118 protein-coding genes, 32 pseudogenes and 1 riboswitch (2 of these 151 only partly in view) are annotated in these 111,579 nt (G+C 68.7%); of the genes and pseudogenes, 69 read left to right on the plus strand and 81 right to left on the minus strand.

Features of this window, described 5'->3' with window-relative positions:
* Both macS and LP418_RS00810 read right to left on the minus strand, forming a co-directional pair.
* Nucleotides 1-658, minus strand: the 5' portion of a protein-coding gene (gene macS, locus LP418_RS00805) for a MacS family sensor histidine kinase (RefSeq protein ID WP_257954884.1). The gene continues 1,289 nt to the left of window position 1, outside the view; only the first 658 of its 1,947 coding nucleotides appear in the window; the start codon lies at nt 656-658; its stop codon lies beyond the left edge, outside the window.
* Nucleotides 655-957, minus strand: a complete 303-nt coding sequence (locus LP418_RS00810; RefSeq protein WP_257954885.1) for a lysophospholipid acyltransferase family protein — start codon at nt 955-957, stop codon at nt 655-657. The genes macS and LP418_RS00810 overlap by 4 nt, the downstream gene beginning before the upstream one ends.
* A gap of 243 nt (nt 958-1,200) precedes the next feature.
* On the opposite strand from LP418_RS00810, the gene LP418_RS00815 reads away from it, so the two are divergent.
* From LP418_RS00815 to LP418_RS30105, 3 genes and pseudogenes are all read left to right on the plus strand, one after another.
* The gene (locus LP418_RS00815) at nt 1,201-1,806 is read left to right on the plus strand and encodes an alpha/beta hydrolase (RefSeq protein ID WP_257957258.1); all 606 of its coding nucleotides are present in this window, start codon (nt 1,201-1,203) and stop codon (nt 1,804-1,806) included.
* 576 nt (nt 1,807-2,382) lie between these two features.
* Nucleotides 2,383-2,826 (plus strand): annotated as a pseudogene (locus LP418_RS30100) (TIGR00300 family protein); the annotation flags it as partial.
* Nucleotides 2,827-2,912: 86 nt separating this feature from the next.
* Nucleotides 2,913-3,436: pseudogene (locus LP418_RS30105) on the plus strand (ornithine cyclodeaminase family domain); the annotation flags it as partial.
* Nucleotides 3,437-3,455: 19 nt separating this feature from the next.
* On the opposite strand, the gene LP418_RS32045 reads toward LP418_RS30105, so the two are convergent.
* Both LP418_RS32045 and LP418_RS00835 read right to left on the minus strand, forming a co-directional pair.
* Nucleotides 3,456-4,232 (minus strand): ROK family protein, encoded by a 777-nt coding sequence (locus LP418_RS32045; protein WP_442940354.1) that lies wholly within the window; start codon nt 4,230-4,232, stop codon nt 3,456-3,458.
* Between the two features lie 85 nt (nt 4,233-4,317).
* A pseudogene (locus LP418_RS00835) lies at nt 4,318-4,545 on the minus strand (hypothetical protein); the annotation flags it as partial.
* Nucleotides 4,546-4,719: 174 nt separating this feature from the next.
* On the opposite strand from LP418_RS00835, the gene LP418_RS00840 reads away from it, so the two are divergent.
* From LP418_RS00840 to LP418_RS32055, 5 genes are all read left to right on the plus strand, one after another.
* Nucleotides 4,720-5,088 (plus strand): TadE family protein, encoded by a 369-nt coding sequence (locus LP418_RS00840; RefSeq protein ID WP_257957260.1) that lies wholly within the window; start codon nt 4,720-4,722, stop codon nt 5,086-5,088.
* Complete coding sequence (locus LP418_RS32050; protein ID WP_442940073.1) at nt 5,073-5,288, plus strand: pilus assembly protein TadG-related protein; 216 nt, start codon at nt 5,073-5,075, stop codon at nt 5,286-5,288. The genes LP418_RS00840 and LP418_RS32050 overlap by 16 nt, the downstream gene beginning before the upstream one ends.
* Nucleotides 5,289-5,516: 228 nt before the next feature.
* Nucleotides 5,517-6,326: a hypothetical protein gene (locus LP418_RS00845; protein ID WP_257954886.1), complete on the plus strand. Its 810-nt coding sequence runs from the start codon at nt 5,517-5,519 to the stop codon at nt 6,324-6,326.
* Between the two features lie 179 nt (nt 6,327-6,505).
* Entirely contained in the window at nt 6,506-6,958 is a 453-nt protein-coding gene (locus tag LP418_RS00850) for a TadE/TadG family type IV pilus assembly protein (RefSeq protein WP_257954887.1), read from the plus strand.
* On the plus strand, nt 6,955-7,680 hold the full coding sequence (locus tag LP418_RS32055; RefSeq protein ID WP_442940074.1) for a pilus assembly protein TadG-related protein: 726 nt from the start codon (nt 6,955-6,957) through the stop codon (nt 7,678-7,680). The genes LP418_RS00850 and LP418_RS32055 overlap by 4 nt, the downstream gene beginning before the upstream one ends.
* A 500-nt stretch (nt 7,681-8,180) precedes the next feature.
* Here LP418_RS32055 and LP418_RS32060 read toward each other — a convergent pair.
* From LP418_RS32060 to LP418_RS00875, 4 genes and pseudogenes are all read right to left on the minus strand, one after another.
* A pseudogene (locus LP418_RS32060) lies at nt 8,181-9,147 on the minus strand (ROK family protein).
* Between the two features lie 39 nt (nt 9,148-9,186).
* Nucleotides 9,187-9,612 carry a hypothetical protein gene (locus tag LP418_RS00865; RefSeq protein WP_257954888.1) on the minus strand — a complete coding sequence of 142 codons (426 nt, stop codon included), beginning with the start codon at nt 9,610-9,612 and terminating at the stop codon, nt 9,187-9,189.
* Complete coding sequence (locus LP418_RS00870; RefSeq protein WP_257954889.1) at nt 9,609-10,451, minus strand: ArsA family ATPase; 843 nt, start codon at nt 10,449-10,451, stop codon at nt 9,609-9,611. Before LP418_RS00870 ends, LP418_RS00865 begins: the two co-directional genes overlap by 4 nt.
* Nucleotides 10,408-11,235: an ArsA-related P-loop ATPase gene (locus LP418_RS00875; RefSeq protein ID WP_257954890.1), complete on the minus strand. Its 828-nt coding sequence runs from the start codon at nt 11,233-11,235 to the stop codon at nt 10,408-10,410. The genes LP418_RS00870 and LP418_RS00875 overlap by 44 nt, the downstream gene beginning before the upstream one ends.
* A 226-nt stretch (nt 11,236-11,461) precedes the next feature.
* Between LP418_RS00875 and LP418_RS00880 the strand changes: the two are divergent.
* The 14 genes and pseudogenes from LP418_RS00880 to LP418_RS00935 all read left to right on the plus strand — a co-directional run.
* Nucleotides 11,462-12,542, plus strand: a pseudogene (locus LP418_RS00880) (AMP-dependent synthetase/ligase); the annotation flags it as partial.
* A 126-nt stretch (nt 12,543-12,668) separates the two neighbouring features.
* Entirely contained in the window at nt 12,669-13,118 is a 450-nt protein-coding gene (locus LP418_RS00885) for a hypothetical protein (protein ID WP_257957296.1), read from the plus strand.
* A gap of 694 nt (nt 13,119-13,812) precedes the next feature.
* Nucleotides 13,813-14,157 (plus strand): RcpC/CpaB family pilus assembly protein, encoded by a 345-nt coding sequence (locus LP418_RS00890; RefSeq protein ID WP_257957262.1) that lies wholly within the window; start codon nt 13,813-13,815, stop codon nt 14,155-14,157.
* Nucleotides 14,158-14,549: 392 nt separating this feature from the next.
* Nucleotides 14,550-14,825, plus strand: a pseudogene (locus LP418_RS32065) (AAA family ATPase); the annotation flags it as partial.
* 106 nt (nt 14,826-14,931) lie between these two features.
* The gene (locus LP418_RS00895) at nt 14,932-17,457 is read left to right on the plus strand and encodes an ATPase, T2SS/T4P/T4SS family (RefSeq protein ID WP_257954891.1); all 2,526 of its coding nucleotides are present in this window, start codon (nt 14,932-14,934) and stop codon (nt 17,455-17,457) included.
* The gene (locus LP418_RS00900; RefSeq protein WP_257954892.1) at nt 17,393-17,998 is read left to right on the plus strand and encodes a hypothetical protein; all 606 of its coding nucleotides are present in this window, start codon (nt 17,393-17,395) and stop codon (nt 17,996-17,998) included. Before LP418_RS00895 ends, LP418_RS00900 begins: the two co-directional genes overlap by 65 nt.
* Before the next feature lie 82 nt (nt 17,999-18,080).
* Nucleotides 18,081-18,740, plus strand: a complete 660-nt coding sequence (locus LP418_RS00905) for a type II secretion system F family protein (RefSeq protein ID WP_257954893.1) — start codon at nt 18,081-18,083, stop codon at nt 18,738-18,740.
* Nucleotides 18,741-18,811: 71 nt separating this feature from the next.
* Nucleotides 18,812-19,468: pseudogene (locus LP418_RS32070) on the plus strand (DUF5936 domain-containing protein); the annotation flags it as partial.
* Nucleotides 19,469-19,499: 31 nt separating this feature from the next.
* Nucleotides 19,500-19,739, plus strand: coding sequence for a type II secretion system F family protein (locus LP418_RS00910; RefSeq protein WP_257957263.1), 240 nt, complete (start codon nt 19,500-19,502; stop codon nt 19,737-19,739).
* 271 nt (nt 19,740-20,010) lie between these two features.
* Nucleotides 20,011-21,192, plus strand: a complete 1,182-nt coding sequence (locus LP418_RS00915; protein WP_257954894.1) for a histidine kinase — start codon at nt 20,011-20,013, stop codon at nt 21,190-21,192.
* 114 nt (nt 21,193-21,306) lie between these two features.
* Nucleotides 21,307-21,951, plus strand: coding sequence for a response regulator transcription factor (locus tag LP418_RS00920; RefSeq protein ID WP_257954895.1), 645 nt, complete (start codon nt 21,307-21,309; stop codon nt 21,949-21,951).
* A 190-nt stretch (nt 21,952-22,141) separates the two neighbouring features.
* Nucleotides 22,142-22,318, plus strand: coding sequence for a Flp family type IVb pilin (locus LP418_RS00925; RefSeq protein ID WP_257954896.1), 177 nt, complete (start codon nt 22,142-22,144; stop codon nt 22,316-22,318).
* A gap of 95 nt (nt 22,319-22,413) precedes the next feature.
* Nucleotides 22,414-22,581, plus strand: coding sequence for a Flp family type IVb pilin (locus LP418_RS00930; RefSeq protein WP_257954897.1), 168 nt, complete (start codon nt 22,414-22,416; stop codon nt 22,579-22,581).
* Between the two features lie 165 nt (nt 22,582-22,746).
* Nucleotides 22,747-22,920: a Flp family type IVb pilin gene (locus LP418_RS00935; RefSeq protein ID WP_257954898.1), complete on the plus strand. Its 174-nt coding sequence runs from the start codon at nt 22,747-22,749 to the stop codon at nt 22,918-22,920.
* A 219-nt stretch (nt 22,921-23,139) separates the two neighbouring features.
* Here LP418_RS00935 and LP418_RS00945 read toward each other — a convergent pair whose 3' ends face one another.
* The 5 genes from LP418_RS00945 to LP418_RS00965 form a co-directional block, all read right to left on the minus strand.
* The gene (locus tag LP418_RS00945; protein ID WP_257954900.1) at nt 23,140-23,793 is read right to left on the minus strand and encodes a M48 family metalloprotease; all 654 of its coding nucleotides are present in this window, start codon (nt 23,791-23,793) and stop codon (nt 23,140-23,142) included.
* 418 nt (nt 23,794-24,211) lie between these two features.
* Nucleotides 24,212-24,454, minus strand: a complete 243-nt coding sequence (locus tag LP418_RS00950; protein WP_257954901.1) for a hypothetical protein — start codon at nt 24,452-24,454, stop codon at nt 24,212-24,214.
* Nucleotides 24,455-25,027: 573 nt separating this feature from the next.
* Complete coding sequence (locus LP418_RS00955) at nt 25,028-25,309, minus strand: hypothetical protein (protein ID WP_257954902.1); 282 nt, start codon at nt 25,307-25,309, stop codon at nt 25,028-25,030.
* Between the two features lie 26 nt (nt 25,310-25,335).
* Entirely contained in the window at nt 25,336-25,827 is a 492-nt protein-coding gene (locus LP418_RS00960) for a C40 family peptidase (protein ID WP_257954903.1), read from the minus strand.
* Nucleotides 25,757-26,071 carry a hypothetical protein gene (locus tag LP418_RS00965; protein WP_257954904.1) on the minus strand — a complete coding sequence of 105 codons (315 nt, stop codon included), beginning with the start codon at nt 26,069-26,071 and terminating at the stop codon, nt 25,757-25,759. Before LP418_RS00965 ends, LP418_RS00960 begins: the two co-directional genes overlap by 71 nt.
* Before the next feature lie 59 nt (nt 26,072-26,130).
* On the opposite strand from LP418_RS00965, the gene LP418_RS00970 reads away from it, so the two are divergent.
* Nucleotides 26,131-26,373: a hypothetical protein gene (locus tag LP418_RS00970; RefSeq protein WP_257954905.1), complete on the plus strand. Its 243-nt coding sequence runs from the start codon at nt 26,131-26,133 to the stop codon at nt 26,371-26,373.
* Between the two features lie 89 nt (nt 26,374-26,462).
* Nucleotides 26,463-26,626: riboswitch (cyclic di-AMP (ydaO/yuaA leader) on the minus strand.
* 160 nt (nt 26,627-26,786) lie between these two features.
* Here the strand turns inward: LP418_RS00970 and LP418_RS00975 are convergent.
* From LP418_RS00975 to LP418_RS00990, 4 genes are all read right to left on the minus strand, one after another.
* A complete protein-coding gene (locus LP418_RS00975; protein WP_257954906.1) occupies nt 26,787-26,993 on the minus strand; it encodes a hypothetical protein in 207 nt (68 codons plus the stop codon).
* A gap of 57 nt (nt 26,994-27,050) precedes the next feature.
* Nucleotides 27,051-27,401 (minus strand): hypothetical protein, encoded by a 351-nt coding sequence (locus tag LP418_RS00980; protein WP_257954907.1) that lies wholly within the window; start codon nt 27,399-27,401, stop codon nt 27,051-27,053.
* A gap of 92 nt (nt 27,402-27,493) precedes the next feature.
* Entirely contained in the window at nt 27,494-28,333 is an 840-nt protein-coding gene (locus tag LP418_RS00985; RefSeq protein WP_257954908.1) for a hypothetical protein, read from the minus strand.
* A 99-nt stretch (nt 28,334-28,432) separates the two neighbouring features.
* Nucleotides 28,433-28,558, minus strand: coding sequence for a hypothetical protein (locus LP418_RS00990; RefSeq protein WP_257954909.1), 126 nt, complete (start codon nt 28,556-28,558; stop codon nt 28,433-28,435).
* A 290-nt stretch (nt 28,559-28,848) separates the two neighbouring features.
* Between LP418_RS00990 and LP418_RS00995 the strand changes: the two genes are divergently transcribed.
* The 4 genes from LP418_RS00995 to LP418_RS01005 all read left to right on the plus strand — a co-directional run bounded on the left by LP418_RS00995 (nt 28,849) and on the right by LP418_RS01005 (nt 32,063).
* Entirely contained in the window at nt 28,849-30,024 is a 1,176-nt protein-coding gene (locus LP418_RS00995) for a DEDD exonuclease domain-containing protein (protein ID WP_336276001.1), read from the plus strand.
* 25 nt (nt 30,025-30,049) lie between these two features.
* The gene (locus LP418_RS30115) at nt 30,050-30,553 is read left to right on the plus strand and encodes a hypothetical protein (RefSeq protein ID WP_336275872.1); all 504 of its coding nucleotides are present in this window, start codon (nt 30,050-30,052) and stop codon (nt 30,551-30,553) included.
* A 113-nt stretch (nt 30,554-30,666) separates the two neighbouring features.
* Nucleotides 30,667-31,440 carry a DUF2142 domain-containing protein gene (locus LP418_RS01000; protein ID WP_257954910.1) on the plus strand — a complete coding sequence of 258 codons (774 nt, stop codon included), beginning with the start codon at nt 30,667-30,669 and terminating at the stop codon, nt 31,438-31,440.
* A 95-nt stretch (nt 31,441-31,535) separates the two neighbouring features.
* Nucleotides 31,536-32,063, plus strand: coding sequence for a hypothetical protein (locus LP418_RS01005; protein ID WP_257954911.1), 528 nt, complete (start codon nt 31,536-31,538; stop codon nt 32,061-32,063).
* A 21-nt stretch (nt 32,064-32,084) separates the two neighbouring features.
* On the opposite strand, the gene LP418_RS01010 is transcribed toward LP418_RS01005, so the two are convergent.
* Nucleotides 32,085-32,324: an Lrp/AsnC family transcriptional regulator gene (locus tag LP418_RS01010; RefSeq protein ID WP_257954912.1), complete on the minus strand. Its 240-nt coding sequence runs from the start codon at nt 32,322-32,324 to the stop codon at nt 32,085-32,087.
* Nucleotides 32,325-34,170: 1,846 nt separating this feature from the next.
* On the opposite strand from LP418_RS01010, the gene LP418_RS01015 reads away from it, so the two are divergent.
* The 5 genes from LP418_RS01015 to LP418_RS01035 all read left to right on the plus strand — a co-directional run bounded on the left by LP418_RS01015 (nt 34,171) and on the right by LP418_RS01035 (nt 37,401).
* Nucleotides 34,171-34,989, plus strand: a complete 819-nt coding sequence (locus LP418_RS01015) for a hypothetical protein (RefSeq protein ID WP_257954913.1) — start codon at nt 34,171-34,173, stop codon at nt 34,987-34,989.
* Between the two features lie 209 nt (nt 34,990-35,198).
* Entirely contained in the window at nt 35,199-35,351 is a 153-nt protein-coding gene (locus LP418_RS01020; RefSeq protein ID WP_257954914.1) for an Ig-like domain-containing protein, read from the plus strand.
* 38 nt (nt 35,352-35,389) lie between these two features.
* Nucleotides 35,390-36,022, plus strand: a complete 633-nt coding sequence (locus tag LP418_RS01025; protein ID WP_257954915.1) for a YgjV family protein — start codon at nt 35,390-35,392, stop codon at nt 36,020-36,022.
* Between the two features lie 294 nt (nt 36,023-36,316).
* On the plus strand, nt 36,317-36,505 hold the full coding sequence (locus LP418_RS01030) for a hypothetical protein (RefSeq protein ID WP_257954916.1): 189 nt from the start codon (nt 36,317-36,319) through the stop codon (nt 36,503-36,505).
* Between the two features lie 35 nt (nt 36,506-36,540).
* Entirely contained in the window at nt 36,541-37,401 is an 861-nt protein-coding gene (locus LP418_RS01035) for a hypothetical protein (RefSeq protein WP_257954917.1), read from the plus strand.
* Nucleotides 37,402-37,599: 198 nt separating this feature from the next.
* Here LP418_RS01035 and trpD read toward each other — a convergent pair whose 3' ends face one another.
* The 4 genes from trpD to LP418_RS01060 all read right to left on the minus strand — a co-directional run bounded on the left by trpD (nt 37,600) and on the right by LP418_RS01060 (nt 41,363).
* On the minus strand, nt 37,600-38,625 hold the full coding sequence (gene trpD / locus LP418_RS01040; RefSeq protein WP_257954918.1) for an anthranilate phosphoribosyltransferase: 1,026 nt from the start codon (nt 38,623-38,625) through the stop codon (nt 37,600-37,602).
* Between the two features lie 233 nt (nt 38,626-38,858).
* Nucleotides 38,859-39,569, minus strand: coding sequence for a hypothetical protein (locus LP418_RS01045; protein ID WP_257954919.1), 711 nt, complete (start codon nt 39,567-39,569; stop codon nt 38,859-38,861).
* A 289-nt stretch (nt 39,570-39,858) separates the two neighbouring features.
* Nucleotides 39,859-40,308 (minus strand): hypothetical protein, encoded by a 450-nt coding sequence (locus LP418_RS01055; RefSeq protein ID WP_442940076.1) that lies wholly within the window; start codon nt 40,306-40,308, stop codon nt 39,859-39,861.
* 143 nt (nt 40,309-40,451) lie between these two features.
* Nucleotides 40,452-41,363, minus strand: coding sequence for a cytochrome c oxidase assembly protein (locus LP418_RS01060; protein WP_257954921.1), 912 nt, complete (start codon nt 41,361-41,363; stop codon nt 40,452-40,454).
* Between the two features lie 90 nt (nt 41,364-41,453).
* On the opposite strand from LP418_RS01060, the gene LP418_RS01065 reads away from it, so the two are divergent.
* The 6 genes and pseudogenes from LP418_RS01065 (at nt 41,454) to qcrB (ending at nt 45,842) form a co-directional block, all read left to right on the plus strand.
* Nucleotides 41,454-42,014 carry a cytochrome c oxidase subunit 3 gene (locus tag LP418_RS01065; protein ID WP_442940077.1) on the plus strand — a complete coding sequence of 187 codons (561 nt, stop codon included), beginning with the start codon at nt 41,454-41,456 and terminating at the stop codon, nt 42,012-42,014.
* An 11-nt stretch (nt 42,015-42,025) separates the two neighbouring features.
* A complete protein-coding gene (locus LP418_RS32075) occupies nt 42,026-42,097 on the plus strand; it encodes a hypothetical protein (protein WP_442940208.1) in 72 nt (23 codons plus the stop codon).
* A gap of 111 nt (nt 42,098-42,208) precedes the next feature.
* The gene (locus tag LP418_RS32080; RefSeq protein ID WP_442940078.1) at nt 42,209-42,382 is read left to right on the plus strand and encodes a hypothetical protein; all 174 of its coding nucleotides are present in this window, start codon (nt 42,209-42,211) and stop codon (nt 42,380-42,382) included.
* The gene (gene qcrC, locus LP418_RS01070; RefSeq protein WP_442940079.1) at nt 42,327-43,025 is read left to right on the plus strand and encodes a cytochrome bc1 complex diheme cytochrome c subunit; all 699 of its coding nucleotides are present in this window, start codon (nt 42,327-42,329) and stop codon (nt 43,023-43,025) included. Before LP418_RS32080 ends, qcrC begins: the two co-directional genes overlap by 56 nt.
* Nucleotides 43,022-44,089 (plus strand): cytochrome bc1 complex Rieske iron-sulfur subunit, encoded by a 1,068-nt coding sequence (qcrA, locus tag LP418_RS01075; RefSeq protein WP_257954922.1) that lies wholly within the window; start codon nt 43,022-43,024, stop codon nt 44,087-44,089. The genes qcrC and qcrA overlap by 4 nt, the downstream gene beginning before the upstream one ends.
* A 102-nt stretch (nt 44,090-44,191) precedes the next feature.
* A pseudogene (gene qcrB, locus LP418_RS32085) lies at nt 44,192-45,842 on the plus strand (cytochrome bc1 complex cytochrome b subunit).
* A 268-nt stretch (nt 45,843-46,110) separates the two neighbouring features.
* Here qcrB and LP418_RS01085 read toward each other — a convergent pair.
* The 4 genes and pseudogenes from LP418_RS01085 to ctaC form a co-directional block, all read right to left on the minus strand.
* The gene (locus tag LP418_RS01085; RefSeq protein WP_257954923.1) at nt 46,111-47,145 is read right to left on the minus strand and encodes a L,D-transpeptidase; all 1,035 of its coding nucleotides are present in this window, start codon (nt 47,143-47,145) and stop codon (nt 46,111-46,113) included.
* A gap of 277 nt (nt 47,146-47,422) precedes the next feature.
* Nucleotides 47,423-47,776 carry a cytochrome c oxidase subunit 4 gene (locus LP418_RS01090; RefSeq protein ID WP_336275874.1) on the minus strand — a complete coding sequence of 118 codons (354 nt, stop codon included), beginning with the start codon at nt 47,774-47,776 and terminating at the stop codon, nt 47,423-47,425.
* Between the two features lie 42 nt (nt 47,777-47,818).
* Nucleotides 47,819-49,566: pseudogene (gene ctaD, locus LP418_RS01095) on the minus strand (aa3-type cytochrome oxidase subunit I).
* A 175-nt stretch (nt 49,567-49,741) separates the two neighbouring features.
* Nucleotides 49,742-50,431 (minus strand): annotated as a pseudogene (gene ctaC, locus LP418_RS01100) (aa3-type cytochrome oxidase subunit II); the annotation flags it as partial.
* 203 nt (nt 50,432-50,634) lie between these two features.
* Between ctaC and LP418_RS01105 the strand changes: the two are divergent.
* From LP418_RS01105 to LP418_RS01115, 3 genes are read left to right on the plus strand one after another with little or no spacing between them, the layout of a single operon-like run.
* Nucleotides 50,635-50,826, plus strand: coding sequence for a hypothetical protein (locus LP418_RS01105; protein WP_257954924.1), 192 nt, complete (start codon nt 50,635-50,637; stop codon nt 50,824-50,826).
* On the plus strand, nt 50,823-51,731 hold the full coding sequence (locus LP418_RS01110; protein WP_257954925.1) for a cysteine desulfurase family protein: 909 nt from the start codon (nt 50,823-50,825) through the stop codon (nt 51,729-51,731). Before LP418_RS01105 ends, LP418_RS01110 begins: the two co-directional genes overlap by 4 nt.
* Nucleotides 51,731-51,964: a sulfurtransferase TusA family protein gene (locus LP418_RS01115; RefSeq protein WP_257954926.1), complete on the plus strand. Its 234-nt coding sequence runs from the start codon at nt 51,731-51,733 to the stop codon at nt 51,962-51,964. Before LP418_RS01110 ends, LP418_RS01115 begins: the two co-directional genes overlap by 1 nt.
* 57 nt (nt 51,965-52,021) lie before the next feature.
* Here the strand turns inward: LP418_RS01115 and LP418_RS01120 are convergent, their stop codons facing one another.
* The 8 genes and pseudogenes from LP418_RS01120 to LP418_RS01155 all read right to left on the minus strand — a co-directional run bounded on the left by LP418_RS01120 (nt 52,022) and on the right by LP418_RS01155 (nt 58,527).
* On the minus strand, nt 52,022-52,966 hold the full coding sequence (locus LP418_RS01120) for a carbohydrate kinase family protein (protein ID WP_257954927.1): 945 nt from the start codon (nt 52,964-52,966) through the stop codon (nt 52,022-52,024).
* A gap of 575 nt (nt 52,967-53,541) precedes the next feature.
* Nucleotides 53,542-53,902, minus strand: a pseudogene (gene erpA, locus LP418_RS01125) (iron-sulfur cluster insertion protein ErpA).
* Nucleotides 53,903-54,197: 295 nt separating this feature from the next.
* Nucleotides 54,198-55,154, minus strand: a complete 957-nt coding sequence (locus tag LP418_RS01130; RefSeq protein ID WP_257954928.1) for a hypothetical protein — start codon at nt 55,152-55,154, stop codon at nt 54,198-54,200.
* Nucleotides 55,155-55,586: 432 nt separating this feature from the next.
* Nucleotides 55,587-55,967, minus strand: coding sequence for a glycerate kinase (locus LP418_RS01135; RefSeq protein WP_257956857.1), 381 nt, complete (start codon nt 55,965-55,967; stop codon nt 55,587-55,589).
* Nucleotides 55,927-56,679, minus strand: a pseudogene (locus LP418_RS01140) (glycerate kinase family protein); the annotation flags it as partial. The pseudogene LP418_RS01140 and the gene LP418_RS01135, both read right to left, overlap by 41 nt.
* 24 nt (nt 56,680-56,703) lie before the next feature.
* The gene (locus tag LP418_RS01145; protein WP_257954929.1) at nt 56,704-56,970 is read right to left on the minus strand and encodes a response regulator transcription factor; all 267 of its coding nucleotides are present in this window, start codon (nt 56,968-56,970) and stop codon (nt 56,704-56,706) included.
* Between the two features lie 58 nt (nt 56,971-57,028).
* Nucleotides 57,029-58,255: pseudogene (locus tag LP418_RS01150) on the minus strand (HD-GYP domain-containing protein); the annotation flags it as partial.
* Complete coding sequence (locus LP418_RS01155) at nt 58,252-58,527, minus strand: hypothetical protein (RefSeq protein ID WP_257954931.1); 276 nt, start codon at nt 58,525-58,527, stop codon at nt 58,252-58,254. The gene LP418_RS01155 and the pseudogene LP418_RS01150, both read right to left, overlap by 4 nt.
* 10 nt (nt 58,528-58,537) lie before the next feature.
* Between LP418_RS01155 and LP418_RS01160 the strand changes: the two genes are divergently transcribed.
* From LP418_RS01160 to LP418_RS29725, 7 genes and pseudogenes are all read left to right on the plus strand, one after another.
* A complete protein-coding gene (locus LP418_RS01160; RefSeq protein ID WP_257954932.1) occupies nt 58,538-58,699 on the plus strand; it encodes a hypothetical protein in 162 nt (53 codons plus the stop codon).
* 364 nt (nt 58,700-59,063) lie between these two features.
* A complete protein-coding gene (locus LP418_RS01165) occupies nt 59,064-59,951 on the plus strand; it encodes a GNAT family N-acetyltransferase (RefSeq protein ID WP_257954933.1) in 888 nt (295 codons plus the stop codon).
* A gap of 179 nt (nt 59,952-60,130) precedes the next feature.
* Nucleotides 60,131-60,478: pseudogene (gene nadA, locus LP418_RS01170) on the plus strand (quinolinate synthase NadA); the annotation flags it as partial.
* Between the two features lie 112 nt (nt 60,479-60,590).
* A pseudogene (locus LP418_RS01175) lies at nt 60,591-60,680 on the plus strand (hypothetical protein); the annotation flags it as partial.
* Nucleotides 60,681-60,846: 166 nt separating this feature from the next.
* Nucleotides 60,847-61,305: a quinolinate synthase NadA gene (nadA, locus tag LP418_RS01180; RefSeq protein WP_257954934.1), complete on the plus strand. Its 459-nt coding sequence runs from the start codon at nt 60,847-60,849 to the stop codon at nt 61,303-61,305.
* Nucleotides 61,298-61,480 carry a hypothetical protein gene (locus LP418_RS29720; protein WP_272496304.1) on the plus strand — a complete coding sequence of 61 codons (183 nt, stop codon included), beginning with the start codon at nt 61,298-61,300 and terminating at the stop codon, nt 61,478-61,480. Before nadA (LP418_RS01180) ends, LP418_RS29720 begins: the two co-directional genes overlap by 8 nt.
* Nucleotides 61,474-61,647: a PhnA domain-containing protein gene (locus LP418_RS29725; protein WP_272496305.1), complete on the plus strand. Its 174-nt coding sequence runs from the start codon at nt 61,474-61,476 to the stop codon at nt 61,645-61,647. The genes LP418_RS29720 and LP418_RS29725 overlap by 7 nt, the downstream gene beginning before the upstream one ends.
* A gap of 6 nt (nt 61,648-61,653) precedes the next feature.
* Here the strand turns inward: LP418_RS29725 and LP418_RS01190 are convergent, their stop codons facing one another.
* The 6 genes and pseudogenes from LP418_RS01190 to LP418_RS01215 all read right to left on the minus strand — a co-directional run bounded on the left by LP418_RS01190 (nt 61,654) and on the right by LP418_RS01215 (nt 64,438).
* Nucleotides 61,654-61,884: a hypothetical protein gene (locus tag LP418_RS01190; RefSeq protein WP_257954935.1), complete on the minus strand. Its 231-nt coding sequence runs from the start codon at nt 61,882-61,884 to the stop codon at nt 61,654-61,656.
* Nucleotides 61,881-62,168, minus strand: coding sequence for a PspA-associated protein PspAB (gene pspAB, locus LP418_RS01195; RefSeq protein ID WP_257954936.1), 288 nt, complete (start codon nt 62,166-62,168; stop codon nt 61,881-61,883). The genes LP418_RS01190 and pspAB (LP418_RS01195) overlap by 4 nt, the downstream gene beginning before the upstream one ends.
* Before the next feature lie 91 nt (nt 62,169-62,259).
* A pseudogene (gene pspAB / locus LP418_RS32090) lies at nt 62,260-62,451 on the minus strand (PspA-associated protein PspAB); the annotation flags it as partial.
* A 1-nt stretch (nt 62,452) separates the two neighbouring features.
* Nucleotides 62,453-63,367: a M48 family metalloprotease gene (locus tag LP418_RS32095; RefSeq protein ID WP_442940081.1), complete on the minus strand. Its 915-nt coding sequence runs from the start codon at nt 63,365-63,367 to the stop codon at nt 62,453-62,455.
* A 7-nt stretch (nt 63,368-63,374) separates the two neighbouring features.
* Nucleotides 63,375-63,653 (minus strand): PspA-associated protein PspAA, encoded by a 279-nt coding sequence (pspAA, locus tag LP418_RS01210; protein WP_257954937.1) that lies wholly within the window; start codon nt 63,651-63,653, stop codon nt 63,375-63,377.
* Nucleotides 63,650-64,438, minus strand: a complete 789-nt coding sequence (locus tag LP418_RS01215; RefSeq protein ID WP_257954938.1) for a PspA/IM30 family protein — start codon at nt 64,436-64,438, stop codon at nt 63,650-63,652. The genes pspAA and LP418_RS01215 overlap by 4 nt, the downstream gene beginning before the upstream one ends.
* A gap of 108 nt (nt 64,439-64,546) precedes the next feature.
* Here LP418_RS01215 and LP418_RS01220 point away from each other — a divergent pair, with 108 nt between their 5' ends.
* The 8 genes and pseudogenes from LP418_RS01220 (at nt 64,547) to LP418_RS01255 (ending at nt 67,503) form a co-directional block, all read left to right on the plus strand.
* Nucleotides 64,547-64,765, plus strand: coding sequence for a DUF3043 domain-containing protein (locus LP418_RS01220; RefSeq protein WP_257954939.1), 219 nt, complete (start codon nt 64,547-64,549; stop codon nt 64,763-64,765).
* A pseudogene (locus tag LP418_RS01225) lies at nt 64,682-65,145 on the plus strand (DUF3043 domain-containing protein); the annotation flags it as partial. The gene LP418_RS01220 and the pseudogene LP418_RS01225, both read left to right, overlap by 84 nt.
* Before the next feature lie 19 nt (nt 65,146-65,164).
* Nucleotides 65,165-65,494: a hypothetical protein gene (locus LP418_RS01230; RefSeq protein ID WP_257954940.1), complete on the plus strand. Its 330-nt coding sequence runs from the start codon at nt 65,165-65,167 to the stop codon at nt 65,492-65,494.
* A complete protein-coding gene (locus LP418_RS01235) occupies nt 65,485-65,820 on the plus strand; it encodes a hypothetical protein (RefSeq protein ID WP_257954941.1) in 336 nt (111 codons plus the stop codon). Before LP418_RS01230 ends, LP418_RS01235 begins: the two co-directional genes overlap by 10 nt.
* 5 nt (nt 65,821-65,825) lie before the next feature.
* A complete protein-coding gene (locus tag LP418_RS01240; protein WP_257954942.1) occupies nt 65,826-65,978 on the plus strand; it encodes a hypothetical protein in 153 nt (50 codons plus the stop codon).
* Nucleotides 65,975-66,517, plus strand: a complete 543-nt coding sequence (locus LP418_RS01245) for a GNAT family N-acetyltransferase (RefSeq protein ID WP_257954943.1) — start codon at nt 65,975-65,977, stop codon at nt 66,515-66,517. Before LP418_RS01240 ends, LP418_RS01245 begins: the two co-directional genes overlap by 4 nt.
* Nucleotides 66,518-66,622: 105 nt before the next feature.
* Nucleotides 66,623-67,207, plus strand: coding sequence for an AzlC family ABC transporter permease (locus LP418_RS01250; protein WP_257954944.1), 585 nt, complete (start codon nt 66,623-66,625; stop codon nt 67,205-67,207).
* Complete coding sequence (locus LP418_RS01255) at nt 67,207-67,503, plus strand: AzlD domain-containing protein (protein WP_257954945.1); 297 nt, start codon at nt 67,207-67,209, stop codon at nt 67,501-67,503. Before LP418_RS01250 ends, LP418_RS01255 begins: the two co-directional genes overlap by 1 nt.
* 7 nt (nt 67,504-67,510) lie before the next feature.
* On the opposite strand, the pseudogene dapB reads toward LP418_RS01255, so the two are convergent.
* Nucleotides 67,511-68,267: pseudogene (dapB, locus tag LP418_RS01260) on the minus strand (4-hydroxy-tetrahydrodipicolinate reductase).
* 77 nt (nt 68,268-68,344) lie between these two features.
* Here dapB and LP418_RS01265 point away from each other — a divergent pair.
* A complete protein-coding gene (locus tag LP418_RS01265) occupies nt 68,345-68,860 on the plus strand; it encodes a class I SAM-dependent methyltransferase (protein WP_257954946.1) in 516 nt (171 codons plus the stop codon).
* A gap of 237 nt (nt 68,861-69,097) precedes the next feature.
* Here the strand turns inward: LP418_RS01265 and LP418_RS01270 are convergent, their stop codons facing one another.
* The 9 genes and pseudogenes from LP418_RS01270 to LP418_RS01310 form a co-directional block, all read right to left on the minus strand.
* Nucleotides 69,098-69,601 (minus strand): hypothetical protein, encoded by a 504-nt coding sequence (locus LP418_RS01270; protein ID WP_257954947.1) that lies wholly within the window; start codon nt 69,599-69,601, stop codon nt 69,098-69,100.
* Between the two features lie 809 nt (nt 69,602-70,410).
* Entirely contained in the window at nt 70,411-71,157 is a 747-nt protein-coding gene (locus LP418_RS01275) for a M16 family metallopeptidase (protein ID WP_442940209.1), read from the minus strand.
* Nucleotides 71,158-71,235: 78 nt separating this feature from the next.
* Nucleotides 71,236-71,599, minus strand: a pseudogene (locus LP418_RS01280) (M16 family metallopeptidase); the annotation flags it as partial.
* A gap of 177 nt (nt 71,600-71,776) precedes the next feature.
* Nucleotides 71,777-74,072 (minus strand): annotated as a pseudogene (locus LP418_RS01285) (polyribonucleotide nucleotidyltransferase).
* Nucleotides 74,073-74,264: 192 nt separating this feature from the next.
* Entirely contained in the window at nt 74,265-74,540 is a 276-nt protein-coding gene (gene rpsO, locus LP418_RS01290; protein WP_257954950.1) for a 30S ribosomal protein S15, read from the minus strand.
* 177 nt (nt 74,541-74,717) lie between these two features.
* Entirely contained in the window at nt 74,718-74,978 is a 261-nt protein-coding gene (locus LP418_RS01295; protein ID WP_257954951.1) for a DUF6458 family protein, read from the minus strand.
* Between the two features lie 108 nt (nt 74,979-75,086).
* The gene (locus LP418_RS01300; protein WP_257954952.1) at nt 75,087-75,458 is read right to left on the minus strand and encodes a hypothetical protein; all 372 of its coding nucleotides are present in this window, start codon (nt 75,456-75,458) and stop codon (nt 75,087-75,089) included.
* Between the two features lie 173 nt (nt 75,459-75,631).
* A complete protein-coding gene (locus tag LP418_RS01305; protein WP_257954953.1) occupies nt 75,632-76,060 on the minus strand; it encodes a hypothetical protein in 429 nt (142 codons plus the stop codon).
* 527 nt (nt 76,061-76,587) lie between these two features.
* Nucleotides 76,588-76,914, minus strand: a complete 327-nt coding sequence (locus LP418_RS01310; RefSeq protein ID WP_257954954.1) for a PadR family transcriptional regulator — start codon at nt 76,912-76,914, stop codon at nt 76,588-76,590.
* Nucleotides 76,915-76,993: 79 nt separating this feature from the next.
* On the opposite strand from LP418_RS01310, the gene LP418_RS01315 reads away from it, so the two are divergent.
* Nucleotides 76,994-79,111, plus strand: coding sequence for a molybdopterin-dependent oxidoreductase (locus LP418_RS01315; protein WP_257954955.1), 2,118 nt, complete (start codon nt 76,994-76,996; stop codon nt 79,109-79,111).
* 79 nt (nt 79,112-79,190) lie between these two features.
* Here LP418_RS01315 and LP418_RS01330 read toward each other — a convergent pair.
* Nucleotides 79,191-81,154: pseudogene (locus LP418_RS01330) on the minus strand (PTS mannitol transporter subunit IICBA).
* 168 nt (nt 81,155-81,322) lie between these two features.
* Between LP418_RS01330 and LP418_RS01335 the strand changes: the two are divergent.
* Nucleotides 81,323-82,370: pseudogene (locus LP418_RS01335) on the plus strand (zinc-dependent dehydrogenase).
* Nucleotides 82,371-82,374: 4 nt separating this feature from the next.
* Here LP418_RS01335 and LP418_RS01340 read toward each other — a convergent pair.
* From LP418_RS01340 to LP418_RS01365, 6 genes and pseudogenes are all read right to left on the minus strand, one after another.
* Nucleotides 82,375-82,548 (minus strand): hypothetical protein, encoded by a 174-nt coding sequence (locus tag LP418_RS01340; protein ID WP_257954957.1) that lies wholly within the window; start codon nt 82,546-82,548, stop codon nt 82,375-82,377.
* A complete protein-coding gene (locus LP418_RS01345) occupies nt 82,511-82,729 on the minus strand; it encodes a hypothetical protein (protein WP_257954958.1) in 219 nt (72 codons plus the stop codon). Before LP418_RS01345 ends, LP418_RS01340 begins: the two co-directional genes overlap by 38 nt.
* Before the next feature lie 31 nt (nt 82,730-82,760).
* Entirely contained in the window at nt 82,761-83,762 is a 1,002-nt protein-coding gene (locus LP418_RS01350; RefSeq protein WP_257954959.1) for a hypothetical protein, read from the minus strand.
* Between the two features lie 89 nt (nt 83,763-83,851).
* Complete coding sequence (locus LP418_RS01355) at nt 83,852-84,580, minus strand: putative PEP-binding protein (RefSeq protein WP_257954960.1); 729 nt, start codon at nt 84,578-84,580, stop codon at nt 83,852-83,854.
* On the minus strand, nt 84,544-85,209 hold the full coding sequence (locus LP418_RS01360) for a PEP-utilizing enzyme (RefSeq protein WP_257954961.1): 666 nt from the start codon (nt 85,207-85,209) through the stop codon (nt 84,544-84,546). Before LP418_RS01360 ends, LP418_RS01355 begins: the two co-directional genes overlap by 37 nt.
* A 31-nt stretch (nt 85,210-85,240) precedes the next feature.
* Nucleotides 85,241-85,600 (minus strand): annotated as a pseudogene (locus tag LP418_RS01365) (phosphoenolpyruvate-utilizing N-terminal domain-containing protein); the annotation flags it as partial.
* A gap of 80 nt (nt 85,601-85,680) precedes the next feature.
* On the opposite strand from LP418_RS01365, the gene LP418_RS01370 reads away from it, so the two are divergent.
* The 5 genes and pseudogenes from LP418_RS01370 (at nt 85,681) to LP418_RS01390 (ending at nt 89,697) form a co-directional block, all read left to right on the plus strand.
* Nucleotides 85,681-86,226, plus strand: coding sequence for a DeoR/GlpR family DNA-binding transcription regulator (locus LP418_RS01370; RefSeq protein ID WP_257954962.1), 546 nt, complete (start codon nt 85,681-85,683; stop codon nt 86,224-86,226).
* Between the two features lie 46 nt (nt 86,227-86,272).
* On the plus strand, nt 86,273-86,422 hold the full coding sequence (locus tag LP418_RS01375) for a hypothetical protein (RefSeq protein WP_257954963.1): 150 nt from the start codon (nt 86,273-86,275) through the stop codon (nt 86,420-86,422).
* Nucleotides 86,419-87,371, plus strand: a pseudogene (locus LP418_RS01380) (1-phosphofructokinase family hexose kinase). The gene LP418_RS01375 and the pseudogene LP418_RS01380 overlap by 4 nt, the downstream one beginning before the upstream one ends.
* Nucleotides 87,368-89,422: pseudogene (locus tag LP418_RS01385) on the plus strand (PTS fructose transporter subunit IIABC). The pseudogenes LP418_RS01380 and LP418_RS01385 overlap by 4 nt, the downstream one beginning before the upstream one ends.
* Before the next feature lie 32 nt (nt 89,423-89,454).
* Nucleotides 89,455-89,697: an HPr family phosphocarrier protein gene (locus LP418_RS01390; protein ID WP_257954964.1), complete on the plus strand. Its 243-nt coding sequence runs from the start codon at nt 89,455-89,457 to the stop codon at nt 89,695-89,697.
* Between the two features lie 279 nt (nt 89,698-89,976).
* Here LP418_RS01390 and LP418_RS01395 read toward each other — a convergent pair whose 3' ends face one another.
* The 7 genes and pseudogenes from LP418_RS01395 to LP418_RS01435 all read right to left on the minus strand — a co-directional run bounded on the left by LP418_RS01395 (nt 89,977) and on the right by LP418_RS01435 (nt 96,596).
* Complete coding sequence (locus LP418_RS01395) at nt 89,977-90,201, minus strand: hypothetical protein (RefSeq protein ID WP_257954965.1); 225 nt, start codon at nt 90,199-90,201, stop codon at nt 89,977-89,979.
* The gene (locus LP418_RS01400; protein ID WP_257954966.1) at nt 90,171-90,530 is read right to left on the minus strand and encodes a hypothetical protein; all 360 of its coding nucleotides are present in this window, start codon (nt 90,528-90,530) and stop codon (nt 90,171-90,173) included. Before LP418_RS01400 ends, LP418_RS01395 begins: the two co-directional genes overlap by 31 nt.
* Before the next feature lie 376 nt (nt 90,531-90,906).
* A pseudogene (locus LP418_RS01405) lies at nt 90,907-91,833 on the minus strand (bifunctional riboflavin kinase/FAD synthetase); the annotation flags it as partial.
* A gap of 20 nt (nt 91,834-91,853) precedes the next feature.
* On the minus strand, nt 91,854-92,591 hold the full coding sequence (gene truB, locus LP418_RS01410) for a tRNA pseudouridine(55) synthase TruB (protein WP_442940083.1): 738 nt from the start codon (nt 92,589-92,591) through the stop codon (nt 91,854-91,856).
* A 127-nt stretch (nt 92,592-92,718) separates the two neighbouring features.
* Entirely contained in the window at nt 92,719-93,180 is a 462-nt protein-coding gene (gene rbfA / locus LP418_RS01415) for a 30S ribosome-binding factor RbfA (RefSeq protein ID WP_257954967.1), read from the minus strand.
* Between the two features lie 130 nt (nt 93,181-93,310).
* Nucleotides 93,311-96,152, minus strand: a pseudogene (infB, locus tag LP418_RS29730) (translation initiation factor IF-2).
* A gap of 147 nt (nt 96,153-96,299) precedes the next feature.
* Nucleotides 96,300-96,596: a YlxR family protein gene (locus LP418_RS01435; protein WP_336276002.1), complete on the minus strand. Its 297-nt coding sequence runs from the start codon at nt 96,594-96,596 to the stop codon at nt 96,300-96,302.
* Nucleotides 96,597-96,671: 75 nt separating this feature from the next.
* On the opposite strand from LP418_RS01435, the gene LP418_RS01440 reads away from it, so the two are divergent.
* Complete coding sequence (locus tag LP418_RS01440) at nt 96,672-97,436, plus strand: hypothetical protein (RefSeq protein WP_257957297.1); 765 nt, start codon at nt 96,672-96,674, stop codon at nt 97,434-97,436.
* An 81-nt stretch (nt 97,437-97,517) separates the two neighbouring features.
* Here the strand turns inward: LP418_RS01440 and nusA are convergent.
* Together nusA and rimP are read right to left on the minus strand one after the other, a co-directional pair.
* Nucleotides 97,518-98,506, minus strand: a pseudogene (gene nusA / locus LP418_RS01445) (transcription termination factor NusA).
* Nucleotides 98,506-98,883 carry a ribosome maturation factor RimP gene (gene rimP / locus LP418_RS01450; protein WP_336275876.1) on the minus strand — a complete coding sequence of 126 codons (378 nt, stop codon included), beginning with the start codon at nt 98,881-98,883 and terminating at the stop codon, nt 98,506-98,508. Before rimP ends, nusA begins: the two are co-directional and overlap by 1 nt.
* A 204-nt stretch (nt 98,884-99,087) precedes the next feature.
* On the opposite strand from rimP, the gene LP418_RS01455 reads away from it, so the two are divergent.
* Both LP418_RS01455 and LP418_RS01460 read left to right on the plus strand, forming a co-directional pair.
* Nucleotides 99,088-99,555, plus strand: coding sequence for a hypothetical protein (locus LP418_RS01455; RefSeq protein ID WP_257954969.1), 468 nt, complete (start codon nt 99,088-99,090; stop codon nt 99,553-99,555).
* Nucleotides 99,556-99,559: 4 nt separating this feature from the next.
* Entirely contained in the window at nt 99,560-99,991 is a 432-nt protein-coding gene (locus LP418_RS01460) for a ferritin-like domain-containing protein (protein ID WP_257954970.1), read from the plus strand.
* Between the two features lie 6 nt (nt 99,992-99,997).
* Here the strand turns inward: LP418_RS01460 and LP418_RS01465 are convergent, their stop codons facing one another.
* Nucleotides 99,998-100,183, minus strand: a complete 186-nt coding sequence (locus LP418_RS01465) for a hypothetical protein (RefSeq protein ID WP_257954971.1) — start codon at nt 100,181-100,183, stop codon at nt 99,998-100,000.
* Nucleotides 100,128-100,568 (minus strand): hypothetical protein, encoded by a 441-nt coding sequence (locus LP418_RS01470; protein WP_257954972.1) that lies wholly within the window; start codon nt 100,566-100,568, stop codon nt 100,128-100,130. The genes LP418_RS01465 and LP418_RS01470 overlap by 56 nt, the downstream gene beginning before the upstream one ends.
* A 161-nt stretch (nt 100,569-100,729) precedes the next feature.
* On the opposite strand from LP418_RS01470, the gene LP418_RS01475 reads away from it, so the two are divergent.
* Nucleotides 100,730-100,951: a hypothetical protein gene (locus LP418_RS01475; RefSeq protein ID WP_257954973.1), complete on the plus strand. Its 222-nt coding sequence runs from the start codon at nt 100,730-100,732 to the stop codon at nt 100,949-100,951.
* A gap of 278 nt (nt 100,952-101,229) precedes the next feature.
* Here the strand turns inward: LP418_RS01475 and LP418_RS01480 are convergent, their stop codons facing one another.
* From LP418_RS01480 to LP418_RS01490, 3 genes and pseudogenes are all read right to left on the minus strand, one after another.
* Entirely contained in the window at nt 101,230-101,562 is a 333-nt protein-coding gene (locus LP418_RS01480) for an HAD family hydrolase (RefSeq protein ID WP_257954974.1), read from the minus strand.
* A complete protein-coding gene (locus LP418_RS01485) occupies nt 101,559-101,945 on the minus strand; it encodes an HAD family hydrolase (protein ID WP_257954975.1) in 387 nt (128 codons plus the stop codon). Before LP418_RS01485 ends, LP418_RS01480 begins: the two co-directional genes overlap by 4 nt.
* A pseudogene (locus LP418_RS01490) lies at nt 101,938-103,696 on the minus strand (proline--tRNA ligase). Before LP418_RS01490 ends, LP418_RS01485 begins: the two are co-directional and overlap by 8 nt.
* A gap of 374 nt (nt 103,697-104,070) precedes the next feature.
* Between LP418_RS01490 and LP418_RS01495 the strand changes: the two are divergent.
* On the plus strand, nt 104,071-104,904 hold the full coding sequence (locus LP418_RS01495) for a hypothetical protein (protein WP_257954976.1): 834 nt from the start codon (nt 104,071-104,073) through the stop codon (nt 104,902-104,904).
* On the opposite strand, the gene LP418_RS01500 is transcribed toward LP418_RS01495, so the two are convergent.
* From LP418_RS01500 to LP418_RS01545, 10 genes and pseudogenes are all read right to left on the minus strand, one after another.
* Nucleotides 104,828-105,097 carry a DoxX family protein gene (locus LP418_RS01500; protein ID WP_257954977.1) on the minus strand — a complete coding sequence of 90 codons (270 nt, stop codon included), beginning with the start codon at nt 105,095-105,097 and terminating at the stop codon, nt 104,828-104,830. The two genes, LP418_RS01495 and LP418_RS01500, sit on opposite strands and share 77 nt — an antisense overlap.
* Nucleotides 105,098-105,224: 127 nt before the next feature.
* Nucleotides 105,225-105,368 (minus strand): hypothetical protein, encoded by a 144-nt coding sequence (locus LP418_RS01505; protein ID WP_257954978.1) that lies wholly within the window; start codon nt 105,366-105,368, stop codon nt 105,225-105,227.
* Nucleotides 105,369-105,685: 317 nt separating this feature from the next.
* Nucleotides 105,686-105,880 (minus strand): annotated as a pseudogene (locus LP418_RS01510) (DUF4081 domain-containing protein); the annotation flags it as partial.
* A gap of 217 nt (nt 105,881-106,097) precedes the next feature.
* Nucleotides 106,098-107,250, minus strand: a pseudogene (ispG, locus tag LP418_RS01515) (flavodoxin-dependent (E)-4-hydroxy-3-methylbut-2-enyl-diphosphate synthase).
* A gap of 111 nt (nt 107,251-107,361) precedes the next feature.
* On the minus strand, nt 107,362-108,144 hold the full coding sequence (locus LP418_RS01520) for a M50 family metallopeptidase (protein ID WP_257954979.1): 783 nt from the start codon (nt 108,142-108,144) through the stop codon (nt 107,362-107,364).
* Nucleotides 108,125-108,295, minus strand: a complete 171-nt coding sequence (locus LP418_RS01525) for a hypothetical protein (protein ID WP_336275878.1) — start codon at nt 108,293-108,295, stop codon at nt 108,125-108,127. Before LP418_RS01525 ends, LP418_RS01520 begins: the two co-directional genes overlap by 20 nt.
* Nucleotides 108,295-108,687, minus strand: coding sequence for a site-2 protease family protein (locus LP418_RS01530; protein WP_257954980.1), 393 nt, complete (start codon nt 108,685-108,687; stop codon nt 108,295-108,297). The genes LP418_RS01525 and LP418_RS01530 overlap by 1 nt, the downstream gene beginning before the upstream one ends.
* A pseudogene (locus LP418_RS32100) lies at nt 108,684-109,777 on the minus strand (1-deoxy-D-xylulose-5-phosphate reductoisomerase). Before LP418_RS32100 ends, LP418_RS01530 begins: the two are co-directional and overlap by 4 nt.
* 138 nt (nt 109,778-109,915) lie before the next feature.
* Entirely contained in the window at nt 109,916-110,377 is a 462-nt protein-coding gene (locus LP418_RS01540; protein WP_257954981.1) for an AMP-binding protein, read from the minus strand.
* Nucleotides 110,374-111,579 carry the 3' portion of a M1 family metallopeptidase gene (locus tag LP418_RS01545; protein WP_257954982.1) on the minus strand. 150 nt of this gene lie beyond the right edge of the window, so 1,206 of the gene's 1,356 nt are visible here — the last part of the coding sequence; its start codon lies off the right edge, out of view; its stop codon occupies nt 110,374-110,376. Before LP418_RS01545 ends, LP418_RS01540 begins: the two co-directional genes overlap by 4 nt.

Genomic DNA, 111,579 nt, shown 5'->3' on the forward strand with positions numbered 1-111,579 from the left:
TACGCCGCTGCGCGTCTGTCGAGGCCCAGATCGCGTAGCCCGTCCAAGCCACCAGCGCGGTGATCGCGACGACGGCCGCCCACGGGTGGTCGTAGTTGTTGCGGCGGTAGACGTTGAGGACCAGCAGGTTGATCGTGACGACGACCCGCACCGGGGCGAGCGCCCGGAAGAGCCGGTCCTCGACGGCCGTCCCCGGAGTCAGGACGCCTTCTTCTCCGTGGGCGGCGAGTCCGGTCCCTCGGCGGACTCCTTGGCGGCGGCGGCCGCCGCCTTGGCCTCGGTCGCGGGCGAGGTCCTTGGCCTTCGAGGCATACATGTCGACGTACTCCTGCTCGGAGAGCCGCATGACCTCGTACATGATCTCGTCGGTGACGGCACGCAGGATGTAGCGGTCGTTCTCGAGCCCGGCGTAGCGGGAGAAGTCGAGTGGCGGACCGAACCGGACGACCGGACGGGTCCACTGGCCGAAGACCTTGCCGGTCGGTGCAACGACGTCGGTGCCGACCACGGCGCAGGGCACCACGGGGGCGCCGCTCACGAGCGCGAGGCGGGCCACGCCGGTCTTGCCGCGGTAGAGCTTGCCGTCGTGACTGCGCGTGCCCTCGGGGTAGATGCCGAACAGCTCACCCTCGGCGAGGATCTTCATCGCCGACTTCATGGCGCCCTCGGCGGCGTTGGCGCCGGAGCGGTCGATCGGGACTGGCCGGCGCCCGAGAAGAACTTCTTCTGGAACCACCCCTTGATGCCGGGCGAGGTGAAGTACTCAGCCTTGGCCACGAACGTCACGCGCCGCGGCAGCGTCAGCGGCATGAACAGCCAATCGGCATAGGAGAGGTGGTTGCTCGCCGGGATCGCCGGGCCTTCGGAGGGCACGTGCTCCACGCCGAAAGTCTTGGGACGGAAGACGATGCGAAGGACTGGCCCGATGGCGACCCACTTCAAGAACCAATACAGCACGCGGTGAGCCTAGCCGCGATACCCATCTGGTGAGCAGCCCTCGCCGAGGTGTCCGTCTGGTGCACAATCTGCGCATGCTGATCAAGCCGACGGCCGCGCCGTTCTCCGCACCCGCCCGCCCCGACCTCACGGGCGGACGGAGGATCGGGGTCCCGGTCAGCCACGGATTCACCGGCTCCCCGGCCTCGATGCGTCCCCGGGGCCGAGTCGCTGGCCGAGCTGGGGTACGCCGTCGAGCTGCCGCTGCTCCCGGGCCACGGCACGCGCTGGCAGGAGCTGAACAAGGTCGGGTGGAGCGATTGGTACGCCACCTTGACGGCGTCCTTCGACAAGCTGCGTGCGGAAAACGACGCCGTCGCCGTCTGCGGCCTCTCGCTGGGGGGTGCCCCGGTCATGCGCATCGCCGCCGATCGGCCCGACGAGGTGGCCGGTATCGTCGTGGTCAACCCGGGCATCGCCACCCGACGGATCGACGTCAAGTTCCTGCCAGTCCTGCGCTTCCCGGTCCCTGCGTTCCCCGGGATCGTCAACGACATCAAGCAGCCGGGACAGGACGAGTACGGCTACACGAAGGCCCCGCTCAAGGCCGCCTACTCGATGATCTTCCACGGCTTCAAGCAGTTGCGCGCCGACCTGCCGAAGGTCACGTCGCCGTTCCTCTACTTCAAGTCCGTCGAGGACCACGTGGCGGACGACTCGTCGATCGCGATCATCAAGAAGTCGGTCTCGTCTCGCGACTTCACTCTGGTCAACCCGGAGAACAGCTACCACGTGGCCACTCTCGACAACGACGCCCCGCAGATCTTCAAGGAGTCGGCAGACTTCATCGCCCGCGTCACCGCTGGTTGAGCAGGCGCGCCCTGACCGCTGGTTGAGCAGGCGCGCCAGCGCCGTGTCGAAACCAAGGTCACGCGTTTCTGTCCAAGGGTTAACGTTTCTCCCGTGACCGGATCGGGCGACAACGAGCGCGCGCAGGACGAGGCGTGGCGAGCGATCGTCGACAACTTCGGCGACCGCGCCGACCTCGACGAGCCGGCACCTGTCGCGCGGCCTGTCGCACCCGCGCCGGAGCCGGACCCCGTGCCCGTCGACGTGCGCGCTGCGGCGTACGACGAGGCGGAGCGCTTCGTCCCGCCTCCCCCGCCGCCGCTGCCGCGACCTGAGCCGAAGCGTGCCGTCGCGTGGGCCGGACTCTTCGGGGCGCCGGTGCTCGTGCTGGCCGCGGTGGTCTTCAGGATCGACCTGCCGACGCTCATCGACTACCTGCTGGTCGCCCTGGTTCGTCGGCGGCTTCGGCTACCTCGTCGCCACGATGTCGCGCACTCCCCGCGAGCCGTGGGACGACGGGTCGCGGATCTGACGGAGGGCGGCGATAGTGTCGGCGCCGTGAGTGTGAGCGAGAGCGTTGAAGTCACCGGCCACCTGATGGACAGCGGGATCCTCTCCCGCATCCTCGACGACATCCGGGAGTACGGCGGTGACTACGTCATCGACCGGTTCGACGTCGGGCATGAGGCGTCCGACACCAGTCGCGCCACCATCGTGGTCACGGCCGAGGACGACGAATCGCTCCAGCGCCTGCTGATGCGCCTGCAGACCCGAGGGGTCAACCAGATCGACCCGGGCGAGGCATCGGTCAGCGTCGCGGACCTCGACGGAGTCTTCCCGGACGGTTTCTATTCCACCACCAACCTCGCCACCAAGATCCGTCTCGGCGGCAAGTGGCTCGACGTCGAGAACCCGGAGATGGACTGCGGCCCGGTCGTCGACGGCGAGCGCGTCTACACGCTGCCCATGTCCGACGTGCGGATCGGCATGAACGTCGTGACCGGCGCCTCCGGCATCAAGGTCACCGCGCCGGTGATCGAGAAGGGCAGCGACTCGTTCGGCTTCATGGAGTCCGACGTGTCCAGCGAGAAGCCGCAGGCCGTCCCGTCCGCCGGGTCGCGGACGGCATGCGGGAGGCGAAGGCCGCCGGCAAGCACGTCCTCTGGGTCGGTGGCCCGGGTGTCGTCCACACCGGCGCCGCACCGGCGATGGTCGCACTGGTCAATGCGGGCTACGTCGACGTGCTGTTCGCCGGCAACGCGCTGGCCACCCACGACATCGAGTCGTCGCTCTACGGCACCAGCCCGGGCGTCGACCGGCGATGGGCCGCGGCGTCGAGCACGGACACGAGCACCACATCCGCGCCCTCAATACGATCCGCAAGCAGGGCTCGATCCGCGCCGCGGTCGAGAACGGTGTCCTGACCGGCGGGATCATGCACGCGCTGGTCAAGCACGACAAGCGCTGGGTGCTGGTCGGTTCGGTGCGCGACGACGGTCCGCTGCCCGACGTCTACACCGACGTCATCGAGGGCCAGCGCGCCATGCGCGCCGAGCTGACCGACGTGGGCTTCTGCCTGATGGTCGCGACCATGCTGCACTCGGTGGCGACCGGCAACATCCTGCCGGCGTCGATCCCGCTCGTGTGCGTCGACATCAATCCCGCCACGGTCACCAAGCTCGCCGACCGCGGGTCGAGCCGGAGCCAAGGGCATCGTCACCGACGTCGGGCTCTTCCTCGAGCAGCTCGCGCTCGAGCTCGTCCCGGGCTACCGCCGGGACTGATCGCCCGCTCGCTCGGCCATCTCGGCCGCGCCGACCAGCCCTGCCTCGGGGCCCAGCAGCGCGGACACGATGGGTGGTACGCCGCGGTGTGCCGCTCCGACCAAGGAGCGTTGCAGCGCGTTGCGCGCGGGCTCGAGGAGTCGGTCGCCCGCCTGCGACACCCCACCGCCGATCACGACAACCTCCGGGTCGAAGGCCGCGACGAGGTTGGCCACCCCCGACGCCGAGCCACTCGCCGACCGAGGCGAACGCCTGCCGCGCCACGAGGTCACCTTCCTCGGCAGCACCGGTCACCATGGGACCGGTGAGGTTGTCAGGATTGCCTCCGCACGTGTCCTCCAGCACCGACGGCTGCTCCCCCATGGCTTGGCGGGCAAACCGCACGAGCGCGTTGCCCGAGGAGTACTGCTCCCAGCAGCCTTGGCCACCGCACTCGCACGGCTGACCGTTGGGCACGACCTTCATGTGCCCGAACTCGCCGGCCATGCCGTTGGCGCCGCGCACCAGCCGGCCGCCCATCAGGATCCCGCCGCCGATCCCGGTGCCCATGGTCACGACGATCGCTGAGTCGGCGCCCCGCGCTGCGCCGTACGTCCACTCGGCGAGAACCGCGCAGTTGGCGTCGTTGTCGAGGACGACCGGCGCTCCCCAACGCTTCTCCAGCCGCGCGCACGTTCTCTCCCTGCCGGGGCAGGTGCGGGGCGAACATCACCCGCTCACCTGCGGCATCGACGAAGCCGGCCGCGGCCACGCCTACCCCGGCGATCGGAGAGCCGCCGGCCGCTTCTTCCACGGCCGCGTCGAGGGCGTCCTCGACCTGTCGGATGTCGACTCGTCGGCCCGGGGTCGCGCGTCTGCTCGTCGGCGAGACGTGGCCAGACTCGTCGACGACACCGGCCAAGACCTTGGTTCCTCCGACGTCCACACCGATCCAGAGCGCTCCTGCTGCTGAGGTCACGGCCCGATCCTGTCGCATCCGGAGATCGAATACTCCAATTGGGGTAAGGGACGCCGACTTTGGCCATGGTCGACGCAGTCGAAACCTAGCCTCGCCACAACTTCGTAGGGGGCAACATGTCTGGTCACCGTCACCAGTGCGGCGAGGAACGCGGCGCAGCAGCCGTCGAATTCTGCCCCGGTTGCGCCCATCCTGATCGTGCTCTTCCTCGGGATCGTCAACTTCGGGGTGGTGCTGGCGCAGCAACTGTCTATCAGCAACAGTGCGCGCCGGGCCGCTCGGTTCGCCGTTGTCGACGTCGAAGGCCGTGCTTGCGGTGACATCGAAGCAGAGGCGCGGAATGCAGCAATCACCATCGGGATGGGCCCAAGCGATCCAACCTACGCGCTGAGTGGTGCTACGGGCCCTTGCGAGCGGCCTTGCGCTGACTCGACCGATACGACCGACCTCAAAGTGACTCTGACCTACCACAGCAATTTTGTTGTGCCGATGCCGATTCCGGGCTTTCCGGCTGGCGTGGACATCGCCGGCGAGGGGGTGTTCCGGTGCGAGTACAACTGAGACGTCGGCCGCGTAACCGGGATGGTGCGATTGCGGTCCTTGTCGCCCTGTTGGCCGTCGTGCTTTTCACCTTGTCTGCGTTCGTCGCCGACCTCGGTGTGGCCTACACGTCCAAGCGACAACTGCAAACGGCGGCGGACGCGGGAGCATTGGCCGCCGCGAAGCGCTTGGCGGGGAACCCGGATCGTGCGCGTACTTGAAGGCCAACTTCGCAGCCGACGCCAAGGCTGCCGCGGAGGCCATCGCGACGACGAACCGCCCTGCCCGGGTGAACAAGCTCTTCGCTATCGATTGCCTGACTTCGGGGCCGTACAAAGGCGCTCTCGAGGTCACATACCGCGCGGGGCGGCACCACCCCGACGTTCTTCGGGGGTGCGGTCGTCGGGAAAGATATTTCGGCCCAGAGCGAGGCGAGTGCCGTCGTCTACGTGCCGAGCGCTGCCAAGCTCAGGCCCTACGCCTTGTGCGATCTCGACATACCCGAGGTGGATGACCTCCCTACAGAGGTCAGGGAGATCAAGATGCCGGGTCAGGCGTGGACCGGGTCTGACTGTGAGGCAGCGGAAACCGGCGGCAACTGGTGGTTCGTGAACTGTCCGGGGATGACCACCATGAACGCTGCGCAAGTGGCGGCCGCCCTGAAGGACGGCTGCGCGAACGACGCCCGTGTGGTGGAACCACAGACTCCGACGCCGGCGACGGCACTGTCCTCGTCCCTGACGATCAACTGCAACGACCAAGCAGACGTGAGCCCGTTCTGCCCGGACGCGGACACCGGCGAGTCCAACCTCACCGTCCCCGTCGTGGCTGAGGCCCGGGAGGCGATCCTCGGTGAAACCGTGCTCTTCCCCGTCTTCTGCACGACCACGACAGTGTGCGATCCCAGCACCGTGACGGGCACCGGCACCAACCGTGTCTACCCCATCTTCAAACTGGCCCCGGCCGTGGTGTGCGGGTTTCACATCCTCGACAAGGGTTCCAACTCGATCAATACCGGCGACTGCGCAGGCAACAGCTTCACCGCGACCTACGCGGAGTATCTGGGGTGCGCCGACAAGAACGACCCCTGCTTGGCGGGAGTAGACCCCACCACCGGTGCACCGGTATCTCAATCGCCCAAGGAGACCGTCCGGCTGTTCCTGAAGTTCGTGACTGACAGCGACGGCGCGGGTGGAACGACCTGCACGCTCGGCACTGCGTGTGATGCCGGCCTCCGACAGGTGACCATGAGTCGCTGAGTAATGCCTCAGGCGACATCTCCCGCCGGACATAAACGAACGGCCGGGGCGCGTAGTCCGAATGGGCTATGCGGCTCATGACGGTCAGGGTCATTTTGGGTCAGGGGGCTACTTCTCCACCTGGACCTCTCTACGCTCCTTCTGATGTCGCGAGCGCGACACGATTTCAAGGAGTGGGAATGCAGCTGCTCAAGCACGCGCGCAGACGACGGGACGAAAACGGTGCGGCTGCGCTCGAGTTCGCCCTCGTGGTACCGATCCTCCTCCCGGTCCTCATCGGCATCGTGAACTTCGGCTTCGTCTTTGCCCAGCAGATCTCACTCAACAATGCTGCTCGTCAAGCTGTGCGCTATGCCGTGGTGGATGGCCGCACGTGTGGTCAAATCAAGTCTGAGGGCCAGAACAGTGCCGGGACCGTCGGCATGACCACCGCCCCTATACCCGTCGTGACGAACTGTGGCAGCGATTCCTCTGTGACGCCATGCAAGGGAACGACCGCCGGCACCAACATCACCGTGACCATGACCGGGACCGGCCCATCTCACGAGTGGGCAGTAACGGCGCCTCCGTTCAACTTCATCCCTGTTCCTACGCTGCAGGGAACTGGCGTGATGCGGTGTGAGTTCTCATGAGGCGCCGCAACGAATCCGGAGCCATTGCAATCCCGGTCGCCTTGCTAGCCATCGTCATCGTCGGGCTCAGTGCCTTCGTAGCCGACTTCGGTTTGGCCTACGCAAACAAGCGAGCCATGCAGACAGCAGCTGATGCTGCGGCCCCGGGGGCCGCCGGCGTCTTCGCCAACGTGGACAAGCGCCTGTGCGCCGACATCCGGTCTGACGGTTTCACAGATGCCCAAACTGAGGCCACGTCCAAGGTCGCGGCAAACGACACAGGCTCCTCGGTCGGAGCGATGACCCTCTTCGAGGCCGAATGCCTTGATGGCGACTTGGTCGTCAGGACGACCGTTACGGGACCCAGTCCGAACTTCTTCGGTGGAGTCTTTGGCATGACCGACGCCTACGAAGTCACTCGGTCAGCGGCGGCCGCAGTGGAGGCTGGCACCACCGGTCCGAAACTTCGACCCATGGCATTGTGCTTGTCAGATATCCCGGCGAATGCTCAGCCGGGAACCCCTTTCAAGCTGTTCGCACTGGGGACGCCCCCGGCTGGACATCTTCCGCGTGTCCGCAGCCTGACAACCTCGGAGCAGGCAACTGGTGGACACTTGACTGCCCCTTGGAGCACGACGGCGACGGGAACGGCACGTCCGCACTGGCGAATCAGATCCGCAATGGATGCGCGACCCCCATCTCGATTGTCCCCGGCCGGGGCACCAAGACGGGGATTGATCTGAACGATCATCTTGCCGCCGCGTGCCCATCGGTCTCGACCTCAGCTCCGTTCGCCTGCCTCGAGGGAGACCCCGGTCAGCCCGACCCCAGGAAACGTTCCACAAGCCCGGAGGGATCTCATCGACTCAGGTGCGACCGTTCCAATCCCGGTGTTCTGCACCAACCCGGGATTGTGTGATCACTCGTCAATAACAGGCACTGGTACCAGCGCCATCTTCCCCGTTCACAGGCTCGTGGCCGTTCAGGTCTGCGGCTTCCACTTCGGCAAGCAGAACAAGTCAGAAATATCCCAGTGCGTCTTCGACGTCCCCCGTCACAACCTGCGGCGAGGCGAGCGCCATGGTTAACGACATCAAGAGCGACAACAGCGACAGCACTTACTTGGTCCTGATCGCGCGTAATCTGCAGGTGTCCAACGTCACGGCTGACTCGGAGTGCGATCTTGGGGATGAGAGTTGTGATGGCGGCCTTCGCCAGTGCGCATGGTGAGCGGCGGCTTCACCTACTGACTGCTCGTTCCTCGACAGCGCCGCGCCAGATCCGCGGCACCGACGAGTCCTGCCCTGTTGCCCAGTTCCGCCCGGCGGATCTCGGCAACGGGGCGGTGACCACGGCCGGTGAGCTGCGCGGCGAACGCAGCCCAGATGGGGTCGATCAGCAGGTCGCCAGCCTCGCTGACGCCGCCACCTACGGCGACCAGCGCCGGGTCGAGAACGGCCACCAATGAGGCGATCCCCTCTCCGAGCCACCTGCCGAGGTCCGCGAGCAGGTCGATGGCGAAACGGTCACCGGCACGGGCAGCCTCGGTGATGAGGGGCCCCGTGATCGCGTCGACGTCGCCACCGACACGTTCGAGGAAGGTCCGAGCTGACGGCGCGCCACTCGTTGCCGCAGCGCGGGCAGCACGGACAAGCGCACTTCCCGATCCGTAGGCCTCGAGGCAGCCGCGGTTTCCGCAGCCGCACAGGGATCCCGCCGGGCACCATGCGCAGGTGGCCTATCTCGGCCCCGACGCCGAAGGCGCCGCGGTGCAGCTCGCCGTCGAGCACGATGCCGCCGCCGACGCCGGTGCCGACCGTGACCAGCAGGAAGTCGTCGACGTCCTTGCCGACGCCGAACGTGAACTCCCCCCGGGCCGCAGCGTTGGCGTCGTTCTCCACGGTGACCGGAAGCGCGACCCGCGCTTCCAGCTCCGCCTTCAGGTCGAGGTCGCGCCACGCGAGGTTAGGCGCGAACATGACGTGCGCGCGGTTGCGGTCGACGTACCCGGCCGCACCGATGCCGACGCAGGTGATGTCGTGCCTGCTCGCGAGCTCCGTGACGAACGTCGCGATCACGTCCTCGATCGCCTCGACGTCCCGGGCGGGCGACTCGACCGTGAGCATCTCCAGCACGCGTCCGCCGGCGTCGACCACTCCCCCGGCGATCTTGGTGCCGCCGACGTCGATCCCGATAGCAAGACCGCTCATCGGCGTTCCTTGGTTTCGACACGGCGCTGGCGCGCCTGCTCAACCAGCGGAACGTCGATCATGTGGTTTCTTCGGGCCAGTCCTCGCCCGACGCGTCCGTGTCGATGCGCTCGACCTCGCCCCGGTCTGAGTTCGTGTCGGGCGTCGCCGTGGCCGGGATCCCGGCAGCAGCCTGCATGAGGGACGCCGCCGCCGTCGCCAGTGCGCCTTCACTTCGGGGCTCAGCTGGCGTACGGCGTGCACGGTCCGGCACACGGGACAGACCGTGCACTCGGCGGAACCGGTGGCGAGGTGGTCGTTGAGGTCGTGGGCCGCGGCCATCGCATGGTCGGAGATGCCGGCAACGCTCTCGCCGAGCCCGCTGCCCTGCTCGCGGGCCCATCCGTTGAGGGCGCCCAGCAGCTTGGCGGTCTCCTCCGCGAGGGAGCCGACGTCGGGATCGCGCCCGTCTTCGGTGTCGGTCACGACGCCCCTTCCTTGAACCTGACCCGGAGCTCGCCGCCGACGACCCGGGCACCCGTGATCTGGTGACGACTCAGGCCCGGCGGCAGCGTGAGGAGACGACGATACGACGCCACGCTGACGACGAGCTCGTCGCCGTGCCCGGCGAGACCGACCTCGTCCCGGGTGACGTAGGGCAGCGCCGTGTGCACCACGGCGCCGGCGGGATCCCGGGTGATGCGGAAGGGACCGACGCCGTCCACGACCTCGAGCGGATCGGCTTCGCCGTACACCTCACGAGCGAGCTCGCACAGGGCGTCGACCCCGACAGGCTCGCCGGTGCGATACACCGAGCGCCACTGCGGCAGACCGGCGAACGACTCGCTGACCCGCCCCGGGATCTCGGTCTGGGACGCGACCCAACCAGCGCGCCACTCGTCCGCGTCCTCGGTCGGGAAGATGCGGTTGACCACGACCCCGTCCACGCGATAGCCGAACAGCGAGAGCATCGTGTAGGACCGTCGGGCCTCGGCGAGCACCACCGACTCGGGGGTGAGCACGATGCGCACGCTCGCATCGGGCCCGGTGAGCAGGCCGTGCACCTCGTCGAGCTCGGCGTGCAGTCGCTCGATCGCGCCGAACACCGAGTCCTCCGGCATCGGCATCTTGGCCGCCTTGGACAGCATCGGACCGAGCGCCTTCACGATCTTCCGCTCGACCGGGAAGATCCGCTCCATGTACCACCCGAGCGCCTCGGGCAGCGCGAGCAGCCGAAGCGTCTCGGCCGTCGGGGCGCAGTCGACGACGATCACGTCCCACTCACCGCTGAGGGCCCGGGCCCGCAGCTCGAGCAGGGCCAGCACTTCCTCCGCCCCGGGGATGACTGCAAGTTCCTCGGCAGCGACCAGGGTCGACCCCTGCGACGTCGAGGACGCGCAGGAGGTAGGACTGGATCTCGGCCCACGACTGCTCGAATCGCAGCTGGGCGTCGACCTGCTGGACGAAGAGTCCCGGGGAGACCTCGGTGGGTTCGGCTCCCGCAGGGGCGCCGAACGCGTCGGCGAGCGAGTGCGCGGCGTCGGTGGACAGGACGAGCGTGCGGTGCCCGGAGGCGGCCGAGAGCGTCGCCGTACCGGCCGCGATGGTGGACTTGCCGACGCCACCCTTGCCGGTGAAGAGGAGGATCCGCACGCGTCGCGGCTGCGTGCTCAGAGCGACTCGACGCGCTTCTTCAGGCCCTTGAGCGCCGCGTCGATGAGGATCTTCTCGCCCTTGCGCTTGAGCATGCCGATCAGCGGGATCGAGACGTCGAGCGCCGGGGAGTAGGTGACCTCGGTCGAACCGGTGCCCGTGTCGCGAAGCGCGTAGCAGCCGTCCAGTGCCTTGAGCATCTTGCCCTCGCCGAGGGTCCAGGGTGACCTGGCGATCGCCGTCCCAGTCGTAGACGAGGGTGTACTCGTCCTTGATCGGGGTGACGTCGAGCGCGAAGTAGACCTGCTCCGCACGACCGTCCGCGCCCTGCACGGTCACGTCGGCCGTGGTGACGCCCGTGGCCCACGAGGGGTAGGACTCGAAGTCGGCGATGACGGCCATGACCTCGGCGGGCGGGGCGTCGATCACGATCGACGAAGTCGTCTGTTCGGCCATGGCGCGAACCCTACCGGACCCCAACCGGCACGGCTCGACCCGCCGGACAGCGATAGCCTGCCCCACACACGTCCTTGAAGGAGGCCTTTGTGCGCGAGTTCGCCACGCCGTTGACGATCGAGATCCCGACCGTGGGAAACCTGACCGATGACGTGGTCAGCAACGCGCGCAGGCCGCGGACGCCGTTGTCTTCAGCCGCAGCTCCGGTGAGGGCTGGACCGACGTCACGGCGGGCGAGTTCCTCGCGGAGGTCAGTGCGGTCGCGAAGGGGCTGATGGCCGCGGGCATCGAAGCCGGTGACCGGGTCGTGCTCATCTCCGGGACCCGCTACGAGTGGACCTTGCTCGACTACGCGATCTGGTTCGCGGGTGCGGCGACCGTGCCTGTCTATGAGACGTCGTCCGCCGAGCAGATCGGCTGGATCCTGCAGGACTCCGGCGCCAAGGCCGTCGTGGCGGAGGGCGCCGGCCATCTCGCCCGCGTCCGTGAGGCCCGCGAGGCCGGCTCCGGATCCGATCTCAACCACGTGTGGTCGCTCGACGACAACGCCGTCAGCGTGCTCGGCAAGCTCGGCCGGGACATCTCCGACGAGGCCCTCGAGGAGCGTCGTACGGCGACCACGCCGGCCGATCTCGCGACGCTGATCTACACGAGTGGCACGACGGGGCGGCCCAAGGGCTGCATGCTGACGCACGGCAACTTCATGTTCGAGCTGGGCGTGGCGACGCACGAGCTCGACCGCCTCTTCGACACCGAAGGCGCCTCGACACTGCTGTTCCTGCCACTGGCTCACGTGTTCGCCCGGATCATCCAGGTCGGCTGCGTCAAGAAGCGGGTGCGCCTCGGGCACAGCTCCGACATCAAGAACCTGCTGGGTGATCTGGAGGTCTTCCAACCCACGTTCATCCCGGCCGTGCCGCGGGTGTTCGAGAAGGTGTTCAACACCGCATCCCAGCGGGCGACGGCCGACGGTCGGGGCAAGATCTTCGACCGGGCCGCCGAGACGGCGATCTCCTACTCGCGCGCCCTCGACAAGGGTCGCGTCCCGGTCCGGCTGCGCGCCCAGCACGCTCTGTTCGACAAGCTCGTCTACGGCAAGCTCCGCACCGCGCTCGGTGGGCACTGTGAGCACGCCGTCTCCGGCGGCGCTCCCCTCGGCGAGCGGCTCGGTCACTTCTACCGCGGTATCGGGGGTCGTCGTGCTCGAGGGCTACGGCCTGACCGAGACCACCGCGGCGCTGACGGTCAACCTCCCAGACGCCCAGAAGATCGGCACGGTGGGCAGGCCGATCCCGGGCACCTCCGTGCGTGTGGCCGACGACGGCGAGCTGTTGTTCAAGGGTGGCCGTGTCTTCACCGGGTACTGGGACAACGACGCTGCGACCGCCGAGGCCGTCACCGACGGCTGGTTCCACACCGGTGACGTCGGCGAGGTGGACGACGAGGGATTCGTCCGGATCACCGGCCGCAAGAAGGAGATCCCGGTGACGGCCGGCGGCAAGAACGTCGCGCCGGCCGTGCTCGAGGACCGACTGCGTGCGCACCTGCTCGTCGACCAGTGCATCGTGGTGGGCGACGGCCAGCCGTTCATCGCTGCGCTGGTGACGATTGACCGTGAGTCGTTCCCCGCCCGGGCCGAGGCACATGGCAAGTCGGGATCGGTCGAGGACAACCTCGAGGACGCTGAGCTCCTCGCCGAGATCGAGGCCGCGGTGGAGGACGCCAACAAGGCCGTCTCGCGGGCCGAGGCGATCCGAAAGTTCACGATCCTGCCCGACGAGTGGACCGAGGAACGCGGTCACCTCACCCCCAGCCTCAAGCTCAAGCGCAACGTCGTGATGCGCGAGTTCCGCCAGGACGTCGAAGGGCTCTACGTACCCTGATCTGGGCTTACTGCCCGATCGGGCGAGCACATTCGGACTAGTCGTACGACCGCTGGTCTAGTCATTTCGGGTGGTGTCCGGGCCACCTCTGGGCGGTTTGTTCGGTTTAGCCCACGTCCTCCCTCGAAGCGTCCTAGATTCTGCGCCCGGGGCGGAATCTGGGTCCGCCCCGAGGCCGCCGGGCGGGATCTTCAGACACCCGCCGAAAGCCCTGAGCACTCCCAGAAGAACCCCCGGATTCTCTGACTGCGAAGGATCGCCACATGGCTCGCCGTTCCGTTCTCCTGCTCGTCGCCGCCCTGATCGCCCCGGTCGGTACGGCGCTCATCGTCCTGTACGTGCAGGGCATCGACCAGCGCGCCACCGAAGGCCGGGAGATGGTCGAGGTGCTCACCGCTTCCGCCACCATCGACACCGGCGAGGACGTCGCCAGTGCCCGGGAGGCGGGCAAGTTCGAGAAGTCCCGTGTGCGCAAGGACGACCTCATCGAGGGTGCCCTGACGACCACGAGCTCAATCTCGGACGAGGTCGCGCTCGGCACCATCTATGCCGGCGAGCAGATCATCGGTGCGAAGTTCGGCAGCCTCGGCGACGCCGACGGTCTCATCATCCCCGACGACAAGCTTGCTGTGTCGGTTGAGCTTCGGACCCCGAGCGCGTCGCCGGCTTCGTCAACCCCGGCTCCGATGTCGCGATCTTCCTCTCCGCCGACCCGGTGCTGCTCCTTCCCGACGGCAAGGAGCAGAAGCTGGCGCCGATCACGCGGCTCCTGCTACCCAAGGTGCAGGTGGTCGGCGTGGGCACGACCAGCGTGACGTCGAAGACGATCACGACCGAGGCCGGCGACGAGGTCACCGAGCAGGTGCCGAGGACGATCCTCACCGTCGCGGTGAACCAGAAGGACGCGGAGAAGCTCATCTTTGCGGCGCGCAACGGCGACGTCTCCTTCGCACTACTCACCAAGGACTCCAAGGTCACCGACCAACCGGGCGTTACCGCTGTCGAGATCATGCCGGAGAGCTTCAGGGCCGCGCGGTGACGGTCATCATCGAGCCGGATGTCGGCCAACTGAGCATCGTCCAGACGATGCTGCACGGGTCGGTCGCCGTGGCAACGATTGAACAGCTCGAGGCGCATGTCGCAGCCAGTCCGCACGAGTTCGCCGTGGTCATCGGCCCTACCATCGCTGTCGAGGCAGCGACGACGTTCGCCAAGTGGGCGCGCATCAATCGCCCCGACCTCGGTGTGATCCTGTTGCGGCGTACCGTCGACCACGAGGTACTGACGACTGCTCTGCGAAGTGGCATGCGCGAGGTCGTCGAGTCGAATGATCTGGCCGGCATCACCACGGCCGTCCATCGTGCACGCTCGGTCGCCAGTGAGATCGCGAAGACGATCGAGGTCGAGGCGCAGGCTGCGGCAACATCCGCGATGGCACGCGCCAAGGCCGACGTGGCCGCCGCCCGGGCGGCCGCCGACGCCCCTCAGGGCACGGTGCTGACCGTCTTCTCCACCAAGGGTGGCGTCGGCAAGAGCCTGATCGCGGTCAACACAGCCATGGCCCTCAGCCAGATCGGCAAAAACGTCTGTCTGATCGACCTCGACGTCAACAGTGGCGATGTCGCGATCATGCTGCAGTTGACCCCGGCACGGACCATCAACGATCTGGTGGCCTTCAACAGCCTGATCGACGAGTACGCCATCGAGTCGATCCTCACACGCCATTCAGACCGGCTCGCGATCGTCGCGGCGCCGGTGCGCCCGGGACTCCCCCGACCACGCCACGGCGGTCGACATCGGCAAGATGATCGACATGCTCAAGAGCATGTTCGACTTCGTCGTCATCGATACCTCGGGTGTCTTCGACGACAACGCGCTGACCGCCCCGGACCGCACGGACACCATCATCCCGGTCGCGACACTGGACATCCCGGCGCTCAAGGGCCTCAAGCTCGCCACCGGCACTCTCGACCTGCTCAACTTCCCGCGCGACACCCGGAAGTTCGTGCTCAACCGGGCAGACGGCAAGGTCGGGTTGACGACGGACGAGTTCGAGTCGACGTTGGGCCTGAAGGCGGACATCTCCCCCGGTGTCCAGCCGCGAGGTGCTCTCGGCCGTCAACCGCGGAGAAGCCTTGGTCCGCGCCTACCCGTCCCATCCCAACAGCAAGGCGATCAACGCCTTGGCCCTGTCGTTCGTCAAGGCAGACGACAGCGAGTCGGCAGGCTCTCGAGCCTCCGGTTCGCGCTTGCGCCTCAGGAGGGGCTGACAATGAGTCTCAGCGATCGCATCGCCGCAGCCCAGCGGTCTCGTTCTCCGCAGGAGGCGTCAGGGAGCCCTGCCGCACAGCCGGCTGCTTCGGCAACTCCGGCGGCTCCGGCAGCCGCGCCACCCACGAGCCATGCGGCCCCTCAGCCGAAGGCCGCCGCTCCCGGCACATCGGCCAACACACTCGCCACGTTAACGGCGGCCGGCAGCAAGAAGACCGGTCGCGACCCCTTCGCGCCCTTGAAGAAGATCGTGCACTCGAAGCTCGTCGAGGCACTCGGGCCGAAGCTCTACGACGCCCACATGACCCAGTCCGAGCTGGAGCAGCAGGTGCACGTGGCCCTGCAGACCGCGCTCGCTGACGCCGACCAGCCAATGTCCTCGGTGGACCGCGCCCGGGTGTCGCAGGAGATCGCCGACGACATCCCGGGCTACGGCCCGCTCGAGCCGCTGCTGCGGGACTCGGACCTGTCCGAGGTCATGGTCAACGCCTTCGACAACATCTACATCGAGCGCAAGGGTCGGCTGGTCAAGACCGATGCATCGTTCGCCGATGAGGCGCACCTGCGCCGCACCATCGACAAGATCGTCAGCAAGATCGGACGTCGTGTCGACGAGACGAGCCCCATGGTGGACGCCCGCCTGCCTGACGGCAGCCGTGTCAACGCCATCATCCCGCCGCTCGCGCTCGACGGCTCCAAGCTGACGATTCGTAAATTCTCCGAGGACCCCTACACGATCGAAGACCTGATCAGCTTCGACTCCCTCTCGCGTGAGGCTGCCGATCTGCTCGAGGGTTGCGTCCGCGGGCGTCTGAACATCCTCGTCTCGGGGGGTACCGGTGCCGGCAAGACGACCACCCTCAACGTGCTCTCTTCTTTCATCCCCCACGACGAGCGCATCGTCACCATCGAGGACGCCGCCGAGCTCCGCCTGCACCAGGACCATGTGCTCCGACTCGAGTCGCGGCCCGCCAACATCGAGGGCAAGGGTGCAGTGACCATCCGCGACCTCGTCAAGAACTCGCTTCGCATGCGCCCCGATCGCATCGTCGTCGGTGAGATCCGTGACGCCGCCGCGCTCGACATGCTGCAGGCCATGAACACCGGTCACGACGGCTCCATCTCGACCCTGCACGCGAACACCCCACGCGACGCCCTCTCGCGTCTCGAGACGATGGTCCTGATGGCCGGAATGGATCTGCCCATTAGGGCCATTCGTGAGCAGGTGGCGAGCGCGGTCGACCTGATCATTCAGCAGACCCGTCTCAAGGACGGCACGCGCCGGATCACCGCCATCACCGAGATCGTGGGCATGGAGGGCGACATCATCACGACTCAGGATGTGTTCCTCTTCGACTATCACGCCGGCACCGACGAGCACGGCAAGTTCCAGGGGACATCTCAAATCGACTGGGCTGCGGCCGCGCTTTCTCGAGCACCTCGCCGATCACGGTGTGAAGGTCGACCCCACCATCTTCGCCACGGGGGCAGTTCGATGAACCTGCGCCATCGGCGATGCTCGATGCTGCTCGCGGCCGTCATCGCCACCACGATCCTGACCGCCGCGCCCGCTCTGGGAGCCGACGAGGTCAGCATCGACCACGTCGAGTCTGCCGAAGGCGTCGTGTCGATGGTGGTCTCGGTCGACGGCGTCCCCGGCGGCGGTGTGGGCGGTTCCGACGTGTCGGTCCGGGTCGACGGGACGGCGGTCGACGCCGAGGCCAGCACCGTCTCGGCTGGCGACGTGGAGCGCTCCACCATCCTCGTGGTCGACGCCAGCAACAGCATGCGCGGCGCGAAGTTCGCGGCCGCGACCGATGCCGTGACCGCGTTCCTCGCCACTGCACCGCCCGACGTCAAGGTCGGTATGGTGGCCTTCGCGGGCCAAGTCGGCTCAACCGTCGAGCCGACCACGGACCGCACCGCACTCCTCGACGAGTTCAAGGGACTTGAGCTCGCCCAGGGGCACCGGCGTCTACGACGCGTTGGCCGAGGCGATCGATATGGCGGGCGCCGAAGGCTCACGCTCCCTGCTCCTGCTCTCCGACGGTGCCGACACCGGAAGTGACACCACCCTCGAGGCAGTGGCCAAGTCCGCAGCCGAAGCAGAGGTGGTCGTCGACGTCGTCTCGCTCGCCAACGCGAAGCAGGCCGACAAGCTGGCCAAGCTGGCGGCCGACACCAACGGCCGGGTGATCCCCGCTGATTCGGGTGCACTCAGCCGGGTCCTGACCGCACAGGCCGACGCGTTGGCCAAGCAACTGCTCGTCAAGTTCGAGCTGCCCGAGGGCGTCAGCGGCGAGGCAGACATCGAGGTCACGGTCGAGGGCACCGGAACGATCTACGCCGACTCGGCCTTCGTCAACGTCGGTGATCGTGACGATGTAAACGCCGGACCACAGCCGACCGTCGTGGGCAAGCCGCTGGTGAGCCCCACGATGATGCTGGTCGGAGCTGGGGGCCTGTTCCCCGGGTGTCGCTCTGCTCCTGTGGCTCATGCTGTCAGGCAGCGCCGGACGAAGGTCGTCGGTCGACAAGCGACTCGACGCCTACTTCGCCGGTGGCGACGGACAATCTGGCCGGGCGAATGTCGGCACACGTGCCGCTGACTCCACTGCTCTCAAGGACTCCGCTGTTGCCCTGACCGGTCGCATGGTCAACAGGGACCTTGAGACGCGCATCTCGCAGCGCTTGACTGGCGCCGGTTCGTCCCTGACCGCCGCAGAATGGGTGCTCCTGCACGCGGCGATGGCCATCAGTACGGCTGCCATCTTCTTCTTCCTTCTGGGCGGCGCGATGGGCGTCCTTGGCCTCCTGCTCGGCATCGTCGTGCCGTGGGTCTACCTGAAGTGGCGTCACGGACGCAGATTGGCCGCCTTCAACGCCCAGCTCGCGGAGACACTGGGTCTGATGGCGGGCGGGCTCCGGGCGGGCCTATCCCTTCCTCAAGCAGTCGATACCGTCGTGCGAGAAGGCAACGAGCCAATGGCGAGTGAGTTGCGACGAGCTCTCGTCGAGCAGCGGTTGGGCGTCGAGATCACGGACGCGCTGGAAGGCGTTGGTGAGCGGATGGAGAGTGAAGACTTCGACTGGGTGGTGATGGCTGTTCGGATCCAGCGGGAGGTCGGTGGAAACCTGGCCGAGATCTTGCACACCGTGGCCGGCACGCTGCGTGAGCGCGAGTACCTGCGTCGGCAGGTGAAGGCCCTGAGCGCCGAAGGCCGCCTCTCGGGCTACATCCTCACCGGGCTTCCCCGCTCATCGGCCTGTACATGTACTTCGTCAACCGCGAGTACATCGAGCTGCTCTACACCACCTTCCCCGGGTACATCATGCTGGCCGTCGTGGTAATTCTTCTTGGGCTCGGCTCGTTCATGATGGCAAAAATCGCGAATGTCGAGGTCTGACAGATGTCCAGTTCCATGTACCTGCTCGCTGGCGCGGGATTGGTGTTTCTGGCACTGACCCTGTCTCTTTCCCTGATTGGGGTGGCCACCGGTGAACGTCGCGGCGTGGCGCGCAGCGTGGCGGCCATCCGGGCCCTCGACAGCGCTCCCGAATCACTCAAGGCAGAGCTCGAGCGCCCGTTCGCCGAACGAGTGCTCGGTCCGCTTGGTGATCGCCTCGTCAACACGGGTCGCAAGCTCGTGCGGGCCGACACAGCTGACAAGCTCCAGCACCGACTCGACATCGCCGGGAACCCTTCCGGGTGGGACGTCAACCGCCTCATCGGCCTCAAGGTGCTGGGTATGGCAGGTCTCGGAGTCCTCGGGTTCCTCTACCTGCTCGCTGCCGGCTGGCTGTTCTACCGCGTCATCATCGTGACCGGTCTGGCGGCCGCGTTCGGTTACGTACTTCCCAACGTCCTGCTGTACAACGCTGGTGAGAAGCGCTCGAAGATCATGCGCAACTCGCTCCCGGACGCGATCGACCTGCTCACGGTCTCCGTCGAGGCCGGCCTCGGGTTCGACTCTGCGGTGAGCCGGGTCGCCCTGAACACCACCGGCCCGCTGTCTCAGGAATTCTCGCGACTGCTACAAGAAATGCAGTTGGGCGTGGGCCGGACCGAAGCGATGCGGGCCATGTCGGAGAGGTCTTCGATCCAGGGACCTGAAGTCCTTCTGTCTGGCCATGGTGCAAGCCGACAGCCTCGGTATTCCGATCGGTCGCGTGCTGCGAATTCAGAGCCGGGAGATGCGGGTCAAGCGCCGCCAGCGTGCCGAGGAGAAGGCCCAGCAGGTGCCGGTGCGCATCATGATTCCGCTGGTGTTGTTCATCCTGCCCTGTCTCTTCATCGTGATCCTCGGGCCGGCAGGCATCCAGATCGCCGAGACGTTCAGCGACCTGTGAGCCGACGTCCGTCGTCCCGCCATGATTGAAAGTCACAGCGCACCGCTCAGCTCACTCACAACATGGCGGGTCACGACTGCGATCCGCATCTTCACCATCGCCCTGTCGACCGGCATGTTGTTCAGCGCAGGAAGTTTCGGCCGGGCTGCCCCGCTCCCGGCCGCGCTTGCCCTGATTGCGGGGGTCTGCAGCGCGCTCGAGTGGGGACTGACCTCCCCGGAGCTCCAAGCTCCTGCCGATCGCCGAGGCCGTACTGACCGCGATCCTGCTCGTGAGTGCGCCCGAGCAGCCTGCACTGCTGGCCTATCTCGCCGTCCCGCCGATCGTGGCGGGCGTGCGCCATGGTCTCGTGACAACGATCAACGCGGTTGTCACCGGTGTCGTCGCAGTACTGGTCACAGTGAGCGTCACGCCGACGTCGGCGGAGCTCGGTCGTCTCGCCAGCGCCACACCATGGCTTGTTGTCGGTCTGGGGACCGGCATCCCGGCCAGTTGGCAGTCGCGTTCGGTGCGCATCCTCGAGGCTCGCCAGGCGCCTTACGTCGCAGCAAACCAATTGATGTCCCAGCTCCACCAGCTTGCCCAGCGAGGTCGGCTCGGCCTCGACAGCGCCCAGCTGGCGGCGGAGCTGGAGGCTGCACTGCGCTCAGCCACCGGCGCGGAGTCGTCTGCCGTGTTCGTGCACGGAACCGACGACTCAGTCAGCCTGCTCTCCTTCCATGGGGATGCGGCCGCCATGTTCGCCCTGCGCGACCAGCTCGCCCAGTCCAGCAGGACCCTCCCGGACGTCGCGGAGCTTCCGCTGCGCAGCGCCGACAAGGTCCGCGGAACCGTGCTGTTGATCAGGTCGTCCGGTTGGACCGACGCCGAGCGTGCATCAGCGCAGGAGATCGCCGACGACTACGTCGTACGTCTGGACACCGCAGTCCTGTTCGATGACGTCCGTTTGATCGCCACCGCTGAGGAGCGCAATCGTCTCGCGCGTGAGATGCACGACGGCGTGGCTCAGGAAGTCGTCGCTCTCGGCTACATCGTCGACGAGATCGAGACCCTCTCGAACGAGCCGGAGACCCGTGCACTGGCGGCGGCGCTGCGCGACGAGATCAGCCGGGTCGTCACCGAGCTCCGCTTCTCCATCTTCGACCTGCGCCACCATGTCGCAGAGCACCGACTCTCCGGCGCCCCGGCCGAGTACGTCCGGGAGGTCAGCCACGGGACCGACCTGCGCGTCCACCTGCTGCTCGATGAATCCGGTCCCCCTGCCCAGCTGGATCGAGTCCGAGCTGCTCCGGGTCGCCCAAGAGGCCATCGGCAACGTGCGCAAGCACTCCCGTGCCATGAACTTGTGGGTCTCGCTGTCCTCCGACTCGAGGCGGGATCACCCTGCGGATCGAGGACGACGGCGTCGGCAACGCCGTGCCCCGCGAGCGGCACTGGGGTCTGCAGACCATGACCGAACGTGCCGAACGTATCGGGGCGCGGCTGACCGTCTCGCCCCGACAGGACGGCGGAACCGTCGTCCTGCTGTGTTCCACTGAAACCACCCCGCCCGAAAGGACCGAGACTCGTGACCATCACCGTTCTCCTCGTTGACGACCACGAGCTCATTCGCCGGGCTGGCGCGCGCTTCGAGCGGGACGAGCAGACCGCCGTGGTCGGTCAGGCCGGCACCGTGGCCGAGGGCCTTGCCCGCTATGCGGAGCTCAAGCCCGACGTCGTGGTCACGGATCTGCAGCTGCCCGACGGGCATGGTCTGGACATCGTGCGAGGCGTGCGCGCTGAGAGCGAGACCGTTGGCCTCGTCGTCTTGACGATGCACGCTGGAGACGACCACATCTTCGCAGCGATGGAGGCTGGCGCGTCTGCCTTCGTGGGCAAGGACAGCAAAGCAACTGAGGTGGTGAGCGCAGCAAAGCATGCCGCTGTCGCTCCACGTACCTTCCTGTGCACGGGCCTTGCGGTCGCCATGATGCGTCGCGCGAGCAGCCCGTCCACGCCCACACTGTCGGGGCGGGAGGCAGAAGTTTTGTCGCTGCTGGCGGACGGTCTCGGCACAGGGGAGATCGCCAGCAGGCTCTATCTCAGTGAGTCCACCGCGAAGACGCACATCACCCACATTTATCAGAAGCTAGGTGCAGCCAACCGCGCACAGGCACTCGTGACCGCGATGCGCATGGGCCTTCTGGATCACCTCGCACCGCAGCGGTTCTGATCGGTCAGCCGCGCGTGCACGTCAGTGCCACCCAGTCCAGTCCAGTGGGCATGGTCACGGTAGTCAAATGGGACTAGTGGGTCCCGACCGATCACCCGATCCGATACGAGCCGACTTCGAGCAGACTTCTTCTCACCGGGTCCCCCGGGCCCGAAATACACTGACTTCACTACTCTCTAGGGGAATCACAATGATCGAGAAGTTCATCACCCTCATGCTCACCGGCCGCAAGAACGACGAAGAGGGCGCCACCGCCGTCGAGTACGGCCTGATGGTTGCACTCATCGCCGTCGCGATCATCGCCGCTGTCACCCTCCCGGGTGGCAACCTCACCACCCTGTTCAACAGCATCGCCGGCAAGCTCTGAAGATCTTCTGAAACAAGGGCCGACGCCGTGGGTCTCCACGATGTCGGCCCTTGTTCTTCATCCGGAGCTCGGGACGAATCATGAGGAGGATCTCAATGTGGGGACGCATCTTCACTCGAATGGGCGACGAGCGTGGAGCCACCGCCGTCGAGTACGGCCTCATGGTGGCCGCGATCGCGATCACGATCATCGTCGGCGTCACGGCCTTCGGAGTCAGCGTGACCCAACTGTTCGCAATTCCCGCCGGCGTTTTTGCCCCGTAGCGGCGCGACCGGGAGCCGGGCGCTGAACAGGCTCCCTACTCATAAAGGATCGGACTTTTCGTCCGATCACTCCATGCGGTGCGAGCGGGCTTCAAGCAGACTTCTGCTTTGTTCGAGGTCTCCGAGGGCCCGAAACGCTAATCCCATCAATCGTTAGGGAAGCACATGATCGAGAAGCTCATCACCTTCATGCTCACCGTCCGCAAGGACGAAGAGGGCGCCACAGCGGTCGAGTACGGCCTGATGGTTGCGCTCATCGCCGTTGCGATCATCGCCGCTGTCACCCTCCTTGGTGGCAACCTCACGACTCTGTTCGAGAGCATCGCTGGCAAGCTCTGACCAGTTCCGACACAGGGGTCGCCACCGTGAGTTCACGGTGCCGACCCTTTGTGCTTCGCCAGCCTGAACAGGTCGCAAGTTCAAGAACTTTTCGCCAGTGAAACTCGCTCGAGCGTCGTCGGGTGACTCCCCCACCACCACTGCATCACCGCAGGCGGGGTCGAGTCGGACAACGACCGCAACGACAACATCTTCTGCATCTCCACGAAGGCGACCGGATCACCGGTCGCCTTCAGTGCGTCCACGTCGGCACGCGTCTCGATCTGCCGGCTGATGCCGCTCTCCAGCGGACTGGCCGCCGAGGCTTCCCCAGACGGTCAGCGCCGGGACGAACGGCACCATCCTCGGGCCCATCAAGGAGCCACGTCGCGAGCCCGAGCTCACGATCAGCCCCAGCAGGCCGACTCCGGCCGCGGCGCCGAGGGCACCCAGCGCCGTACCGATCACGACGTCGCCGTGGCGCGCGTGCGCCAGCTCGTGGGCGATCACCGACAGCGCCCGGTCGCGTGGCAGGGACTCGATCAGGTTGTCGTAGACCACGACCCGTCGCGTGTTCCCGAAGCCGGACACATAGGCGTTGAGCGTGGTCGTACGCCGCGACGCGTCCGCGACCAGGACGTCGTCGATGCGCACCCCCTCCCGGTCCGCGAGCGCGAAGATCTCGGATCGCAGCGACTCATCGGACAGCGGGGTGAAGTCGTTGAACAGCGGCTCGACGAGCAGCGGATAGACGAAGGAGCCGAGCACGACCAACGCCGCGACCGGGCCCGCCGCGATCGCCGGCCGGGCCCGCTTCCAGCGCCGGGCGACACCGAGCAGGACCAGCAGTCCGATCGAGGTGGTGAGGACCACGACAGCCTCGTTGGTCGCCACGTCACGGGCGTAGCCCAGCCGGACTGGGTGCTGAGCCCGTTGGCGAGCCGATGCCGCTGGAGCATGACGCTGCACGGCAGCGTGGCGATACGCCCGATCAGGCTGATCGCGAGCACACCCGGGACGACCTTGGCCCACCACTTGCCCGGAAGCCGCGCGACCACCCGTTCCCCCACACTGCTGAAGCCGAGCACCGACGTGACGACCAGACTGATCCCCGGGGACAGCAGGCTCAGGTGCGCGCCCCACGAGGCGTAGTCCTCGCCGCGCCTGATCTGCTCCGCCGTGAACACCGATTCGGGTCGTACGGCGCCGGGTGCACCACCCGGCACGGGATGCCACGGCACCCACAATGCGGCGACGACGGTGAAGCCGATCGCCGCGACCAGCATCACGACCACGGAGCACCGGCGAGCGGTCACGCAAGACCCCTGAGCCGGCGCTGCCAGCCGCGCACCACGTCTTCGAGGGTCAACCCGACGGACGCCAGCGCCTCGGCCGTCGTCGCCCCGTCGGTCGCCTCGTCGTAGACCCGCACGAGACCACTCTCCCCGACCCGGTGGGCGACCTCGATGCACGCCAGCCGGGCCAGCTCGTAGGTCGCCTCGAGGTCCGTGGAGGTCGTGTCGAACTCGGCCGTGCCCGGCAGCTGCTCGGGCACGCCGTTGCGACGGACGCTCGCTGGCGCGGGCGGCCGTGATGCTCAACGGAAGATCAACGTCGCGAAGAGCGACGTAGTCCGCGAAGCCCTCCAGCAGCCGGGGGTCCAGCACTGCGGACGTGGCGCCAGTGGCGACGTGCACCAGCTCGTGGCTGATCACCACACGGGCCCCGGCGCCACGCAGCCGCCCGGTGACCTCCGGATTCACGAACACGCGGACGGGCGCACCCGAGCGGGCCACGCCGTCGGCGGCCGCCGTGACGGCCGCGATGCCGGCATAGGTCCCGTCGGGGACATCGAGGGCGCGGTCCAGCTCGGCGGCACTCGCCGGCACTTCGACGACGACGGACGGGCGCCATTGCGGCAGCACGCGCCGGACCACGGGGATCGCGCGGCGTACGCGCTGGAGATAAGCCCTTGCCCGGCGTCCGGCTTGCGGGCCGGCGGCCATCACCGTGGTCTGGGGCGTACGGCGCACGGCGAGCCGTCCACCCAGCCACAGCGGCGAGATGCGACCCGGACCGCCGAGCCCGGTGATGGCGGCGCGCTCGCCGTCGGGGGCGAAGTCGACGATCACCTCGGCGTGCGCCGGCTCCCGGTCGAATCCTTGGAGGGCCCAGGGACAGGTCGATTGCCGCGGACCGGGGAGCCGTCCTGCCCGACAGCGCCGACCTCGTCGACGTACCGCGCGCTGATGTCCCGCAGACGGAGGTCGCGCGCATTGTCGGCCACGTCGGCCGGGAACGCCCGGGCCTCGGAGTCGCTGCGCGGCCCAAGAGCGGAGGCTGCGGCCGCATCGCCGGCCTCGAGCGCCTCGACCGGGTCTTGGACCGACGAGGCCGCCGCACCGACCATCGCGGTCGGCGCCGCAGGGGCATCGGTCAGGTCGGCGCGATAGGGCTCATCACGGACGAACCACAGTCCGACCGCAACCAGCCCCACACACAACGAAAGACCGGCCACCCACCAACGTGGGCGACCGGTCTTCGAGGTCGGGCGTTCAGCCGGGGCGAACCGCGCCGACGTAGGGCATGGAGTAGAGGCCGGACACGGCCACACCGGTCCCAGGGGTTGGCGGCGTGCACGATCAGGCCGTTGCCGATGTACATGCCGACGTGACTGATCGGGCTGTAGTAGAAGACCGGGTCGCCGGGCTGGAGCGCACTCGCGGAGATGTGCGGACCGGAGCCGTACTGGGCGCTGGACGAGTGCGGCAGGCCGACACCGGCGGCGCCCCGGGCGCGCATCGTGAGGCCCGAGCAGTCGAAGGCGTTGTCGCCCATGGCGCCGTAGACGTAGGCGTCACCGACCTGCGCCATTGCGTAGGAGATCGCGGCGGCGGCCCGGCCGGAGGCGGGAAGCGAAGCGGGCATCCGGGTCGAGCCGGAGCGCGAGGTCAGCAGGAGCTCGCGCTCCTCGGCCTCCGGGTCGGCCGGGGAGGTCCTCGGCGTCGGCGAGCTTCTCGTCGATCGTCTTCTTCTCGGCGGCGAGCTCGTCGGTGGTGTCGGCGATCTCGGCGGCGCGATCAGCGGTGGCCTCGCTGCGCAGGTCGAGGGCCTCGAGCTCGGTCGAGTAGGCGTCGAACATGTTGTCCCGGAGCGAGTTGAAGCCCGACATGGTCGAGAGCTGGCCCGGGGAAGGCGGCGGGGTCGTCGGAGACGACGACCCGGCCGACGGTGGAGATCGACTCACCCCCGGTAGCCGCGCAGGATGGAGTCGGCGACCTCGTCGCGGACGGCGTCGAGCTTGTCGCTCTGGCGCTGCTCGTCGGCACGGAGGGCCGCGAGGTCCTTGCGGAGGTCGGCAAGGTCGAGCTTGGCGTCGTTGTAGCGCTCGGAGGCCTGCTCGGCCTCGTGGTAGAGCCGGTCGACCTTGGCCCGGACGTCCTTGATGTCAGGATCGGCCTTGGGCGGGCGTGACGGGGATGATGGCGACTGCAGCGATGGCGGTGATTCCCAGCAAGGCGCTGCCGAGTCGCATCCGGTCGTGATTCACGAGCGGGTGTTCTCCCTTGGTTGTCGTACGTCTGCCGGGTGAGCTGACGGGTTCGGGCACGACATGCCCTACGCCTCCTCCGCCATGCGCGAGCGCATGTCCTTGAAGGCGATTCACCCCAGACGAGCGGTGGTTCCCCGGCTCCGAGCCGCTGACGGGGGCCAACGGCATCGAACTCGACGCGGTGTTCGCGCGGACCCGAGTGGCCCACTTCCACGAACACCAGAGCGGTCAGAGTAGTCGGCGAGCGGCGGCCCTGCCAATCTCCGCCCCACAAACTCGTCCGTGTCGTCGGTGTGGTGTGGCTCACGGGGCTGACGTGACTGACGGGATCCGTTCAGGCGCTCTCCACGATGGGGCCGCAGACGGGTTGCACCAGCCGCAGCGGCGGCACCAGTCCCCCATCAGCGAGCGCCTCGAGGGCGCGGCGCTCGTCGTCGTCGAAGGTGAGCTCGGGGGGCGGGCCGAGCAGCACCGTGACCATGCAGTCGTGGCAGGCCAGCCCACGCACCAGACAGGTGTCGCAATCGATTCGTGTCGTCATGGGACGGACCATGACATCGAGCACCGACACTGATGATGTTCATGCCCCGTGAGTCGATCAGCGCCGCAGGTACAGGAGCCAATCCGCCTCGAGCTCATGGCGCTCGAATTCCTCGAGTTCGGCCATCGCTCCGTCGGGCGGTGACCCTTCTTGAACCAACACGGCGTCACTCGCATCCACGGCCACCGACATCCCGGGACGACCCGCCGGGAAGTCCGGGTAGGCGCTCTGATGCTCCTGACTGAAGGCATCAAGGGGGTTGCTGAGCCAGACCCGAACCCCTTCAGCGGCGAGGCTCTCGACCGCCGGCTCCGGCGCGAGGACCACCATGCCCGGCGCGGATGCCGGGACGTCGGCTGCCAGTTCCTGATCAGCGTCGGCCATGGCTTGCGCGCGGAACGCGAGCACACCCGCACAAAGCACCATCGCGACGACGACGGCTGCCGACGCGCGAGGCGTGGGTCTGCCGGTGTTCAGGTGATCGGCGGCAGGTCTGCTAATCATCGATGCAGACGGTGCCGCCAGGGAACAGCAGCAACCAGATCCCGTTGCGCGCGGCGATGACCGTGGCGATGGTCAGACCAGCCAACGCGACGTACTCCCACAGCGGCAATCGCTGCCTGAGCGCGCACGCCGAGGATCAGGGCTCCCACGACCATCAACACGTCGAACGGGTTCCCCACAGATGGGGCCGCCCACAGGCCCTCGCCCCCGGCAGCCGCCTCGTTCTGCAGCACTCCGACGTAATAGTCAGCAGTGCGCCACGCAGCCGGGTTGAGGAACAGCGCCCCGAGCGTCGCCACCCCGAGCGCGATCGTCTCGTTCGGGTGTCGAGTCAACCGCGAGAACAGCAGATGTGCACCCATCACGCAGACACCCAAGAGGACCGAACCGTGCAGGTTGCCCCAGACCGCCACGAGCACTGGGGCCCACCACATGGCCCGCCCCGGCTTGCGGTGCTGATCGCGCACCAGCAAGAGGGTCAACGCGAAGAAGAGCAACGAGAAGGTCTGCAGCCGCACGACTGCGAACGTCGCCGCACCGCCGAGCACCAGTACCACCAGCGTCAGCGCCGTGGACACGTCTGTCGCTCCTCGACGCCGTGTGTCGATCGCAACGACCACCAACGCACCCACCACGACCACGAAGTGCCAGACCAGCAATCCGGCCAGTCCGAGCTCGTGGATCAGCGACAACAGGACCTCGGCCGCCACCGGGGGCGGCGGCCAGCCCTGACTGGGCGCTGCGGCGAACGGCACTGCGTCTGGAAGCACCCCCGTGCGGCGTACGTCGTCGCCCATCGCGACGAGCCACATCAGGTCGGCGCCGATCACCGACACCGGGGCAAGCAACAAGCCGCATGAGGTCAGGCTGACGCCGACAGCTCCCGGGATCGGTCGGACTTGTTGGTTGCCGGGGGCATGCGGAACGGCAGTCGACTAGTTCGAGGGCGACTGCGTGGTCGGATCGTCGGCCAATGCTGCCTCGTTGCGATCCACGACCTCGATCGCGTCGTCGCGCCCACACCAGCGGCACGACACCGACTCGACGAACTCGCCCTTCACCTCAGTCGACTCGACCTCGGTGCTCGCCGGCCGTGTCGAAGTGCCAGAACTCGGTCGTCTGACGGGTCCGCTTCACGTCGAAGCGTGTGAGGTTGCCGCATCCGCCGCAGCGCCAGCGTTGGGTCGCGTCGGGGAAGCTGTGAAGTCACACGCCAACCCTAGTGGCGCGCCTTCCCCGCCGTTGTCGGTGGTCGGATCTAGCGTCGTGGACATGAGCACCACGGCAGCAGCCACGTCCCCGATGGGAGGCCCAGCGCAGCTTCGACGAGCTGGGTCGGCCGCTGCGCGACATCACCTTCTGTGTGGTCGACCCGGAGACGACCGGGGGCTCGGCGGCAGCCGGGTCGATGATCACCGAGATCGGCGCCGTCAAGGTCCGAGGCGGCGAGGTGCTCGGGGAGTTCCAGACACTCGTCAACCCGCATGCGGCCATTCCCCCGTTCATTGCCGTCCTCACCGGCATCACCAACTCCATGGTCAGCGACGCGCCGTCGATCGAGTCCGCCCTACCCGCGTTCCTCGAGTTCGCGGCCGGCTCCGTGCTCGTCGCCCACAACGCGCCCTTCGATGTCGGCTTCCTACGTCATTTCGCGGCGGTGCAGGACCTGACGTGGCCCACTTTCGAGGTGCTCGACACGGCCAAGCTGGCCGGGCGGGTGATCACACGCGACGACGCGCCCAACTGCAAGCTCTCATCGCTGGCACAGGTGTTCAACGCAACCACGACCCCCAACCACCGCGCGCTCTCCGACGCCCGCGCCACCGTCGACGTGCTGCACGGGCTGATGGAGCGCCTCGGCGGACTGGGCGTCCACACTCTCGAGGAGCTGCAGACCTTCACCTCGAAGGTCTCCACCGCCCAACGGCGCAAGCGCCACCTCGCCGAGGGGCTGCCGCATGCCCCGGGGGTCTACCTCTTTCGCGATGATCGCGCCCGGGTGCTCTACGTCGGGACGTCGAAGGACCTGCGCAGCCGCGTCCGCTCCTACTTCACCGGCTCCGAGACGCGCACCCGGATCGGCGAGATGGTGGGACTCGCCCAGTCGGTCAGTGCGATCACCTGCGCCACCCCGCTGGAGGCGGAGGTCCGTGAGCTTCGACTGATCGCCGAGCACAAACCGAAATACAATCGCCGGTCGCGGTTCCCGGAGAAGATGCACTTCGTCAAGCTCACCCGCGAGCCCCGGCCCCGGCTGTCCCCGGTCCGCCGAGTGCTCGACGACGATGCCGACTACCTCGGCCCGTTCTCCTCCGGGAAGACCGCGGAGAAGTGCCCGGCCGCCCTCCACGAGACGTTCCCCGATCCGACAGTGCTCCGACTCGTTCGGCGCTCGCCCGTCCCGCGCTCCTTGCGTGCTGGCAGAGATGGGCCGCTGTCTGTCCCCATGCGATGGCAGCACCGACACCGCGACGTACGCCGCAGTGGTCCGTCAGCTTCGAGACACCCTGCTCCATCGCCCCGATGAGGTCGTTGACGCCATCCAGCGACGGATGACATCGCTGGCCGACCTCGACCGGTTCGAGGACGCAGGGGTGCACCGGGACCGGCTGGCCACCTTCGTGCGCGCTGCGGCACGCACTCAACGCCTCTCCGCGGTGACTCGTTGTCCAGAGATCGTCGCCGCTCGCCGCGAGGACGACAACCGATGGGCCGTGCACATCGTGCGCCACGGGCGGCTGGCCGCCGCGGGCGTGATCCCGGCCGGTGCCGATGCCCACCACTACGTCGATCAGCTCCGGGCAAGCGCGGAGACCGTGTCGACGGCCCCCGGTCCGGTGCCGGCCGCCACGGCCGAGGAGACAGAGAAGGTGCTCCGCTGGCTGGAAGCACCGGGCATCCGCCTCATCGACGTGGCCGGCGAATGGGCCTGCCCTGTCGGCGGCGCCACGCGTCACCTCTCGGTCTTGGACGTGGTCGAAGAATCCCGACGGTCCCTCGTGCCCTTCGATGAGATGGGTCTGACCGGCGGCCCGATACATCGTCCGGCGCGCTGATTCGCCACGACTTTCCCAGCCGATCGACTTCGGCAGGGCGCGCGGCATGGGATTCTCTCGCTCGTGACTTTCGCAGTTACCCACCCGGCGCGCGGACCGTGCGTTCCGTGTTCATGGCCGCGTTCGCCGGTGTCCTCCTGCTTCAGAGCGCCTGGATGACAGCCCTCCCGATGTTTCGCGGCCCCGACGAGATTGAGCATCTCCTGCGTGCATCGAACGTTGGATTGGGACATTGGTTGCCAGCCGACCTGCCGCGGTACGAGGATCCGTTGATCGTCACGGTTCAAAGGGACTTGGCGAACGCCACTACGCCCACGTGCCTCAAGTTGCGCGAAGGCCTGAAGCCGGAGTTCTGCACACCCAAGCACCTCAATTCCGACGGAACGGTCGATATTCGGAGCAATGTTGCCCTCTACAACCCCCTCTACTACGCCGTTGTGGGCACGCCCCTGAAGATCCCGGAGGGCGAAGTTGGCGCATGGGCCGTGCGAGCTCTCGGCGGCGTCCTGTCAGCCTTGATGATGGCTTGGGGGTGGGTTCTGGTCGCGTCCCGAAGAAGAACTAACTGGCCCTGCGTGGCTTTCCTCGTGGCGTTGACCCCGGCAATCATCTTCGCCACGACCGTCGCGGCACCGAACGGCATGAGCTATGCGGCGGGCCTTCTGTTGTGGGCGGGTTTACTTTCGTCTCGGGCCGACAGCCGCTCCCCAACAGCTCCCGCCGCCAGTGCAGTGGGGGCTTGCGTCGTTGTGCTAACCCACACAACGGGGATCATTTGGGTGGGTGCTGCCGTCCTGACGATGCTTTGCCTCGTCGGCTGGGGGGCCTGCAAGGCATTCTGGTGGTTCGGCCTCGCGCGTGGGTCGCCGGCATCGGATGTGTCCTAACAGTGATGACATTCACGATTGCTTGGACTCTGCTCTTCTCCCCGGGCTCGCCGACTTCCCATGAGCCCTTGGTGGCAGAGACCAAATCCATCCCCATGGCGGCACACGTCATCCTCTGGATCTTCCAGACCATCGGTGTGATGCCGAACCGATTCGACATACTGTGGCCGGGGGTATACGCGCTATGGCTGGTACCCCTAGTTCTGCTCCTCGGCCGGGGCGCTCTAACTAGTTCCAAGCGGGAGCGGATCGCCGGAGCGGTGGCGCTCGGGATATCGATCCTCATTCCCGTCGTGGCGACCTGGACGACTTATGATTCGTTGGGTGTCGCGTGGCAAGGTCGCTACGAGTTGCCCCTGCTCGTGGGGATCGTGATGATGGCGGGCGAAGCGCTGGAACGGGGTGCGGATGCGCCGCGCCTGTTGCTCCGGGCGCTCCTGATCCTCTTGGCCACCACCACGTATTTGTGTCTCTTGTGCGTGGGCTTGCGCGAGGCCGATGGCCCCTACAACGACGGGCGCCACTGGAACTTCCTGCTTCTGGTTGTCGCTCCGGTGTTGATCGGAGCGGGCTACCTGCTCCTATTTCGATCGAGCCAAACTCGCTCAATCGAGTCCCAGTGAGAACGCAGACTCGAGGTCGTGTCACGAGAACGTGCGGAACGCGATGTGCGTCTCCGTCGACGTAACGCCTTCAACCTTGTTGAGCGAGTCGGCGACCACGGCAGCGATGTCTTCGTGCTTGCTGACTCGGATCATCGCGATCAAGTCGATCTGGCCCGTCACCGAGTAGACCTCGCTGACACCGTCCAGCGCCGCGATCACCTCGGCGACCTCCGGGATGCGGGCGACGTCGGCCTTCACGAAGACGATGGCGGTGATCATGACGTGACCGTATCCGTTCTCCCCAACAGCGAGGGAGTTCCGACCACCAATTTGGGCATTCCACCGACGAGCGGCCCGGCCAGCCCTTAGCGTTCAGCGACCGGCACATCCGCTCGAGGGGACAGCATGCGCTACCAATTCTCTGCGCTTCGACGCAGCAGCCACATCGTCGCGGCCATCGCCGCGCCTCGCCGTCGTGACTTCGCCGATCAGCGTCGTCGTGCCCGCACACGCGAAAGCGCCCACGGGGTTGAAGGTGACGATGCCCAATTCCGAGCACTCCGGTCCTCACTGGAGCCGCGTCAGCGGGGCCACGTCCTACCAGTCCAGGTCGACAACAACGCTGGCTTCCCCTCCCCCGAGGTGCAGACCACGACTCGCAACTCGCGCTTCGTGCCAATGACACACCTGTCTGCGGGCACGCAGTACTGGCGCGTGACCGCAGTCAAGGACGGGGCCCAGCCTTCTCGGGCCGCGGGGACCTTCTCCGTCTCCGCCGTCTCCGTCCCCGTTCCGACTTCTCCGGCAAACGGCGAAGTGCTGCCTCAGCCCGGCCGCCCGCCTCTCCTGCGCTGGCAGACCAGCCGTGGAGCCACCATGTACACCGTCGAGGTGGACGGAGACGCCGACTTCATCGGCGCGAAGAGCTACAACACCCGCAACACGTCTTTCTCGCTGCCCGAGGCATTGCCCGCTGGGGACTACTTCTGGCGGGTGACCGCCAGCCTCGGCCAAGGCCTGACCAGCGTGCCGTCGGCCGCTTCGAGCTTTATTCTGACTGCGTTGCCCGCGCCGACGTTGATCTATCCACTCGATGACATCAACGGAGCCATTGAGGACGTCATCTTCGACTGGGAGCCGGTGCCAAAGCCGCCTACTACGACCTCCGTGTCGCCACTGACTCAACGTTCAACAACTTCGCGTTCAAGGGCGAGAATCTCTACGGAACCCGGTTCTCGCCCAAGACGACCTTGTTCAACGACCAGTTCTGGTGGCGCGTGCGCGCCGTTGACTTGGCAGGTCAGCCCACCGAGTGGGCGTCGGGACGGGCCAGCTTCCAGCGCAACTGGCTCGATACGCCCCAAGCACAATGGCCTCTCGGGGACGAGTCGGTGGCCGACGCGGCCGTTCCCGCAAGCGATGGGGAGCGGTACTTCTACAGTTGGACTCCGGTCCAACATGCGACTCAGTACATGCTCGAAGTTTCCACCGACGCAAACTTCTCGCCCGCCTTCACGACCGTGTGTTACACGGCCAACACCACTTTCGCTCCTCGCTTCACGAACTTCCAGACCCACACGTGCGGACTGTCCCCCGGGACCCTCCATTACTGGCGCGTGAGCGCCCCTCGACGAGCCCTACCCGCAAGGGGGCGTGCCGGGGATCGTGTCCACTCCCCAGAAGGTGAGATGGGGACCGCGCGCACCAAGCCAACCGTTTACCTCATTCAGCACCGTCACTGGCCTCAAGGTCGCCATGACAGGGACAGGTGCCGTGAATGGTGCACAAGGCTGCGGCGCACCCACCTGTGCTGCGATGTCGGCGACGCCGGTGTTCACGTGGGATCGCATGCCGGGAATTGACTACTACAAGGTCGTCATCGGGGTGGACGAGAATTTCACGTTCTCTCCCATGCCGAGCATCGAGCGATACGCCACCACCAACCACTTCTTCGCGCTGAACTCGGGGACCGACGAGTCCAAGGCTCTGGCCGACAGCGAGGCGGGCAAGCCTTACTTCTGGTATGTCATCCCATGCCGCAACGACAACACGTGCGGGCCGAGCCCCCATCAAGCGGAACCCACCGCTCTCAGGAGCGCACAGCTTCCTCAAGTCCTCACCAGCGGTGACGAACCTCATCTCGTCCGACCCTGCGGGATCAGATATCACGTTCGCTTGGCAGGACTATTTCGACACCAACCGAAGTGTCAATTCCTACGGCGAACTGGGCCAGCAGTCCGCCAAGATCTACCGCATCCGGGTGGACAACGAACCGAGCTTTGCCCCGCCGCTACTAGATGAGGCGATCGTCGACCAAGCGACCTTCACATCGGGTGACCGGCTCTACCCCGAGGGCACGCTCTTCTGGCGGGTCCGGGCCATCGATGCGCAGGACAACACGCTGACCCGGTCCTCGACCGCCTCACTGACCAAGGCCAGTCCCAACGTGGTCCAGACCTCGCCGATCAGTGGTCAGGCTCGACCCGGGACTGTTGCTCTGGAGTGGCAGCCGCAGGCATTCGCATCCGGCTATGAGGTCGAGGTCTATGCGAACAACGATGCAGGGTTCTCCGCCGCCAACCGCATCATCCGGGCTCGTGTTGCCAACCCGGCCTACACACCGACCGAACCGATCCCGGCGTCAGCGACGCCCTATATCTGGCGCGTGCGACGCCCTGGACTCGAAGAACAATCCGGGCCCGTGGAGCGCAGCCAGGGTTCATATCCCTCGGCGCTGCGCCGGAACTCCTCTCCCCCGGTCATGGGTCGCTCCAAGGCAGCATTTCCAGCTACATGGAGTGGAGCGATGTCCCAGTGCCACCAGCTATCAGGTATCCCTGCGAACCGACTCCGGGACCAGTCAGGTCATTCCCACGGTCGCGACTGCTCTCGCCCCGTCCGAACTCGCGACTGCTACGTACACGTGGCAGGTCACGGCCGTTGACTCGAATGGCAAGACCCTCGGCACCAGCGTCAACCGGACCTTCCGGATCGACGCCGTACCGCCCAAGGTCCTCAAGATCAAGCCCGGCAAGCCGAAGGCGAAGTCCGACCTCAAGGTGGTCTTCAGCGAGCGGGTCAAGGGCATCAGCAAGAAGACCGTCAAGCTCAAGCGCAAACGCCAAGGGCAAGTTCAAGGTCGTCAAGGCCAAGGTGAAGGTGAAGAAGGCGGGCAAGCTGGCCGTGATCAACCCGAAGGGCCGCCTGAAGAAGGGCACCTACGTGATCGTCTTCAAGAACACCGTGATCAAGGACTCGGCAGGCAACCCGCTGGTCGACAAGAAGGTGGCGGCACCGTCGCCGTGACGGTCATTCGCAACCGACGTCGGCAGTAGTCTCCGCTCGTGACCCGGCTCTACGACCACTGGCTCGACATCCTCGGCTGGGGCGGCAGTGCACTCCCGGTGTACTCGCTGCTCCAGTCGAGGTTGATCCGGCTCCGCGTCCTCAATCTCGCGGCGTGCCTCATCCTGACGGTCTTCAACTGGGCTCTCGAGGCCCGGCCGATGGTCGGCATGAACATCGTGCTGGCGGCGATCAACCTGTGGTTCATCCTCAAGCTGTTGCGCGAACGCCACGACGAGGCGGCCTTCGAGGTGCTGCAGGTCCGCGGTGACGACGAATACCTGCGCCACATCCTGCGGGTCCACGCCGCCGACATCTTGCGCTTCAATCCCGCTTTCATCCATGACCCCGGTGCCGATGACCGGGACGCGTTCCTCGTGACGCGCGGTGACGAGACGGTCGGCGTCGTCCTGCTGACGGCCGTCGGCGACAGCGCCCACGTGCTCCTCGACTACGTCACCCCGCGCTACCGCGACTTCTCCCCCGGCGAGTTCATCTGGCGCAAGAGCGGGATGCTCAGCAGCCACGGCTATCGCCGGGTCGTCACGTCGCCGGAGATGGTGGCGCCGTATTACGACCGGGTCGGGTTCGATCGCGTCGGTGGCTCCCGGGTACTCGAGCTCTCGCCATGATCACCACCTTGGTGCGACGCGTGCTCCCAGTCGCCGTCATCGCGATCCTTCTCGGCGACTGGTCCGGGGGCAGACGAAGCCGGCATTGGGCTCCGACGGCTACTTCCACCTCCGGATAGGACACGAGCTCCTGAGCAGCTGGGCTATCCGTAACCCCGGGCATCTCAGCCCATTCGACACAGCCGACTGGCTCCCCACCCAGTGGCTCGCCCAGATCGGGCTGGCCAGCGTCGAGGACCGTGCCGGTCTCGCTGGCGTGATGTGGGTGGCCGGTTTCTGGTGCTCATGATCGCCTTGGCCACTTTCGTGTGCTGCCGTGTCACGACCGCTCCACTACCCGCCGCGTTCGCGGCGATCCTCGCCTGTTCGGCTGCCAGCCCCGGCTTCTCGGCACGGCCACAGCTGTTCAGCTACTTCTTCGCGCTCGTCGTCACTACCGCCCGGCTCGCCACCGCGCGGATGGCAAGGCACGTTGGTGGCTGATCGCCCTCGCCCGGGTGTGGGCGCCACTGCACGGCTTGTGGCCGATCGCAATCGTGATCGCCTTCGCCGTGATCTTCGGGCTCGCGCTCGAGCGCAGGCTGACGCCGCGACAGCTCGGCAAGCTGGCCTTGATTCCCGTGCTTTCAGCCGTTGTCGTGATGGTGACGCCTCTCGGCCCGAGAATCTACGGCTCGGTGTTCGCTGTTGGCTCACGCGCCAAATACTTTGCCGAGTGGGATCCAACGGACTTCACGCAGCCGTATGCCGTCGCATTGCTCGCGATGTTCGCGATCGTCTTGCTGATTGCCGTCAAGAGGCGGACGTTGTCCCGGCACCTCCTCATGGTCGTCGGACTGGCTGGCGCCATGTCGGTCGTCTCCACCCGGATGACGACGCTCGCAGCGTTGATGCTCGCACCGCTGGTGGCCGAGGCATTCCGGGAGTTCGTCCCGCAAGCGCCGCGGATCCAGTGGCGCGAAGCCCTCGCGCTGACCGCCATCCTCGCGGCGTGTGCCGCGGTGCTGGTGCCCGTCGTGCAGGTCCGCTCGGACAAGATGACCGCTCCCACCCGGCTCAACAATCGACTCGATGCTCAGCCGGAGGGCACCCGGGTGCTCAACGACTGGAGCACCGGCGCCTACTTCTTGTGGCGACATCCCCAGCTCTCCCCGGTCATGCACGGGTACGGCGACGTCTTCACCGAAGCAGAACTGCGACGGAACACCGACATCCTGCGTCTCCGACCCCGCTGGGACGACAGGGTGGCTGAGCTCAATGCTGATCTCGCGCTCGTCGATCCGGACACATCGCTGGGCTATGCCATGACCAACGACTCGGGCTGGACCGTCATCGAGGCCGATGAGAACTTCGCCCTCCTGAGCTCTCCGACTGGCTGAGACGCGTCATCAGAACGGGGGTTGCGTCGCTCGTGATCGCGTAGCAGCATCGAACGCATCCGACCGGAGGCGCACGTGTTCAGCACGAAGTGGCTCAACGACAACCGAGTGATCGGTGGCATCTTCGCGATCCTGCTGGTTGTCAACGCCTTCGCGCTGGCGAACGGCTACTACCGTTGACGATGCGGGAAGCGACACCTAGCGCGACGACGCCGCGACCCAACGTTCGAGCGTCATGTGCGCGGAGCCGGAATCGATCGCCTCGGCAGCCTTCGCGATGCCCACGGACAACGCTGACATCGGCTCCCCCGTCGGGTCTCCGTACACAGCGAGCGCGGCGCCGGCGTTGAGCACGACCGCGTCACGAACGGGTCCCTGCTCGCCCGCCATCACCCGACGGATGACCTCTGCGTTGTGAGCAGCATCGCCACCCTTGAGGTCCTCGGTCGTCGCACGAGCGATTCCGAGTGACGACGGATCGACAGTCGATCGCTCGATCGACCCAGCGTGGACCGCCCAGAGCGTGGAGGTGGTGGTGGTCGTCAGTTCGTCGAGCCCGTCGTCGCCGCGAAAGACCCGGGCATCGACACCACGGGAAGCGAACACACCGGCCATCACCGGTGCGGCCGACGGGTCGGCGCAGCCGATGGCCTGCGCCGCGGGCCGCGCCGGGTTGGTCAGCGGGCCGAGCAGGTTGAAGCTGGTGGCGATGCCGAGCTCGCGCCGCGGCACGGCGGCGTGCCGCATCGCCGGGTGGAACGCGGCGGCGAAGCAGAACGTGATGCCCGCCTCCACAGCAACCTCCGCCACCCGCGACACCGGCAGGTCGAGCCGGATGCCGAGCTGCTCGAGCACATCGGCCGAGCCCGACGTCGACGACGCGGACCGGCTGCCGTGCTTCACGACGCGCGCACCGGCTCCAGCCGCGACGATCGCCGCCATCGTCGAGATGTTCACCGACATCGAGCGGTCACCGCCCGTGCCGACGACGTCGAGCAGTCGACCATCCACGGAGATGGAATTGCCGGCGGCCAGCATGGCGTCGGCCGGGGCGGTCACCTCGGCGACGGTCTCACCCTTGGAGCGAAGCGCGACCGCAAACCCAGCGATCTGGGCAGGGGTGGCCTCACCGGCAAGGATCTGGCCCATCGCCCAGGCCGTCTGCTCCGCGGACAGGTCGCGGCGAGCCGTCAAGGTCGAGAGCACATCGGGCCGGGTCGTCATGCGATCAGGCTAGTAGCCAAGAGTCAGGTGCTGATGGCGCGTCCAGCGTGACCCCGCGATGTCTGGAACCTCCTACAAAGAGAGCGTCGGATCGCCATACTTTTCCAGTGACTGCAATTGAGACCGCTCCGGAGCGTCGCACGACAGGCACGACCAGCGACTGGTTGGTGCCAGTCCTGCTGTTCGTGAGTGCATTCGCCGCCTATGCCGGCACTGCAGGGTACTCACTGACGTCAGCAGACGCCCTGGGCTGCCCAGTTCGGATCCCGGCTGCTTGGCACCACCGGCTCTCCGGTCATCGGCGGACTTCCCATGCCGCCGCTCGACGACAACCCGCTCAGGGACATCTGGGTCCGAGAATTGAGCACAGGCGATGAGGTGATTGCCAGACCGGCCGGCGTCGTTGCCGCCGCCGTTCCCGCGTACTGGCTGGCGAGTTCCGCTGATTTCACGCTTGGGCTCGGCGCACTGACTGCCGCGTTCATATCGGCTGTGGCACTCGTGCTGGCGTACTTGGCCCTACGGGATCGAGTGTCCAAACGCGAAGCCGTCCTAGCTTCTGTCGTTCTCGGCTTCACAACGCCTGTGTGGAGCGTCGGTGCCAACGGCATGTGGCCGCACACCCTGACCGTCATGGGCATCTGCGGCTTCGCGTGGAGCGCGGCGAAGGAGCGGTGGCTCATGGCGGGCGTTTTCACGAGCATCTGTATCGCCGCTCGGCCGCACACGATCGTGATCTTCAGCTGCGTAGCGCTGATGCTGTGGGTGTCCCGCCGCTCCTTCCGGGTCCCGTTCTCCTTGGGCATCGTCTGCCTCGCGGGAGTAGCCGCCACCTCTATCTGGAACTTGTTCACCTTCGGCTCGCTCAGCCCCACGGCGGCTTTCGGGAAGTACACATCGGACGTAGACCGCGGCAACAGCTTCATCATCAACCAGCTGGGCATGTGGGTCGCACCCGACCGTGGGATCCTGATCTGGACCCCTCTCCTCGTCGTACTCCCGGGGGCGGTCGTGCGATCGTGGCGAGACCTGCCCGACTGGACGCGCTCTTGCTGTGAGCGGAGTCGTCTACACGATCGTCCATGCCACCCTGCTCGAGTTCACGGGCGGCGACTCGTTCTACGGCTACCGCTACACCCTCGAAGTGTTGGCCTGCGTCACGCCCGCCTTCGTGTTCTCGGCAAGGTCAATGGGGCGGATAGCGCAGGCGGCGTTCGCCCCGGTGCTGGCGATTCAGGCTTGCGCCATCACCGTCGGGTCGATCCAAGACATCCTGCTCGTTCCGAGCGACCGCGCCCGGCACTCGAACACCTTCGCGCTCCTGCTGACGAACCCGGTCGTCCTCGGAATCCCGGCCATCATGATGGCTGCTGCCCGGCTGGGCAGGCGGATCTGGCTGAATCCTTGAGGATCAGGCAGTGGTGGCAGGGCACTCGCGCCCGAAGCAGCGACACGACGGCTTCCGCGAGCTGCACCGGGTCGATCGGGTGCGGCACGGCGGCCTCGGCGCGCGACCACGTGGCGAGCCCGGGCGTCCCGGGGGCGGCCGGTCAGCACCAGCACGGGCGGGCACTGGTAGATCTCGTCCTTGAGCTGCTTGGCGATGCCCAGACCACCGGCCGGCACGGCCTCGCCGTCGAGGATGACCGGGTCGATGTGACCGGCGTCCATGTTCTGGATCACGACCGGTTCGGTCGCGACCTCGACGTACTCGAGCTCGGGCAGGTCAGGGGTGCGGTCGCCGACCGAGGGCGAGGATGACCTGCTGGCGGGTGTCGATGTCGTCGCTGTAGACGAGGACCTTGAGGGCGCTCACGCTCTGCATGCTAACGGTCGCGCGGGACCTTTGCCGCACGCGCCTCCATGAGATCGAGCCGTCTGTCCTCACGAGCCGCCTCGCGATGGGACGACCGCACCCACTGCACGAACAGCACCACGAAGAACACCAGCCCGATCAGGTCGCCCGACCCCCACAGGATCCCACCGGCAAGGTGCTGGTCGTCAAGCATCGGCGGCAGCCACGAGCCCATCGGCCCTTCGCGGAGCTCGAGGTAGTGCTCCTCCCCCGGGATCGTCGTCTGGCCCATGATCGTCACGCCGAGGAACGCGTGGAACGGCAGAGTCAACACCGTCAGCAGCACCCGGAACGGGTAGCCGACGCGACCGGGCAGCGGGTCGATCCCCATCAGCGGCCAGAAGAACAGCGCGCCGACGGTGACGAGGTGCACGTGCATGAGCTCGTGCACGAGTGGTGAGGCCAGCGTTGCGGCGTACCAACCGGAGAAGTAGAGCGCCCACGGCGAGACGACATAGACCAGCAGGGTCAGCGGCGGGAAGGACAGCACCTTCGCGACCCTTGAGTGGAGTACGGCGAGGAGCCAGCGCCGCGGAGCGGGCGGCAGCGTCCGCAGGGCGAGCGTGACGGGCGCGCCGAGAGCCAGCGAGAGCGGCACGACCATCGACAGGATCATGTGCTGGACCATGTGCACGCTGATCAGCGTGGTGTCGTAGCGCCCGATCCCGGACGCCGTCGCGAAGAAGAACGAGCCCATGCCGGCGACCACGAACGCCGGGGTCCGCCCCAGCGGCCACGCGTCACCGCGACGTCGGAGCACCGCCACGCCGACGAGATAGAGCCCGGCGATCCAGATGGTCAGGACGAACGGCACGGGGTCGATCCCCCAGTCGGTGAAGACCCGTCCGAGGGTGAACTCGGGCAGGTTCAGATCGGTCGTCAACGCTGTGTTCACCACGGTGTGAACAATATGACGTCGAAAGTCAGGGGGTCGGGGGTGCCCTCGCGGTCGGCTACCGACATAATGAGGTCCGTGGCGACAGCACAAGCGACGATTCCGGCATCCCGGCTGCACGGGCACCACGACCGACCCTCGATGGTCAGCGTGGGGACGATCATCTGGCTCTCCAGTGAGCTGATGTTCTTCGCAGCCCTGTTTGCGTCCTACTTCACGATCAGGGCGGCCAGTCCCGACCTGTGGGCGCAGGAGACACAGCTCCTCAACGTGCCCTTCTCGACGGCCAACACCATCATCCCGGTGCTGTCCTCGGTGACCTGCCAGCTCGGTGTGTTCGCCGCCGAGCGCGGCCGAGTCGCGCGCTTGGGCTCGGTCCTCAACGTCGGCGGCTGGGGCCTGCGTGAGTGGTTCATCCTCACGTACATCATGGGCGCCATCTTCATCGGCGGCCGAGGCGCTGGAGTATGCCGAGCTGATCCACGAGGGCGTCACCATCCCGAGCTCTGCCTACGGCACGATGTTCTACCTCACCACCGGCTTCCACGGCATTCACGTGACCGGCGGCCTGATCGCGTTCCTCTTCGTTCTCAGGGCGCACCTATCTCGCCCGTCGTTTCACCCATGAGCAGGCCGTGACCGCCATCGTCGTGTCGTACTACTGGCACTTCGTCGATGTCGTGTGGATCGGGCTGTTCGCCACGATCTACCTCATCAAGTAGCCCCCAGAAGTCGATACCTCCCGGACAGTCAGGATTCTCCAAGTGCGTTTGTTGAACCGCTCCGCAGGTCGGATCTCCCGGCACCGCCGCGGACCCGTCGCAGGTCTGGCCGTGCTCCTGCTCGGCCTGCTCCTGACCGGTGGCATCTACACCGTGTTGGCGCCCGCCCGGGCACAGAAGGCCCAGAGCGACACCGAGCTCGTCGAGGGAGGGCCGCAAGCTCTTCCTCGTGGGCTGTGCCTCGTGCCACGGCCAGAACGGCGAGGGCATCTCGACGATCCGTGACGGCTACGAGAAGGGCCCCTCGCTCGTCGGCGTCGGCGCCGCCGCTGTCGACTTCCGGGTCGAGACCGGTCGCATGCCCTTGGCCCAGCCCGGCTCGCAGGCCCCGCGCAAGCAGCCCACCTACAGCGACGAAGAGGTCGCTGCGATGGCTGCGTACGTCGCCTCGCTGGCCCCCGGACCGGCGATCCCGACCGAGCAGGACTACTCGATCGAGGGACTCTCCGACGACGAGCGCGAAGAGGCGATCGTCCGCGGCGGCCAGATCTTCCTGACCAACTGCACCGCCTGCCACAACTTCAACGGCGGCGGCGGCGCCATGCCCCGCGGTGGCTATGCCCCGAGCCTGAAGGGCGTCGAGAGCAAGCACATCTACGAAGCCCTGCTGACCGGCCCGCAGGCCATGCCCAACTTCAGCAACGGCAACCTCTCCCCCGAGGAGAAGCGCGACGTCATCGCCTACCTCCGCAGCATCGAGGACACCCCCAACTACGGCGGCTTCGGCATGGGCGGGCTCGGCCCGGTCTCCGAGGGTCTGTTCGCGTGGGTCCTCGGCATCGGCGGCCTCGTGGGCTTCGCCGTCTGGATCGCCGCCCACACCACTCGTAGCACCAAGCAGCCGATCGAAGAAGGGGCAGAGGCATGACCGACTCGCACGACCACACGCCCGCCGTCGTGGAAGAGCCGATCGCCAACCCCGGTCTGCCTGCCCACACGTGGCGTCCGACCGACCTCGACGAGGGAGCGGCCACGCGCGCGGAGCGCCAGGTCGCCGGCTTCTTCGGCCTCTCCATGGTGTGCGCCGTCCTGTTCGTCGTCGCCTACTTCACGCTCGAGATCGGTGACAACTTCGACACCTTCATCGGGCTGGGCGCCTCCACAGTTGCCCCGGGCCTCGCGCTCGGTGGCAGCCTGCTCTTCATCGGCATCGGCATCATCCAGTGGGCCCGCAAGCTGATGGGCGACCACGAGATCTCCGAGCTTCGGCACCCCGCTGGATCGCCGGCGGAGGACCGCGACGCCGCTGTCTCCGACATCATGCAGGGCATCGAGGAGTCGGGCATCGGTCGTCGCCCGCTCGTGCGCAACTCGCTCCTCGGCGCGATGGGCATGATGGGCCTGCCCGCGATCGTGCTGCTGCGCGACCTCGGCCCGACCAACGCCCGGGTCGCCAACGCCGAGAACGGCACCGGCCTGCAGCACACGATCTGGAAGAAGGGCATGCGCGTCGTCCGCGACGTCGTCGGCACCCCGATCAAGGCCTCCGAGCTCGAGATCGGCGACCTCGTCAACGCGGCCCCCGAGGCGCAGTTCCCCACCGAGGCCAACGGCTACCCCGAGATCGAGGGTGTCGAGCTGCAGGTGCTGAAGGCCAAGGGCGCGATCATCGTCGTGAAGATGGAGCCCGAGGAGATCAAGCCGGTCGAGGGCCGGGAGAACTGGACCGTCGACGGCGTCATCTGTTACTCCAAGATCTGCACCCACGTCGGGTGCCCGATCTCCCTGTACGAGCGGACCACGCACCACGTGCTCTGCCCGTGCCACCAGTCCACGTTCGATCTGGCCGACGGCGCCAAGGTCATCTTCGGTCCCGCGCACCGACCTCTCCCCCAGCTGCCCCCGGCAGTCGACGAGGAGGGTTACCTCATCGCGCAGGCCGACTTCGACGAGCCCATCGGGGCAAGCTACTGGGAGCGTGAGAAGCAATGAGTCTCGACACGAGCAAGGTGGCGACCTCCAACGGTGCCACCGCGGCGACGGCCTCCAAGCCGTCCAGGGATCGGCGGCGTGGCCAACTGGGCCGACGAGCGCATGGGCCCGGCCTCCGCCGGCAAGAAGCAGATCCGCAAGGTCTTCCCCGACCACTGGTCCTTCATGCTGGGCGAGATCGCCCTGTGGAGCTTCGTGGTCCTCCTGCTCACGGGCATCTTCCTCTCGCTGTGGTTCACGCCGAGCATGGGCGAGGTCCACTACGAGGGCTCCTACGACCAGCTCCGCGGCATCGAGATGTCGGAGGCCATGGCCTCCACGCTCAACATCTCCTTCGACGTCCGCGGCGGCCTGCTGATGCGCCAGATGCACCACTGGGCGGCGATGCTGTTCGTCGCCGCGATGATGGTGCACCTGCTGCGCGTCGCCTTCACCGGCGCCTTCCGCAAGCCGCGTGAGGTCAACTGGGTCATCGGCTGCCTGCTGCTGCTCCTCGGCACGCTCGAGGGCTTCACCGGCTACTCACTGCCCGACGACCTGCTCTCCGGCACCGGCGTCCGCGCCGCGGACGGCTTCTTGAAGGCCACCCCGGTCGTCGGCAGCTACATGTCGTTCTTCCTCTTCGGCGGCGAGTTCCCCGGCGAGGCGATCATCCCGCGTCTCTACATCATCCACGTGCTGTTGATCCCCGGCCTGCTGCTCGGCCTGATCGCCGCGCACATGCTGCTGCTCGTCTACCACAAGCACACCCAGTGGCCCGGGCCCGGTCGCACCGAGGACAACGTCGTCGGTTTCCCCGATGCTCCCGGTCTACGCCGCCAAGGCTGGCGGATTCTTCTTCATCGTCTTCGGCGTCACCGCGATCATGGGTGGCCTGCTGTCGATCAACCCGGTCTGGAAGTTCGGCCCCCTACGACCCGACCAAGGTCACCGCGGGCTCCTGCAGCCTGACTGGTACATGGGCTGGCCCGACGGACTGCTGCGGATCATGCCCGGCTGGGAGTCGGTGATCTTCGGTTACACGATCTCGTGGAACGTGATGATCCCGATCCTGATCGTGCCGCCGATGATGCTGACGATCCTGATCCTGCTGCCCTTCATCGAGGGCTGGATCACCGGCGACAAGCGCGAGCACCACCTGCTCCAGCGCCCGCGCAACGCGCCGACCCGCACGGCCGTCATGGTGTCCCTGATGACGTTCTACGGCCTCACTCGGGCCGCGGGCGGCAACGACATCATCGCGATCAAGTTCCACGCGAGCATCAACCACATCACCTACTTCATGCGGGTGGCGGTGTTCGTCGGACCGGCGATCGCCTTCTTCGTGACGCGTCGCTGGTGCATCTCGCTCCAGCGCCACGACAACGAGAAGCTGCTCCACGGCTACGAGACCGGCGTCATCATGCGGTCGGCGGAGGGTGGCTACTCCGAGCGGCACCTGCCGATCAGCGAGGCCTCGGCCTACACCCTCACCGCGCGTGGACGCGACGAGATCTACACCGTCGACGGTGACACCGACGCCAACGGCGTCGTGGCTCCGGGCTCCCGGGTCCGGGCCGCGCGGGCCGCGTTGTCGGAGAAGATGTTCGGCCACAACGTCCAGAAGCCGACCGCAGAGGAGCTCGAGGAGGCGCACCACCACGCCGAGCACGAGCACGCCCTCGAGGCCGGCCTCGACCACCCGGCCGACGGACACCAGTTCGACGGCCACAGCGACCACACGGTCGACGAGGCCCCGCTCCGCGGACACTGATCCACAGCACCACCGAACGAAGGGCCCCGGATCCGGGATCCGGGGCCCTTCGTTGTTCAGTGGCGGCAGATTGCAATCGCTGCGCCGAGGGTGGCGGCAGACAGCACACCCAACGGCCCGCGTGAAGGTGAAGTGCCGCCACCCACCACGACTGCCTGCGATGTGCCGCCACCCACCACGACTGCCTGCGATGTGCCGCCACCCACCTCAACAACCTGCGATGTGCCGCCACCCACGGGCAGCCACGGGTGCCCGCAGGACAACCCGGTCAGGACAGCGCGGAGCCGCTCTTGTACGTCGCGAAGTCGGTGTTCCAGTCGCCGTACCCGTTCTCCAGCGTCATCGCCCGGTCGGTGCCCGTGTATTCGACGACGTCGCCGCGCTTGGTCATCGCGTAGAGCCGGGCTGCGTTGTCGGTCGACATGCCGGTGCAGCCGTGCGAGACGTTGGCGTAGCCCTGCGAGCCGACGGACCGGGGCGCGGCATGGATGAACTCGCCGGTGTCGGTCAACCGCATCGCCCACTGGACATCATCGATGTCGTAGGCCTCGGGATCGGTGCTGGCGATGCCCACGGTCTCGGAGTTCATCCGCTTGACGGCGAACTTCTCGCTGATCACCTTCGTGCCCGAACGGGTCGTGAACCCGGCCTTGCCCGTCGTGATCGGGATCGTGCGGAGCAGCTCGCCGTTGGAGAAGACCTGCATCTGGTGGGTCTGGGCGTTGACCTTGTAGACGTTGGCGTCACCGATGTGGAAGTCGACGACCCGGCTCTCCCGGCCATAGATGCCGTTGCCGGCCGGGATCGAGTTGAGGTCGAGGGAGACCGAGACGTCGGTGCCGGCCTGCCAGTAGGTCTGGGGGCGGTAGCGCACACGGTAGTCGTTGAACCAGTGCCGGGCGCCAACCTGCGCGGGCGTGCTGGTGACGGTCATGTGCTGCTCGAACGCACGCTTGTTCTGCACCGGCAGGTCGAAGGAAACGACCACCGGCATCCCGACGCCGACGGTCTCGCCGGACAGGGGCGCGACGGACGGGTAGGCCTGCTGGTCGAGGGTGAGGTCCTCGGTGTGGAACCTCAGGACCTTCGTCACCTCCGCGCCGTCGTTGCGCTCGGCACGGGCCTTGGCGACGTAGTCGGTGCCCGGCTCGAGGCGGGACGTGAGCGTCCACTGGCTGCCGTTGCGCTCGCCGTCCAGCAACGTGTCGTCGCCGGCCGTGAGCGTGACAGTCTTCAGGTCGCCGTCGGCGAGGGTGAACCTCAGCGGCTGCGCGGATGCGTACGGCGCCCGGGTCCGCCGCACTGGCGGTGAGCTTCACCGGGACGATGGGAGCAGCCTGCTCGCCCTCGGAGGAACCAGACCCGCCGGTGACCTCGTCGAGGCCCTCCGCCGCGTCGCAGGCGGCCAAGGACAGCGTCAGCAGGAGCGATGCCCCGATGACGCGAAGACGTGCAGACATGCGGACTACCCCCGTGAAGACCAACGATCGGTCTTCAGGGTAACCCCGGGCCGGGGACGCGACCCACTTCCGGACCCCGCGCAGGCCGTGGACTTCGTCACGGCCGCGCGGCGGAGTGCGTCAGTGCGCGTGCTCCCCGCGGTAGTACTCGAAGATCCAGCCGCTCAAGGTCACCATTCCGATGACGCCACCGATGATGAAGAGCCACCACGCGGCCATCGCGGTCGCGAAGACCACGGTGCCCAGCGCCATCGCGCACCACAGCGGCCACCGGGAGTAGGGCGGGAAGAAGCCCAGCTCGCCGGCGCCGTCCGCGATCTCGCCGTCCTTGCGGTCCTCGGGGCGAGGGTCCATCCGGGCGGCGTGCACGCCGAGGTAGAGCGAGACCATCAGCGTCAGCAAGGTGGTCATCGTCAGGGCCGACGTGCCGGTCCAGTCACCCGTGATCAGCCAGTAGGCCGGGGTGACGAGCACCCGGGAAGACCGTGCAGATGACGAAGAGCCGGGTTTCGTGCTTCATCGGGCGTCTCCATCGGTCTCGTCCGGGCGGTCGTTGAGCATCTGTTCGCGACCCTCCACGTCGGGGGCGTCGGCCGGGTCACCACGGCGCTCGGCGTCGTTCTCGTGCAGCTCGAGCATCGCGATCTCCGGGTGGTGCAGGTCGAAGGCCGGCGACTCGGAGCGGATGCGCGGGATGGACACGAAGTTGTGGCGCGGCGGCGGCGAGCTGGTCGCCCACTCCAGCGAACGGCCCCAGCCCCACGGGTCGTCGGTGTTGACGAGCGGCGCGTTGCGGGAGACGAACACGTTGTAGAGGAACGGCAGCGTCGAGGCACCGAGCAGGAACGCACCGATCGTCGACACTGGTTGAGCGAGGTGAATCCGTCCTCGGGCAGGTAGTCGGCGTAGCGACGCGGCATGCCCTCCACCCCGAGCCAGTGCTGGACCGGGAAGGTGGTGTGGAAGCCGACGAACAGCAGCCAGAAGTGCAGCTTGCCGAGGCGCTCGTTGAGCATCCGACCAGTCATCTTCGGCCACCAGAAGTAGAACCCGGCGAACATCGCGAACACCACGGTGCCGAAGACGACGTAGTGGAAGTGGGCGACCACGAAGTAGGAGTCGGAGACGTGGAAGTCGAGCGGAGGGCTGGCCAGGATGACACCGGTCAGGCCACCGAACAGGAAGGTCGTGAGGAAGCCGACCGACCACAGCATGGGGGTGTCGAAGGACAGAGATCCCCCCCACATCGTGCCGATCCAGTTGAAGAACTTCACACCTGTTGGTACGGCGATGAGGAATGTCATGCCGGAGAAGAACGGCAGGTCCACGGCGCCCGTGACGAACATGTGGTGCGCCCACACGGCGACCGAGAGGATCGCGATGCCGAGCGTGGCGCCGACCGGGCCGACGTAGCCGAAGAGCGGCTTGCGGCTGAAGACCGGAAGGATCTCGGACACGATGCCGAAGAACGGCAGCGCGATGATGTAGACCTCCGGGTGCCCGAAGAACCAGAAGAGGTGCTGCCACAGGATCGGCCCGCCGTGGACGGGGTCGAAGACGTGGGCGCCGAAGAGTCGGTCCGCCTCGAGCGAGAGCAGCGCGCCGGCGAGGATCGGGAACGCGATCAGCACGAGCAGCGACGTGATCAGCGTGTTCCACACGAAGATCGGCATCCGGAACATGGTCATGCCGGGTGCGCGCATGCAGATGATCGTGGTGATGAAGTTGACCGCACCGAGGATCGTGCCGAGACCGGCCATCCACAGGCCCATGATCCACAGGTCACCACCGACGCCGGGCGAACGCACCGCGTCGGAGAGCGGGGTGTAGGCGAACCAGCCGAAGTCGGCGGCACCGGCCGGGGTCAGGAAGCCGGAGGCGGCGATCAGCCCACCGAAGAGGAACAGCCAGTAGCTGAACATGTTCAGGCGCGGGAACGCGACATCGGGCGAGCCGATCTGCAGCGGCATGATCACGTTGCCGAAGCCGAAGAACAGCGGGGTCGCGAACAGCAGCAGCATGATCGTGCCGTGCATCGTGAACAGCTGGTTGTAGAGCTCGTCGTTGACGACTCGGTTGCCCGGGAACGCCAGCTCGGAACGGATCAGCATGGCCATCAGGCCGCCGACCATGAACCACGCGAACGAGGTGATGAGGTACATCTTGCCGATCAGCTTGTGATCGGTCGTGGTCATGATCCTGACCAGCTGCTGGCCCAGTGGCTTGCGCACTGGAGCGGTCGTGGATGCAGTCGCGGTGCTCACTCGTGGCCCCCTTCAACGGTGTCAGATTCTTCGGGGTCGTCGAGTCCGGCCCGGGTGCGGGCATTGGCGCCGCCGAGCAGCGGGGTGTCGGACTCGGCACCCTGCTCGGCCAGTCGGCGAGGTAGGCGTCGTAGTCAGCCCGGCTGACCACCTTGACGTCGAAGAGCATCCGCGAGTGGTCGACACCGCAGAGCTCGAAGCACTTGCCCTTGTAGTCACCGATCACGGTGGGCGTGGCTCGGAACTTGTTGATCCGGCCGGGCACGACGTCCATCTTCATCAGGAAGGAGTCGATGCCGAACGAGTGGATGACGTCGGGCGAGTGCAGGTTGAACTGGACCGTCTGGTCGACCGGCAGCACCAGCGTCGGGCGGTTGACACCGTCGCCGACGACGTAGACGTAGTCGTCGTAGCGGTAGTCGTTGTCGGTGTAGGTGGGCGTGGCCGGGCCGGTGGCCTCGCCGACGCCGTAGTTGAACGTCCACTGCCACTGCTGGCCGACGACCTCGATCGTCACGTCGGGCTCGGGCTCGATCTCGATCAGCTTGTTCTGGACGTTGACGGTCCAGTAGAAGAAGACGATCACCATCATGATCGGCGCGATCGTGTAGAAGATCTCGAGCGGCAGGTTGTAGCGCGTCTGCACCGGGATCTCGTCGTCGCTGCGGCGGCGGAACCGCGCCATGACCCAGAAGATCAGGCCCCAGACGATGACGCCGGTGATCATGGCGGCGACCCAAGCCCACTTCCACAGCTCAAAGGTGTGGGGCGCTTGCGCGGTGGCAGGCTCAGGCATCGCAAGTCGCGCGATCTGGTCCTTGTCAGTGGCATCGCATGCGCTCAGGAAGAGCAGGGTGGCCGCCATCAGCACACCCCGTGGCCAGCCTGCGCATCGGCGCGGCTGCACGCTTGGGGAGTTGCAGACCCACGAACGAGCCTCTCTCTAGGTCCAGTCTCGACACCTGCGAAGACTATCGTCATTCGCGCCCGGTGGCGGTGGCGGGTCGGGTGTCGCGCCGCACACGTCGTCGCCGGCGCCGATCACCGTCGATGGTCTACGTTCGGCCCGTGAGCAAGGATCTGGACGCCGCGTCCTCGACGCCCTTGCACCCGGCGGCGCGCGAGGCCTTCCTCGCCGCGCTCGACCGGGGGTACGCCGACCCGCGCCGCTTGCACGCAGCCGCCCGTGACGCCCGGCTGCTGCTGGACAACGCGCGCAGGCCACGGCCGACGCCCTCGCCGTACGACCCGACGAGGTGACCTTCACCGCGACCGGGACCGAGGCCGTCCACCGCGGACTGCTCGGCTCGGCCTACCGCGGGCTGCGCGACGGGTTGCCGATCGCGCACACGGCCGTCGAGCACTCCGCCGTGCTGCACGCGGCCCGGTGGGGTGGCACTCCCCTGCCGATCCCCGTCGATATCCTCGGCCGCCTCGTGCCGGACGACGTCCCCTCCGCGGCTGCTGTCGTCGCCGTACAGAGTGCCAATCACGAGGTCGGCACGCTCCAGCCGGTGGCGTCGGTGTCCGAGCAGACGCCAGCGCCGATCTTCATGGACGCGTGCGCGTCGATGGGGCGGCTCCCGCTGCCCGACGGCTGGGCCGCCGCGGCCGGCTCCGCGCACAAGTGGGGCGGCCCGGCCGGCGTCGGCGTGCTGCTGGTGCGCAAGGGAGCGCGGTGGCGCAACCCCTTCCCCGCCGATGACCGGGTCGACGAGCGCACCGCCGGGTTCGAGAACGTCCCCGCCATCCCGGCCGCCGCCGCCTCGCTCCGGGCCGTGGTCGCCGAGCGCGACGACGTGAATGCTCGCCAGCACGCCCTCATCGACGTCGTGCGCGCCCGGGTCGCGGCCGAGGTGCCCGACGTGGAGGTCGTCGGCGACCCCGCCGACCGGCTCCCCCACCTCGTGACCTTTTCCTGCCTGTACGTCGACGGCGAGGCGCTGGTCCACGAGCTGGACCGTCGCGGCCTCGGGATCGCGAGCGGGTCGGCGTGCACGTCCTCGACGCTCGCGCCCAGTCACGTCCCGGAGGCGATGGGCGTGCTCACCCACGGCAACGTGCGGCTCGCGCTGCAACGTGACGCGACGCGCGCCGACGTGGACGCCTTCTGCGACGTGCTGCCCGAGGTCGTGCGTTCGATCCGCGCCCGGGTGGGGCTGTGATGGAGCCGCTCCTCGAGCTCGACTGTCGCGACCTCCGTTGCCCGATGCCGGTGATCGAGCTCGCCAAGCACCTGACCGACGTGCCCGTCGGGGAGCTCATCGGCGTCGTCGCGCACGATGTCGCGGCCCGGGTCGACGTACCGGCGTGGTGTCGCCTGCGTGAGCAGGAGTACGCCGGTGAGGACACCGCGTCCGACGGCGCGCCCAGATTTCTGGTGCGCCGGCTCACGTAACCGCTGGTTGAGCAGCGAGCGCCAGCGAGCGTGTCGAAACTCGAGGACCGGGTTTCGTCAGGGATGCAGCGTGACGAGGTGCGGCTCGAAGTCCGCGGTCGCGTCGGCGCCGTACGTCGCGGTGCAGCGCTCCGGGAACGCGGCCCGCGACAGGACGTACTCTCGGGTGCCGACCTGCTCGACGACGTAGACCGCGAGCAGGCAGCCGAGCTGCGCCGCGCGCTCGTTGGACAGGCCCCAGCCGAGGGCGGCCGGGAAGCCCGCGCGGAACGCGTCGCCGACGCCGGTCGGCTCGACCTTCTCGATCTCGGGCACGGCGGCGACGACGATCGACTCCTCGCCCCGGCGGTCGATGCGGACCCCCGCGGCGCCGAGCGTGACGACCCGGGTGCCGACGCGCGAGAGCACCTCGGCGGCGGACCAGCCGGTCTTCTGGGTGATCAGGTTGGCCTCGTACTCGTTGGAGAAGAGGATCTCGGCGCCGTCGATGAGCGGGCGGATCATCTCGCCGTCGCCGAAGGCCAGCTGCTGGGACGGGTCGGCGACGAACTTGTAGCCGCGCTGGCGGCACTCGTCGGTGTGGCGGAGCATGCCCTGCGGGTCGTCCGGGCCGATGAGGACGTAGTCGGGGGCGCCGACGCGGTCGACGATCGGCTTCAGCTCGATCTCGCGGGCCTCGCTCATGGCGCCGGCGTAGAAGCTGGCGATCTGGGCGTGCGAGCTGTCGTTGGTGCAGACGAAGCGCGCGGTGTGACGCGTCTCGGAGACGTGCACCGAGTCGCAGTCGACGTTGTGGCGCTCGAGCCGGGCGCGGTACTCCGCGAAGTCCTCACCGACGGCACCGACGAGGACGGGCGTCAGGCCGAGGTTGCCGAGGCCGAAGCAGATGTTGGCGGCGCAGCCACCGCGGCGTACCTCGAGGTCCTCGACCGGGAAGGAGACCGACAGCTTGTCGAGCTGGTCGACCACCGGGCTGTCGGAGAACTTGCCCGGGAATGACATCAGATGGTCGGTCGCGATGGAACCGGCAATGAGAAGAGGCACGGCGGCAGGCTACCCGCGCTCTCGCCAGCATCTGCATTTCCGGGACGCGGGAAACTACCAATGGGTACGATTCGGGCTACCAATCAGTAGCCGTTAGCGTCGATTTCATGACGACTCGCAGCCCCGCCTCGCACCCGGTTCACGACGAGCTCGCACCAGCGCCCGAGATGGCCGCGGACTGTCGCGCCGCCGGCGCCAACCTCCACCTCGAGCGCGCCGCGCGTGCTGCGGTCAACACCCCGCCGAGCATCGCCTTCGATGACTTCCCCGACCGACGTCCCCAAGCGCGAGATCCGGGTGAGCGAAGCCGCCGCCCGGATCGCCAACGCGCTCCACCTGCATCTCGACTAACCCTCCCGGGTGTCGAGACATGGCAAAGGCCCCCGTCCTCCCGGCGGGGGCCTTTGTGCGTCCTGATGCAATGACTGCTGTTTCGTCAGCAACTGGGTTTCGACACGCTCCGTCGCGACTTCGTTCCTCAGCCGCGGTCGCTGCTCAACCACCGATGATCGCGCCCGCTGGCGCGGTCGCGATCAGTGGAACGAGTCTCCGCACGCGCACGAACCCGTGGCGTTGGGGTTGTCGATCGTGAAGCCCTGCTTCTCGATCGAGTCGACGAAGTCGATCTGGGCACCGTTGAGGTAGGGGACGCTCATCCGGTCGACGACGACGGTCACGCCATCGAAGTCGGTGGTGACGTCGCCGTCCGGGGTGCGCTCGTCGAAGAAGAGCTGGTAGCGCAGGCCGGAGCAGCCACCGGGCTGCACGGAGATGCGCAGGGCCGTCGTCGCGACCCTCCTGCTCGAGAAGGCTCTTGATCTTCGACGAAGCGACATCGCTCAGGTTGATCTGGTCAAGGCGGCGGTCGGTGGTCGTCTCGAGCTGCTCGGTCATTGGTGCTCCCAAAAGATTGTCGGGCGGTTGCCTGCCTCAATGGTCGCACATCGTGGGTTATTCCCCGACCCGATGTGACGAGTCCGGATAGCCACGCCCGCAGGTCCGACATCCGGGTCGGCCCGCCTGACGGCGTGTGCCCGGTGCCGCGGGGTGGCGGCACATCGCACCCTTGGCCCGGTTGGTGGCGGCACATCGCGAATCCTCGTCGCCGTTGCAGCTGCAATCTGCCGCCCCCTTCTAAGGAACCAGTGGGAAGGTGGCGGCACATTGCGGATCCATTGGCCGTACGGCGTCAGGCGCCGCCACCACGCCGGCGAGGCGGGCAGGTGGGTACTCGCTCGAGGAAGGCCGCGCGTCCGGATGGGAAATACAGGGATTGGCGAATCAGCTCGACCCACGGCCGGATGCGGAGCGGGTCATGCTGTCGGCCGACGGCTCGATCCATGTCCTCCAACACCGGGACCGATCGGTGCAGCAGGTCCCCCAGCGTGTAGCCACGGCGAACGTGACCTGCCTTGTCGATCCGACGACTTCGTTGGAGGTCCTTCACACGTCGGGGCGCCTTTTCGTGCTCGTCGCCGTCGTACTCATGGTGGGAGGTCGTCCCCACCAGCCAGATGTCGGTCCGCGCGATCTCGACGCCGTTCTCGTCCACCGGGATGCACTGTGTCTCGACCTCGACGTCGCACCAGACGTGCAGCAGTCTCAGCAGCGTCTCGGGAAGCGACTCCGCACCCCCGTCCACGAGCGGTAGCGCCGCTCGCAACGCACGCGCCCCCGGCCTGCGCGTACGACTGATCCTCACCAACTCGTCAAGGTCTACGAGCCCGCGGTGCAGGGCGTTGTCGATGACCAACACGAGGTCCAGCTTGGACAACCACCTCGCCGCCGCCACCAACGCCTCGGCTGGTGTGGCTACTCGGAGTCCTCGCACAACCGCGAAGTCGACCTGCGCGATGTGGCGACTCGTGTGCACTCCGCGTCGCATCGGCCGGGGATCGTTCTTGCCCAGCGCCATGAAGACCGGGCAGCCGTCGGGGATCGGCGGCAGGGACACTCCCCAGACTTCGAGCGCAGTCAGTCCGGTGAAGCACCCGTTGCCCGTCATGAGCAGCTGCCATCCCGCCGGGTCCGGCTCCGGCCAGTGCGGGGGATGGTCGTCGGGAGGGCGTGGCGCATCCGTTCGTCGATGAACGGCGTAGGTGACGTTCTTCCACTCATTACCCCGCCGATGGCCGCGGACGGCCATCGCTTCCCGTTCTCCGTTGTGCCCGAGCGCTTGCTCCTCTGTCATGCGAACGAGGTTGGTTGGCCGCTCCGACAGTTCGACGCGACAAGGAGACGGACCTGTGGATGAGGTCCTCGCGGCGATGCCTGTGGACGGTTCCCGACCCAGACTCCGCGCGCAGGGTGGCGGCACATCGCAGTCGCGGTCGCCGTGCAGGCGCAATCTGCCGCCACCCCCGAGATCAGCACTGCTCAGGGTGGCGGCACATCGCAGTTGCGGTCGCCGTACAGCGCAATCTGCCGCCACCACCGAGATCAGCACTGCTCAGGTGGCGGCGGATCGCAGTTGCGCACCGCCCAACGGCGCAATCTGCCGCCACCACCGCGGGGCAGGCGCAATGTGCCGCCACCACCGCAGCCGGTTGAGAGCACCGGGCAGGAAGTGGGACGAACCTCAGCGGGACCAGGTGCGTGCTGTGCGCTGGGCGAGGTCGGCGAGGGAGCCGGCGGGGTCGGCGAAGGCGCGCTCCTCCCCCACGAGATCCACGAGGGAGTAGGCCGACTCGATGCCCAGCGCCCGCATCTCCCGCGACCCGACGAGCACTGGCCCGCGAGCGCGATGCACGGGGCGGAGGGCGTCGGCGGCGATCTCGGCGACACCGTGCAGGACCTTGCCGGAACGGCTGGAGAAGTCGAAGGCACCTTCGCCGGTGATGACGAGGTCGGCCCTGGCGGGCGCGTTCGGCCGGGCGGACGTGCTGGGCGACGAGGGCGATGCCGGGTTCGCGGGTGGCGCCGAGGGCGAGGAGGGCGAAGCCGATGCCGCCGGCGGCACCGGCGCCCTTCTCGAGGGAGGTACGGCGATCGGTGGCCGCCGCGAACTTCTCGAGCACGCCGTCGATCTCGACGATGCGAGCCTCGTCGATCCCCTTCTGCGGGCCGAAGGTCTTGGTGGCGCCGAAGAGGCCGGTGAGCGGGTTGTCGACGTCGGTGGCGGCGACGAGCTCGATCCCGGCCAGCCGCTCGCGCGCCGGGCCGAGGTCGACGGTCGTGACCGTGTCGAGGGCGATCGCGCCGCTGTCGAGGATGCCGTCGGACGTGGCGCCGAGCGCGGCGAGCACGCCGGCGCCGCCGTCGTTGGTGCCCGAGCCCCCGAGCCCGACCACGATCTTGCGGGCGCCGGACTCGATCGCGGCCGGGAGCAGCTCGCCCACCCCGAAGCTGTCGCCGAACTCGGCGCCGCCGTCCATCAGGTGGAGGCCGACCGCCCGGGCGGTCTCGATGTAGGCGACGTCCTCGACGAACAGGATCGTCGCCGGCACGCGTTCGCCGTGGGGCGCCTCGACGGTGACGCCGAGGAGCTCGCCTCCGAGCGCGGCGTGCAGCACGTCGACGAAGCCCGGGCCGCCGTCGGCCATGGGCGCCGGGTCGAGCGCGTCGTCAGGCGAGTGTCGCGCCCAGCCCCGGGCGATCGCGTCGCAGGCCTCGACCGCGGTCAGCGTGCCGGCGAACTTGTCAGGAGCAATCAGCACGCGCATGCCGGCCATCTTGTCGCACGCGGATCCGTCCGGTCAGGCCGGTGCGACGAGGCCGTGCTCGAGCGCGTAGAGGCTGGCTCCGACGCGGTTGGTGGCGCCGATCTTGCTGTAGGTCCGCTCGACGTGGTTGCGCACCGTCTTCTCGCTGAGCACGAGCCGGGCCGCGATGTCGCGGTTGGACAGGCCGCGAGCGACCGGGCCCGGGATCTCGACCTCGCGCGGCGTCAGCTCGCCGGCACGCCGGGTCCGCCCCCGAGGGGTGGCCGGCCACCGACAGCACGGCCTGCGCGCAGTCAGCATCGAGGGCTCCCGCAGCCACGCGGTCACGCAGCCGGGTCGCTGCCGCCTCGGGCGTGAGGGCCGACCGGTAGGGCCGGGGCTCCACGGCCGACTGGTAGGCGACCGCGGCAGCAAGCAGGCGCTCGGGCCGGCCAAGCGCCGTACCGGAAAGTCCCAAGGGGTAGCCCGAGCCGTCGACGTGCTCGTGGTGCGCGCGGGCGATCGCCGCCACTGGGGCCGGGCCCGGGATGCGGGTCAGCACGCGGTCGGTGAGGTAGGGGATGCATGCGCACGCGCTCCCACTCGGAGGCCGTGAGCTCGGCGGGCTTCGACCAGACTCGGTTGGACACCCCGATCCGGCCGACGTCGTGCAGGTGCCCGGCCCGTCGTACGGCGACGACCTCTGCGGCCGGAAGACCCGCGTGCGCCGCGGCCGCCGACGCAAGCTCGGCCACCTGCCGCGAGTGCCCGAGGGTGAACGGGCACTTGAGGTCGACGAAGTCGCCGATCGCGGTGAGCAGGTCGTCGAGCCGGGAGTCGTCCAGCCGGACCTCGGAGTCGGGGGCGATCGACAGCGCGCGTGCCGGGGGGTCGTCGCCGGCTGCCGGGAACAGGGCTTCCGCATCGGTGCTGAAGGCCTCGACGACCACCGGGTCGAGGTGTCCCCCGCGCCGGCTTCGCGCCATGGCGACCGCGCCCCGGACGCCGTACATCCGCTGGTGCACCTCGGCGACGTCGGCCAGCTGGGCGATCCGCATCTCGATCGGGATCTCCTCGCCGGAGACAGCCGCCGGGAGCCCGCCACCGTCGAACCGCTCGAACGTGGACGCCAGCGTCCGCTCGACGTCATCCCCCGGGCCCGGGTGCCGGGCCAGCGCCGCCGCCGAGGCCTGCAGTGCGAGTGGATGAGGGTCCCGAGCTGGCCCCGGGCGTCGCGCATCAGCGTCGCCATCACCCGCACCCGCTGCCCCCACGGCTCCCCGCGAGCGATGTTGCCGAGCAGGAACTTCAGGTAGGGCACGCCGGACCAGTCGACGAGGTAGGCCTCGCGGCGCACGGAGATGTCGTCCCCGAACCAGCGTGCGTACTCCTGCGAGTCCGCGTGACAGCCGATCCACATCAGCAGCGTCGTGTAGTAGACGGTCGCCTTCTGCTCGCGCGTCAGGCCGAGCCGGTCCGCCAGCCCGCAGGCGATCACCGACGAGCGGAGCATGTGCTCGGCCGGCTGCCCGAGCCCGAGGTCGATCGCCACCGACAGTCCGGCCAGCACCTCGACCCGACGAGGTAGCGGCGCGGGCGCGGTCATTGCCCCATTCTGGCGCCCGCGCCGCTCGGACGGTGCTCGATCTGCGGGGTCGGTGGCGAGAAGCGCGCCCGGCCGACGAAGAACACCCCGCGCTGCGGCAGCCAGAAGTCGCCCAACCGGGTCTGCTCGTCGAGCGGCGCCGGCTCCCCGAGATCGACGCCGCGGTACGTCGCACTCGACCCGACGACGCGCCAGACCTGCAACGGGGCGGCCTTGAAGAGCGGGCCGTTCGGCGTCGCGCCCGCGAGCCGGATCCGGCCGGTCCGCAGCATCGGTCGCGCCATGCGTCCCATCGCGCCCGGGACGGCGTTGCTGTTCCACCCGGACTCGGGCAGGACTCCGCCCATCCCGGTCATCGTCCGCGTCGCGGGCGTCGCCCCCGTCGACCCGCCAGCTCAGCTCGTCCCCGAGCCGGACGTCCATGGTGTGGTCGTCACGCCATGACACCTCGATGCCGGGGACCTGCACCGCCGCGGCCATCGAACCGAAGTAGCGCGGACACGTGAGCTCCGGGGAGCCGGTCGTGTGGATGGTCCAGCGTCCCTCGGGGTCGCGGTGCCAGATCGCGCGGTAGGCCGGCCCGACCGAGGTGGCCACGAAGTCGCGCAGAGCCGGGTAGTGGCCGGACGCGAAGGGCATGCCCATCACGCCGTACCCGATGAATCGTTCGTCGTCGCCGTCCGGGAGCCGAGGCTCGATCGCCTCGACCGCCCGGGCGTGGAGTGGTCGTTGTCATGCGTCCAGCCTCAGGGCTCGGACCGCCGGGCGCGTGAGGCAACCGCCTCACCTTTCAGGGCAGGATGGCGCCATGACCCGGGTGCTGATCCGCCCGGCCCGTGAGGCCGACCTCGAGGCGATGAGCGCCATCACGGCGACGAGCTACCACGAGGTCGACGCCCGCACCTTCCACCGGTCCCGGGCGGACCCCGAGATCAGGCCGCCGGCCCGCAACAGCAAGTGGATCGACCGCACCCGGCACACCCTCACCACCGACCCCGAGGGCTGCTGGATCGCCGAGATCGACGGCCGGGTCGTCGGCGGCGCGATCTCCCGGGTGCGCGAGCTGATGTGGATCCCGGCGTCCTTCGCGGTCACGCCCGAGTGCCGGGGGCAGGGCATCGGCAACCAGCTCCTCGCTGCGGCGATGCATCACGGCCGGGGCTGCCTGCGGGGCATGTTCGCCGCGAGCGCGGATCCGGGCGCCGTACGCCGATATCGGCTCGCGGGCTTCACGCTGCACCCCCAGATGTTCCTGACCGGAGTCGTCGACCGCGACGCGATCCCGGTCGTGGAGCGCGTCCGAGAGGGCTCGGCGAGCGACGTCGACCTGCTCAACTCGATCGACCGGCAGACCCGCGGGGCCGCGCACCTCTCCGACCACGAGGTGCTGCTCGACCAGTTCCGACTGATCGTCTGCGAGCGCAACAGCGGCTCCGCCTACGCCTACGTCGACGAAGCGGGATCACCCCACCTCGTCGCGGCCACCTCTCGGCGTACGGCGACCGACGTCATGTGGGAAGCACTCGCCTCGTCCCCGCCGGGCGAGACGGTGTCGGTGCGCCACATCACGGCAGCAAACGAGTGGGCCGTCGACGTCGGCATGGCCGCACGGATGTCGCTGCACCAGAGCGGCTACCTGTGCCTGCGGGGCATGCAACCGCCCACGCCCTACCTGCACCACGGCTCCCTTCTCTGAGCGAACTGGGCGTGTCTCCCAACCCTCGGCCGTCGCGAGCGTCGTCCGGGGCGTGCGATGGCAAGGCGGAGGAGGGAGACATGGCGGAGCCATGGCGACTGACGACAACGCAGCAAGCGTGCGTCCCGGGCGACGCGCAGCAGGCCATGGGGTTGGGAGACACGCCCTAGGATCGATGCATGACCACCATCGACCTGCCCCTGCTCCCGCTGGGCAAGGGCCGCGACGCCACCGCCGAGCGGGGCGTCGAGTGCCCGGGCGACCTGCCCGCCGCGTCCGACCCCGACCTCGTCGCCCGCGCCCGGGCCGCGAAGGCGGCGCTGGGCGAGCGCGTGTTCGTGCTCGGCCACCACTACCAGCGCGACGAGGTCATCGAGTTCGCCGACGTCACGGGTGACTCCTTCAAGCTCGCCCGCGACGCCGCCGGGCGGCCCGACGCAGAGTTCATCGTCTTCTGCGGCGTGCACTTCATGGCGGAGTCGGCCGACATCCTCACCGCCGACTCGCAGAAGGTGATCCTGCCCGACCTCGCCGCCGGCTGCTCGATGGCCGACATGGCCCGCCTCGGACAGGTCGAGGACGCCCGGGGACGCGATGGCCGATGCCGGCGTCCGGGACAGCATCGTCCCTGTCACCTACATGAACTCCTCGGCCGACATCAAGGCCTTCTGCGGCCGCAACGGCGGTGTCGTGTGCACGTCGTCCAACGCCGACGTCGCCCTCGAGTGGGCGTTCGACCAGAAGCCCGGCGCGAAGATCCTGTTCTTCCCGGACCAGCACCTCGGCCGCAACACCGCCGTGCTGAAGATGGGCCTCTCCCTCGACGACTGCGTCGTGTGGGACCCACGCCAGGGCCAACGGCGGCCTCACCACCGAGGAGCTCCAGAACGCCCGGATGATCCTGTGGAAGGGCCACTGCTCGGTGCACGGCCGCTTCACCACCGACGTGATCGACGAGCTGCGTGCCAAGCACGAGGGCATCAACATCCTCGTGCACCCCGAGTGCACGCACGAGGTCGTGCTCAAGGCCGACCTCGTCGGTTCTGACCGAGTTCATCATCAAGACCATCGAGGCCGCGGAGCCGGGCACCACACGGCGATCGGCACGGAGCTCAACTCGGTCCAACGGCTTGCCAACGCCCACCCGGACAAGAACATCGTCTTCCTCGACCGCAACGTCTGCTACTGCTCCACGATGAACCGCATCGACCTTCCCCACTTCGTCTGGGCGATGGAAAACCTCGTCGCGGGCAACGTCGTCAACCAGATCACCGTCGACGACGAGACCGAGCAGCACGCTCTGGTCGCGCTCCAGCGGATGCTCGACCTACCCGGAAAGTCCCACCGTGACTGACACCCTGCCCGCCTGCCCGTCCTGCGCTTCGCCGTACACCTATGAGATGGGCACGTTGCTGGTCTGCCCCGAGTGCGCCCACGAGTGGTCCCCCACCGAGGCCGCCGAGGCCGAAGCGGCTGCCGTCATCAAGGATGCCCACGGCACCCCCCGGCCGACGGCGACGACGTGGTGATCGTCAAGGACCTGAAGATCAAGGGCGCCGGTGGCGGCACGCTCAAGGTCGGCACCAAGGTCCGCGGCATCCGCCCGGCGCAGGGCGTCGGCGACCACGACATCGACGCGAAGGTCGACGGCTTCGGCCAGATGCAGCTCAAGTCGAGCGTCGTCAAGAAGGCCTGACGGACCTCAGTCCTCGAGCAGCGGCCGGGCCTCGGCGTTGGCCGGGAGTGTGTCGACCTCGGCCGAGAGCTTCGTCGAGCACTTGAGCACTCGCTCCATGAGGCTTGACAGGTCCTCGTTGTCGTCGGGGAGCACGTCGATGGCCAGCTCGACCGCCATCGACAGCGCGGCCGGGGTGTTGTTCAGGTCGTGGGCCGACTGCCGGGCGAAGGAGATCAGTTCATCGCGGGTGCTCACAGTCCGGGAGCCTTCCACAGGGCGAGCCATTTCTGCAGGTCTGGCTCCATCGGCAGCTCGGCCGCGAGGTGGTCACGCACGCTGATCTCGGTCAGGTTGTCGCGCTGGTCGGGGCCGGTCGGCGCAAACGCGTAGAAGGTGCCGCGCTTGTAGAGGTAGACGAGGCCGATGGTGCGACCGCCGGGCGCGGTGAAGGTGACCATCGAGCAGAGCAGGCCGGCATCGAAGCCCCGGGCCTCCGGGCTGGTGTTCACCGCGTGCAGGTCGGTGCACAGGTCCGCCATGTTGTCCGGATCGCCCTTGACGACCAGCCGAGGTGAAGCCGAAGTCGTCGCGGCTCACCTCGACCTCGGGGGCCTCGGGATCGTCCGCGATGAGCGCGGTCATCTCGTCCCGGGTCTGCGAGAACGCGGCACCCGCTGCTGAGCGGTAGCACACCGCGCCCTGCCCGGTCGGGGTGAAGCCGGCGGCCGTCTGCAGCGTGATCGCGGCACTCGGGACCGGGGAAGAGCGCGTCGAGGTTGTTCGTGACGCGCTTGGTGCGACCCCCGCACCGCGTCCAGCCATTTCACGGGCTCAGCCCATCGGACGGCTGAGCTCGGCCCGGATGCGGGCGAGCTGCTCGAGGCGCTGCTCGAGCGAGGGGTGCGTTGCGGTCAGGGTCTTCATCGAGATGCCCGCGACCGCCGGGACGATGAACAGGGAGTTGACCGCACTGTTGGCGCGCAGGTCCTTCTGCGGAATGGCCCCCGCTCCCCCGGAGATCTTCGTCAGGGCCGACGCGAGGGCCTGCGGCTTCATGGTGAGGTAGGCACCCGAGCGGTCCGCGCACAGCTCGCGGTAGCGAGAGCAGGCGGAGCAGCAGGAAGCTGACGGCGTAGACGACGAGGCTGACGACCACCGCGATCAGCACGGCCGGGAGGCCTCCGTTGTTGCCGCGACCGCGCGACAGCCCGGTGAACTGGGCGCCACGGGTGAGCATGCCGGCGAGGATGCCGGCCGACGACGCGAACGTCATGACCAGCACGTCGCGATGCGCGACGTGGCTCAGCTCGTGCGCGAGCACCGCCTCGAGCTCCTCGGCGTCGAGGAGCTGCAGGATGCCGGTGGTCACGCAGACGACGGACCGGTCGGGCGAACGTCCCGTGGCGAACGCGTTGGGCAGGTCCATGTCGGCGATCCCGACCCGGGGCTTGGGCATGTCGGCCGGGGCGCAGAGCCGGTCGATCATGCCGTGCAGCTCGGGCGCCTCCTCGGGGGTGACCTCGCGGGCGCGCATCGCCTTCATGGCGACCTTGTCGGAGGACCACCACTGCCAGAAGACCATCGCGATGCCGGCCGGGCCGATGAGGACCACGAAGGGGCCCTCGACCGCGAACATCAGGCCCACGATCAACGCCACGAACAGCGCGCCGAGCAGGAACATGACCAGCGTCATCCGGGCAGTCAGCCCGGCGTCCTTGATGAAACGCGAATGCGCCACGGCTGGGTCAGCCGGGGATGAGGCCGTCGTCGCCCAGCAGCTCGCGCACCTCGTCGATCGTCGCGTCACCGGGCGGCAGGATCAGGTCGGACTCGTCGAGGCTGTCCTCGGGGTGGTGCGTGCCGTTGGACCGCACACCTGCCAGCAGTCCCGCCAGCGCCGTACGGAACATCTCCTCGTCGCCGTGCTCGATCGCGCGCTCGATCTGGGTGTCGAGTCCGTTGAGGGCGTCGAGGGCGTGATCGGGGACGTCGTACTGCCCCTCACCGAGGATCCGGACGATCATGCCGGGCCGCCTTCGCTGATCTCGCGCTGGATGGCCTGCTCCTCGGGCGTGAGGATGTCGCCGTTGCCGGACTCGATGGCCTGCGGCTTGCTGCCCGCCTTGAGCCGCGCCAGCTCCGACTCGACGTCGGACGTCGAGCTGAGGGAGTCGAGCTCGCGGGCGATGTCGTCGCCCGCGTTGAGCGAGGAGGCGTCGTCGAGCGCACCCGAGGCGATCAGCTCGTCGATGGCGCCGGCACGCGCCTGCATCTGCGCCGTCTTGTCCTCGGCGCGCTGGATGGCGAGACCGACGTCGCCCATCTCCTCGCCGATGCCCGACATCGCCTCGCCGATGCGCGTCTGCGCCTCGGCCGCGGTGTAGTTGGCCTTGATCGTCTCCTTGCGGGTGCGGAAGGACTCGACCTTCGTCTGCAGCCGCTGCTGGGCGAGGACGAGCTTCTCCTCCTCACCCCGGAGGTTGTCGTGCTGGACCCGGAGGTCCCGGATCTGCGTGGTGAGACCCGACTTGCGGGTCAGCGCCTCGCGGGCGAGGTCCTCGCGGTCGGCCGCGATGGCCTTCTCGGCCCGGCCCTGCAGCTTGGCCGACTGCGTCTCGAGCTGCTTGATCTGCAGCTCAACGCGCTTGCGGCTCGTCGCGACGTCGGCAACACCGCGGCGCACCTTGCTCAGCAGCTCCAGCTGGCGCTGGTAGCTGTAGTCCGGGGTCTCGCGCGGGTCCTCGGCGCGGTCGAGGGCCTTGTTGGCCTTGGATCGGAAGATCAGACTCAAGCGCTGCATCACACTCATGGGGATGTTCTCTCCTGTGTCGCCCTCGGGGTACTGCCTTCACCCTAGGACCAAACCCAAAGCCAGAGGTAGGCGCCGGTAGGCTGAAGGTTCACGTCACCCGATCTCATGAGGCCCCCGTTGTTCGGTCGTAGCAAGTCGCAGGACACCACTTCCACCTCTCCCGCCGTCGACAAGCCCGACGGGAAGGGCCGCCCGACGCCGAGCCGCAAGGAGGCCGAGGCCGCCGCGAAGGCACGCGCCAAGGTGCCGCGGACCCGCAAGGAGCAGATGCTCGCCCAGCGGGGGCCAAGTCCGAGTCGAGCAAGGTCGTCCGCGCCGGGATGAAAGCCGGCGACGAGCGCTACATGCTCGCCCGCGACAAGGGGCCCGTACGCCGATTCATCCGTGACTTCGTCGACTCGCGCTTCTCCTTCGTCGAGCTGATGGTGCCGCTGCTGATCGTCACGCTGGTGCTGGGCTACTCCGGCAACACCTACCTCGTCGGGGTCGGCAACACCGTCCTGCTCGGGACCGTGCTCCTCGTCGCCTTCGACATCCTCCTGCTGCGCTTCCGGCTGCGACGCGAGCTGGCGCGACGCTTCCCCGACGAGCCCACCGGGGGCACGACCTACTACGCCATCATGCGGGCCCTGCAGATGAAGTTCATGCGGATGCCGAAGGCGCAGGTCAAGATCGGGCAGACCCTGCCCGAGCACTACCGCTGAGCACCCAGCTGATCCGCCCGTGATCCTCGGACTCGCCAGCGCACTGGCCTCGGCGGGGCTCTTCGGCGTCGCCGCGGTCCTCCGGGCGCGCGCCATGCGTGCCCTGCCGGACGGCGAACTCGGCCTGCTCGGCTTCGTGCGCGCTGCCCTGCGCTCGTGGCCGCTGCTCGCCGTGGTCGGCGCCTACCTCGCTGGCTTCGCCCTGCACGCCGTCGCGCTCTACCTGCTCCCCCTCTACCTCGCCCAGGGCGTCGATCTCGCTGTCGCTGCCGGTGACCGCGGTCGTCTCCATGATCTGGCTGCACGAGCGGCTCGGACCCGAGCCGCTGGCTGGCCGTGGTGGCGGTGATCTGCGGGCTGGTGCTGGTGGCCGCCGGAGCCGGCGGGGTCGAGCACACCACCTCGACGGCGACGCTGGTCGGCGTGGGTGCCCTCTGGCTGCTGGTGCTGTTCCTCGGCGCCCGACCGGCCCTCCTCGGCGGTGCGGGCGTGCTGGGCGCGTGGTCGGGCCTCGGCTACGCCGGATCCGCGGTCACCACCCGGGGGCTCTCCGCCGCCGACGTGCTCTTCTCGCTGCTGGCGCTGGCCGTCGTGTCCGCCCCGGGGCTGGTCGCGTTCTGGCTCTACTCGGTCGCGCCCGCCGTACCGACGTGGCGTCGTCCACCGCCCCGCTGATCGTCATGCAGACCTGCATCCCCGCCGTCGTCGGCGTGGTCGCCTTCGGCGACACCGTGCGCGACGGCTGGGCGCTGGCGGTCGTGGCCGGCCCGGTCGCGTCCATCGCGGGTGCGATCCACCCGGGCCGGGCACCGGGTGTGAGGATGGCCGCATGAATCCCACTGCCGACGTCTCCGTGCGCATCGCATGGGCCGACGACGCCGACGCCATCGCTGCCGTCCGGGTCCGTGCCCGGCGTGTGTTGTACGCCGATGTCGTCCCCGCGGAGGCGCTGCCCTCGGACCCCGAGCCGGTCGCGGAGGCCCGGCGCGGCTCGCTGGGCAAGCCCGCGGACGCCCGCAACAGGGTGCTGGTCGCGCTCGAGCGCAACCGGGTGACCGGCTTCGCGCTCACCGGGCCTGCGTCCGACCCCGACGCCGACCCGATCACCGACGGCGAGCTCAGTGAGCTCACGCTCGATCCCGAGGAGCGCGGCAAGGGGCATGGTTCGCGCCTGCTCCGGGCTGCGGTCGACACGCTGGCCGCCGACCGGTTCAGCCGGGCGGTGACGTGGGTGATCGCGACCGACGACGCGCACCGGGGCTTCCTGACCGAGGCCGGCTGGGCGCCCGACGGAGCGCATCGCGAGCTCGACCTCGACGGCACCGGGACAACCACTGTCAAGCAGGTCCGCCTGCACACCGCGATCGGCTGATGCCGGCTCCCCTGCCGACCTCCGAACGATCGGGGATCATCCGCGACGGCATCGCGGTCGGGGATCGCGACCGGCACCTACGGCATCTCCTTCGGGGCGGTCGCCGTGACGGCCGGTTTGAGCGTCCTCCAGACGTGCGCGCTGTCGTTGCTCGTCTTCACCGGCGCGTCGCAGTTCGCGTTCGTGGGCGTGATCGCGGCAGGCGGCGCGCCCCTGAGTGGCGCGATGACCGCCATCCTCCTCGGCACCCGCAACACCCTCTACGGCCTGCGAATGGCGCCGCTGCTCCAGTGGTCCGGGCTCCGACGGGTCGCCGCCGCCCAGATCCTGATCGACGAGTCCACCGCGATGGCGGTCAACCGCGGGTCAACCCCGGCCGCGCGCATCGGCTTCCTCAGCACCGGACTCGCCGTCTTCGTCCTCTGGAACGCCGCCACCACGGCCGGCGCCCCGGCTGGTACGGCGATGGGTGACCCCCGCACGTTCGGGCTCGACGCAGCGGTCGGGGCGGCGTTCCCGGCCCTGCTGTGGCCGCGACTCTCGGACCGGCGCAACCCGGTCGTCGCGGTCCTCGCCACGGCGGTCGCGCTCGGCCCGGTGCCCTTCACGGCGGCCGGCGTGCCCGTGCTGGCCGCCGGCGGCGTGGCCCTGCTGGCCGGCGCCCTCACGCGGCCCCGGGAGCGCTCCTGATGTGGCTCGCGATCGTCGTCGCCGCCCTCGGCTGCTACGCCCTCAAGCTCGCCGGGCTCTCGCTGCCCACGCGAGTGCTGGGCAACCCGGTGGTGGAGCGGATCGCTGACTTCATCCCGGTCGCGCTGCTCGCGGCGCTCATCGCCGTACAGGTGTGGTCGGACGGTCCGTCGTTGACGGTCGACGCCCGCACGGCCGGCCCGGGGTTCGCGGTGGTGGCGCTGCTGCTGCGCGCGCCGTTCCTCGTCGTCGTGATCGGCGCGGCGGTCGTGGCCGCGCTGATCCGGCTCGTCTGACCCGGTTTCAGTCCAGCGGCAGGAAGTGCTCGAGCCCGACCGTGAGGCCGGGGTGGCCCGCGATCTCGCGCAGGCCGGTCAGGACACCGGGCGAGAAGGACGCACGGTCCAGCGAGTCGTGGCGGATCGTCAGGGTCTCCCCCACGCCGCCGAGGATGACCTCCCGGTGCGCCACCAGTCCGCGCACGCGCAGCCCGTGCACGCGCACGCCGTCGACGTCGGCACCGCGCGCACCGTCGAGCCCGGTCGACGTGGCGTCGGGCATCGGCGCGCTCCCGGCGGCCCGGCGAGCCTCGGCGATGAGTTCGGCGGTACGCCGCGCCGTACCGCTCGGAGCGTCGGCCTTGTCCGGGTGGTGCAGCTCGACGACCTCGACGGACTCGAAGAACGGCGCCGCCCGGGCGGCGAAGCGCATCATCAGGATCGCGCCGATGGAGAAGTTGGGCGCGATGAGGACGCCGGTCTCGGGGCTCCGCTCGAGCTGGCTCCGGAGCTGCGCCAGCCGGTCGTCGTCGAACCCGGTGGTCCCGACCACGGCGTGGATGCCGTGCTCGATGCAGAATCCGAGGTTGGCCATCACCACGTCCGGGTGGGTGAAGTCGACCACCGCACGGGCGCCGCTGGCAACGAGCTCGCCGATGTCGTCGCCTGCGTCGATCTGCGCCACCGGGGGCGAGATCGGGGGCGGCCTCGACCGCCCGACAGATCTCGGCGCCGACCTTGCCGCGGGCACCCGGGACACCGACCTTGAACTCTTCATTCACACGCTCAACCTACTGCGATGACTGCTCGCCGGGTGGCGGTGCCTGACGGGTGAACCCGGAAGTGGCAGGCTGTGACCATGCCAGTGCAGACAATCCCGCCGCGCATCCGTTGGGCCGTGGAGCTCATGGATGTCCAGCCCAGTGACCGGGTCCTCGAAATCGGGTGCGGACCGGGCGCTGGTGCGGAGCTGATCTGCGGCAAGCTCGAGAGCGGCAAGCTGTTCGCGATCGACCGTTCCGAGTCGGGTGTCGACCGGACCAAGCGCCGCAACCAGAAGTACGTCGACGCCGGGCGCCTCGTCGTGCGCCAGATCGACCTCGCCACGCTCCGCGTCCCGGTCAAGCGCCTCAACAAGGTGTTCGCGTTCAACGTCAACCTCTTCTGGGTCCGCCGCTGCGACGACGAGATCGCCCTGCTGCACGAGCGCGTCGTCCCCGGTGGCGCGGTCTACTTCTTCTACGAGGCCAACCGGCCCGAGCTCGTCCCGAACATCGTCAAGAAGACCTCCGAGGCCCTGCTGCGCGGCGGCTTCCGGGTGTCTGTGGTCGAGCAGAAGGCCCCCGCCGTGATCGGGATCATCGGACGCAGGTGAGAAGGCGACCCGGCCCGAGCTTGCGAGGACCGATCGCCTGCTCGCCATGCATCGCTCAGTCGCCTTCGGCGTACGTCAGACGCCGTTCGGCGCTGATTTCCTGCGCAACTGGCGGCGGACGACAACGTCGCTCGGGGCCGCGACGCAACTGGCGGCGCCAGACATCCTTCTTGCCGATCTCACTGTCGCCCCCCGCCAGTTGACGGGCGGACCGCGACTCGTTTCAGGAAGGCTGCCCTACCGGCCGGCGTGTAGAGCGACTGACGCAGCATCGCCAACCGGGGGACGGATCCGCGCCGGATCGTGTTCTCTGCCGACCGAGTGGTCAGCATCGCGGAGTACACCGAGTGGTCTCTGCACGACGTCAGATGCTGTGTAGCCACGTCGCACGTACCCCTCAAGGTCCAGACGCCGCTCTCGTCGCAGATCGTCTCGGTGCTGATCGGGCTCTCGGTGGTGTCCTCCATCGAACTCGGGCGCCGACTTGGTGCCCGTCACCAGAAGGTCGACTCGGGCGATGAGCTCGCCGTCCTTGTCGTAGACCTCTACACGGGGTTCGACGGCGATACCGATCACGACGTGCAAGATCCTGAGCAACGTCTCCCACGGCGACTCGGCCCTGCCGTCTGCCCGGGGCAGAGCGGCCAGCAGGGCTCTACGACCTCGCCGGCCGGGAGTGCAGGCGGCCACCAACTGCTTCAGGGTGACATCCCCCCGGTGGAGTGCGCTGTCGATCAGCACGACGAGATCGAGAAACGAGAGCCACCTCGCGCAGGCCGGGATCACCTCCGCCGGGGTAGCGCACCGAAGCCCTGACACTTCGTCATGCGGTATCGGGCTCGGATGTCTGCTCGTGCGGATCCCCAACCTCAGCGGCCTCGGGTCGTCCAGCTGCATCGCGACGAAAACGGGCGTGTCCTCCGGCAACGGGGGCAACATCCAGCCACGGATCCCGGCCGCAGTGAGGGCACTGAAGCAGCCATGGTTGGTCAACAACAGTTGCCAACCAGCCAAGTCCGCAAGCCATTCATCCTCGGACTCGCCCCCGTCGAGGCGTCGACGATGAATGCCTCTCGTGACAGGCTGGAAGCACACTCGACGGGGGCATCCGCGGACAACATTTGCAGCTGGATCGGTCATGCCACGAGCGTCGGGAGCAGCACCGACGACGAGAGCTGTTCTGCGGCAGGAGCTGTGGAGAACCGCTCGAGTGTCTTACCTGTGGACGGCTCGCGGACGCATCCACCTGACGCGCCGGGGGTTGCGGCGTACGAGATCACGAGCAGTCGAATCCGTGGGCACCGTCAACTGGCGGCGTACGACATCACGACCAACCGCCTCAGCGGTCACCGATCAACTGGCGGGCGCCGACATACGCTTCGCTGATTCACATGTCGGGCGCCGCCAGTTCCGCAGCCCCCGGGAGCCACATGTCGGGCGCCGCCAGTTCCGCAGCCCCCGGGAGCCACATGTCGAGCGCCGCCAGTTCCGTAGCCCGCTTGAGACGACCTGTCGGGCGCCGCCAGTTACGCAGGGCCTAGGCGCGGACGTCAGCCGGTCGGCCCGACGATCGCCGGGATCTCCGGTTGCGCGAAGAGCGCGGCGGCCACGGAGCGGACCTCCTCGAGCGTGACGGCGTTGATCCGCGCGATCACGTCGTCGATGGACAGGAACTCGTCGTAGACCAGCTCCGCCTTCCCGAGGCGCGACATCCGTGAGCCGGAGTCCTCGAGCCCGAGCACGAGCCCGCCGCGGAGCTGGCCCTTGCCGCGCTCGAGCTCGTCGGCGGTGATGCCCTCGGCGGCGACCTTGGCCAGCTCGGCGCGGACGGTAGCGAGCACGTCGTCGAGCTTGCCGGGCAGGCAGCCGACCGAGACCCCGACGAGTCCGGCGTCGGCGTGGTGCGAGGCGAAGGAGTAGACGGAGTAGGCCAGCCCACGGTGCTCACGGACCTCCCGGAAGAGCCGTGACGAGGTGCCGCCGCCCAGAGCCGTGTTGAGCACGCCGAGGGCGTAGCGGCGCTCGTCGGTGCGGGTCAGCCCCTTCATCCCGAGCACGACGTTGACCTGCTCGAAGGGGCGCGTGGTGTGCGACTCCCCCGGCGAGACGGCGCGGGCCTTGGTGGTGTTGCGTGGCCCGACCGGCGTCGACGCGGCGTCCAGGAACCCTTGGCGGCCGAACGCGCGGCGTACGTCGCGAACGACCTTCGCGTGGTCGAGGTTGCCGGCGACGGAGATCACGATGTTGTCCGCGCGGTAGTGGCGGCGGTAGAACCGCACCACCTGCTCGCGGGTCATCGAGGTGATGGAGTCGACCGTGCCCGCGATCGGGCGGCCCAGCGGCGAGTCCCCGAAGGCCCGGTGGGCGAAGAGGTTGTGGACGACGTCATCGGGGTCGTCGTCGTGCATCGCGATCTCGTCGAGGATCACGTCACGCTCGGCCTCGACGTCGTCGGAGGTGATCAGTGAGTTGGTGATCATGTCGCCGAGCACGTCCACCGCCAGCGGCAGGTCCTCGTCGAGGACGCGCGTGGAAGCAGGTGTACTCCTTCGCGGTGAACGCGTTGAACTCGCCACCGACCGCGTCGAGCGCGACCGAGATGTCGAGCGCGGAGCGCTCGCGGGTGCCCTTGAAGAGCAGGTGCTCGAGGAAGTGCGAGCAGCCGTGCAGCGCCGGGGTCTCGTCGCGCGAGCCGACGTTGACCCACACACCGATGCTCGCGGAGCGGGCACCGACCATCTGCTCGGTGACGACGCGCAGGCCGCCGGGCAGGATCGTACAGCGCACACGCGACGTCACCTGTCCGTCGGCGTCCTTGACGGTGTGGATCGTGCGCGTGGAACCGATCTTCTGGGGAACGGCCGACCGGCCAGCAGCGCGGGGCTGCTGACCGGTCGGTCGGGGTGGAGCTGGTGGTCACTCGGCGTCAGTCGCCTCGACGAGCTCGGTGACCTCGGCCTCGGCAGCGTCGTCGGCGCCTTCCTCGACGACCGGGACCAGCGACAGCTTGCCGCGGTCGTCGATCTCGCCGATGGCGACACGGATCTTCTGACCGACGGACAGGACGTCCTCGACGGCGTCGACGCGCTTGCCGCCGGCCGGGGCGCGGAGCTTGCTGATGTGCAGCAGTCCGTCCTTGCCGGGCATCAGCGAGATGAACGCACCGAAGTTGGTCGTCTTGACGACCGTGCCGAGGTAGCGCTCGCCGACCTCGGGCATGGTCGGGTTGGCGATCGCGTTGACGGCGTCCTTGGCGGCCCGGGCAGCCTCACCGTTGGTCGCGCCGATGTAGACCGTGCCGTCGTCCTCGATCGACAGGGTCGCGCCCGTGTCGTCCCGGGATCTGGTTGATGATCTTGCCCTTCGGCCCGATGACCTCACCGATCTTGTCCACGGGGACCTTGATCGTGATGATCCGCGGGGCGTGGACCGACATCTCCTCGGGGGCGTCGATGGCCTCGGCCATGACGTCGAGGATCGCCAGACGGGCGCCCTTGGCTCCGGGTCAGCGCCGAAGCGAGGACCTCGGCCGGGATGCCGTCGAGCTTGGTGTCGAGCTGCAACGCGGTGATGAACTCCCGCGTGCCGGCGACCTTGAAGTCCATGTCGCCGAAGGCGTCCTCGGCACCGAGGATGTCCGTCAGTGCGACGTACTCCGTCTGGCCGTCGACCTCGTCGGAGATGAGACCCATCGCGATGCCGGCGACGGAGGCCTTGAGGGGCACACCGGCCTGCAGCAGCGACAGGGTGGACGCGCAGACCGAGCCCATCGAGGTGGAGCCGTTGGAGCCCATCGCCTCGGAGAGCTGACGGATCGCGTAGGGGAACTCCTCACGCGTCGGGGAGCACGGGCAGGATGGCGCGGCGCGCGAGCGCACCGTGGCCGACCTCGCGGCGCTTGGGCGAACCCACGCGTCCGGTCTCGCCGGTGGAGAACGGCGGGAAGACGTACTTGTGCATGTAGCGGCGGTTCTTCTCCGGCGACAGCGTGTCGAGCTGCTGCTCCAGCTTGAGCATGTTGAGGGTGGTGACGCCCGGGATCTGGGTCTCGCCACGCTCGAACAGGGCCGAACCGTGGACGCGCGGGATCACGCCGACCTCGGAGTGCAGCGGACGGATGTCGGCCGGGCCGCGCCCGTCCATGCGGATCTTGTCGCGCAGCACGCGCTGGCGCATGAGGGACTTGTTCAGCGAGCGGAACGCAGCGCCGATCTCCTTCTCACGACCCTCGAACTGCGGGCCGACGGACTCGAGGAGCTCGGCCTTGATGGCGTCGAGCTTGGCCTCGCGCTCCAGCTTGTCGGCAATGGTGAGCGCCTCGGCGGTGGGGGCCGAAACGGCAGCCTCGACGGCGGCGTAGACATCGTCCTCGTAGTCGAGGAAGATCGGGAACTCTCGGACCGGCTTGGCCGACTCCTTGGCGAGCTCGGCACGGGCCTCGATGAGCTGCTTGATGAAGGGCTTCGCGGCGTCGAGGCCGCTGGCCACGACCTCCTCGGTCGGGGCCTTCTGGCCGCCGGCGACGAGCTCGATGACCTTCTCGGTGGCCTCGGCCTCGACCATCATGATCGCGACGTCACCGGTCTCGGTCACGCGACCCGCGACGACCATGTCGAAGACGGCGTCGTCGAGCTGCGAGTGCGTCGGGAAGGCAACCCACTGGCCCTCGATGAGGGCCACACGGACGCCGCCGACCGGGCCCGGAGAACGGCAGGCCGGAGAGCTGGGTGGACAGCGACGCGGCGTTGATCGCCAGCACGTCGTAGGGCATGTCGGGGTCGAGCGCCATCACGGTGATGACGACTCGGACCTCGTTGCGCAGACCCTTCTTGAAGGTCGGGCGCAGCGGCCGGTCGATCAGGCGGCAGGTGAGGATCGCGTCCTCGCCCGGACGACCCTCGGAACGGAAGAAGGAGCCGGGGATCTGGCCCACGGCGTACATCCGCTCCTCGACGTCGATCGTGAGGGGGAAGAAGTCGAAGTGGTCCTTCGGCGTCTTGCCGGCGGTCGTCGCCGAGAGCAGCATGGTCTCGTCGTCGATGTAGGCCGTGACGGAGCCGGCGGCCTGACGGGCCAGCAGGCCGGTCTCGAACTTGATGGTGCGCTTGCCGAACTTGCCATTGTCGAGAACGGTCTCGACGGCGGAAATGACGGGGCCCTCGTTCAAAGGGGTTCCCTTTCTCTTCGCGGAGCGATCCGCGACGCCGCTCATGTGAGTGCCGGTCTTCGATCGAGGCCCGCAGGTGCGTTCACCTGAAGGCCACTACCGAGGACCGAGCCGGGCGAGGCGGGTCGCTCCCTGGATCTGGAGTGTTCAGTTGAGTTGGTTCGACTCCGAGCCTATCGGCTGGGGGCCGAAATGCTGAGAAGCGGCTCCCCGACCGGGGAACCGCTCCTCAAGACGTCAGCGTCGGAGGCCGAGGCGCTCCACGATCGAGCGGTAGCGCTCGATCTCGGTCTTCTGCAGGTAGTTGAGCAGACGACGGCGCTTGCCCACCGGGAGCAGCAGGCCACGACGGCTGTGGTGGTCCTTCTTGTGCATCTTGAGGTGCTCGGTGAGGTGAGCGATGCGGTAGCTCGCCAGCGCGATCTGCACCTCAGGGGAACCGGAGTCACCCTCGGTGAGACCGTATTCGGCGATGATCTTCTTCTTGGTCTCCGCGTCAGTACCGATCGACATGCGGGGCTCCTCTCGGGTCTCGTTGCGCGGCGCTCCGGACAGGTTGTCCGGGGCTCTCTCGATCCGCGGCCGTTCAGACGGCAAGTCCCACCGAAGTGGGCAACCTGAGAAGACTAACAACGCAGCGCCCGGGCCCCAAAACGCTGGGACCCGGGCACTCAGGCACGTCGGCTGCGATCAGATCGCGGGCGGCGGCGGGTCAGATTCGGAACGCCGCTCGGTGGTCGCCTGACGCCCCCGGGCGTCCGTCGTGGTGGCCGTCGTGGTGGTACGGCGTCGCGCGTTGAGCTGCACGGCGGTCAGCACGATCACGAGCACGCCGGCCGGGCAGAGGATGTAGCCGACCACCGTCAGGTCGACCGCGTTGATCATGTCCTGCACCGCGAAGGCAAGGATCAGCCCCAGCGCAAGCAGGAAGACGCCAAGTCCGTAACCCATGATGTTGCCTCCTTCGTCCGGGCGCCGGCGAGCTGCACGGCGCCCCTGTCGGAAGCGTTCACCACCTCACTGCCCAGCGCCTCCCCGCAGGGGTAGAGACCCTTCAGGTCACTTCATCTTCTTGGCGGTGACCTTCGCGAGCTTCATGACGCTGGCCGCCACGACCGGCGCGTCGTCGATGGCGACGACGTTGCCGATCCGCTTTCCGTCCCGGATCAGCACGGTCGAGGAGTGGCTGGTGTAGCCCATGATGGTCGTCTCCTGCACGAACGCCGGGGCCGCCTGCCCGAGCTTCGGAGCCGCGGTCAGCTTCATCGTGATGGTGGCGCCGGTGGTGGGGTCGGCGTAGCTCGCGCACGCCTTGACGTACTTCTTGTAGCCCGCGAGGTAGGCCTTCGTCTTGGCAACCGACTTGAGCTCGGCGACGCCACCCACGACGACGGCCGTGCCGTCGGCGGAGACGCTAGAGGTCGCGGCCACGGACCGGGCCTTCGCTTTGGCCGGCGTGCCGCAGGTGCTGCTGGGTGCGCCGATCTCCTTGCTCTTGTCGCACGGTCGCCCCTAGCGTCGAGGCTTCTTCCTCTCGACGGGCTTGCGGTCGGGCTTCTCAGCCGCGGGCGGAACCGTCTCCGTCGGTGTCACGCCGTCCAGCGTCACCGGCGGGAGCACGGCGAACGGCGGCGACTGCAGGGTCGGCTCGCCCACTGCCTCCCGGGGCCATGTCGTCCCACTCCCGCTGCAGGGAGCGGGAACACGCTGTACAGCTCCGTGCGCCCGTTGAGCCACGGAGCCAGCACTCGCTCCCCGTTGTCGATGTACGCGTAGTCAGGATCGATCTTCAGCCGTCGCCCCTCGTCATCGACCAGCTGCACGCCCACGAGCGGATTGCCGGCCGCGTCGAACGGATAGACGTTGGTCACGGGCTGGCCGTTGAAGGTGAGCCCCGGGGTCGTCGGAGGCCCATCGTTGTAGCCGAGCCTCTCGACCATGTCGCCCCGGATCGAGTACTGGACGTGCTGGAGCGTGTCGAACGTGACGGCCAGCGCGAAGAGGTTCAGGGCGAGCAGGACGAGTCGCGCCAAAAGTCCCGGCTTGCCGGGCCACAGCTTCCCGCGACCGATCTGGATGCTGACGATCGATGCCGCCGCGAAGATCAGCAGCCCCAGCGCCCGAGGACGGCGTCGGCAGCCACGGCACGTCGGGCTCGAGTGACCACCGGGCGAACGTGTAGTTGAACCACATCACCGCGAGCCGGGCACGGAACACCCACCACGCGGGGCGTGCGGCTCGCACGGCTGCGCCGACGTCGCCCGGGACCTTGTCGAGCAGCCGGCCCCACTGCTCGCCGACGCGGTCGAGCAAGGCGGCGGGAGTCTTCGTCGACCACTGCCTCCGGCTGACGCTGGGCTCGAGACCGGCGGCCGAGCGGAGCTCTGCGGCGTACGCATCGGGATCCCCGAGCGCCTCGGGGCCGCGCTCGGCGACGAGGTCGGCGGTGTCGGCCTCGAGGCCGTCGAGCAGGTCCTCGCGCTCGTCGAGGTCGAGGTCGGCGAAGCGCGCACGGCGGCGACGAAAGCGTCGACCTCGGGCGTGAGTCCGATGGTGTCGTTCATGCTGATGCCCCCTGCAGCAGGTTGGTGACGGTGGTGGAGAACTGGGCCCAGTCGTCGCGCTGGGTCTTGAGCTGGTCGCGGCCGGCCGGCGTGATGCCGTAGTACTTGCGGTGCGGTCCGCTCTCCGACGGCACGACGTAGGAGGTCAGCGACCCGGCGGCGTACAACCGGCGAAGCGTGCCGTAGACCGATGCGTCCCCGACGTCGTCGAGGCCACCGGCGCGCAGGCGGCGCACGACGTCGTAGCCGTAGCCGTCCTCGTCATCGACCACCGCGAGCACCGCGAGGTCGAGCACTCCCTTGAGGAGCTGTGTGTTGTCCATGCGGTGAAGAGTAGTGCGTAATGCGCACTACCGTCGACAACGCACTTCCGAAGGCGTGTCGGCGTGTGATGATCCGCAGATGTCAGCAGAGAAGACGACGCAGAAGATCGGCGTCTGCAACCTGTGCGAGGCCATCTGCGGCCCGGTGCTCACCATCGAGGACGGCGCGGTCACGGGCGTGAAGGGCAACCCGGACGACCCACTGTCGCGCGGGCACATCTGCCCCAAGGGCGTCGCGATCGCCGACATCCACGCCGACCCCGATCGCTTGCGCCGGCCCGTACGCCGCAATCGTGCGACGGACACTCGGAGCGAGATCGACTGGCCCGAGGCGATCGACCTCGTCGCCAGCAACCTCGCCGCGACCATCAACGAGCACGGCCGTGACGCGATCGGCATCTACCTCGGCAACCCCAACGTGCACAGCCTCGGCTCGATGACCCACGGCATCGGACTGGTCAAGGCGCTGCGCACGAAGAACACCTTCAGCGCCACCTCCGTCGACCAGCTCCCCCACCAGCTGCTCGCCCACCTGATGTTCGGCCACCAGCTGTTGCTGCCGATCCCGGACATCGACCGCACCAGCTACTTCCTCGTCTTCGGCGCCAACCCCATGGCGTCCAACGGCTCGCTGATGACCGTTCCCGACTTCCCGACCCGGCTGCGCGAGCTGAAGCGACGCGGCGGGCACATGGTCGTCTTCGACCCTCGCCGTACAGAGACCGCCAAGGTCGCCAACGAGCACCACTTCATCCGACCGGGCACCGACGCGTGGGTCCTGCTGGCGATGCTCAACATCCTCTTCGCCGACGGTCTCGCCGCCGCTCCGTCGTACGCCGACGGGCTGGCCGACGTCGAGTCCGCGGTCGCGCACTTCACTCCCGCCCTCGCGGAGCAGATGAGCGGGGTCCCGGCCGCCGAGATCGAGCGGATCGCCCTCGAGCTCGCGACCGCGGAGGGCGGGGTCGCCTACGGCCGGATCGGCGTCTCGACGCACGAGTTCGGCTCCGTGTGCCAGTGGGCGGTCAACCTTCTCAACATAGTCACCGGCAACCTCGACTCCGTCGGGGGCGCGATGTTCACCTCCCCCGCCATCGACGTGGTCGGCACCGGTCTGATCGGCCGGGGTCACCACAACGCCCGGCAGTCGCGGGTCCGCGGGCTCCCCGAGACCGCCGGTGAGCTGCCGGTGTCGGCTCTGCGCGAGGAGATCAGCACCCCCGGTCCGGGCCAGATCCGGACCATGCTGACCTTGTCCGGCAACCCCGTGCTGTCAACGCCCGACGGCGCCCGTCTCGACGAGGCGCTGGAAGGCCTCGATTTCATGGCGGCCGTGGACATCTACCTCAACGAGACGACCCGGCACGCCGACGTGATCCTGCCGCCCACGGGTGCACTTGAGCGCGACCACTACGACCTGATCTTCCAGACCTTCGGCGTACGCAACACCGCCCGCTTCACGCCGGCGGTCTTCGAGAAGGATGCCGGCGCGCGCCACGACTGGCAGATCTACCGCGACGTCGCGCTGGCAACGATCGGCAAGCTGCACCAGAAGCCGTCGCTCAGGACTCAGCTCAGGATTCGCGCTCGGATGTCCCTCAGCCCGACTCGGCTGATCGGACTCCTGCTGGCGCGGGGTCGCACGGGCGTGACACTGCGGAAGCTCAGGGCGAACCCGTCCGGGATCGACATGGGGGCCCTGCGTCCCGACCTGCTCCCCGGTCGACTGCAGACACGCGACCACCGGATGGTCCTCGCCCCGGCCCTCGTGCTCGCCGATCTCGAGCGACTGGCCAAGGTCGACCTGCCCGCCGATGGCGAGCTGCTGCTCATCGGCCGCCGGCACAAGCAGGACAACAACTCCCGGATGCACAACACCGAGCGACTCACCCGGGGCAAGGCCGGGCACCAGCTCTTCATGCACCCGTCCGACCCGGCGACCAGATCGCTCGAGGACGGCGCCGTCGTCACGGTCACCTCAAGGGTGGGCAAGGTGCGCGTCGAGGTCGCCGCGACCGACGACATGATGCCGGGCGTCGTCAGCCTCCCCCACGGCTATGGCCACGCCCGCAACACCGGCATGACGAAGGCCGCCGGGGTGCCCGGGGTCTCGATCAACGACCTGACCGACCCCGAGCGTCTCGACGTCTCCGGCAACGCGGCCCTCACCGGAGTGCCGGTCACCGTCTCCGGCTGAGCGGAGATACTCCGTGACAAACGGACCCCCGATCGCGAGATCCGAGGGTCCGTTCGTCACGGAGTATGGAGGGCGTGCGTCAGACCTTCACCCCACCCAGCACCGCACGGATGTCGGCGGTGGACGTCGCCCGGCGCAACCGCTCTACCTGCTCGGCATCGACGAACACACCGGCCAGCTTCTGCAACAGGGCCGGGTGGTCGTTGCCCGCCTCCGGCGATGCCGACGACGAACTCGGCCGGCTTGCCGTTCCAGTCGAGGCCGCCGGGATAGCGGACGAACGAGATCGCGGTGTGCCGGATCAGCGACTTCGCCTCGTTGGTGCCGTGCGGGATCGCCAGCAGGTTGCCCATGTGCGTGGACACGGACTGCTCGCGCTCGTGCATCGCGTCGACGTAGGACTCCTCGACCGCACCGCTGGCGACGAGCAGCCGACCCGCCTCGGTGATCGCCTCGTCACGAGAGGACGCGGTTCCGCTGAGCACGATCGCGTCGTCGCGGAGCACGTCGCTGTCGACACCCTCGTCGTCAGCCTCCTCGACCGCAGAACCCCCTCCGGCGTTGCGCTGCTGCACCAGCTCGACGATCTCGTCGTAGCGCGGACTCCCCATGAAGTTGTCGACCGAGACGTGCACCGCGGAGCCCGTGCGCTGGCGCGCCCGGTCGGTGAGGTCCCGGTGTGTCACGACCACGTCATAGGTGTCGGTGAGGTTGGCGATCGACTGGTTGGTGACCGACACGTCGCCGTACCCCGCTGCCCGGATCTTCTTGCGCAGCACCGAGGCGCCCATCGCCGAGGAGCCCATGCCGGCGTCGCAGGCGAAGACGACGCTGCCGATCGGGCCGCCCACGGCCGTCGCTCCGGTGAGCATCGAGGACACCGAGGACTTCTTGCCCTTCATCGCCTCCATGTCGGCGGTGGCGTGGACGAGCTGGTCGTCCGCCTCGATGGCCTTGTCGGTCTTGAGCAGGAAGCCCGCAACCAGGGAAGGAGACCGTGGCGGCGCCGAGCATGGAGAGCGTGACGCCGAGGAAGCTGCCGTTGGCGGTCTGCGCGTAGACGGCGAACACGGAGCCCGGGGCGGCCGGGGCACGCAGGCCGACGTCGAAGAGCACGTTGATGAAGACGCCGGTCATACCGCCGGCCATCGTGGCGAGGATCAGCTTGGGCTTCATCAGCACGTAGGGGAAGTAGATCTCGTGGATGCCGCCGAAGAAGTGGATGATCGCGGCGCCGGGCGCCGAGGCCTTGGCCGGGCCCTTGCCGAAGACGGTGTAGGCGAGCAGCAGGCCGAGACCGGGACCGGGGTTGGCCTCGAGCAGGAAGAGCACCGACTTGCCGGCCTCGACTGCCTCGTTGGTGCCGAGCGGGGTGAGCACGCCGTGGTTGATGGCGTTGTTGAGGAAGAGCACCTTCGCAGGTTCGATGATGACCGAGGTGAGCGGCAGCAGGTCGTTGTCGACGAGGTAGTCGACGCCCTCTCCGAGCCGGTCGGCGACCCACGTCACGATCGGGCTCATGCCGAAGAAGCCGAACACCGCCAGCCCCATGCCCCAGATGCCGGCCGAGAAGTTGTTGACCAGCATCTCGAATCCGGGCTTGATCTTGCCGTCCCACAGGGAGTCGACCTTCTGCATGGTCCAGCCGCCGAGCGGGCCCATGATCATGGCGCCCATGAACATCGGGATCTCGGTGCCGGCGATGACGCCCATGGTCGCGATCGCGCCGACCACGCCGCCGCGGGTGTCGTAGATCATCTTGCCGCCGGTGTAGCCGATCAGGATCGGCAGCAGGTAGGTGATCATCGGGCCGACGATGCCGCCGCCGGCGAAGTCGCCCCACCCACCGATCTTCGCGACCCAGCTGTCGGCGCCGTCGCCGATGCCGAGCTCGGGCAACCAGCCCACCTCGATGAACAGGGCGGTGATCAGGCCCCACGCGATGAACGCGCCGATGTTGGGCATGACCATGTTGGACAAGAACGTGCCGAACTTCTGTACATGGACCCGCGCACCGCTGCGGGGTGCCGTCTGAGTGGACATCGCTTCCTCCAGATCTGGGTGACCTCGGTCACATCTGATCGTCAGTAAACCTCACATTCGGGCATGTTGCCAAGCAAACGGGCCGACTTTCTGGGTGATTGGGTGTGGCTTTACCCCCGTTCTGACCGCTACGGTGGCGGGACCGCCCTCTCCGGAAGGACCCACCAGATGCTCGCCCTGCGCTTCTACGCCCCCGAAGACGTCCGCCTCGTCGACGTACCCGAGCCCGTCTGTGGGCCCGACGAGATCAAGATCAAGGTCAAGAATTGCTCGACCTGCGGCACCGACGTCAAGATCAAGAAGAACGGCCACCCCAACATCACCGGCGAGACCACGCTCGGCCACGAGGTCGCCGGCGAGATCGTCGAGATCGGGGGAGAACGCAGTCGGCGACTTCCGTGTCGGCGACCGGGTGCAGAGCATCGCGGCCGTGCCGTGCGGTGACTGCTACGAGTGCGGCAAGGGCTGGATGGAGGTCTGCCAGAACCAGACGTCCGTCGGCTACCAGTACGACGGTGGGTTCGCCGAGTTCATGATCGTCCCCGCCCGTGTGCTCAAGGTCGACGGACTGAACAAGATCCCGGACAACGTGGGGTACGACGAAGCGTCGGCCGCCGAGCCATTCGCCTGCGCCATCAATGCGCAGGAGCAGATGGGCATCGAGGAGGGTGACTTCACCGTTGTCTTCGGCGCCGGTCCGATCGGCTGCATGCACATCCGCATCGCCCGCGGCGTGCACAAGGTCGGCAAGGTCGTGCTGGTCGACGTCAACGCCGAGCGGCTGCAGATGTCGGCCGACGCTGTCTCCCCAGACCACGTCATCAACGCGGCCGAGGTCGACGTCGTCGACGAGGTCATGAAGCTCACCGGCGGCCGCGGCGCCGACGTGATCATCACCGCCACCCCCGCCAACGTCACCCGGGAGGCAGGCGATCTCGATGGCCGCCCGCAACGGCCGGATCTCGTTCTTCGGCGGCCTGCCGAAGACGGACCCCTTCATCAGGTGCGACTCCAACCTCGTGCACTACCGCCAGCTGCACATCCACGGCGCCAACGGCTCCTCGCCCGACCACAACAAGCGCGCGTGCAGTACATTTCCACCGGTCAGGTGCCGGTGAAGGACCTGATCACCCGGCACGTCCCGCTCTCCGACGTGATGTCGGTCTTCGACATCGTGGCCAAGGGCGAGGCCATCAAGGTGACGGTCGAGCCGTGACCGCTCAAGGCGTGTAGGTCTTCGTCAACCTCACTGTGAAGGACCCGCTCGTCTGGTCCTCGGTGGGCATGGCGAGGACGAACCCGCCGTTGAGCACGGTGCTCTGGGTCCCCGGCTCGGAGAGGCTGGTCCCGTTGCCGTCACCGCACCCCAGCGACGTGTCGCCGCTGCAGTCCACCCCCGGTCAGACGACCGGCGTAGACCACCCACCGGCCGGGCACGGTCACGTCCGTGACGGACAGGTAGGACGGTGCGTAGGCCTCGGGCTGGTTGATGCCCAGAAGCGTGTAGCGCCCGTCGGTCCGCACGGGCACCGTCGCGGGCGCGCCGTCGACAGCGATGGACCCGCCGTCGGCCACGCTGTCGAGCTCGAACGATCCCGCGGTGGCCTCATGGAACGTCGAGAAGACCCGGGACTCGATACGTGCCCTCTGTCTGGACGAGCCGATACAGCGGCGCGGGCCACGAACCACCCGCGGTGTAGGCCGGTGCGGCCAGCTCGGCCACGCCACCTCCGGGCGGCAGCACGAGCGTGGTCCGGTAGTGATCGGCGGTCGCTCCGACGAACCGGACGTTGAGCAGTCGCTGCGCCGACGACGCGAGGTCGGCAGCCGCGACCTCGGTCACCACGGCCCCGGCGCCACCGCCCGGCAGCTGGATCGCGGGCCCGTCGAGCCTCGTCGTCCCTGCGTCCCGAGGCTCTGTCGTGGTGACCCGCCCTGTGGTGGCGGGGTTGGCCAGCACCGTCACGTCTTGCCCCGGCTTCAGCGGCTGGGTGAGCGGAAAGGTCGGATTGCTGCCGTAGACGGGGAGACCGGGAGCGAGGACCAAGGACTCACCCTCGATGTAGTCGGCGTAGTCATTGCCGACGACGCCGAAGCCCCACTGGCCGACGGACACAAGATCGATCCCTGAACGCGGTGCCCGCACGGTGATGGCGTACTGGATGCCGCGGCGCACCGGCACCCGGGTGGAGCCGCGGCGGTCGTGCGTCACGGCGACCTGCTTGAGGAGCTGGACCCGCCGGACACCGATCTCGTGGTAGGACGGCCTGTCAGTGGGGAGCGTGAACCAGCCGGTCCCGCGCAGCCGGAAGAACCCGTCGGCACCCAGCCGGAACGTGCTGCGCTGACCCCGCAGCGTCACCGTCGTGTAGCGCGTGCTGGCGAACGAGGACTCGCCATCGTGCCGGTAGACGGCTGCCAACCGCACGCGGTCGCCACGCTCCCCCGAAAGCGCAACGCCGGGCGCTGCCCCTTCTCGAGCCTCACCGGCCCGTCGCCGTACTGGCGCACGACCTTCTTCACCGTGGCCACGTCCCGATCCGAGGTCGTGGGCGTCACCGAGGGCGATGCGGTGGCTGGCGCCACCACCCCCAGCACGCTCGTGCACACGGACGCGATCAACAATCTGCGAAACATGGTGGTCCCCACTGGACGCTCGGTGTCGCTGGGGAGACGCAGACCAGCGCGGTTCGGTTGTCAGGCGTTGAGCAGTGCCCGCACCGCGTCGCGCGCGGCCATCGGGTCGCTCGCACCGAGCGCGGCCTCGGCGGCCGCCTCGCAGGTGTCCATGGAGACGCGCGAGAGCTGGGCGCCGACGGGGCGTACGGCGCGGGCCGCCATCGACAGGGACGTGATCCCCATCCCGACGAGCGCACAGGCGAGCATCGGATCTGCGGCGGCCTCTCCGCAGACGCCCACCGGCTTGCCGGCCTGCTTGCCCGCCTCGGCGGTGATGGCGATCAGCTGGAGGACGGCCGGCTGCCACGGGTCGGTGAGGTGCGCGAGGTCGGTCGCCATCCGGTCGGCGGCCATCGTGTACTGCGTGAGGTCGTTGGTGCCGATGGACAGGAAGTCGACGACCTCGAGCATCCGGTGCGCCAGCAGCGCGGCGCTCGGGATCTCCACCATCACGCCGGGCTTGAGCCCGCGGGCGCGCACCTTCTCGGCGAACTCGGCGGCCTCGGCGACGGTCGCCACCATCGGCGCCATCACCCGGGTCTCGGTGGTGCTCGCCTCGGAGGCGATCCTGATGCCGTCGAGCTGGCGGTCCATCAGCCCCGGGTTGCCGAAGGACAGGCGCAGGCCGCGCACCCCGAGGGCGGGGTTCTCCTCACCGGGCATCGTCGCGAACGCAATGGGCTTGTCCGACCCGGCGTCGAGCGTGCGGATCACGACGTACTGCCCCTCGCCGAAGGCATTGAGCACTGGCCGTAGATCTCGCCCTGCTCCTCGGCCGACGGTTCCTCGGTGGCGTTGAGGAAGCACAGCTCGGTGCGGAAGAGGCCGACGCCCTGCACCGGCTCCTCCGCGGCGTGTACGGCGCTGGGCCCGTCGGCGACGTTGGCGAGCAGCTTTATCGGCGTGCCGTCGGTGGTGGCCGCCGGACCGGACCACGCAGCCGGGGCTTCGCGAGCCTCACGACTGGCGGCGACCCGCTGGGCGGCCTCCGCGGGATCCGCTCCGGTCTCCACCGAGCCGGTCTCCCCGTCGACCACCGGGAACGTGCCGGCCTCGATCTCGGTGACCCCGGCGACGCCCACCACGCATGGGATGCCGAGCTGGCGGGCGATGATCGCGGTGTGGCTGGTGGCGCCGCCACGTTCGGTGACGAGAGCACTGATCACGGACGGGTCCAGCCCCGAGGTGTCGCTGGGGGCGAGGTCCTCGGCCACCGGGATCGACGGCTCGCTCGGGGTGGGGACGCCCGGCTCGGGCTCGCCGACGAGGTGAGCGACGATGCGGCGCTCGATGTCCTCGAGGTCGGTGACCCGCTCGGCCATCAGGCCGCCCATGTTGGTGAAGATCGAGACGAACTGCTCGACCGCAGCGTCCACGGAGGGCACCGGGGGAGGTGCCGGCCGCGACGTTCTTCGCGACGGCCCCGCGCAGGCCCTTGTCCTTCGCCGGGCCGGCGCTCGCGGTGAGCACCTCGGCGGCGGGTCCGGTCGCCTTCGCGGCCTTGCGGCCGAAGGTATCGGCGACCGCGGCCACCGCGTCGTCGTAGGCAGCCATCGCGGCCTCGGCGTCGGCGAAGCCGCCGTCACCGAAGCGGGCGATCGCCTCGGGCGACACCTCGCCGCGGACCAGCAGCGCCGGACCGGCGGCAACGCCCGGCACGACCGGGGTCCCGCGCAAACCAGTGGAGGACGAGCTCGTGGTGGTCATGGACACACCGTAAGGCACCTCGACTTGACACTCAACAGGTTCGGCTATAAAACAACACATACACAGAACCACGTGACCGGCGCCACATGTCTCCGTCAACCCTAGGAATCAAGGTGTACGCAGAGGAACGGCAGCAAGCCATGGCGCAGCTGATCGCCCAGCAGGGCCGGGTGTCTGTCGCGGAGCTCGCCGCGGACCTCTCAGTCACCACCGAGACCGTCCGCCGCGACCTGTCCGCGCTGGAGCGGATGGGCCTGATCCGGCGCGTGCACGGCGGCGCCGTACCCGCCAGCACGCTGGCCGTCATCGAGTCCGGCATCTCCGAGCGCGACCTCGCGAACACCGATGCCAAGGACGCGATCGCCGCCGCCGCGATCGCATTCCTGCCCCCGCCCGGCTCGATGATCGTGATCGACGCCGGCTCGACGACCGCACGCTTCGCCGCACTGCTCCCCCGCGACCACCGGCTGACCGTCGTCACCCACGCGGTGCCGGTCGCCGCCGGGCTGGCCGGGCTGCCCCACATCGACCTGTTCCTGCTGCCCGGCAAGGTGCGCGCGACGACCCACGCAGCAGTCGGCGCCGACACGGTCGCGGCCCTGTCGGACCTCCGCGCCGACGTCTCCTTCCCGGCCACCAACGGCATCAGCACGAGCTACGGACTGACCACTCCCCGACCGCGATGAAGCGGCCACCAAGCGAGCAATCGCCGCCGCCGGAAGGCGTACGGTCGTGCTGGCCGACTCCACCAAGATCGGCGTCGAGGCCTCGATGCGGTTCGCCGCGCTCAGCGAGGTCGACGTGCTGATCACCGACTCCGGAATCTCCGACGACGACGCCTCCGCTCTCGCGGCAGCCGACGTGGAAGTGGTGATCGCGTGATCCTCACCCTCACTCCCAACCCGAGCATCGACCGCACGATCGCCCTCGCGGGCGAGCTCGCCCGCGGCCAGTGCAGCGCGTGGTGTCCGTGACGTCGCAGGCCGGCGGTAAGGGCGTCAACATCTCGCGGGCCTCGGTCAGTGCGGGCGAACCGACGCTCGCGGTGCTGCCCGCCGCCAAGGACGACCCGTTCGTGATCGAGCTGCTCGCGGCCGGCATCGACTGCCGCCCGGTGCGCCCGGCGGGCGACGTGCGCGTCAACCTCACGATCACCGAGCCCGACGGCACCACCACCAAGCTCAACTCCCCCGGCGCGACGGTCCAGCCCGAGCACCTCGAGGCGATGGCCAGCACCCTGCTCGCGCGGGCTCCCGGTGCGAGCTGGACGGTGCTGGCGGGTTCGCTGCCCGCCGGCGCTCCTCCGGAGTTCTATGCAGACGTCGTACGCCGACTGCGTGAGTGTGGCGCCAAGGTCGCGGTCGACACCAGCGAGGCCCCGCTCCGGGCCCTCGTCGACGCCCTGCCCGACTCGGCGCCCGACCTGATGAAGCCCAACGGCGACGAGCTCGCGTCCTTCACCGGCGGTGACGCCGACGAGCTCGAGAACGACCCGGCCCTCGCGGCCGTTGCCGCGCGCACCCTGATCGATCGTGGCGTCGGCACGGTGCTGGCGACGCTGGGTGGCAACGGCGCCGTACTCGTGACCGCCGAAGGCGCCCGGCACGCCGCTCCCCCGCCGACCACGGTCGTGAGCACCGTCGGTGCCGGCGACTCCAGCCTCTTCGGCTACCTGCTCGGCGACATCCGGGGGCTGCCCGCCCCCGATCGCCTTGCCCTCGCTGTGGCCTACGGCAGCGCTGCCGCGGGTCTGCCCGGAACCACCATCCCCGAGCCGGCGCACCTACGCACCGAGCTCGTCACCATCACTGTCCCGGGAGGCAGCGCATGACCGATCTCATCAACGTCCAGCTCGTCCGGCTCGGAGCCAGCTGGGGCGCCGAGAAGGCCGACGTCATCCGCGGCCCGGCCGCACTCGTCGAGGGCGCCGGTCGCGCCGACGACGTCGAGCAGCTGATCGCCGACGCCTTCGCCCGCGAGGAGACCTCGAGCACCGGGCTCCCCGGTGGCATCGCGATCCCGCACTGCCGCACGACCGGCGTCTCCGAGCCGACGCTCGGCTTCGCACGGCTCGACCCGCCGATCGACTTCGGCGCCAAGGACGGCCCCGCCGACCTCGCCTTCCTGATCGCCGCGCCCGCCGGTGGCGACGCCACCCACCTGCAGCTCCTCACCAAGCTGGCCCGCTCGCTGGTCAAGCCTGCCTTCACCGACGCGCTGCGTGCGGCCGAGACTCCGGAGGAGGTCGTCGAGCAGATCCTGCTCGCGCTCGACGCCCCGGCCGCGGGTTCGTCCACCCCGGCTAAGGCATCCGCTCCGACCGACGCCGCCCCCGCTGCCGCTGCCGCCGCCCCTGCCGCTCCGGCCGCCGCGGCGCCGAAGTCGCTCGTCGCCGTCACGGCCTGCCCGACCGGCATCGCCCACACCTACATGGCCGCCGAGGCCCCGGGAGGCCGCGGCCGCGAAGGCCGGCATCGAGATCGCGGTCGAGACCCGGGGCTCCGCCGGCTCCCATCCCCTCTCACCCGAGACCATCGCCAACGCGGCCGCCGTCATCTTCGCGGTCGACGTCGGCGTACGCGACCGCAGCCGCTTCGCCGGCAAGCCGATGGTCTCGTCGGGGGTGAAGCGCCCGATCGACGACGCGGACGCGATGATCGCCGAGGCGTTGCGCTACGCCGATGACCCGAGCGCACCGCGCGTCGAGGGCACCGCCTCCGAGGCCGGCGCCACGTCCCGCGGCACGGAGTCCTTCGGCGCGAAGACCCGACGGGTCCTGATGACCGGTGTGTCCTACATGATCCCGTTCGTGGCTGCCGGCGGACTGCTGATCGCGCTCGGCTTCCTCTTCGGTGGCTACGACATCACCGGCGACGGACAGGGCATCGCCGTCGACAACACGTTCTTCAACCTCCCCGACCTCGACGAGCTCGGGCTCGAGAACGCCCTGTTCGACAGCGCCTTCTTCGCCTACATCGGGGCCTTGCTCTTCACCCCGGGGGCCGCCGCATTCTGGGTTCCCGGTCCCGGCGCTCGCCGGCTACATCGCGTACGCCATCGCCGACCGTCCCGGGATCGCGCCCGGCTTCGTGATGGGCGCCATCGCCGGCACCATCAACTCCGGTTTCCTCGGCGGCATCGTCGGCGGCGTGCTCGCCGGCATGGTGGCCCTCTGGATCACGGGGTGGAAGGTGCCGACGTGGATGCGCGGCCTGATGCCGGTGCTGGTGATCCCGCTGTTGGCCACGCTGATCTCCGGCTTCGTGATGCTGGTGATCCCGGGCAAGCCGCTGGCCGCCCTGATGGAGGCCTTGAGCGACGGCCTCAACAGCCTCCGGGGAGGGTCGGCGATCGTGCTGGGCATCATCCTCGGACTGATGATGGCCTTCGACATGGGCGGGCCGCTCAACAAGACCGCCTACGCGTTCGCCACGACCGGGCTCGGCGCTGCCGCCACGGCCACCGATGCTCCTGAGCTCAAGGTCATGGCCGCGGTCATGCTCGCCGGCATGGTGCCGCCGCTGGCCCCGGCCCTCGCAACGGTGGTGCGTCCCGGACTCTTCACGATCCCCGAGCGTGAGAACGGCAAGGCCGCCCGGGGCGATGGGCGCCTCCTTCATCACCGAGGGTGCGATCCCGTTCGCGGCGGCCGACCCGCTGCGCGTCATCCCGCCGATCATGGCCGGCAGCGCCGTCACCGGGGCGGTCGCCATGGGCATGGACGTCAGCCTGCGCGCCCCGCACGGCGGCATCTTCGTGCTCTTCGCCGTGGACGGGATCGGGGGCTTCCTGATCGCCCCGGTCGCGGGCACGCTGGTCGCGGCAGCCCTCGTCGTGATGGCCAAGAGCTTCGGCCGGACCGCCGACGCCGTCTCCCTCTGATTCCGACCCAACCAACCGCACAAGGAGCACCCATGCCCAGCAAGTCTGTCGTCGTCGGTTCCGCCGTCGGCCTGCACGCCCGCCCCGCCGCGATCATCGCCGAAGCGGCCGGTGAGCTCAGTTCGGAGGTGACCATCAACGGCGTCGACGCAAGCTCCTCGCTGATGATCATGACCCTCGGCGCCGGCAACAGCGACACCGTCGAGGTCGCCGGCGACGACCGGGCCGCCGTCGACAAGATCGCGGCGCTGGTCGAGCAGGACCTCGACGCCTGAGGGTCCGCCCTTCAACGCCGTGGTGGCGGCACATTGCGCAGTCTTCGGGCTGTACGGCGACATGTGCCGCCATCCTCGGATGACCAATGAACTTCCACTCGCTCGAGTGGAAATCCGAGGCGTGATCGTGCTGACCACGCTCGACCCTCGATGAACTTCCACTCGCTCGAGTGGAAATCCGAGGCGTGATCGTGCTGACCACGCTCGACCCCCGATGAACTTCGACTCGCTCGAGTGGAAGTTCAGGTGCGCACGATCGTCGTACGCCGATGGGTGGGCCTACTTCCGGCGGAGGTAGCCCACCCGGACGCGCAACGCCTGCTCGAGCTCGCCCAGCACGTCGCTGAAGAACTCGCGACGGTAGGTCTCGTCGGTGACCGCGAAGACCGCGAAGTAGAGGCCACTGAAGGCCGCGAGGAACACCGACACCTGCACGAGCTCGAGGCTGACCGGTCGGATTCCCCACGGGTAGGTCAGGGATCCCTCGATCCAGGTCTCCAGCACCTTCTCATCCATCGCCACCGCACCGAAGACGATGAAGAAGGCGAAGACGGCCAGCGCCAGCAGCAGCACTGGAAGGCCCGGGTGATGAGCAGCACGAGCACGAGGTTGGTCCGCTGCAGGCCGACCACGTCTGCGTCGTCCCCGAGCTCCTCGCGCCCGACCTCGTCATCCAGCCGGTCGACCTCCTCGACCGGGCGGACGACCGGGAAGCCGAGCGCCATCGCCGCGAACAGCAGCGTCGCTCCCCACAGGGTCCCGCCGTCCGGGGCGGAGGCGACCATCCAGACCTCGGTGTTGATGAAGAGGAACGTCACGAAGAGCAGCAGCATCGGCAAGGCGCGTCGCGAGCGGGAAGAGCAGCTCGAGGCTGGCCGGGCTGTGCCGCATGGCCCACCCCGCGATCACCCTGACCTGCAGCGCGACCGGCATAGAGGGCGGCGATCAGAAGCAGCGCGGTGACACCGACGGCGATGCCGGTCGAGACTGCGCTCCTGACAGCCTCCGTGCTCGCGTGCACCCACCAGCCGGCCGCGATCCCTGCCGGTACGGCGACGAGCAGGCCGACGAGGGCGACCACCAGCAACCTGCCGGTGTGCAGCCGTCGGCGTACGAGATCGCGGATGTCGTCGACGAAGTAGGGCAGCCCGTGCGCCGGGGAACCAGCTCTCGGCCTCGGCGCGGGTCGCCGGCTGGGTCACGCCCGGGGATCTCGCGCGCGCGGCGTACGTCGCCGTGCATGGTCTCGATGAGAGCGTCGATGCCCTCGAACTTCACCATGCCGCGCAGGCGTTCGAGGAACGCCACCTCGACCTCGACGCCGTAGAGCTCGAGGTCGTCGCGGTCCAGGACGTAGGACTCGACGCGGCGCTCGCGCTCGCCGTCGAAGGTGGGGTTGGTGCCCACCGAGATCGCCGCGGGGAGGGTCTCGCCGGTGTCGAGGCGGGTCAGCCGGCCGGCGTAGACACCGTCGGCGGGCGCCGCACCGTCGACCGGGGTGGGCACGTTGGCCGTCGGGAAGCCGAGCTCACGGCCGCGCTGGTCGCCCTTCACGACGACGCCGCGGACGGTGAACGGGCGACCCAGCGCCTCCGCCGCGCCGGCGACATCTCCGGCCGCGAGGCAGTTGCGGATGTAGGTCGAGCTCCACACCTGCGGGCCGCCGTCGAGGGCGACGCCCTCGACCACGAACCTGCGGGTCTCCCCTGCGGTGCGCAGCAGCGCGACGTCGCCGGCCGCGCGGTTGCCGAACCTGAAGTTGGCGCCGACCACGACGGCCCGGGCACTCAGGGCGCTGACGAGGACGCGGTCGATGAACTCCTCGGGGGTCCACGACGCGATGTCGCGGTCGAACGGGATGACCAGCACGGCGTCGACGCCCGCGGTCTCGAGCAGGCGCAGGCGGGTCTCGATGTTCGTCAGGGTCGGCGGCGCGTGCTCGGGACGGAGTACGGCGATGGGATGCGGGTCGAAGGTGACGACCACGACCTTCGGCACAGCCGGGTCGACGGCCGTGTCACGCGCCTGCCGCAGGACGTGCTGGTGCCCGAGGTGGACGCCGTCGAAGTTGCCGATCGTGACGACGGTCGGGCCGAGATCGCCGGGCACGTCGCCGAAGGAGGACCAGATCTGCACGGGCGCAGCCTACCGACGGTTCAGCCGACGAAGACGGCGACGGGTCGCGCCCCGGACTCCGTCGGCTCGTAGAGCGCCGGGAACTCGCCGTCCGGCGCGAAGAGGGCGTGCTCGCCGGCGCCGGGCAGCGTGATGCCCAGCGGTCGTCCGACGCGCACGTCGGTGGCCTGCTCGTCGTCGAGGTCGACGGCCGGGAAGGTGGCTCGCGCGGCGTCCGCGATCGGGACGAGGGTGAGCTCGACGCCGAGCTGCTCGAGGGTCTTCGCCTGCGTGAGGTCGAACCGGCCCACCGCCGTACGCCGCAAGGCAGTGAGGTGGCCGCCGACGCCCGGGGCGGCACCGAGGTCGCGCGCGATCGCGCGGATGTAGGTGCCGCTGGAGCAGCGCACCCTCACGTCGACCTCCGGTCCACGGATGTCGGTGACGGTGAGCTCGTGGACGGTGACACGCCCGGCCTTGAGCTCGACCTCCTCGCCGTCGCGGACGCGCTGGTAGGCACGCTTGCCGTCGACCTTGATCGCGGAGACGGCGGTCGGCACCTGGTCGATCTCGCCGACGAAGGTGCTCAGCGCGTCGCGGATCGCTTCGTCGGTGAGCCCGTCGACGGCGTACGTCGCCGTGACCTCGCCCTCGGCGTCGTCGGTGGTCGTCGTGGCGCCGAGCAGGATGGTGGCGTCGTAGGCCTTCTCGGTCAGCATCAGGTGACCGAGCAGGCGGGTGGCGCGATTCAGTCCGAGGACAAGCACGCCCGTGGCCATCGGGTCCAGCGTGCCGGCGTGCCCGACCTTGCGGGTGCCGGCCAGTCGGCGTGCACGAGAGCGACGACGTCGTGCGACGTCATGCCCGCGGCCTTGTCGACGACGACAAGGCCAGCGGTGGTGGACATCAGTCCTCGAGCTCGTCCTCGTCGAGGTCGTCGTCCTCGTCGAGGATCTCGCGCGGCTTCTTGTACGGGTCTGCCTCGCCGGCGTAGGTCTCGACCCGCAGCGCGGCGACCTCTTCGTCCTTGGCCTTGGCGCGGGCCAGCACCTCGTCGAGGGCGCGCGTGCTCTCCGGCAGCGCGTCGGGAATGAAGGTCAGGGTCGGGACGATGCGCATCCCGAGCTGCTTGGCGACCTCGGAACGGATCACGCCCTTGGCGGACTCGAGCGCGGCGCCGGTGCTGGCGAGGTCCTCGTCGGCACCGAGGACGGTGTAGAAGATCGTGGCCTGCTGGCTGTCGCCGGTGACGCGGACGTCGGTGATCGTGACGAAGCCGAGGCGCGGGTCCTTGATCCGGCGCTCGAGCATCTCGGCGACGATGACTCGGATGCGGTCGGCGATCTTGCGGACGCGGGGGTTGCTCATGGGTTCACTCTCTCAAAGACACTGGCGAAGTCCCCGGATATCCGGGGACTTCACCACGTGTCAGGGGTTACAACACCTGACAGGTGTGGGAGTCCCCGGATATCCGGGGACTCCCACACCAGCGGATCGATCAGGCGCGGGCGATCTCGCGCATCTCGAAGGACTCGATGATGTCGCCGATCTTGATGTCCCGGAAGTTCTTGAGCACGAGACCGCACTCGAAGCCTTCCCGGACCTCCGACGCGTCGTCCTTCTCACGCCGCAACGAGGCCGGAGTCGAGGTTGTCGGCCACCACGTTGCCATCACGCAGGACGCGCACCTTGGCGTTGCGGCGGATGAGACCGGAGGTGACCATGCAGCCTGCGATGTTGCCGGCCTTGGACGAACGGAAGATGTCGCGAATCTCCGCCTGACCCGGGGGTCGACTCCTCGTAGACCGGCTTGAGCATGCCCTTGAGGGCCGCCTCGATCTCCTCGATCGCCCGGTAGATCACGCTGTAGTAGCGGATCTCGACGCCTTCCTTGTCGGCCATCTGGCTCGCCTTGCCCTGCGGGCGGACGTTGAAGCCGATGATGATCGCGTCGGAGGCGGCGGCCGGGTCGACGTTGGTCTCGGTGATCGCACCGACGCCACGGTCGATGACGCGCAGCGACACCTCGTCGCCGACGTCGATCTTGGCGAGAGCGTCTTCCAACGCCTCGACAGAACCGGACACGTCGCCCTTGAGGATGAGGTTGAGCTCCCGGCTCTCGCCCTTCTCCATGGAGGCCATGAAGTCCTCGAGGCTGCGACGGACACGGCGCTTGGCCTGCATGGCCGCACGCTCGCGCGCCTCACGCTTCTCGGCGATCTGGCGAGCCATCCGGTCGTCCTCGACCACGATGAAGTTCTGACCGGCACCCGGCACCGCCGAGAGTCCGAGCACCATCGCGGGACGCGACGGGTCAGCCTCGGTGATCTCCTTGCCGTGCTCGTCGAGCATGGCGCGGACACGACCGTGAGCCGGACCGGCCACGATCGAGTCGCCGACGCGGAGCGTTCCGCGCTGGACGAGCACCGTCGCCACCGGACCGCGACCGCGGTCGAGGTGTGCCTCGACCACGAGGCCCCGGGCGTCCCGGTCGGGGTTGGCCCGCAGGTCGAGCGAGGCGTCCGCGGTCAGCACGACAGCCTCGAGCAGCTTGTCGAGGTTGAGACCGGCCTTGGCCGACACGTCGACGAACATCGCGTCGCCGCCGTACTCCTCGGGGATGAGGCCGTACTCGGTGAGCTGGCCACGCACCTTGGTCGGGTCGGCGTCGGGCTTGTCGATCTTGTTGACCGCGACCACGACGGGTACGCCGGCGGCCTTGGCGTGGTTGAGCGCCTCGACCGTCTGCGGCATGACGCCGTCGTCTGCCGCCACCACGAGGATCGCGATGTCGGTGGCCTGCGCACCACGTGCACGCATGGCGGTGAACGCCTCGTGACCCGGGGTGTCGATGAAGGTGATCAGGCGCTCGTTGCCATCGACGACGGTGTGGACTCGGTAGGCACCGATGTGCTGCGTGATGCCACCGGCCTCCTTGTCGCCGACGTTGGCGTCGCGAAGCGCGTCGAGGAGGCGGGTCTTACCGTGGTCGACGTGACCCATGACGGTCACGACCGGCGGACGGATCGCGAGATCCGACTCGTCGCCCTCGTCGGCGCCGAACTCGAGGTCGAACGTCTCGAGCAGCTCGCGGTCCTCGTCCTCGGGCGAAACGACGACGACGACGTAGTTGAGCTCCTCGCCGATCAGCTCGAAGGTCTCGTCACCGACGGACTGGGTCGCGGTGACCATCTCGCCGAGCGAGAAGAGCATCTGCACCGGGGCAGCGGCATCGACGTTGATCTTCTCGGCGAAGTCGGTCAGCGAAGCGCCACGCGGCAGACGAACGGTCTCGCCGTTGCCCTTGCGGACGCGCACGCCACCGATCGTCGGGGCCTCCATGGCCTCGAACTCCATGCGACGAGCGCGCTTGCTCTTGCGACCACGACGCGACGGGCCGCCGGCGCGCCCGAAGGCACCCCAGGTCTGACCACGCTGGCCGGGACGCTGGCCGGGACGACCACTGGCGTTGGGGCCGAAGCCGCCCGGACGGGCGGGAGCGGCACCGGGTGCGCCACCGGGGCCACCGCGACCGGGTGCGCCACCGGGGCCACCGCGACCGGGAGCACCGCCGGGGCCTCCACGACCGGGAGCACCGCCGGGGCCGCCACGACCGGGAGCACCGGGACGGGCGCCGGGGCCGCCACCGAAGGCAGCGGGCGACTTGGGCATCATCGCCGGGTTGGGACGCGGCATGCCGGGACGACCCGGAACGCCGGTGTCACGAGCGGCCGGCGGACGCGGCGGGCGCTGGTCGCCGGCGGCAGGGGCACCGGGGCCGGCTGCGGGCTCCGCAGCGGGCGCGGGCGCCGGACGGCGACCCATGCCCGGCTGGGCGCGAACGGGTTGTTGCCCGGACGCGGCGCACCCGGACGGGCGCCCGGACGCGGGGCCGGGGTCGCCGGCTTCTCGGCGGCCGGGACCTGCGGGGCCTCGGGCTCGGCCGGAGGCGCGGTGGGTGCCGCGGTGGGTGCCGCGGGTGCCTCGACCTGCGGGGCCGGGGCCTCGACGACCGGCTCGACCACCGGGGCGGGCTCCACGACGGGAGCCTCCTCGACGACCGGCTGGGCGGCAGGCTTGGGGCCGGGCTTGGGGCCGGGGCGACCGGGGGTCGCCTTGGCGGGGGTGGCGTCCGTGGACGCACCATCGACGGCGGGGGCTGAGGCCGCTGCGGCCTTCAGCTCGTCGCCGTACTGCTTCTTGAAACGCATCTCGACGGGAGGCTCGACGGTCGACGATGCCGACTTGACGAACTCACCCATCTCCTTGAGCTTCTCGAGAACAAACTTGCTCTCGACGCCGAACTCTTTTGCGAGTTCGTGGACTCGGGTCTTGGCCACGTGAAAACTACGCTCCTTCTGGTTCCGTCAGCCCCAGAAGGAGGGCAAACGGAGACGCTAGTGGTGGTGCAAACTCATCGGAAAGTACTCATCGAGTGCTCATGAGCTGCGTGCTCCAGCTTCTTGTCGTTGTTGCCCGGTCGTTGGTCATGCGAGCGAGTCGAGATGGTCGCGCACCGGTTCGCTGGGGAGCCCCTCCCTGAGGCGCAAGGCCCGGGAGAACGCCCGTCTGCGAACCGCGAGGTCGTAACACTCGGACGTGGGATGCAGGTGCGCCCCGCGACCCGGTGCCGTGCCGCGTGGATCGGGGCACACGGCCGGTTGGCCCCGGGCATCCGAGCCGGCGACGACTCGCAGCAACTCGCTCTTGATGGTCCGGGTCCGACAGCCGACGCACGTGCGCATGGGCACAGGCGTAGTGCTCTCGGTCAAGGAATCCACCATCGGTGACTCTATCGCGTGGAGGGTCGAAAACCCGAATGGCCCCGATCGTTCACCTGCCGCGGGCAGTGTGGGCGGGTGAAAAGCCTGCGCCGCCCCGCCCGCCTCGACTCCTTCGTCCGCCGCCGGGTCTTCCAGCGCAGCGGCACCCGGCACGGAGCCGACGTCACGACCTACGCCCTCGAACGGCCCGGCGCCCTGCTGCGCGGCCGCGTCGTGCACGGCGAACAACCCGATGCCCTCCTCTACCTCGGCGGCAACGCCGAGCACGTGACGCGCTGGGGAGACCGGTTCCGCGAGCACGTGCCGCACCGCGCGACCTACCTCGTCGCCTACCGCGGCTACGGCGCCAGCACCGGCGAACCCTCAGAGCGGGCGATCGTCGACGATGCCCTCGCGGTGTACGACGAGCTGCGCACGCGACACGGCCGGGTGGCCGTCCTCGGGGCGCAGCCTCGGGTCGGGCGTGGCAGTCCGGGTCGCGGCTGCCCGCGACGTCGACCGGCTGGTCCCGGTCACGCCCTTCGACAGCCCGGTCGCCGTGATCCGGTCGCTGCTCCCATTGCCCCTGCCCGGGTTCGCGCGCGACCGGATGCCGGTGCAGTGGCTGCTCGCCGAGCAGTTCGACTCCGTCCGCCATGCGGGCCGGGTCACCGCCCCCACGCTCGTGCTGCGATCGGGGCGCGACGACGTCGTGCTGCCCGCGCGTACGGACAAGCTGCTGTCCAAGCTGCCGGCCGAGACGTCGGTCGTCGAGTTCGCCGACGACGACCACGTCTCGCTGGCCGAGCACGACGACTACTGGCAGGCGATCAGCGACTTCCTACTCTGAGTCAGCAGTAGGTTTCGCCGCGCTCGCGCGACTTCGTGCCTCAGTCGCGTCGCTTGCTCACACTCGCCGGTCTGCGAGTCCGACTTCGTTCCTCAGTCGGCCTCGACCGGCTCAGGGGCATCGTCCGAGCGGATGTCGATCCGCCAGCCGGTGAGGCGGGCGGCGAGGCGCGCGTTCTGCCCCTCCTTGCCGATCGCCAGCGACAGCTGGAAGTCGGGCACGACGACCCGGCACGAGCGGGCGGCCGGGTCGATGATCTCGACCGAGCGCACACGCGCGGGCGACAGGGCGTGGGCGACCAGCTCGGCCGGGTCCTCGGACCAGTCGACGATGTCGATCTTCTCGCCGTGCAGCTCGGCCATCACGTTGCGCACGCGCTGGCCCATCGGGCCGATGCAGGCGCCCTTGGGGTTGACGCCCTGGACCTTGGTGAAGACGGCGATCTTGCTGCGGTGTCCGGCCTCGCGGGCGATCGCGGCGATCTCGACGGTGCCGTCGGCGATCTCGGGGACCTCGAGGGCGAAGAGCTTCTTGACCAGCGACGGGTGGCTGCGCGAGAGCGTGATCTGCGGTCCGCGCATGCCCTTGCGGACGGAGATGACCGGGCACTTGATCCGCTCGCCGTGCTTGTACTCCTCGCCCGGCACCCGCTCCCCCAGCGGCAGGATCGCCTCGAGCTTGCCGAGGTCGACCATGACGTCATCGGGGTTGCGGCCCTGCTGGATGATCCCGGAGATGATGTCGCCCTCCTTGCCGGCGAACTCTCCGAAGCGGATGTCGTCCTCGGCGTCCGCGCAGCCGCTGCAGCATGATCTGCTTGGCGGTCATCGCAGCGATCCGGCCGAAGTCGGCGGGGGTGTCCTCGTACTCCTCGCTCTTCGTGCCGTCCTCGTCCACGTCGCGTGCCATCACCCGGACGTGACCGGTCTTGCAGGTCGAGCTCGACTCGCGCGTGCTCACTGGCGCCCGGCGACTTGTGGTAGGCGGTGAGCATGGCCTGCTCGATCGCGTCGACGAGCACGTCGAAGGAGATCTCCTTCTCGCGTTCCAGCATCCTCAAGATGCTCAGGTCGATGTCCATCAGGCGTCCTCGCTGTCGTTCTGCTTCTTCTTGCGGTTGAACTCGATCTGCACGAGTGCCTTGGCGACATCGGCGTAGAGCACCTCACGGGTGTCCCCGTCGACGTCGAGAGTCGCCGACTCCTCGGTCGACGCGACGATGCGGCCGGTGACCTCGCCGCCTTCGACGAGGGTGATCTTGACGAGGCGGTCCTCGTTGCGGCGCCAGTGGCGCGGCAGGGTGAGCGGGCGGTCGACGCCGCGCGAGGTCACCTCGAGCGTGAAGGGCAGCTCGCCCATAACGTCGGACTCCTCGAGCACCCGGTCAATCTCACGGGTGGCATCGGCGACGTCATCGAGCGTGACCCCACCGTCCCGGTCTACCGCGACTCGCAGCACGCGGCGCTTCCCCGGCGGGGGTCAGCTCCACGGCCTCGACGTCGAGGCCCATGGCACTCAGGGGGTCAGTGATCTCGGCTTCGATGCGATCCCTCGTGGCGTCCTGTTTGGTGCTGCTCACGTGTTCGACCTCCTTGTGCAGTTGTTGTGGCCACGATAGCCGCTCCGACACGTGTCGCCGACAACCGCGTTAGGGTCACCGTCGTGTCCAGCCCGCCAGTCCCCACGTCACGGCGTACGGCGCTCGCGCTGGCCCTCTCCGCGCCGCTCGTGCTCGCCGCGTGCGAGCTCGACCCGCCCTCCGCCGTACCGACCGAAGCGCCGGCGGCCGAGCCGCTGCCCGATGCCGAGGTGGCGGCGTCCGCACGCAAGGCGATCCTGCTGACAGTGGCATCCATCGAGGCCGCCGGAGTGCGCCATCCACGGCTCGCGGCCGGGCTGGACCCGTGGCTGGCCCTGCACGCAGCGCACCTCGCCGTCCTCGACGACGGGTCCGAGGCCTTCGAGGTGGAGGGCGAGATCCCTGCGTCCACGGCCGGGGTCGCGCGCGACCGCGTCGTCGCCCCGGAGGGATCGCTCGCCGGCGCCCTTGCCGACGCCGCCCGCCGGGCCGCGAGCGGCGACTGGCCCGCGCGCTGGCCAGCATGTCGGCCGCCGTCACGCAGCGGGTGATCTCGTGAGCACGATCGAGTCGCTGCAGGCGACGCTGGCCGCCGAGCACGCCGCGATCTTCGTGTACGGCGACGCCGGGGCCCACACCTCGCAGTCCGCCGAGCCCGAGCTCTTCGCGACGATCTCGACGCTCTACCGGACTCACCGCGCGCGGCGAGACCAGCTGCGGCTGCTGATCAGTGACCGGGGCGCGGTGCCCGTCGCGGCCGAGGCGTCCTACGAGCTGCCGGGCGTGCTGAGGACCCCGGTCGCCGTACGACGACTGGCGCTGAGGACCGAGGAGCGCTGCGCCGAGGTGTACGCCGCACTGGTGGCCAACACCGCCACGACCGACCGCGACTGGGCGATCTCCGCGCTGAGCGAGGCTGCACAGGCCCGGATCTTGCTGAACGGGAGCCCCGAGGTGTTCCCCGGGGCTCCCGAACTCGCTGGCTGATGTGCGTCAGCCGCGGTAGGCGGTCCACATCTGCGCCATCCGGTCGCTCTGTCCGGCGCTGAACTCCGTGTAGCAGGAGTCGTAGCTGTAGTCCATGTAGTTGTGGATCGGGTCGGTTCCGGGCAGGGAGCACGAGTCACGGCCCTCGGGGCAGCCGCTCGAGGCACTGCTCTGCGCCGCGGTGTCGCTCACCTCGTCGTTGGTGGTCGTGCAGCCGCCCTGGAACGTGTGGTAGAGCCCGAGACCAGTGACCGGCCTCGTGCGTGGCGGTCTCCCCGAGGTCGTAGTTGGTGGCGGAACCGCCGGGCAGCGAGGTGTACTGCACCCGGATGCCGTCGATGCTCGGGTTGCGGGAGTAGTCCCACGGGAAGGTGGCGATGCCGAGGTAGCTGAAGTCCACCAGCCAGATGTTGAGGGCGTTGGCGCCGCCCCGGCGGGTGGCGGCGCGGTACTGCGTCGACTTGCGGTCGTGGTGCCACTGGTCGTTGTTGAAACGATCGACGCCGGCGAGGGTGAAGGTGAACCCGGTGGCCGCGGCGGTGGCGGACTCCTGTCCCCCGAAGGTCGCGTTGAGCACGGCGATCTGGTCGGCGATCTGGGCATCGGGTGACGTCGCCGGCGCCGGTCTTGGAACGCATGACGTGGACGTAGACGGGGACGCTGGCGCCGACGAAGGATGCAGAGGCCTCCGAGAGGGACTCGCCCTTCGCCTCCAGCACCTTCTGGGTCCGCGCCTCGATGGCCCGCTGCTCCTCGGCCGAGATCTCGCGGTGGTCCGGCCCCGGAGCCGCCACGCGCGGCCGAGCTGCCGTGGTCGTCATGGGCGTCCACGGGGGTGAAGCACTGCTGGTCTTCACGGGGAATCTGGGCCTGCGACGCCGAGGTGACAGCGCCGGTGGCGACCAGTCCGGCCGACACGAGCGCGGTGGCGCTCAGGCGGCAGAGAATGCGCACACGTGACATCAGAGAGGTTCCTTTCGAGGGGGAACCCCGACTCTCGCCCGGGCACACGAGGCGGGGCCGGAAATGTGAAGCGGCCCGCAGCCTCACCACGTGGGGAAGTCCCGAGATCTTCCCCAACTGGCGAGGATGCGGACCGTTTCGGAGGGGCCTGTCAGCATCACCCGAGTGACCTCCCATATGGGGTGGGAGCCACGTGCATAAGTCTGCAACAGGAACGCCTGAATGCCCTATAGCTTCCTCGCTGCAGGTTTGTGCGCTGCGAAAACCTGCAAAAGTCAGCTCTTGGTCATGCCCGGGGCCGCCACGGCGGCCGGGATCTCGGCCAGCGAGTGCACCACCGCGTCGGGGGTGCCCTCGGTGTGGCCGACCCGGTTGGCCGGGATGGTGCTCAGCGGGATGTGGATCGCCTTCAGACCGGCGTTGTGCGCGCCCCAGATGTCGTCGAAGAGCCGGTCCCCCACGTAGACGCAGCGGGTCGGGTCGGTGGCTCCGACGGCGGCCATCGCGGCACCGAACGCCTTCGGGGACGGCTTCGTCCACGGGATCTCCGAGGTGTAGACGTCGCCGTCGATCAGGTCGTGGACACCGTCACGCTGGAAGAACTTCACGTGCCACGCGCGGCGCAGATCGTGTTGGACAGCACGCCGACACGGAGGCCCATCGCGTGCAGCTCGGCGAACATCTCGCGGCACTCCGGGTCGGTCGCGGTGTGCGGCTCCCAGAAGTCGTAGTAGGCGCTGAGCAGCTCGGGGTCGTGGTCGAGCCCGGCCTCGGTGAAGAGGTCGGCGATCGTCGCCGACTGCTGGTGGTCCCGGCTGCGCCCCCACACCACGTCGCCGGCCGCGTGCAGCCGTGCGGTGATCTCGGCGGGGTCGTGGTCCGCGTTGACCACAGCCTGCGCCAGCGCCAGCGACTCCGCGTGGAAGTCCACGTCGTGCCACCGCGTCAGCGTGCCGCCCCAGTCGAAGATGACCGCGTCGAGCTCAGCCACGCACGAGCTCCGCGATGCGCCCGGCGGCGTCGGCGACGGCGACCTCTTCGCGCTCACCGGTGGCTCGGTCGCGGACCTCGACGGTGCCGTCGGCGAGACCACGGCCGACCGTCACGATCGTGGGCATGCCCATCAGCTCGGCGTCCTTGAACTTCACTCCGGGCGAGACCTTGCCGGCGCGGTCGTCGTAGAGCACGTCGATGCCCTTCGCCGACAGCTCCTCGGCGAGGGTCGAGGCCGCCGCGAAGATCGCCTCGTCCTTGCCTGCGGCAACGATGTGTACGTCGACGGGCGCGACGTTGCGAGGCCGGGACAGCCCGATCTCGTCGAGCGTGCCCTCGGCGATCGCCGCCACGGCGCGCGACGGGCCGATGCCGTAGGAGCCCATCGTCACGGTGACGAGCTTGCCGTTCTCGTCAAGGACCTTGAGGTCCAGCGCGTCGGCGTACTTGCGACCGAGCTGGAAGATGTGGCCCATCTCGATGCCGCGCGCGGACTCGAGGGTGCCCTCGGTGCAGTTGGGACAGGCGTCGCCGTCGCGGATCTCGGCGGCCTCGATCGTGCCGTCGGGCGTGAAGTCGCGCCCGACCACCGGGTCGAGGACGTGGGAGTCGGGCGCGTTGGCGCCGGTGACCCAGCGGGTGCCCTCGACGACGCGGGGGTCGACGAGGTAGCGGATGCCGGACTTGGACTCGGCGCCGAGCACCTCGGGGCCGAGGTAGCCCTTGACGACCGCGGGGTGCTTGGCGATCTCGCCCTCGTCCATCGTCTCGACCTCGATCGGCTCCAGCTGGCCCTCGAGGCGCTTCTGGTCGACCTCGCGGTCTCCGGGGACGCCGATGGCGAGGGGCTCGCGAGTGCCGTCGGGGTGCTTGAGCACCACCAGCACGTTCTTGAGCGTGTCGCCGGCGACCCGGGGGCGGTCCTCGCGGGGGGTAGGCCGAGTTGAGGTGGTCGACCAGCGTGTCGATGGTCGGCGTGGCGGGCGTGTCCTCCGCGTGCGCGGCGGGCGCGGCGGCGTACGACACAGGGTCGGGGGCGCGGACGGTGACCGCCTCGACGTTGGCGGCGTAGTCGCAATGGGTGCAGCGGACGTAGGTGTCCTCACCGACGGCGGCCTTCGCGAGGAACTCCTCCGACTTCGAGCCGCCCATGGCCCCCCGAGGTCGCCTTGACGATGACGTATTCGAAGCCGAGCTTGTCGAAGATCCGGATGTAGGCCTCGCGGTGCGCGGCGTAGGACGCGTCGAGACCGGCATCGTCGATGTCGAAGGAGTAGGAGTCCTTCATGACGAACTCGCGACCGCGCAGGATGCCGGCGCGGGGACGCGCCTCGTCGTGGTACTTGTTCTGGATCTGGTAGATCGAGAGCGGCAGGTCCTTGTAGGAGTTGTAGAGGTCCTTCACGACCAGCGTGAACATCTCCTCGTGCGTGGGGCCGAGGAGGTAGTCGCCCCCTTGCGGTCCTTGATCCGGAAGATGTTGTCGCCGTACTCCGTCCACCGGTTGGTCGCCTCGTAGGGCTCCTTGGGCAGCAGAGCGGGGAACATCATCTCCCCGGGCGCCGATCGCGTCCATCTCGTCGCGCACGATCTGCTCGACCTTGCGCAGCACCCGCAGGCCCAGCGGCAGCCGGTGTAGATGCCGGGTGCGGCACGGCGGATGTAGCCCGCGCGCACCAGCAGCCGGTGGCTCGGGACCTCCGCGTCGTTGGGGTCGTCACGCAGCGTACGAACGAACAGGGACGACATCCGCAGGATCATGTGGCACAGGATAGGTGCGGGCCCGCGCGTCCAGCGAGGCGGTTTCGGGCAGCGGCAACAAGTCCCCTGCATCGGGCGTCTGAGACAGTGGAAGCACACACGTTCCTCGGCACTTCTCGGGAGACCCTCTTGACCTCCACACTCCGCGCCCTTGCCCTCACCGCCGCGACGACAGCCTTGGTCGGTACGGCGCTGATGGCGCCCACGCAGGCCGCCGCGCCGGTGGATCTCCAGCCGGAGGACCTGAGCCGGGGCTCCGACATCTCGATCGCCCACATCGAGGACGGCGACCTCGTCCGGGGCAGCCGCACGGTCGACGTCGGTGGGAGCCGCGCCTACCTCCTCGGCAAGTCGGGCAGGTCGTGGCTGGTGGGCACCAGCGACGCCAACGGCGGCACGCTGCGCATCGTGCGGGTCAAGCCCGACGACACGGTCACGCTGCTCAAGCGCGGCGTCCCCTTCTTCGAGCTGGCCGCCTCCGAGAACGGCCGCTTCTTCGCGCTCGCCGGTCGCGGCAACCGCAGGGCCGCGCCGGTCCGGGTCTTCTCCTCGCGCACCGGCAAGCTCAAGATCGAGAGGGACTTCGCCAACTACCCCGACGTGATCGGCATGGACGGCCCGCGGGTGCTGCTGTCCACTGGACGACCGGTGACACCGGGATCAAGTCGTGGGACACCACGACCGGCGGCGTCACGAAGCTCTCGAGGCGGCCTGCCAACCCGGTCGACATCGGCAACGACCTCCCGGCCAGCTACACCAAGGACCCCTACATGGACGGCTGCATGGTCGTCAGCCGGCTCTCCGACCCGTCGGACCGGTTGTGGAAGTCGTGCACCGAGCGCGTCGCGGCCTTCTCCCCCGACGGCGACCGGATCGCCACCGTGCACATCCTCTCCGACGGCATCGGCCCCGGCGAGGTCTGGGAGCGCGAGCTCGACGGCACCCTGCTCGGCGACTACACGACCAGCTGGTTCGGGCGGATCGCCTTCGAGGACGACACCGACCTGCTGCTCGAGGTCAATGGCGACACCCAGTCCGCCACGGTCCGCTGCAGCGAGGGTTCGTGCGCCAACGCGACCGACCCGGTCGCCGTACAGGAACCGCGGGTGAGCCCTCGAGTCAGCTCCGAGCGGCCTTCACAGCGGTTCGGATCAGTGGGAGCTGCAGCGGGAGCCCGGCAAACGCCGCAGTCCTGAGCCCGGTCTTGCGGCTGGACCTGAGGTCGTTGGCCATCTTGATGTTCGCGGGATAGACCGCAAGCAGCAGTCCGGCGCTGGCCCAGCCGGCGACCCGACGGGTGCGCGGGTGCAGCAGCCCGGCTGCGCACACGAGCTCGAGCACGCCGCTGGCCGGGATCACCTCGCGGTGCGCGGGCACGATCTTGGGCATCAGCGGTTCGTAGACCTCTGGCTTGACCCAGGTGCACGACGCCGGAGACCGCGAACATGCCGGCCAGTCCCCTGGATGTCCTTGGTGATGGCCGGTGCGTTCGTCATGCGCGAAGGCTAGCCGGGGCTCAGAACATCAGTGTCGACAGGCGCGTGGTCTCGACGAACCCGACCCGTGCGTAGGCCGCCCGGGCGGCGGCATTCCACTCGTTGACGTAGAGCGAGACGGTGGGCGCGATCTCCGCCCGGACCAGTGCCACCACGGCCGCCATCCCGCCCACGGCGAGGCCTTCGCCGCGACGGTCGGGATGGACGTAGACGCCCCCGGGACCTGCGCGGCGTACGGCGATGCGCAGGCCACCTCCGCCTTGAAGATGACGCGCCCGCGCTCATCGAAGCGGGCGAACGACCAGCCGCGCGAGATGAGCTGCCGCACCCGCGCACGGTAGAGGTCCTTGCCGCCGGCGGACTCCGGCGAGACGCCGACCTCCTCGGTGTACATCGCCACGCACGCGGGGTAGAGCGCGGCCGAGTCGGCCTCCGTGGTCGCGCGGACCTCGGGATCCGGGGCGACGTCGGGCGCGTCGCTGATCTGCAGGTGCGGCTGGCGCCACCGGGCCTCGCGCGGAACGCCCCAGCGGTCGCCGACGGTCTCCCAGAAGGCGGCGACGGCGTCGTGCGGACCGACGATCGTGGCCGTCGACCGGACCCGTTCGAGCGCCCGGTCGGCGAACATCCCGACATCGTCGGGGGTGCACTGCACGGGCACGAGGTTGGCGCCCATGTGACAGCCCGCGACCAGCTCGCCGCCCTCGAACCGGCCCCAGATCTCGCCACCGAGCCAGCGGGGGTCGAGGTTGGTCACGCGGGCGCGATAGGCGGCGAACACGTTGACGACCGGGTCCAGTGCGGTCAGGGCAAGGAACGCGTCGCGATCGTCAGGCCCCAGCAGCCGCACGTCGTCGCGGGTCGTCAACACGCTCGGAGCCTAGCGGCCGGGGTCAGCTGACGCTGACGGACGCCTCGGCGCCCTCGACCGGCTCCATGCCCTCGGCGAGGCGCAGGGCCTCCTCGATCAGGGTCTCCACGATCTTGGACTCCGGCACGGTCTTGATGATCTCGCCCTTGACGAAGATCTGGCCCTTGCCGTTGCCGGACGCGACGCCGAGGTCGGCCTCGCGGGCCTCGCCCGGTCCGTTGACGACGCAGCCCATGACGGCGACGCGCAGCGGGACCTCGAGCCCGTCGAGGCCGGCGGTCACCTCTTCGGCCAGCTTGTAGACGTCGACTCGGGCACGGCCGCAGGACGGGCAGGAGACGATCTCGAGCCGACGCGGCTTGAGGTTGAGCGACTCCGGGATCTGGAGGCCGACCTTGACCTCCTCGACCGGCGGTGCCGACAGCGAGACGCGGATGGTGTCGCCGATGCCCCGGCTGAGCAGGTGGCCGAAGGCGACGCTGGACTTGATGGTGCCCCTGGAACGCCGGCCCGGCCTCGGTCACGCCGAGGTGCAGCGGCCAGTCGCCTGCGGCAGCCAGCAGCTCATACGCACGAACCATCACGACGGGGTCGTTGTGCTTCACGGAGATCTTGAAGTTGTGGAAGTCGTGCTCCTCGAAGAGGGACGCCTCCCAGACGGCCGACTCGACGAGCGCCTCGGGCGTCGCCTTGCCGTACTTGTCCATGATCCGCTTGTCGAGCGAGCCGGCGTTGACGCCGATCCGGATGCTCGTTCCGCGGTCGTTGGCCGCCTTCAAGCGATCTCCTTCACCCGGTCGTCGAACTTGCGGATGTTGCCGGGATTGACGCGTACGGCGGCGCACCCGCGTCAATGGCCGCGAAGACGTACTTCGGCTGGAAGTGGATGTCGGCGATCACCGGGATCTGCGAGTGCTGGGCGATCTCGGCCAGTGCGTCGGCGTCGTCCCGGCTGGGGCAGGCCACGCGCACGATGTCGCAGCCGGTGGCCGTGAGCTCGGCGATCTGCTGGAGGGTTGCGTTGACGTCGGAGGTCAGTGTCGTGGTCATCGACTGCACCGAGATCGGGCTGTCACTGCCGACGCCCACCGAGCCGACTGGATCTGCCGCGTCTTGCGTCGCGGGGACAGCACGGGCGGGGGAAGAGCGGGCATGCCCAAACCGACAGACGTCATGGGGATGAGTCTATGGGCGATGTTGAAGTCCCCGGATATCCGGGGACTCCGTCACCTGTCAGGGGTTGCAACGCCTGACAGGTGAGGGACTTCCCTGACAGGTCGCCGTGGTCAGGACGTCAGGTGGAGCGGCACGACGAGGTCGCCGATGATCAGGACGACGCCCATCAGCAGCATGGCCAGCCCCATGACGTACGCGATGGGCAGGAGCTTGGCGACGTCGACGTAGCCGGGGTCGGGGAGACCGCGGAGCCCGGCCCAGCCACGGCGCAGGCCCTCGTAGAGGGCGCCCGCGATGTGACCGCCGTCGAGCGGCAGCAGCGGGATGAAGTTGAAGAGACCGACGAAGAGGTTGAAGCCGGCGATCAGCATGAACAGGGAGACGATCTTGTCCTTGAGCGGGAAGGTGTCGTGCGCGGCGACCTCACCCGCGAGCCGACCGCCGCCGACGACGCTCACCGGACCGTTGGGGTCGCGCTCCTCGAGCCCGACGATCGCCTTGGCGACGCCGAAGACCTTGACCGGCAGCTGGCCGAGGGACTTCACGACCTCGACCGTCATCGTGCCCATCTGCTGGACGGTGTAGATCGGGCCGCCGGTCTCGTAGATCGGCGTGACCTCGGGCAGCACGCCCGGGAAGCCGACCGGCGTGAGCTCCTCGGAGTCGGCGTCGAGCGGGCGTGGCTGGACCGAGGTCGTCGCCCGGAGCGTGAGCTGTCGACCGTCGCGCTCCACCACGATCGTGGCGCGGGCGTCGTCGTTGTCCCGGATCGACTGCTGCATCTGCTTCCAGCTGGTCACCGGCTCACCGTTGAAGGAGATGAAGCGGTCCCCCGGCTCGAGGCCGGCCGCGGCAGCGGGGTCGGGTTGTTCTTCAGCTCGTCGGCGCTGCACACGCGCCCGTCCTCGTCGGCGGGCACGATGCAGGGCACCACCCGGTCCACGACGGGCTCGGCCTTGGCGTCGACGACTGGCCGACGGTGGCGAAGACGCCCCAGAAGAGGAAGAACGCGATGGAGATGTTCACCATCGGTCCGCCGGCCATCACGATGACCTTCTTCCACCACGGCCGCTTGTAGAACAGCCGGTCGCGGTCCTCGGGGCCGATGTGCTCCCACTCGGCCGCGCGTCGCTGATCAGCTGCGTGAACATGCCGGTGTTGGACTTGCGGACCCGGGAGTCGTCGGTCTCGCCCTTGGCGGGCGGCAACATGCCGACGATCTTGACGTAGCCGCCGAGCGGGATCGCCTTGACGCCGTATTCGGTCTCGCCGATCTTCTTGCTCCACACGGTCGGGCCGAAGCCGACGAACCACTGGGTGACCTTGCCGCCGAACTTCTTCGCCGGGATCAGGTGGCCGAACTCGTGCAGGCCGATCGACGCCATGATCGCGACCGCGAAGATGAGCACGCCCAGCGTGTAGTAGAGCGCGGTCACAAGGTCTCTCCGATGGTGAGTGCAGCCTCCTCACGCGCCCGTGTGTCCGCGGCGAGGATGTCGTCGATCGTCAGTTGCTCCTGCAAGGGTACGTCGTGGCGCGCAACCACGGAGGCAACCGTGGGAACGATGTCGATGAACCGCAGGCGGCCGGCCATGAAGGCGTCGACGCACACCTCGTTGGCCGCGTTGTAGACCGCCGGGGCCGTGGCGCCGCGCTCCCCCGCCTGCCGTGCCAGCGCGACGGCGGGGAACGCCTCGTCGTCCAGCGGGAAGAATTCCCACGTCTCCCGCCTCGTCCAGTCGACCGCCGGAGCCGCGTCGGGGACGCGGTCGGGCCACGCGAGGCCGAGGGCGATCGGGATCATCATCGTGGGCGGGCTGGCCTGCACCGGGGTCGAGCCGTCGGTGAACTCCACCATCGAGTGCACGACGCTCGTCGGGTGCACCACGACGTCGATCCGGTCGTAGGGCAGGTCGAAGAGCAGGTGCGCCTCGATCACCTCGAGGCCCTTGTTGACCGGGGTCGCCGAGTTGATGGTGATCACCGGGCCCATCGACCGGGTGGGGTGCTGCAGCGCCTGCTCGAGCGTGACCTCTTCCAGGTCCGCGCGTGCGGCCGCGGAACGGTCCACCGCTGGCGGTCAGCACGAGGCGGCGTACCTCCGCGGGCGTACCTCCGCGCAGGCACTGGGCGACCGCCGAGTGCTCGGAGTCGACGGGCACGATCTGGCCCGGCTTGGCACGGGCGGTGACCAGCGGCCCGCCCATGATCAGCGACTCCTTGTTGGCCGGGGCGAGGGTGGTGCCGGCGTCGAGGGCGGCCGGGGGTCGGGCGCAGGCCGACAGCCCCGGTGATGCCGTTGAGCACCACGTCGCAGGCCATGCCCGCCGCCTCGGCGGACGCGTCCTCACCCAACCCGCTGAAGGCCGGCTTGAGCTCGGCGACCTGCTGGTCGAAGAGCTGCTCGTTGGAACCACCCGCCGTCAGGCCCACCACCCGGAACCGGTCGGGGTTGGCGCGCACCGTGTCGAGTGCCTGCGTGCCGATGGAGCCCGTCGAGCCGAGGACGACGATGTCGCGCCTCATGACTGCTCCACTGCCGGGACGAGCGTCTCGCCCGACATCAACGGGGTCAGGAGGGGGTCGACGAGGTCGCCGGCTGCGACGGCCAGCAGATGGTCGGCGGTCGCGATCGGCGTACCGGCAATGACGCGGAGCAGGCCGTCACCCGGGACGTCGGCGCAGCCCGCCGGGTCCGTGCGCCCGGCGCGGCATGGCGGTGGCCCAGTCGAGCTCGCCGGAGTCGTCGATCGTGACGAGCGGGGCGTCACCGAAGTCGTGCGCAGCGGCGGTGCCGACCACGGCCGGGCCGGGCTTGGGCGAGGCTTCGCGGAACAGCACCGCGCCCACGCGCGCGCACGCCAGCTGGACCACCGTGTCCTCGTACGCGGGCGCGTCGATGAGCACGACCTCGGCCCCCGGGCCGACACCGAAGGCCTGCAGCACGCCGGCGAAGGCCCCGACGTCGGTCAAAAGCCGGGCGAAGCTCACGGGGCGATCGCCATCGAGCACGGCGACCTGCTCGGCGTGACCGCGGATGACGTGGACGTCGACGGCGTTGTAGCAGGCGTTCAGGGTGCCGGGATCGTCTGCGGCCGGCTTCCGGAACCAGTCAAGCGTGCTCACGCGAGCCCGTTCTCGGCGGTCGCGGCGGGCTTGGCCGGGGTGCGCAGCCGGGCGGTGAAGAAGCCGGTCAGGTCCCGGCCGCTCACCTGCGCGGCGAGCGCCTCGAACTCCTCCGACGTGGCGTTGCCGCCGGCCTTGGTCTCCAGCCGGGTGCGGATCAGCAGCCAGAACTTCTCCTCGCCGATCCGGTTGCGCAGCGCCCGGAGGGTCATGCCTCCGCGGTCGTAGACCGGGGTGTCGAAGATGTGCGCGGCACCGGGATCGGTCAGCACGAGCTGCCAGAAGCGGTCCGAGGTGCCCGGGGAGTCGTAGGCGGCACGCATCGTGTCAGCCGCCGACCGGTCGCCGTGCTGCTCGGCGTAGCGCCACTCCATGAATGTCGCGGCGCCCTCGTTGAGCCAGATGTCGCGCCAGCGGGCGATCGCGACGTCGTCCCCGAACCATTGGTGGGCGAGCTCGTGCACGACCGGGCGGACATTGTCCGAGCCGACGTAGGGATAGGTCGGGCGCGTCTGGTTCTCGAGCGCGAAGAACACCGACAGGCCGGTGGTCAGGCCGCCGGTGACGGAGAAGGGATAGGCGCCGAGGTCGCCCTCGAGCGCCTCGACGATGCCGGGCGTGCGGCCAAGCAGCTTCAACGAGGCCTTCTGCTCATCCGCCGAGAGCTGCTGCGACACCGCGTTGACCCACGGCAGACCGTTGCTGGTGCCCTTCTGGATGGCGAAGTCGCCGGCGGCGAAGAACGCGAGGTAGGACGCCATCGGCTCGTCGGCGCGCCAGCGCCGTGTCGTGCCGCGCTTGCTCTTCTTCTTGCCCACGAGGTTGCCGTTGGCGATCACTTCGCGCCCGGTCGGCACGGTGGTGCTGATGTCGAACAGCGCCTTGTCGCTCGGGTGGTCGTTGGCGGGGAACCACCGGGTCGCCATGTGCGGCTGGTTCATCGCGACGGCCTCGCGGCCGTTGGCCAGCCAGTTGCCCTCGCCGGCATAGCGCTCGGTCGCGGGCCGACCGGCGTACTTCACCGTGACGGTGTGGTTGGAGCCCGTCGTCAGCGGGGCCGCGGGTGTGATGGTCAGCTCGTGGCTGGTCTGGTCGACCTCGGCAGCGACGCCGTCGACCTTCACCTTGCTCACCGGCAGCAGGAAGTCGAGGTTGAAGCTGCTCAGGTCGGCGGTGGCCGTCAGCGTGAGCTTCGTCCTGCC

The sequence above is a fragment of the Nocardioides sp. B-3 genome, from assembly GCF_024703895.1.
In the GTDB taxonomy this organism is placed as follows: Bacteria; Actinomycetota; Actinomycetes; order Propionibacteriales; family Nocardioidaceae; genus Nocardioides.

Bases quoted from the DNA above. Each gene is read 5' to 3' on its own strand.
- LP418_RS01505 (WP_257954978.1), bottom strand. From the start codon at position 105,368: ATGGCGGCCGTGGTGGCACTGGTCCGGGCGGAGATCGCGCCCACCGTC.
- LP418_RS01215 (WP_257954938.1), bottom strand. From the start codon at position 64,438: ATGAGTGTGATGCAGCGCTTGAGTCTGATCTTCCGATCCAAGGCCAAC.
- LP418_RS01155 (WP_257954931.1), bottom strand. From the start codon at position 58,527: ATGCTGCGGACCGGCCGGATCCGGCTCGCGGGCGCGACGCCGAACGGC.
- LP418_RS01370 (WP_257954962.1), top strand. From the start codon at position 85,681: ATGGCGCAGCTGATCGCCCAGCAGGGCCGGGTGTCTGTCGCGGAGCTC.
- rpsO (WP_257954950.1), bottom strand. From the start codon at position 74,540: ATGTCGATCGGTACTGACGCGGAGACCAAGAAGAAGATCATCGCCGAA.
- LP418_RS30115 (WP_336275872.1), top strand. From the start codon at position 30,050: ATGACATCGCTGGCCGACCTCGACCGGTTCGAGGACGCAGGGGTGCAC.
- LP418_RS01435 (WP_336276002.1), bottom strand. From the start codon at position 96,596: ATGGTGGATTCCTTGACCGAGAGCACTACGCCTGTGCCCATGCGCACG.
- LP418_RS00930 (WP_257954897.1), top strand. From the start codon at position 22,414: ATGTGGGGACGCATCTTCACTCGAATGGGCGACGAGCGTGGAGCCACC.
- LP418_RS01005 (WP_257954911.1), top strand. From the start codon at position 31,536: ATGGCGGCACACGTCATCCTCTGGATCTTCCAGACCATCGGTGTGATG.
- LP418_RS01400 (WP_257954966.1), bottom strand. From the start codon at position 90,530: ATGCTGCTGCTCTTCGTGACGTTCCTCTTCATCAACACCGAGGTCTGG.
- LP418_RS01165 (WP_257954933.1), top strand. From the start codon at position 59,064: ATGACCCGGGTGCTGATCCGCCCGGCCCGTGAGGCCGACCTCGAGGCG.
- LP418_RS01390 (WP_257954964.1), top strand. From the start codon at position 89,455: ATGCCCAGCAAGTCTGTCGTCGTCGGTTCCGCCGTCGGCCTGCACGCC.
- qcrA (WP_257954922.1), top strand. From the start codon at position 43,022: ATGACCGACTCGCACGACCACACGCCCGCCGTCGTGGAAGAGCCGATC.
- LP418_RS00875 (WP_257954890.1), bottom strand. From the start codon at position 11,235: ATGGCCGAACAGACGACTTCGTCGATCGTGATCGACGCCCCGCCCGCC.
- LP418_RS01245 (WP_257954943.1), top strand. From the start codon at position 65,975: ATGAATCCCACTGCCGACGTCTCCGTGCGCATCGCATGGGCCGACGAC.
- LP418_RS32055 (WP_442940074.1), top strand. From the start codon at position 6,955: ATGAGGCGCCGCAACGAATCCGGAGCCATTGCAATCCCGGTCGCCTTG.
- LP418_RS01115 (WP_257954926.1), top strand. From the start codon at position 51,731: ATGGAGCCGCTCCTCGAGCTCGACTGTCGCGACCTCCGTTGCCCGATG.
- LP418_RS01000 (WP_257954910.1), top strand. From the start codon at position 30,667: ATGGCCGCGTTCGCCGGTGTCCTCCTGCTTCAGAGCGCCTGGATGACA.
- LP418_RS00965 (WP_257954904.1), bottom strand. From the start codon at position 26,071: ATGTCGGGCTTCAACTCGCTCCGGGACAACATGTTCGACGCCTACTCG.
- LP418_RS01475 (WP_257954973.1), top strand. From the start codon at position 100,730: ATGGCCCGCTGCTCCTCGGCCGAGATCTCGCGGTGGTCCGGCCCCGGA.
- LP418_RS00955 (WP_257954902.1), bottom strand. From the start codon at position 25,309: ATGGTCGGTGCGGCGGCCTCGTCGGTCCAAGACCCGGTCGAGGCGCTC.
- nadA (WP_257954934.1), top strand. From the start codon at position 60,847: ATGATCCTGTGGAAGGGCCACTGCTCGGTGCACGGCCGCTTCACCACC.
- LP418_RS01310 (WP_257954954.1), bottom strand. From the start codon at position 76,914: ATGGACAACACACAGCTCCTCAAGGGAGTGCTCGACCTCGCGGTGCTC.
- LP418_RS01275 (WP_442940209.1), bottom strand. From the start codon at position 71,157: ATGACCCGCGAGCAGGTGGTGCGGTTCTACCGCCGCCACTACCGCGCG.
- LP418_RS01045 (WP_257954919.1), bottom strand. From the start codon at position 39,569: ATGCCCAGCTGGTTGATGATGAAGCTGTTGCCGCGGTCTACGTCCGAT.
- truB (WP_442940083.1), bottom strand. From the start codon at position 92,591: ATGGCCACGGGCGTGCTTGTCCTCGGACTGAATCGCGCCACCCGCCTG.
- LP418_RS01265 (WP_257954946.1), top strand. From the start codon at position 68,345: ATGCCAGTGCAGACAATCCCGCCGCGCATCCGTTGGGCCGTGGAGCTC.
- LP418_RS00975 (WP_257954906.1), bottom strand. From the start codon at position 26,993: ATGACGACACGAATCGATTGCGACACCTGTCTGGTGCGTGGGCTGGCC.
- LP418_RS00935 (WP_257954898.1), top strand. From the start codon at position 22,747: ATGATCGAGAAGCTCATCACCTTCATGCTCACCGTCCGCAAGGACGAA.
- LP418_RS01120 (WP_257954927.1), bottom strand. From the start codon at position 52,966: ATGTCATTCCCGGGCAAGTTCTCCGACAGCCCGGTGGTCGACCAGCTC.
- LP418_RS01525 (WP_336275878.1), bottom strand. From the start codon at position 108,295: ATGGCCGGCGGACCGATGGTGAACATCTCCATCGCGTTCTTCCTCTTC.
- LP418_RS01315 (WP_257954955.1), top strand. From the start codon at position 76,994: ATGTCAGCAGAGAAGACGACGCAGAAGATCGGCGTCTGCAACCTGTGC.
- LP418_RS00960 (WP_257954903.1), bottom strand. From the start codon at position 25,827: ATGCCCGCTTCGCTTCCCGCCTCCGGCCGGGCCGCCGCCGCGATCTCC.
- pspAA (WP_257954937.1), bottom strand. From the start codon at position 63,653: ATGATCGTCCGGATCCTCGGTGAGGGGCAGTACGACGTCCCCGATCAC.
- LP418_RS01220 (WP_257954939.1), top strand. From the start codon at position 64,547: ATGAGGCCCCCGTTGTTCGGTCGTAGCAAGTCGCAGGACACCACTTCC.
- LP418_RS01500 (WP_257954977.1), bottom strand. From the start codon at position 105,097: ATGCCCAAGATCGTGCCCGCGCACCGCGAGGTGATCCCGGCCAGCGGC.
- LP418_RS01240 (WP_257954942.1), top strand. From the start codon at position 65,826: ATGCAGACCTGCATCCCCGCCGTCGTCGGCGTGGTCGCCTTCGGCGAC.
- trpD (WP_257954918.1), bottom strand. From the start codon at position 38,625: ATGACGACCCGGCCCGATGTGCTCTCGACCTTGACGGCTCGCCGCGAC.
- LP418_RS01145 (WP_257954929.1), bottom strand. From the start codon at position 56,970: ATGCTGACTGCGCGCAGGCCGTGCTGTCGGTGGCCGGCCACCCCTCGG.
- LP418_RS00925 (WP_257954896.1), top strand. From the start codon at position 22,142: ATGATCGAGAAGTTCATCACCCTCATGCTCACCGGCCGCAAGAACGAC.
- LP418_RS01160 (WP_257954932.1), top strand. From the start codon at position 58,538: ATGCGTCCCATCGCGCCCGGGACGGCGTTGCTGTTCCACCCGGACTCG.
- LP418_RS01255 (WP_257954945.1), top strand. From the start codon at position 67,207: ATGTGGCTCGCGATCGTCGTCGCCGCCCTCGGCTGCTACGCCCTCAAG.
- pspAB (WP_257954936.1), bottom strand. From the start codon at position 62,168: ATGGCGGACCTGTGCACCGACCTGCACGCGGTGAACACCAGCCCGGAG.
- LP418_RS01130 (WP_257954928.1), bottom strand. From the start codon at position 55,154: ATGGCCGTCCGCGGCCATCGGCGGGGTAATGAGTGGAAGAACGTCACC.
- LP418_RS00900 (WP_257954892.1), top strand. From the start codon at position 17,393: ATGGCGGGCGCCGAAGGCTCACGCTCCCTGCTCCTGCTCTCCGACGGT.
- rbfA (WP_257954967.1), bottom strand. From the start codon at position 93,180: ATGAGCAACCCCCGCGTCCGCAAGATCGCCGACCGCATCCGAGTCATC.
- LP418_RS00850 (WP_257954887.1), top strand. From the start codon at position 6,506: ATGCAGCTGCTCAAGCACGCGCGCAGACGACGGGACGAAAACGGTGCG.
- LP418_RS01295 (WP_257954951.1), bottom strand. From the start codon at position 74,978: ATGGGTTACGGACTTGGCGTCTTCCTGCTTGCGCTGGGGCTGATCCTT.
- LP418_RS00895 (WP_257954891.1), top strand. From the start codon at position 14,932: ATGCTCAAGAGCATGTTCGACTTCGTCGTCATCGATACCTCGGGTGTC.
- LP418_RS01010 (WP_257954912.1), bottom strand. From the start codon at position 32,324: ATGATCACCGCCATCGTCTTCGTGAAGGCCGACGTCGCCCGCATCCCG.